Source organism: Endozoicomonas sp. GU-1 (genome assembly GCF_027366395.1).
Classification (GTDB): Bacteria; Pseudomonadota; Gammaproteobacteria; order Pseudomonadales; family Endozoicomonadaceae; genus Endozoicomonas.
Genome location: NZ_CP114771.1, coordinates 2,191,512 through 2,306,854, shown reverse-complemented (window position 1 = coordinate 2,306,854; position 115,343 = coordinate 2,191,512). Strand labels below are relative to the sequence as shown.

Below are 115,343 nucleotides of genomic sequence, written 5' to 3'. Positions count from 1 at the left end.
GCAACTCTGGATGACCTGGGTACTGCCAAGCGTGTACAGATTACCAAAGAAGACACCACCATCGTTGACGGCGCTGGCGTTCAGGCTGACATCGTTGCCCGTGTTGAGCAGATCCGTGCCGAGATCGAAAACTCTTCTTCTGACTACGACAAAGAGAAGCTGCAGGAGCGCGTAGCCAAGCTGGCTGGCGGTGTTGCCGTTGTTAAGGTAGGCGCTGCTACCGAAGTTGAGATGAAAGAGAAGAAAGCCCGCGTTGAAGATGCCCTGCACGCTACCCGTGCTGCGGTTGAAGAAGGTGTGGTTGCCGGTGGCGGTGTAGCCCTGGTTCGCGCCCTGTCTGCCATCAACGTTGAAACCATTAACGCTGAGCAGCGTGCCGGTGTTGAGCTGATCCTGCGTGCCCTGGAAGGCCCGATCCGTCAGATCGCTACCAACTCTGGTGACGAAGCTTCTGTGGTTGTTGACAAGGTTAAGGCGGGTTCTGGTAACTTCGGTTACAACGCTGCTACCGGTGAATACGGCGACATGATCGAAATGGGTATCCTGGATCCAGCCAAGGTTACCCGTTCTGCCCTGCAGGCAGCAGCTTCTGTTGCAGGCCTGATGATCACTACTGCTGCCATGGTTGCTGATGAGCCACAGGACGACGCGCCAGCTATGCCTGATATGGGCGGCATGGGCGGTATGGGTGGCATGGGCGGCATGATGTAGTGCGACGAGAGTCGTGCAGGTAGCTAGCCTGACTGGGTTACACCGCAAACGACCACTCACTTATCAGGTGTTTGGTCGTTCCACCTCCAGTAGAAAATAGCATGTCAATCCAACCGGTATTCGGTCTGAATCATGACCGGATACCGGCCTCTCTCTTATAAAAAAACCTGTCCTCAGAGTTCTCTTCGACGTTTTCTTTGGAACCCCCTTTCGCGATCCCTTATCTTCTTTGCGTAAGCAGGATCATTCTTGTAGCGTTCTCTTCTGCGCTCATTTTCGCGTTGTGCGTAAGCAGGATTTTTGCGAAGCTCTCTTTGGCGTTTTCTTTGGCGCTCCTTGTAGTGTTGTGCGTATGTGGGATGTTTGTGAAGCTCTTTGTGGTATTCGTTAGCATGAAAAGAGTGTTCCGTCGCACAGTCAATCCCGGCAGGGGGAGTGGGTTGTTGATACTGTACGTTTTCTGGTTGGGGGTTAATAATTACAACGGGTGTTGCTGGCTCAAAAAAAGCATCGGCAGATTCCAGGTTATACATTATTTATGTCGGATGAAGTTTGTTATCAACAGCTGATGAGCTTTGCAGGGCTAATGGACTTAGACCTAAATTTGACCGGATAGAAAAATGTTCATTATCAGGAATATAGGTAGGAACAGGTTTAAAAGTTCCTCCTTGATATTACCCATTCAATATTTATTTGTAACCTTGCATAATTCATGATTAAAAGGATTGGTATATGCGATAGCTACGCAAGTGGGGTCTTTGCGAAGCTCACTACGGCGCTTCCTTCGGTATTCCCTGGGTACTCTCTCTGGCGTTCAACGTAGGCGGGATCTTTGCGACGCTCCTTCCGGCGCTCCCTCGCCAGCCTGTTTTTACGCTCAATGTCAGCAAGATCTTTGCAAAGCTCTATTTGGCGCTCCCTTTTGCGCATCTTATCGCTCTCCAGCTTGGCAGGATCAGGATCTTTCAAACGCTCCTTCATGCGCTTTTTCATGCGTTCTGAGTAACCGGGATCATTCTGGCAACGCTTCCGCATGTTCTCTTTCATGCGCTTCCTCATGCGTTCTGCGAAATCGGGATCATTATGGTAACGCTCCCTCTGCCGCCTGTTATTGCGTTCAACATAAACGGGATCTTTGAGGCGCTCCCTTTGGCGCTCCCTTACGCGTTCTGCGTAATCGGGATCATTGCGATAACGCTCCCTCTGTTTATCCCTCTGGCGTTTTGCGTAAGCTGAATTATTCCGATAATGACTCCTTCTTTGGTATGCCCTGATGCGCTTTGAGTGATCAGGATGATTCTGATAGCTCTTTTGGTGCTCAACTGCTGAAGTGTTATTACTAACATCTTCTACTGCCTGGGGCGTTTGATTATCAATTGTCGTCTGGTTCTGGTTTTGCAGGTTAACTACAGTAACTGGCCCTGAATTTTGTGGGTTAGAGAGCATGTCAGGAAGATTAGTTAACTGATAATCCGGGGCAGAATGGCTCGGTGGCATTGGCTCGTTAACCTCAAGCTCGCTCCCCAATATGCATAGCAGCTGAGTAAGGGGGGTGTCTGGCGTTGAAAGTAGCGCATCCTCTAAGGGGTTAGTGTCAGAATGGCAAAAAGAATATTCATTTAGTCCTGACTGTGGAACCTCAGAAATATCAGTTCTATGTGGGGCTTCCTGATCGGCATGAGTTAGAAATGCAATATTATATTTATTCAATGAACCAAATGGATCAGGGTTATTGTTGTGTCTGTCTGATTGACTATGGTAAACATGAAAGGGAGTGCTCAGCACCTGAACAGGTATCCCTTGATACGTCGGCTGTTGTTCATCTTGGCACTTTGGTTCTTGTGAGCTCATATAGGGCTCGCCAAAAGCAACCTCGAATGGCAGTAATTGAGTAAAGTGATCCATTGAATTATCAAATTATTGAATTCCAGTTTAAGACATTTTCTTTTTGTATTAGTTTCTCTCATAAACACTCTATCCAATAATTATTTCAGACAATTATAATTTTTGTTATAGCTATCAGTGATATCTTCAATGCGGATGGCTTCTCTCATAACGTGGGAAACTTTACGATCATCGATCTTGCTTATGGGCACCTCAAAAACTGAGGTGCCGTATTAAGAAATGTTGTGATGCAGGGTAATAGCTCGTATCGGGTATCAGTATCAAGTAAACGTAGGCTTTTTTATCTGGCCGTAATCGATTTAATGCGATGCAGTTTAATGGGCATTGTTATGCTGCCCCCGGCAGATCGTACCTTCAGTAACAGTCTTTCACGTTCGACGCCAAGCAGTTCTCCGCTGAAACGTTTCGACGGTTTGACATAAACCTCTAACCAGGCACCAATATGATTTGGTAACTCATAGATTGGAATGTCACTGGACTGCGGGTTCAGTAATTCCGGTTCCTGATTGGTTGCAGGCAGTTCATCAACAAAAAAGTAGGTTTTGGATGCTTCTCCATGGGCTGGCTGAGACGGCCACTCCTTCTTGACATTTGTATTGGTATTCCTGGAAGAGGATTCCGTCATGTCCATATCACCTGAATCCTTTGCCGGGCCAAATTGCCCCGGGGTGATGATTTCAAAGGGAGAGACGGGGCTGTTGTTCACCAGCAGAGTGAGACCAAATGATGAAACCCAGAGCTCAGTGTCATAGACAGATAAGGCCTTAGGATGGAAGTTGGGGGGGGAAATGCGCCTTGATGGTCACTGTGTCAGGATTCTTCAGAAAGTTGATGTAGGCATTTTTCATCGCTTCATTAGGAACAATGCCTGCTTTATAGAAGTAAAAGCTGTCTGGCAGATTGGTTATACGGCTAATGTATGCGTCTTTGGAAATACCTGAGCTATTGGCACAATGCTGGCTGCTCATTCTGATCAGGCCCTCGTCCTGATAGGTCAGTTCAGCATTGGTCAGGGAGGGTATTTGCACAAAGTCGTTGATAACAAGGGATCCTTTTTTGTAAAAGTTTGCCTGAAGTGATGCCTTGTATAGATTTGTGGCGCTGATACCCAATCGTACAAACAGTTTCTGATTTTCGGGGGTATATTTATATTCCCAGAAATGTCTGTCAATGAGTGTATCAATGCCCATCTGTTGAAATTCATTCAGGCCGACAATATATTCAATACCACAGGTAGGTTCTACTATGCTGCCCAGCTCTTGTTTGAGTCGTAACTGGCGTTGATCATTGAATAAGGTATAAAACTCTTCATTACCCTCCAGTGGCAGTTGAATTCCATCATACTGGACGCGCAGGGAATCAGGCAGCTCTGAGAGTTCTCCAGTGCTGACATCATACACTGTCTTCATCATTGTCAAAGTGCTTGGGAAAACGACGGTTAACCTTTTTATAGTGATTGGGGTTTTGAGCGTTTTTTTAGGCGTTAATGTGATTTTTGTTATTGATACTTTGCCGGATATATGAACATTAACGGTATCAAACTCAACTTCTGCGTAATCAGATATTACAGGTTTGTATTTGTCTATTGCTGATATCAACTGGGTTTCAGCATAAAGTTTAAATCCAAACCATGCGGCAGGAGCAACAAGAAAAAAAGGTATTATGAATAATTTGATCAAGAGATTAATCATAGGCTTACCTGAAAATGGTATTGCTGCATAAGGTGGTCATCTGATGATGATTCACTTCTTTATAAAAATATGTTCTTGATCTTTTTGTTTATCAAGTAGTGGGTGCTTTATTTTTAATTGGCTGTGTGAGGTGCTGAGCAAGTGTCACATTTTGAATTTTTCCTGGTTTCTGTAGGTTGCTTGTCAAAAAAACAAATATTTCTAATATTTTGTTTTTTATAATATTGTTATATTCATCGTAAAGGGCTGGCATGTTTTAAACTAACTTAATAATGGACTCTTAACTGAATCAACGTTGATTGAAAAGGATTTTCTATGAACCCTCCAGGCTCGCCGCCATCTGGAACACCCGTTGGTCCTTCAGTGCTTCCACCTCATTCCGGTGCTGGAGAAACAGCCCAGACAGGTCAAACGTCCACCAGGCAAACCGTCTCTCCTCATCATCCAGTCGAAAAGCGCATTCCCACAAATGATAACCCTGTCAGGAGTCGTGGGTTATCTGACAATATTCAGCCAGCGAATGCTCCCGGAGGTATGGTTTCCCAAAATAGACCGGGTGGGGCAGAAGGAATCAAACGTGATCTGAATAGGCTTTTGGCCGATGATAAGCCACTGGAACAAGGCTTCCGAAAAAAGGAGGAGATGAAATACATAGATGCATCAATCACTGCACTGGAAAAAATCAAGGAAGAAATGAATGGCAAATGGGATCTTTCAAATGACGATTTAAAGGCTGCATTTAAAAAAGCGCACAAGAAGGCCATTAAAAAACTGAAAGAAAATAATTCGAATGATGTCAAAGTAACCTTTAATTTACCCGGTGGGCAACGGGTTCGTTTAATTCCACCTGAACTGGATAATCTGGATTTATCGGACTTGCAGTCATGGTTGCACGGATCTCTGGGGTTAGTAAATGAGTTGAAATCAGAAAAGCAGTCTGCTTATGATGCGGGTCTTATCGAGCAGGCAATTACTGATGGTGCCCGGGAATTGAATACTCTTCTTTCCCAGCTGGCGCAGACCGGCTCATCCGAGCAAGAGCTTCTGGGCTTCCAGGCTCGCTATCATGCCATACAATACCCGATTATCAGCCTTTCTTTTGATGGCAGCAGCCAGCATTCTTCCGATAGACCAGAGCACCGTAGTACTCCCGAGGCTGTGAAGCCAAGTCCTTCTATTAAAATTACCAATGATCCTGAGAGGGCATTGACAGTTCCTGACGAGGGGGATTCAGCTTTTGGGGATGAAAGTCTTCTTGACGCTGATCACTTGAAACGGGTTGAAAGAGCCAGAAAAGCATACAGCGACCTCGGTTATGCCTGGTATCGGCAAGAAAAAAACACCAGTGAAGAAATTCTTGATGACAAAGCGATGTTAATGGCGGAGTTGGAACAACGTTTACAAGGCAAGCCTGAGAGTGATGATGATTCTGGTGTCTCGGTATCTTCCCGGACCAGCCCGCAACGCTCAAATCCTCGCAGACGTTCTGGTGATAAAACGGGAGAACCGCGATCATCCGCCCGCATGTTACAGGTGAAGGATGATGATGGTGTCGGCTTATTCCGTGCGTTGTTTGCCTGTTATACCGAAAACAGTGATTGGCAGAATGCGTCGAAAGATCAGGTACGTAAAAAGATAAGAGACGAGGCTATGGCTCAACCGATAAAACTGGCCATTGACGTTGCTACCCATAAGTACCTTGAGCTCGATCCTTACAACAATGACGTGATGGACGTTCAAAACCTGTCTCAGCGTGCCGTGGCTCAGAAGATCAAAGCGTTGGACGACCAGGGGCTTTTAGTCCAGAAAATTTTTGCTCAGGTGATTCTGGATGGCACGTTCTCTGAACACTCTTTCCGTCGTCTTCCAGAGGTGCTGGGTGTTACCGATTTAATGACCAATGATCCTGATGACCCCTATGCTTTTGAAATGATAGTTTTTTCACAGCTTATTATGAGTGAACTCTGCACGACGCTGGGCGTGCCTGAATCCAATGGTAATGAACGAGGATTTCATAGGCTGAATAGAGGCTTTGGTGTAGTGTTAGACGCTGAAAAACAGAAGGATGACGATAAGAGAAATAGTGTCAAAGAAGCTGATAAAGCTTCCGGTTTATCTCCAGCGCGGGAAGATACGAAGGTTATGGCCCCGTCAGAGGGTAGCATGATACCTGAAACGTCAGGGGATGACGCTTCGAGTGCAGTTAGTCAACCACCTCCACCACCTCCGCCCGGGAGTCTTGCTGAATCGTTTGAAGATAAAAAATCTACTGATAGTAGATAAGTAGCTAACCATATGAAATCACATATTTCTGACTCCTTGTTCAGGCACTCTGCTTCGTTACAACTCCGGTCACATAGCTACGGCTATGCTCCCTCCGTTGTGCCTCGCATAGCACCTGCCCAAGTAGCCAGAAATATGTGATTCCATATGGCCAGCTACTTAGACAGTCTTTAGCGAAAGAGTTTTGCGCCTGTTAAGTTGCCTCCTGGCGATCACTGATCAGTACCAGCCGCCTTTGCCGGACGCCGGAATCCCCTCAGCGGTCGGGCCTTTCTGCACTGATGAGCAGTTCTTTATTGGTGCAGTGACAGGGTTCACCATTGGCAAATACCAAATCCTCGCTGGATCTTGATCAACAGCCACCCTTGATCTGACTATATCCGCCTTGCAGATGTCTTGTTCATGGATTTCCATATCCTCAAACGGAATAACCGCAATAATGAATCACCGTTGAACTATTTCCGGGAAAAAATGTCCAGATGAAAAAGCGTCTGGATACCAATGGCCAATTTATCCAGTGAATGAACAACGACGTGCGGCCAATCAAAACAGGAAAATATACATGGAAATAAGCTCTGTTCCTGCCAATCATAGTGTGAGTCACTGTTTGATTTGCATGGAAGATTTTACCAGCCAGCCTGGCCATGATGCAGTCAGCCTGAATTGTCATCACGTTTTTGGCCGATCGTGTATTATTCGCTGGGGAAGCAACAACCCGACCTGCCCTGCCTGCCGGGCACCGCTCGACCTTGATCAGATACATGGCAGGAGTATCACCATAACCAGGCGTTTAATAAGAACAGTACCAGCTACTGCCTCGTACCTCAGGACTAACTTTCTGGACAGTCCCTTCGCACTTGGCAGCATGGTCTTTACCACTGGAGGGGGATTGATCAACACCTTTGCTCGATTTCTTCCTTATCAGCCGGACGCTGCCTATATGGTCGCGGGTTATTCCATTGGCGGCATCGGCGTTTCTCATATGTTAGCTGGTGCTGCATTGGCCTGTGGTTACACAACCCTGTCCACAAACGGTCGTCGCAGTTTGGCCGTTTCCATGAGCAAAGGCGGAGCCCTTGGCATTTGCGCTGCTGGCCTTGCCGGCTTCTTTGTTGGTGCCTTGGTACGCCCTGATAGTTCCAGTCTTCTTGCCTCTGGTATTGATTCAGGCATCAATGGCATGGCCGGAGGGCTGATGGCCGCATCGGGTATTAGCATGGGAGCCTTGGCAGTAACCGCGTATCTGGGGCCGTAATACCTCTCCTATTGACTGTGTTCACTATGAAAGTTGCCCGTAATGAGCATTTTTTAATGTTTTGCTCATTGCGCAGAAAATCGCCTTATAAGGGCGGGAAGGTCATGTTCCGGTTTTCTGGATATTGCAAAGGCTGGAGTAAAAGGTAGGATAGCGGTTGGTTGAAAACAATAATTATAGAGGATGTGACCATGAGTAAGCTTTATGGGGTGCCACTGTCACCCATGGTTCGAAAAGTACTGCTGGCTCTCGAAATAAAACAACTTGACTATGAGTTGGTGCCGGTTACCCCGTTTATGAAACCGAAAGGCTTTGAAAAAATCAGTCCCCTGAAAAAAATTCCTGCCTGGGAAGATGACAAGGTGACGATTGCTGACTCCTCGGTGATCTGTGAGTACCTTGAGGACCGTTATCCGGAACAGGCTCTCTACCCAAAGACGCCGGAGGAAAAAGCCAGGGCCCGCTGGTTTGAAGAGTATGCCGATACGGCGATGCTCCAGGTACTGGGAACGGTCTTTTTTGAGCGTGTTGCCAAGAAGCTGATTAACCAGCCTGCTGATGAAGACAAAGTGCAGGAAGTTTTACAAACCAAACTGCCAGAGATTTGTGGTTATCTGGAATCCCAGGTTCCGGAAACTGACTTTCTGTTTGGAGGGGAGGTTCAGTTGGCTGATATTGCCCTGGCCAGCCACTTTATTAATCTCATCCATGCTGGAGTCCAGATTGACTCTGCTGAGTATCCGGGGCTGGCGGCTTATATTGATCGTATTTTCCAGCATCCGGCCGTGGCGCACCGGATTGCAGAAGATAAAAAAGTGTTTGGCGTTAAGTAAAAAAGATCGGTGCCCGCTTCCCGCCACCCGTTGCCCGTAAAAGCACAAGCGGTTCTGGCTTTTCGGGCAGTGTCTGTAGAAACGTGGAAGTTATTTCAGAACTGTTCCTTACATACGCTTGATGGTTATTAATTCTGGAATGGATAGACTGAACCCAGGTTAAGAATGTGTGTCAGTTCATCCAGGGCCGTTCGGGATTCTGTCAGTAAAAGCGGGTCGGCCAGGTCTTTTTCAGACAACTGGTCACGATAGTACTTTTTGACCCAGCGGCTGAGGGTGGCAAAGTGCTGGTTGTTGATCAGACAGTGTTGATTGGTCGCTGCCAGTTCCTGGTTGTTTAATACGACTCTCAGTCGCAGGCAGGCCGGACCTCCGCCGTTATTCATACTTTGGCGCAGATCAAAAACCTTCAGATCCGTAATTGGGCAACTTGCGTCGTTGAGTATGGTTTGCAGGTAGTTCCAGACAGCGGGTTCATTTTCACACTCAGAGGGGACAACGATCATTGTCCCGCCATGGTCCAGCGACAGCAGTTGGCTATTGAACAGGTAAGTTCCAACTGCCTGGGCTACTGAAACCTGTTGCTCCGTCACTTCAACAATGTGGAAGTCCTGCGACCCATAGGCCTTTCTTAATGACTCATAGACACCAGCCTGCTCCACAAATGCCTGTTCATGGCAGAACAGCAGGTTGTGGTTGCCCACAGCGATAACATCATTATGAAAAACGCCCTGATCAATAACCGCGGGGTTTTGCTGGGCAAATACCACTTTGTCCGGATCAAGCTGGTGCAGGCGGGCGACAGCCTGACTGGCTTCAAGACTCTGGCGGGCAGGGTATTTCTGTGGTGAGGTACTTTGCGGGTTAAATGCTTCCCGGCCATAAACGAAAAATTCAACGCCCTGTTCGCCATGTTCATGGCAAAAGCGGGTGTGGTTCGCGGCCCCTTCATCACCAAAGTATTCGGTGGATGGTAGAGCCTGGTGGTGAACAAAGTGGTCCGGGTTATTAAACGTCGCTTTTAGTATTTTTCCGGTCACGTCATGCTCAATGGAACGGTGGAATTTATTGATTAAGTTAGCGGGCGTGAAATGCACTTTACCATCAGCGCAGTCCGCACTGGGGGAGACCGTCGCTGCATTAGCGGCCCACATGCTGGAAGCAGAGCAGCAGGCTGCCAGAACTGCTGGCATCTGTTGTGCCGCGTCAGACAGAACTCGTGAATCACTGCCGGTGAAACCGAGCCTTCGCAGTGTGGCAATATCCGGCCGCTCCTGGGGGGCTAACACACCCTGGATAAAGCCCAGTTCACTGAGCGCCTTCATTTTCTCCAGACCCTGGAGAGCCGCTTCCCTTGGGTTTGCTACTTTGCCCGCATAATGGATTGAGGCCTTGTTACCCCGGGATAACCCTGCATAGTTGTGGGTAGGGCCCACCAGTCCGTCAAAGTTGGCTTCTATTGTTTTCATTATTGACTACTTCACCATTGGGTCTGTGGGGCCTGTTTACAAATCGAGCCCGGGTGCGAGTTCTTTGGGCATACTCAGTGACTCCGACTCAACACTGGCTACCGGGTAGGCGCAGTAATCGGCAGCGAAATAGGCACTGGGGCGGTGGTTGCCACTGTCACCGGGGCCACCAAAAGGTGCAGCACTGCTGGCACCGGTAATTGGCCGGTTCCAGTTAACGATACCTGCACGTATTCTCTGCAAAAAGAACTGGTACTGCTCTGGTGCTTCACTGAACAATCCGGCAGAAAGACCAAAACGGGTGTTATTGGCGTCTGCAACGGCATCTTCAAAACGATCGTAACGAATAATTTGCAACAGTGGGCCAAAGTACTCTTCATCGGGAAGGTCTTTGATATTGGTCACATCAATAATACCCGGAGAGACTAAGCCGGTTTCCGCTTGAAGATGTGTTGATAACAGCAGGCTGTTGCCGCCCAGCTTTTGCAGCGTTTCTTGGGCTGACAATATCTGTTTGGCCGCTGCTTCAGAGATAAGCGCTCCCATAAACGGCACTTCCTGATCATCCCATTGACCTACTTTGATATTGGCTGCCGCTACGGTCAGCGCATCAACAAACTGATCCCCCCAGGGCGTTGTGGGAACAAAAAGTCGGCGGGCACAGGTACAGCGCTGACCGGCGGTAATAAAGGCTGAATGAATAGTGTCGTGTACTGCGGCTTTGATATCTGACATCTCGGTGACAATCAGCGGATTGTTGCCGCCCATTTCCAACGCCAGAATTTTACCCGGCTGGCCGCCGTACTGCTGGTGGATCATCTTGCCGGTGTTTGAGCTGCCGGTGAAAAACAGACCATCAAGACCGGGGTGCCCGGCCAGGGCGATGCCAGTTTCTTTTTCTCCCTGAACCAGATTGATAACTCCGTCGGGTATTCCCACCTGCTGCCAGAGTTTTATCGTGTATTCCGCAACGGCCGGTGTTAACTCACTGGGCTTGAAAACCACGGTGTTGCCAGCCAGCAGTGCGGGAACAATATGCCCATTGGGAAGGTGGCCCGGAAAGTTGTAGGGGCCAAATACCGCAACAACCCCATGTGGCTTGTGACGAATCACGGCTTTTCCTACGGGCATGGCATTTTCAACGGTCCCCGTTCGCTCATGGTAGGCTTTTATTGAAATGGCGATTTTCCCGGCCATAGCAGCCGCTTCCGTTTTGGCTTCCCAGAGCGGCTTACCAGTTTCTTTGGCAATGATTTCTGCCAGGGCCTCTTTATTCTGCTCCAGCTCATTGGCAAACGCCTTAATGAACGCCTCTCGTTCTTGAAATGGGCGAAAGGCCCAATGATGACTGGCTTCCCGGGCGGCACTTATTGCCTGGTCTACTTGCTCCGTGGTGGCACTGGCTCCTTGCCAGAGCACATTGCCTGTTCCCGGATTTTCGGATGAAAAGGGTTTGCCCTTTGCCTTAAGCCACTGTCCATTGATAAACAGGCATTGTTGTTCATTTGTGTCTGCCATGGTCGTAATCCTCTCAATTCGTTGACTAGCTGGATAAAGGCACTACCCGCAGCAATTGGCCTTCTTCAATGTTCAGCGCTGATGCCTGCTCTTTAGTGATCATGACAAACTCCAGTCCTTCGTAGGAAAGATGGCCCATGATGCAGCGAAAGTCTTTCAACTCACTATTGGCTATCAGCCAGCGGCGCTGATCCGTTGTGTTGTTCTCAACAATTTTAACTTTGTACTGTCGTGAATCTCTTACTGAGCGTACGTCCTTGACTCTGGCTTCCAGTAGCGGACCTCCATCAAAAATATCCACATAGCCAGTGTAGTAGAAGCCTTCAGATTCCAGCAGATGTCGGGCAGGCGTTGTGCTTTCATGGGTAACACCAATGACCTCCCTGGCTTCATTCGGCAGCAAATTGGTGTAGATTGGGTGGCGAGGCATCAGCTCGGCAATAAACGCTTTATCGACGGTGGACTGGCGATCAGCTTCGGCAAAGTCCACGGCAAAGAAGTGACGGCCCAGGGCTTCCCAGAAAGGAGACACTTCCTGATCATCACAGTAGCCACGCATCTCTGCAAAGAGGCCTTCAGCAAACAGTTCCGGAAAGGCCGCCATAAACAACATGCGACTCTTAGAAAGAAACGTACCGTTTTTGGAATGACGATAATCCGGCAGCAAAAAGAGCGTACAAAGTTCGGAAAAGCCGGTATGGTCACTGCAGAGCATCAGGGTGTCCACCATGGTGTAGACATCCAGTTGTTGTGAGGCATGAACCTGTTTGCTTACCTTGTAGTTATACCAGGGAGCCTCAAGCCCGACGGCGGACTCGATACCCGCAGTGCCCATAACCTGACCGGTTTCGGTATCTTCCATCACAAACAGATAGAGATTATTTTTCGGTTCTGATGCAGAAGTACCTGTTTCCTGCGATGCTGCCAGCGAAGCCTGCTTAAAGGAGGTGAGTGCCCATGCCAGTTTATTATCAACCATGGGGCGGTGAGGTTGCAGGGAGGTGAATCCGGCACCCGTCTGGTTGGCAATTTGCCAGAGGGCCTCACGATCCTGCTCATGAATGGGACGAATAACAATCATAGTCAGACTTTGCCTTTGTTTTAATAGTCAGTTAGTTATCGCGACATCATAAAGAGACCTGGGTTACTTCAACTTTTATTGATGGAAAGACCCTGCAAAGAGAAAAAATGCACCTATAGTTTAGCTTCAATAATTCAGGAAATGATACCGTTTCGCTCACTTTGTTAGTGGTAAAAACAGTTCACCAAAAACACCTATGATTCAGTCACCCGTTCTTTTGCCTGTGGTTCCGCGGCCTCGTGAGCCGAGTGAATCCTCTTCTGTGCAGCCTGCAATTGCCAGTAGCAGTATTGCACCCGGCGAGCCTGATGGAACCTCTATACCAAAAGAACCCTTCTCTTTTACTGAGCGCTGTAAGTCGCTGTTCAGCAGGGTTGTCTGTGCCGTAGAAACGAGCATGTGGCATATTATGGACGCTTTCAACTGGGCCGGCTATCTCGCTGTCTGGGCCATGGCTGGCGCTACGTTTATGGTTGGTATGATGGCCTTGCCGATCATTCTTAAATCGGCCCTGACCGGCATCATTATTATGGCTTGTGAAGCGATAGGGGAGGCCGTACTGCGATATTATTCAAGTGATCAGTTCCCAACGGATCGCCTGCCCGTACTATTAGACAGACTCCCGATAGAGGATCTGCCTGTTCTTGGGGATTTTCTGAGCTTTCGCTGGCTGAGACACTTGCCGTTTCAGGGGGAACGCTGTGATGAAAATAAACTGACGTATTTTGGCAGTCGCATGGTGGTTGGTGGGGTCTATGGCAGTTTACTTGGTTTTTTCACGTCGTTAATCACTCTGTCTCCCTACAGTATTCTGGCTACGGGAGCAGTAGCTGCAGGCACCGCTTTTGGCCTGAGGTTTCTGGGATGCGCCAAGGTAGCCCTGGATTTTGTATTTCTCTCCAATCATGAAATGAATGAGGGGCGTCTTTACCATAAAGACAGCTTTATTAATCGCCCTATCAGAGACAGGTTGGTTGGGAATACAGAGTCGTCGAATTACTTTCCCATGCCACCTCCTGAGAATATCGGTGCAGCAATACAGCTGCTGAGAATTCATCAGGATATAGAGGCAGTTACCAAAGACGATATTTATCAGGCGGCAGAAGCCCGTTGCAATGAGAAAGCGCAGTCAGGACTACCAAAAGAGCTCTTTGACCGGGAGGTGAGTCTGGTCAAACACGCTCAGGAACAATTATATCGATTTGTCACACAACGGGATTTGCAGGAGGCAAAAAGGCGGGAGTTGCAGGCCAGGCTGGTTCATCAGGCCCGGGAGCAAGACAAAATAGACCGGAATTTGCTGGGTTTACCGGCGGAGGGAGAATTGACGCCTGAGCAGATCGAAGCAGGCTACCGACAGGCGCTGAATGATTATGAGCGCTACAGGGATCAGGATATCAATGAGATTGATCGGGCTGCGGCACGTTTGAGAAGAGCCAATGGCAATGCTGACCTTGTATCTGCGGCGTGATGTGATATTAAAAACACCGGTAAATACAGCTTTCAGACCTCTATTTGCAAGAGGGAGAGGTTGTTATCAGATTAATTGTGCCAGTCTCTCCACTTATTGCAATGATCTGCGATAGCGGTAGAATCCCTTGCTTCATTTGATTGACCATACGTCATTAAATACCAGCCCATTTCACTGTGATATAGCTGCTTATGCAGTTGTTACACATAATACATATCAGGTTTTATAGGTAGCGCCTGTCTGAGCGATTTAAGCCGCAGGTTAACCCTGATGGTCGTTTAACAATCCGGTGTGCTGGGGACTTCAAATATCTGAATCAGGCTGTTTCGGTATAGCGCCTTAAATTCGACGGGCGGTAGCGTGGGGGAAAGGTGCTTTTTGGTGTCGATCTTTCAACGGATACTCTCGGATTTAAGTCTGACAGGCTCTTCGGCTGATTGTTTCAGGGCAGCATCACATCATGATACTTGCTTTCGCACTGTATAAATATTTTCCCTATGGCGGATTGCAGCGGGACTTTCTGCGAATAGCCAGTGAGTGCAAACATCGTGGATATGGTATCCGTGTCTACACCACAAGCTGGCAAGGTGATAAACCGGAAGGTTTTGATATACGTCTACTGCCGGTTAAAGGGCTGACTAATCACAAAAAGATGGCTGACTTCTGTCAGCAGGTACAGCAGTCATTGAGAAGCGAGCCGAAGGTGCTCCTCACCGGTTTTAATAAAATGCCAGGTCTTGATATCTATTATGCCGCTGACACCTGTTATAAAGCCAAATCAGACAACAGATCCTGGCTTTATAAACTGAGCGCCCGCTACAGACAGTACTGTGCTTTGGAAGCAGCGGTTTTTGGTAAAGACAGCCAAACCGTTTCGTTGCTGATTTCTGCCCTGCAAAAACCCGAGTTTCAACACTATTACCAGACACCCGATGAACGCCTGCAACTGCTACCGCCGGGTATAGCAAAAGATCGCTGTCGGCCAGTGGACGCGGACAGTATTCGAGAGGCGTTCCGCCAGGAGTTCGGCCTTGGCAATGAAGACCGGTTGGTATTGATGGTGGGCTCGGGGTTCAGAACCAAAGGTCTGGATCGGGCTCTGAAAGCTATTGCTGCGCAGCCTGAACCACTTAACGAGTTCACTCGTTTCTTTATCATTGGTCAGGATAAACAGAAACCTTTTCTGACGATGGCAAAACACTTGGGCATTACTGACAAGATTCAGTTTTTTCAAGGCCGGGATGATATCCCAAGATTTCTTCTGGGAGCCGACTTGTTGATTCACCCGGCCTACAACGAAAACACCGGAACCGTTTTACTGGAAGCTCTGGTAGCAGGGCTTCCGGTATTAACGACGGATGTGTGTGGTTATGCCCATTATATTCTTGAGGCTGATGCCGGGCGGGTAATTCGTTCACCCTTTTCCCAGGATGCGCTAAATCAGGCAGTCAGTGAGATGCTGTCATCTGAACAGCGCAAACAATGGTCTGAGAACGCCGTTAACTTCAGTAAAACTACAGATTTGTATAGCCTGCCCCAGTGTGCGGCAGAGCTGATTATTGCCCGGGCTGAAAAGAAGTGGGCAGAGGGGGCTTGCTAAGTGCTTTATCTGAGAGATGACTTTAACAAAGCCTGGCAGGGCAAGGACCCTCAGCAGCTGCTGGAAAATATGGATGGTGAAGTCTATCGGGCATTGGAAGCACGGAGAACCTTTCGTTTTGAGCTGAATGGCCAGGGGTATTTTGCCAAAGTACATGGTGGTGTTGGCTGGTTTGAAATCATCGAAAACCTTATTCGTCTGCGCAAACCGGTGCTGGGTGCCCGCGATGAGTGGGAAGCGTTGAACCGGTTGCACGACATTGGGATCACTACCATGACACCGGTAGCTTTTGGCGAAACTGGCAGTAATCCAGCAACCCAGCGTTCGTTTCTGGTCACTGAAGAACTCAGGGATATGATCACGCTGGAAGATTTTTGTAAGCCCTGGTCAGTGGAGCCACCGGCATTCAGATTAAAACTGGCCATGATTGATAAGTTGGCAGAGATCAGTAAAAAAATGCACGGCAATGGTATTAATCATCGGGATTATTATCTTTGTCACTTTATGATGCCTGACCGGCAGATACCGGATCCGGACAATTTGACATTTTATCTGATTGACCTCCATCGAGCCCAGTTGCGAGATGCGACACCTTTACGTTGGGTGATCAAGGACCTTTCCGGACTCTACTATTCAGCCATGGACATTGGTATCACCCAAAGGGATATCTTTCGTTTTATCAAAACCTATACCGGTCTGCCATTAAGAGAAGCATTAAAGCGGCATTTACCCATGTGGCTGAAGATTACCAGAAAAGCCCACAAGCTTTATCAGCGCATGGCCAGAAAAGCACGACAGTAACCGGTTGTATTCGACGTTATTTGAGAGAAGGGAATGACCACAGGGAAACTTTCATACACACTGGAAGAGCTGACGAACCTGAAAGAAGCGCCCCGGAATGGTTCTATTCTGGATATTCACGGGCAGCAGATTCTGATTGATGCTGTATTGCGTTTTCTGCCGGGCAAACGGTTAGTAGCCAGAGCGATTGTGGACGGTGCAACTGTTCTGGCAAAGTTCTTTACAGGAAGTTCAGCGACACGACATTTACAGCGTGAACTCGCGGGCCTTAAAAGCTTTGCCGATGCAGGAATTAATACTCCTGCTCTGATTGAAACCCGGCAGCTTCAGGATTTTGGCCTGTTAACCACCGAATTTCTTGAGGACAGCCAATCTCTTGAGCAAGTATGGCAGAGGAATCTCAGTGATGATCAACGCCTGGCGTTGCTTAAGCAGGTCGTAGCAACAGTCGGCCAGTTGCATCAGCACAATATCCTTCATAATGACCCACATCTGGATAATTTCCTGATGGTGGGGCAAACGTTGTTTTTGATTGATGGTGGTGGTGTTCACAGGGAGAGTGTACAGATTTCCCAATCAGTGGCGCTGGACAATCTGGCCTTTTTTCTTTCTGTCCTGTTCCCACGGTTTGATCATCTTTCTCTTCAGTGTCAGCCTGCTTATCAATCTATTCATCCTCTCGAAGGGATAGACGAACAGTGTCTTGCCAAAGCTATTCGGAAGAGAAGAAAGTGGCGGGAGCGTTATCTGGAAAAAGTATTCAGAACCTGTACCGATTTTGTCGCAGAGTCCGGCTTTCGCAAGTTTCAGGTGATGGACAGAGTAGAAATCAGTGAAGCATTAACCACATTTCTGGCATCACCAGACAGGTTTATCAATGCTGGTCATGTTCTGAAAAGGGGCAGCACTAACACGGTATCCATCGTTACCCTGGATGATGGTAAAAAAGTGTTTGTTAAACGTTACAAAAGCACTAAAGGCTGGCTGCACCAGTTTTTCCGTGGTTTCAGAAAATCCCGTGCCCGCAATGCCTGGTATGCAGCCCATTACTTGCTGCGCCTGCTGGGGATTGATACTCCAAAGCCGTTAGCTTTACTGGAGCATAGATTTGGGCCCTTTGTAACATGCAGCTATTTGGTCACGGAATATGTTGAGGCAGAGGATGCCCTGCATTACTTCAATAGCCTGACAGAAATTACCCCGGAAGCAGAAAAAAGGGCTCAGGATCTGATTGAAATACTGTCAACCCTTAAAGAAGGATTGGTGTTTCATGGGGATATGAAGGCAACTAATTTTATGCTCACTGATCACCGGCTTCTGGTCATTGATCTGGATCAGACGGTTATTTTAAGTTCTGATGAAAAATCAGAGAAATTGTTGAATAAAGATCGAGAAAGATTTAATAGAAACTGGCCCGTGCGCTCAATTGTAGCAGGACTTTTTTGCCGCTAAAGCAGTTATTTCTATTCAAAAAGATTACTCGGCAATTCTCGCAGTAGTAACTATGATTTAACACCTGTGTGATATCTATTTAAGATGTATAAATACCGCCCAGACATCGACGGCCTCCGTTTTATCGCCGCAGCTCTCGTACTGCTTTATCATTTTCAGTTCAGTATTATCAGCGGTGGCTACGTTGGTGTTGATGTATTTTTTGTAATAACCGGCTTTGTTATGAGTAACCTGCTAATGAAACAGCTTTCAGCAGGTACTTTCTTGTTCAGTGATTTTTACAGCAAACGTATAAAGCGGCTGATACCAGCTTTACTGCTGATGTCGTTTGTTGTTTTTCTGCTCATCTCGCCTATCTACATGGATGAAGAGTATTATATCTTCTCAAAGAGCTGGCTTTACTCCCTGGTCGGTTATAGTAATTTTTACTTTATTGATGAGTTTGCCAAATATTTTTCAGCAGACGCAGCTACTCAGCCACTTTTGCATACCTGGACCCTGGCTGTTGAATTTCAGTTTTATTTTCTTTGGCCTCCCGTTCTGTTTCTGGTTTATCGTTATTTGAATCGCTCAGCAGCACCCTGGGTTTTTCTGGTGTTTTGGCTGGCAACTTTTGGCTACTCCATTTACCGTACTGACGCTGCACCTGATTCTGCCTATTTTCTGCTGACGACCCGTTTGTTTGAGTTGTTGCTGGGAGCCGGGCTGGCTCTGTTTGGCAACCGTCTGCCCCGGCTGAATGACCTGACTTCCAATGCTCTTTCTTTGGCTGGCCTGGCTCTGATTATTGGCAGTGCATTGGTATTGACCAAAGATTCGTTGTTTCCCGGTTATAATGCCCTGTGGCCAGTGCTCGGAACCGGTCTGGTTATTTATTCAGGCCTTAATAACAGTAATGCTCTGGCTGGACGACTGCTTGGTTCTGCACCGCTGGTTTACCTTGGGGCTTTGTCGTATTCGCTTTATCTCTGGCACTGGCCTCTGGTAGCGATACTGAATAATCAGTTGATTCCACTGGACCTGACTAACCAGTTGTTGTTGATTGTTGCAAGCCTGGTACTAAGTTGGTTCAGCTATACCTTTGTGGAATCGAAGCTTCGTTATAAAGACTGGTCTTTGAAAAAGTCTTTTCTGTTATTGCTGCTGTTGCCAGCTATCGTTATCTGGGCTGTACAGGTCACGATTCGTGTCGCTGATGATATCAGTTTTCGCATACCACAAAAGAACCGTGAACTGTATCGGGTGATCAATCAGCAGGATGCCGGAGACATTTTTGATCCCTGTTTTGATGGGGATGCTGTTAGCTTTGATCAGGGTGAGCATTGCCTGCTTGGAGCAAAGGAACTTGGCAAAAAACCTGATGCCATGTTGCTGGGGGATTCCCATGCAACAGCCATGGCTGGTTTTGTCGAGGAACTCAGTAAGCGGCAGGGGATAACTACCTTGCTGGTCACCAAGGCCTCATCGCCGTTTATCCTGGCAGAAGACACGGTTGCTACTGGAGATGAGAGAAAAGTAAAACGCAACCAGGCTCTGCAGGATTACCTTGATCATGGCGAGCCAATGACTATTTTTCTATCCGCCTGGTGGACTGCTTATCTGGCCAGCGATCAATATCAGGGCTACTTTGAGAATATTGTCCGCTGGCTGCTTGAGCGTGGGCACAGGGTAGTGGTTATTGAAGATGCATTTCGACTCCCATCCAACAGTTTTGCCTACTGTCTGCTGAAGAATCAACGGGGTTGCACTGTGCCAAGGGCGGATGTGGAGAGTGAGCAGGTGAACTTTTACCGCTTTAAAGAGATTATTCAGGCCCGATATCCCCAGGTTGACTGGATTAACCCCCGTTCTGCCATGTGCAATGAAGAGCGTTGTGATACGGTTCTGGATGGTACCCCTCTCTATCGGGATGATAACCATTTGAACTATGCAGGTTCAAAAATCATTGGTCGGCATTTTCTGGAGCAGTTTGGTAATCCTTTGTCTGCCAGTTGAAAATTCGGTTTTTTCACAGGGATGGCCAACAGGCGACTGTTCCTGTGTACGAAGGGGATGATTCCATACATTCCCTGTATCTGCCTTTCACCACCCCGATTGATATTTTCCTGAAACCTGATGTCAAAGGACTGATCAGATCTTCAGGAGCACCGATATGCCGCCAGTTCAATACCAGTCTAAGAACCTTAATCACCTTGGCCTGGTTGCCGCCATGTGCCGGGAGCTAAAGATAGCCGAATATTTCGATGCACGCATAACCAATGACTCTGATGCACGCAATGTCACCATTGGACAGGCTGTGGTCGCAATGATCATCAATGGGCTGGGCTTTACAGGGCAGACCCTCTATCTGGTCCCTGAGTTTTTTGAGGACAAGCCGATTGATCGCCTCATTGGGGAAGGCATCCAGGCAGAACACTTAAACGACAAAATACTTGGCCGGGCTCTCGACAGTCTTTATGAAGTTGGCGTCAGTGACTTATACCTGAATCTTGCCATTAAGGTCGTCAACCATCTAAAGCTGCCCTGCAAGGCATTAAACCTGGACGGCACCAGCCTTCATACAGACGGTGTCTATAACAGTAATGAAAACCCTGATGACTTGAACTGCATCCATATCTGCCGCGGCTATAGCCGTGATCACCGGCCTGACCTGAATCAGGTTGTCTTGCAGTTAATCACCGAAAATGAGGCGGGTATCCCTGTGTTTATGGCACCTGCGAGTGGTAATGTAAACGACAAAACTTGCTTTCAGGAAATTATCAAAAATCATTTGTCGTGTTTTAAGGCAGCTTTGAATAACCGTTATCTGGTCGCAGATGCAGCCATGTACGTTGCTGAAACCCTCCAGTTGCTTGATAAGCAAAAACAGCTGTTTATCTCCCGGGTGCCGCTGAATATCAAGGATGCCAAGGAGCTGGTCGGCAAAGCGCCTGCGATGGCACTGGAGCCTGTTGAAGGCTATGAGGATTATTCTTTTACTGAAGTACCTGCCTGTTATGGTGATGTTCGACAACGATGGTTCTTGTTTCTCAATAAAAAGCGAAGGCTCAGTGAACAGAAAACGCTAACCAGAAAGATGCAGAAACAGTCACTGAAAGAAGCCCGCGATCTGGAAAAGTTGGGTAAAAAGGCTTTTCTGTGCCGGGACGATGCATTGGAGGCTTTTGCCTTGTGGCAGAAACAATCGAAACTCTGTCAAAGTGAAACGGAACCTGAGGTTATCTGTAAACCCTGCTATCCGGGCAAAGGGCGTCCATCGTCAGATAGTAAGCCTGATCACTTCGAATATTTTGTACAGAGCACATGCTTTGTTTCCTGCGAGAAAGAGAGAATTCGCTGGCCTCACTGGGTTGCTTTATCTTGGGCACCAATGATTTGGACCAAAAGGGTTTGAATACCCACAAGGGCATAAATGCCGCTGAGCTGTTGTCTACCTACAAGTCACAACAGAAGGTTGAAGGTGGCTTTCGATTCCTGAAGAGCCCGGACTTTCTGGTTTCCTCACTCTACCTGAAGAAAGCGGAACGAATTGAGGCCCTGTTAATGGTGATGACACTGTGTCTGATGGTCTATGCTGCTATCCAACACAGAATAAGGTATGAATTGAAGAAGCAGAGCCGTGTATTCTTAAACCAGAAAAAAAAGCCCTGCCAGAATCCAACGGCGAGATGGGTGTTTTTCTGTTTTCAAGGGGTTAGTGTATTAACGGTCAATAATCAGGAACAACGTGTGGTCGGTTTGAAGGAAAGACAATGGACGATCATTCAAGTTTTAGGCATTTTATATGAGTCGGTATATTCCTGATTGGGGTGGTGAAAGGCGGCTGTATTGAATGCAAAGGAGTTAATTAATAATAAGGCTGTAATCTCAAATAGAGAATTTATTCAAGATAACCCACCTTCTGGCTTATTCGATCGAATGAGCCTTTTTCACTGCCATCTCCCTGCTATTCTGGTCAAGACCAATGTTATAGCAGTTGGTTCCTCGGCTGAGCGGCTATCTGCTGCCTGAAGCCACATCCGTACTCTCAAATATCTTATCCGCAGACGCCGCCACAAACCCCTGGTAAAGTTGACCGCTGGCCATTGGGTAGCGCCGGGCGAACTCGTAGTAGCAGCCAGGGACTTTCATGGTGGTGTCATCAAAGGTCACGTCCACCGCTTTGGCAAGGGTTGAGGATTGTTCCAGCAAGACGTTCCGGGGAGCCTTTGATCAGGCCGCCACTGGTATTCAGGTCATACCCCTTATCCAGCAGCAGTTGATTGACGCTTTGAATATCCGGGTGTGAACTCAAATGGTTAATGGATACCGTAAAGTGATTGGGGCGAAAGCCATGGGCAGCTACCCAGGAGGCGTATTCGCTCTCTACTGCCAGGGTTTCGTATTGGTCAGAGGTCAGGCTCCAGGAGCGACCGGAGTAGCAGAAATTCTGATGGGCGACAGTGGCTTCCGGTACCTGCGTTACCAGGTCATAAATTATTTCCTGACAGTTGTCTGGCAACTCTTCTACTTTCAGCTCACTGATAAAGACTTTGGGCAGGGTTTTATCCGGGTGTTGAAAATATCGGGCATAAAGTTTCTTGGTGGGAAACTGATAGTCGTCAACGGGTTGATAGCCTGTTTCAACAAAAGGAAGAGCGAGATTATTCAGTGCCACTTTTTCAAGATTGTAGGTGCGCAGGGCGATATGGTCGTTGATTACCTGACCGTGATTCAGATCGGCAAAGAGCTGGTGAATCGGTTTAGCATCGGGGGTCAGGGCAAGGTAGTCCTGCCACATGGCGTCCAATAGTTGCTGGATAGTGAGTTGCATGTTGATGCTCCCGTGTTGAATCAGTCATTTTTACCCGGAATTTTGCCATGACTTCAGGTCGTCTTCAGAAATGACCGGCTTTTCAGGTTATCCATAACAGAATGAGTCATTAATCGCTCTTTAACCAGTTCATATTTTCTCCCGAGGCGCTGGCATGGGCCAGACTCAATAATAATGCCGCACTGAGCCTGGCCCTTGGCACAAGGCTTTTGACGTTTAAATATTCCTGATCACTGTGGATCGCTCCTCCCTGAACCCCAAGCGTATCGATATTGGGAATCCCGGCTGAGGCAAGGTTGTTACCATCGCAACAACCGCCCGTCGGTTTAATGTCCAGGGAAATACCCAACTCATGCCCGATGTTTTTTGCCAGTGTTAGCAGCTGTTTATTGGCAGGGCTGAGTACTTTGGGCTTGCGCGTAAATCCACCGTGCAGTTCCAGTTGAATGCCATCGCGCTGATTGATGCTTTCGATGATCTCGTTCAGTTTTTCCAGGCACCACAGTTCATCATCCGGTTGTTCCGGGCGGATGTTAAACTTGTGAATACAGCGATCAGGCACGATGTTGGTCGGGCCACCTCCATGAATGTAGCCGGGGTTAAAGGTGATTCCCGGCCGTTGACCATTCAGGTCGTCCATGGCGGCAACAAAATCACAGAGGGCTCGAATGGCATTGCGCCCCAGGTGATGTTCACGGCCTGCATGAGCCGCTTTGCCATGGCTGACCACGGTAAAATTACCGCTGCCTTTGCGTTGCCCGGCCAGGTTGCCATCGGGAAAGCAAGGCTCGAAGATCATGCCCAGATGGGCGCGCTGTGCAGCCTCTTGAATCAGGGGAGCTGAGCCGGGAGAACCAATCTCTTCATCCGGGTTAAACAGTATTTCCCAGCCGATCTGTTCAGCCCATGGGCTTTGCTCAAGCACTTCCAGCGCCTTGAGCATTACCAGAATACCGCCTTTTAAATCAGTAACTCCGGGGCCATTGATGGTGTCATCATCCAGCCAGCGGACCTTTTGAAAAGGGCTGTCTTTTGGAAAAACCGTATCCATATGACCGCACAGAAAGACCTGAAGAGGTGCTTCGGGGCGTTTGCGAATTCTTAATGCATCACCTAGTGGGTGCTGAATGATTTCTCCGCTGTCGTTTACCACTTCCCATGGGTTTACAGGTATACGTTCATGGTCTTTTGATAAGTCAGAGGTCAGGGTCAGTAGCTGTGCCAGTACCTGGTTGACACCGTCACGGTTAAGGCTGCCGGAATTTATTTCTGCCAGTTCAATGGTTCTGGCCAGCATTTCATCATGCTGATTATTGAGTAAATCCAGCCAGGGGAGAATTTCAGGGGGGAGCGTTTTTGCTGGCTTAACCATACGACATTCTCATTCTGTTTTTACTTCGGGCATGGAGTGTCAGATCAGGCAGGGCATGCATTCCCACGCGCAGCGTGGGAACGGGAAGTGCCTCTGCCGACATGGCGAGGCGTTCAGGGCTTTCAGGCGGAAACCACTGTAGCAATTGCTTTTTCCAGCCGCGCCATACCCTCATCAATGTCTTCATCAGGAATAATAAGTGATGGTGCAAAGCGCAGGACATTCGGCCCGGCAACCAGCAGCATCAGCCCTTCGTCTGCTGCGGCGGCAAGAATGTCTTTACCCTTGCCGTGATACTTCTCAACCAGCTCAGCACCAATCAGCAGGCCTTTACCCCGCACGTCAGCAAAGATGCCATATTTGCTGTTCATCGATTCCAGGTGCTGACGGAAGCGGTCATGCTTGTTACTGACGTTAGCCAGCAGTTGTGGGTCATTAATGGTTTTGATCACTTCCAGGGCTACGGCACAGGCCAGTGGGTTACCGCCGTAGGTGCTGCCGTGGGTACCAAAACCAAAACTTTCCGCCACTTTGTTGGTGGTGAGCATGGCACCGATCGGGAAGCCTCCGCCAAGGGATTTGGCGCTGGTCAGAATGTCCGGTGTTACACCAAGGCCCATATAGGCAAAGAGTTGGCCGGTTCTGCCCATACCGGACTGGACTTCATCCAAAACCAGCAGGGCATTATGCTGGTCACAGAGCTCTCTGACCCCTTTGATAAATTCAGGGTCAGCTGGAATAACCCCGCCTTCACCCTGGATAGGCTCAGCGACCACGGCGCAGGTACGGTCAGACATCAGGGCTTTGAGTGCCTCAAGGTCGTTGTAGGTGGTGTGCAGAACACCGCCGGGAACCGGCTCAAAGCCCTCACAGTATTTCTTTTGTCCGCCTACGGTCACTGTAAAGAGTGTTCTGCCATGGAACGATTGGTAGAAGGAGACGATCTCATGCTTTTCCGGGCCAAAGTTATCGTACGCATACTTTCTGGCCAACTTAAACGCGGCTTCATTGGCTTCTGCACCGGAATTACAGAAGAAGACTTTATCCGCAAAGGTGCTGTTGATTAACTGCTGGGCCAATTCAAGAGCCGGTTCATTGGTATAAACATTGCTCAGATGCCACAGTTCTTCACCTTGCTTTTTCAGGGCATCAATCAGGGCCGGGTGGCAATGTCCCAAGGCATTGACGGCGATGCCGCCGGCAAAGTCCAGATACTCTTTTCCTTCCTGATCCCAGATTCGTGACCCTTTCCCACGCACAGGCACCATGGCCTGGGGCGCATAATTGGGAACCATAACCTGATTAAAGGTTGAACGATCGACGGCGTGCTCTAACATGCTATTACCTCCTGGTTATAGTGGGCCCGGGAAATTCCACCGCTTCGGTGATTCTCTGTAGTTCGAACAACTCATTCCTGTTTGAATAGCTGCTCAAATGGCTAAAGCCCGCTTTTATAATTTATACGAGTAATTCTACACAAGCCTCAAGAGTTTGTACGGGTATATTTTCGTTCTTATACGGTTATCCCCTGCATTTTGCTGAACCGGTAATAAAGTACTGGTACTACTACCAGAGTCAGCCGTGTGGATACCCGCAGGCCGCCAATAATTGTCTAGCCTATGGGTGATCACATGACCGAGTCAGACAGCGTCAAGGGCAGCAGAGCTGGCAAACGGTTACACCAGCCGCAGGATGACCGGATCTCTGGTTTTTTTGGACTTGTTATCGATGCATACATTTCCCGGAAGAACTTCATTCACGAGGGGGTTATGGTATTGAGAGGAAAGGAGTTGGAACCACTCTCAGCAGAGAGTGGCTTTACAGGCTCAGCGAAAGCGCTTGCTGGCAATTTCTGCTTGTTTTAATTCATGCTGAATAGCACCGTAGATCTGCTGAAACTCACTGTCATAGCGAACCAGGCTTTGGCTGAACTCGGGCATTAACTGAGCCATTGACTCGCCGGTATTCTCCGGGAGTGTCTCCGGGATCAGTTTGATCGCTTGAGTTAAATGGTATTCCGTTTGACGGACAAAGGTCATCAGGCGCTCATACTCTGTGCCCATGTTTTGCAGGTCCGGTTTTCCCCCTGAACGGGAAAGTGCCATTGCATCAAATACCTGCTGAAGTCGCACATCATACTCTGCCAGAGCGGCATTCACTTGCTTCAGCTGGCTAACCTGGCTTGCATCCATCGCAGCGCCAACCGGAGCGACAGGGGCTTCCTGAACACTATTGCTGGCATCGATAACGGCCACTTCGGGCTGTTTGCCAAGCGCCATATCCGGGCGAAATGGGTTGGCAGCCGACAGGTTGGCCAGCAGGTTTTCTACTTTATCGAAATCCATCTCCAGCATTTTGGGGAGCTCCGTCAGCTGGTTGTTATAGCTGGTTTCAACTTTATCCTCGGCAGCCGCCTGGACTGAAGGGCCTATCTGCGGGTCTTTAACAGGGTCGGGTTGGAATGGGCGGTTATTGATCTGATCCGTCAGTGACGACGACATAGCACGTTCTCCTTTTTGGCCATTACCTAAAGATTAGTTGATAGTTTTTTCCTATTAGATTGTTTGTATTGTTTTATTTTTATAATTGATAATCATTCTCATAGAATAAAGCCAACAACGACGAAATAATTATCAAGGCCGGAGAACACCATGGCTAAAACAGTTTCTTTTGCAGCAGTCCACTTTTGTGTTGCGTTTTCAGTAGGCTACCTGATGACCGGTGATGTAATGATCGGTGGTGCCCTGGCGATGGTTGAGCCTGCCGTGAATACAGTGGCTTATTATTTTCACGAAAAGCTCTGGAATCGATCTGAAAAGGCCAGCCCAAAGCCTGTCGGCACGGCTTTCAACCCGCTGAAGGCTCTGAATGCATAGCAATAGCTCCCTTATTCAGACCTTCAAAAGCGACGACCCGGATGGTTTTGCCTGGCTTTCGCTCAGCCAGGGAGCGGGCAATATGGTTGGCAAGCAGTTCAACCGTGGAATCGGTTTCGATGATATAACAGTGAGCACTTGGCAGGCTGAGTTCGAAGTAACCCTGTTTGGCCGTGTAGCTGAATCGGTAATAATCCAGATTATTGTCAGTGAAGGAGTCCTTTAGATCCTCTTTTGTGGCCACATAGATATCACGCCACTTTGCTGCCCACCATGCCTCCAGCGCCTGATCCCGTTGTTCATCGACAAAAACCCGAATCTGTGAGCGATGGCCATGGGCAATCCGCTGGCAATCCCCATCGTGTTTCTTCAACCCATGGCTGTAGTGATAGTAAGCCCCGCCAATCTCCTCAGGGTATAACCTGAGTTCAACCCTGGTAACATTGTCTGGCAGCTCTTGTTGTATGGCATCCTCCAGAAAGGGGGTGAGTAACTCCGGAGTGATCGCTTCGGCATCCACCAGCAACACAGCCTGTGCCGGTGCTGAACAGGTAATCACCCCACGTCGTGATTTGAAGCTGACAACTAACTGATCTTTGTTATGGGTAATGGAAGTTGCTTCTGCCTTCAGAGGAACCAGAAGGCGGTGATCCGACAGGCTGTCCAGTAAGGCTTTAACCTGTTTCTTTACATGGCCAAAATCAAACACCATGCCCTGTTGATCAAGCTCACCACCCAGCACCAAATCCACAAGCCAGGTTTCACCCACCAGTCCTCGCGTTGGACAGAGGTAACTGAAGTCCAGGGTAGTCAGCTGGTTTACGAACAGAGCCTGCATATTACTTCCACAATCAATAATGGTGAATGGATTTGAAAATCATCTGATTTTGGAACGAACTATTCAAATTATCCACAGGGGCAGAGTAGGCCAGGATCCCGAAAACAGCCATAAGCGGACTCATGTGGGCATGATGAATTTGATGGGTATAAAGTACTGTTTGCGCTTGCTACAGAACAGCCCCGCGATTATCTTCTCCTACCGGAAAGGTCAATACGTATCAAAAGGAGTCAGGCTTGAGCCCTGTTATAACCCCGGAAGAACTGGTGTTTGATGCCGAACATATCTGGCACCCCTACAGTAAGACCATTAATCGGGTGGATATGTTCCCGGTGGTTGGGGCCGAAGGTGTCTATTTGCACCTGAATGATGGTCGTCGGGTTATTGATGGCATGTCTTCCTGGTGGTGCATGGTGCATGGCTATAACCATCCTGAAATGAATGCGGCACTGAAGCATCAGATTGATGATTTCTCCCATGTGATGTTTGGTGGCCTGACCCATAAACCGGCGATTGACCTGGCGAAAAAACTGGTGGCCATGACCCCGGAACCGATGCAAACGGTGTTTTTTGCCGATTCCGGCTCTGTGGCTGTTGAAGTCGCCATCAAAATGGCCATGCAATACTGGATTGCCCGGGAGCGACCTGAAAAAAACAAGATGCTGACCGTCAGGGGCGGGTATTACGGCGATACAACCGGTGGCATGTCTATTTGTGACCCGGATGGCGGCATGCATCACTGGTTTACCGGAATTCTGCCTCAGCACTATTTTGTCTCCCGCCCTGAGTGCCGTTTTGGTGAAGCTTTGGCAGAGAGTCATATTAATGAGTTGCGACAGATGCTGGACCAACGGGGAAGCCAGCTGGCGGGGGTGATTATTGAGCCCATTGTCCAGGGAGCCGGAGGCATGTATTTTTATTCCCCGGAATATCTGGTGCGTCTGCGCCAGCTGTGTGACGACTATGAAGTTCTGCTGATTCATGACGAAATTGCCACAGGGTTTGGTCGTACCGGCAAGCTGTTTGCCTGTGAACATGCTGGCGTTGTTCCGGATATCATGTGTGTTGGAAAGGCTCTGACGGGTGGTTACATGACGATGGCGGCAACCCTCTGTTCAGAGCAGGTCAGCCGCACTATTTCTGAACACGGTCCGTTTATGCACGGCCCCACCTTTATGGCCAACCCACTGGCCTGTGCTGCCGGTAATGCCAGCCTGGAGATTTTATCCAGAGGCGAATGGCGTGGTCAGTTGACGGCGATTGAACAAACGCTCAGGGAGGGCTTGGTGCCTTGTGTTGACCTGCCTGCTGTTGCTGATGTCCGGGTGCTGGGGGGGATTGGGGTCGTGGAGTTGCAAGAACCGGTGGTGATGTCTGAAATCCAGCCGTTGTTTGTTGCAGAGGGCGTTTGGGTCCGGCCTTTTGGCAAGCTGGTGTATGTGATGCCACCCTACGTTATTGCCAGCGATGAGCTGAAAGCACTGTGTAGTGCTATTTGTCGGGTGCTTCATCGGGTTAGCTGCTGAACAGGTTTGCCGCAAGAGCAGTAGCCAGCTAACTTTCATTTTCACACTATTATTTAACCCTAACTTAAAGGAGTATCCCTGATGGGCGCTGGCCTTCCTAAAACCCCGGAACAGTTTCACAAAATTCCCCATGCACGACTGGCGATTATCGGCAGCAGTTGGCACAGCGACTGTGTCGATGCCATGATTAACCGGGCTCAAAAAGAGCTGCTGGCACTGGAGGTCAAGCCGGAGAATATCTCAATTCACAAAGTCCCGGGCTCACTGGAACTGCCGCTTGCGGCACGACTTCTGTTTGAAAAAGACCCTGAACTGGATGCTATCCTGGCGTTTGGTGTGGTGCTGAAAGGGATCACCAGTCACGATGAAATGGTACTCCATGGTGTCTTTGAAGGATTCATGGATGTCACAGAACGCTTCGGAAAACCTGTGATCAATGAAGTGATCGGAGTAGATAGCGTTGAGGACGCGCAAAAAAGAGCCGGTGATGATCACATGAACAAGGGCGTAGAGGCAGTCTACGCGACTTCAGAACTGTTGCACTGGATAAACCAGGTTAAAGGTTGATAAAACTTATTGAGCTCAGGTCGGATCACTGCCATTGTGGTCCACCTGGCTCTCCCCCTCTGCCAACTCCACAGCGGGTAACAGGTCTGCGTTCACCATAGCGGTTACACAGGAGTCTGACCACACGTTAATGGCACTCTCAAGCATATCAATCAACGCATAAAACGGCAGAATAATAACCAGCAGTTGCAGTGGCACTCCCATCGCGGCAAGAAATGCGCTGGATAACATATAACACCCCATGGGCACACCGGCATTACCAATGGCGGCAATACTGGCAATGACGATCCATGAGAGTAACTCCAGGGGTGAGAACATGACGCCATTACTTTGTGAAACAAACAGCACCGTTATCAATATGAAAGCAGCACAAGCGTTCATATTGACAGTAATGCACAAAGGGAGGCTGAAACGGGCCACTTTGCTCTGAACCCCCATGTTTTTTTCAGCGCAATCAACCGCATAGGGCAGAGCCGCCGCCGACGATTTGGCGAAAAAAGCCACGGTTAGCGCTGGCCACATGGCTCTCATGGTTTGCCAGGGAGAAATGCCTTTGAATTTCAGCAACAGCGGCAACATAAGGCCAGCCTGTACGATATTGGCCAGCACCACGCACAGCAGATAAAGAACAAGGTCCTGGAGAACCTTCTGACTGTGCAGGTCGTGGATGAACTGGTTAACAAATGCCCAGACCGCCAGAGGCATAAGTTTCAGGATCAGGCCGGTCATCTTCATGATGGCAGCAAACATACTGTCAAAAAAGGCATGCAAAACAGCCTTTTGCCGCTTTTCCAGAGCCATAATGGCAGCACTGAGCAGAAGGGCCAGAAACAGCACACCCATCACATTATGAGTGTAAAAGGGCTCGATAAAACTGGCAGGAATCACGCCGAGCAGATAAGACCAATAACTGCCAGAGGGGCCTGAAGGCTCGGTGGCTCCGGCTAATGCACCAGCCTTTCCCGCCGGAGCAATGAATAAGTAAAGGACCAGGGCAACAGTAGCGGCAATCAGGGTAGTGATCACCGTGTATTTCAGAACCTGACCACCCAGGCGTTTTACCTCTGACGCTTCGCCCATTCCGGACAGAGTGGAAACCAGGGCAAAAAAGATAATGGGGAGGCTGATCAGTTTCAGCATTCGTATAAACAGGTCGGATACCACATCACCGGCCTGATTGAGTGCATTCAGGTCAAGCCATCCGGTGATAACTCCGAACAGTCCGGCTATGAGTAGAATCATAGTGCCATTTATAATGGGTTGTTTTTCCGTGTTTTTGTTACCTGGCTGCATAGCTTTTGGGGTCTGTCTACTGGATTGAACTCTGAGAATAGACACGATTTTTACGGGTTATTATTTTGTTTTGGTATTTACATAGTCACTATTGGTAGAGATAGCTTCATTCCTGGTCAAATTGACTGTTATTTGGTCGGCTTTATGGGGGCAGTTTGACTGACTTCATTTATTAATTTAATGAATAATTTTTCGTTCAATTATTTTTGCGGTGGAATATTCTTTTGGTACTTATGACCAGTTTTTTTTTGACTACACTACCTACCTCAAAGGCCCGTGCAGCTGAACACTAATGATTCCATAAAGTGACGCCTGCTGAATTACTGAGGAGTAGTAACGTGTTGAAACAAATCCGCTTTTCACTATCCATCGCTGAGCCAAGGCCCGGGCTGACCCGAAAAGAATGGATCTATCATAAATATTCCCTGATCCCGGAGGGCTTTTCCAAAGAGGATTCAGATGATGCGGATGAGTACATTCAGGAATGGAACTTTCCCCATCCCGGGCAGAAAGCATTTCTGCGGGTCGATCCTGCTGGCCTGGTCAATGCCAGTGTGGCTCTGATGCAGAAAATGAGACTTAAGTCCGGGAGGCAACCCTTTTAAGGCTGAGAGGTGCCGTGATCTAAATAAGCCGTTCGTGATTTTTGCTGGCTATGGTAGCCCACTGCATATAAGGAAAGACCCGACAGAAAAATAATATTAGAATTCTGGCCGAACATAGCAAACTACTGTGAAGGTCAAATGACAAACCAACCAGCCTTTATCCGGCAGACTTTCCCTGTTGGGCCTCTGCAATGTAACTGTACAATTATTGGTGATCCGGTCACCCGTAAGGCATTTGTCGTAGATCCCGGTGGCGATCCTGACATTATTATGACCAAGCTCCGGGAACTGGATTTACAGGTTGTCGCGCTTATCCACACCCATGCTCATCTGGATCATTTCCTGGCCAGTGGCGACATCAAAAAACAGACCGGTGCGCCCATCTACCTCCATGAGGGGGATAAGTTCCTCTGGGACAACCTTGAAATGCAATGCCGTATGTTCGGTGTTCCTTATAGCCCGGTTCCAGATCCTGATTACTGGTTAAAAGATGATGAAGAACTGCCGTGCTGTGAAGGTGTGGCCATGCACACGCCCGGGCATACGCCTGGCTCCATGTGTTTCTGGTTTGAACAGCCAAAGCTTCTGATCGCCGGGGATACGCTGTTCCGCCGGTCAATTGGGCGAACAGACTTGTGGGGCGGAGACTACAAAGCCATTGAACGATCGATCAAACAAAGGCTCTATACGCTGGACGAAGAAGCCATTGTGGTCACCGGACACGGTCCTGATACCACAATAGGTGAAGAAATTCGTGAAAATAGTATTATTCGCGGCTGATTTGCTTAGGAAAACCATTATGTCATTGAAAAGATTATTTGCCGTTGCCACCCTGTTGATGGGGTCTTTGCTGGCAGGCTGTCAGACAACCAATCCCTACACCGGTGAACAGCAGGCCAGCAAGTCAACCAAGTATGGCCTTGGTGGTGTTCTGGCGGGTGCTGCGATTGGTGCTATCGCCGATGGTGGTGATGGTGCACTGAAAGGTGCCATCATCGGTGGTGCGGCAGGTGCCGGTTATGGCCATTATCTGGACCGGCAGGAAAGAGTACTGAGAGCAGAACTGGAGGGAACCGGCGTACAGGTATACCGCCAGGGTGATGAGCTGAAACTGATTATGCCATCCAATATCACTTTCGACTCCAGCAAATCCGATATCAGATCGGCTTTCTATCCGGTGCTGGGTTCTGTGTCGAAAGTGTTCAGGGAGTACGACCGTAACATGATCGAAGTGGTTGGTTATACCGACAGTACCGGAGGGGATAAGATAAACGTACCTCTCTCCCAGGACCGGGCTGACAGTGTTGCTAACTATATTGCTTTTCAGGGTGTCAGCGGTGACCGCATTGTTGCCTATGGCCGTGGCTCTGCTGACCCTATTGGCAGCAATAAAACCGCTGAAGGTCGTGCCAAAAACCGTCGTGTAGAAATCAACCTTCTGCCCTTCCAGCCGCGCTAAAAATAAAGAGTCGGAGTTCTGCCCGGGAGATTACACAGGGTTTTGTCGTGTAAGGCAGAGCGCTTGTTTGGCAACACAAAGGACGCGAAGAGCACGAAGTCTTTGAAAAGATGACTTCGTGAGCGGTGTCCTTTGTGGCTAGTACATGGTTTCAATGAGTTTGACGGGTTGTCGTGCCTCCGCACTCCGTTCGTCCTGAGTGCTGAGCTTGTCGAAGCGTAGAAGGACCCATGGGGCCTAAAGGCGGAAACTCCGGACTCTGATAGATCGTGCCAAGCACCCTTCGACTCCGCTCAGGGTGAACGGAGATCGTACAAGTCAAACTCATTGAAACCATGTCCTGGGAGCCAATTGGGTAACAACTTGGGTATGGTGCTCGAATAAGCTCAACTTGTTATAAAAGAACAATAAAAAAGTGTCTTTAAATAAAAGAAATCTGTCGTTTTTTGATCTAAGTCAGTTCATGGGGTGCGCAAATGCAGCAAAATTCTGCGCCCAAATTCAGATGATCAGAGCTGTCTTGGCAACGTTTTATATTTTTTAAAAAAACGGCAACTAAAGGTAAACAGGTGCAAAAAGCATTCTCCCTTCTACAAAAAATCGGGCGCTCGCTGATGCTGCCCGTGGCAATTCTGCCTGCTGCCGGTATTCTGCTGGGGGTTGGTAGTGCAAACTTTTCAATCTTTCCTGAAATCTTGAACCATATCATGGCTCAGGCGGGGGGGGGGGGGCTGTTTTTGGTAATCTGCCTCTGCTGTTTGCTATCGGCGTGGTACTCAGCCTGACGGATAACGATGGTGTTTCTTCTCTGGCAGCGATTGTAGGCTATGTGGTTCTGCTCGCTACCATGGGGGTTATGGCCAACACGCTGGGTATCGAAACCAAATCCATCATGGGCATCGCTTCTATTGATACCGGTGTGTTTGGCGGCATCCTGGTGGGTATTCTGGCATCGATAATGTTCAACCGCTTCTATAAAATCCAGCTGCCTGAGTATCTGGGCTTTTTTGCGGGCAAGCGCTTTGTGCCGATTATCACCGCTTTTGCTGCCATCGTAATGGGTGTGGCGCTGAGCTTTATCTGGCCCCCCATCGGTAATGCCATTGATGCTTTTGGTAATTACGCCGTTGAAGGTAATCCTGTGACCATGGGCTTTGTCTATGGCTTTATCGAGCGTCTGCTGATTCCATTTGGCCTGCACCATATCTGGAACGTACCTTTCCAGTCTCAGATGGGTGAGTTTGTCACTGCTTCTGGCGTTGTGGTGAATGGCGACATTCCACGTTTCTTTGCCGGTGACCCGACTGCAGGCTTCCTGGCGGGTGGCTTCCTGTTCAAAATGTTTGGTCTGCCAGCGGCGGCGATTGCCATGTGGCGCAGTGCAAAAACCGAAAACCAGAAAGTGGTGGGCGGTATTATGATGTCTGCGGCCCTGACCTCTTTCCTGACCGGTATTACTGAGCCTATCGAGTTCTCCTTCCTGTTTGTTGCGCCAATCCTGTACGGAATTCACGCACTGCTGGCAGGTATCGCGTTTGTGATCACCAACTTCTTCGAAATCAGAATGGGCGGCTCGTTCTCCCACGGTCTGATTGACTATGCCCTGTCATTCAGCATTGGTACCAAACCAGCCATGATTCTGGTGTGGGGCCTGGCTTACGCGGCGCTGTATTACACCGTGTTCACGCTTGCCATCAAGATGTTCAACCTGCGTACACCGGGTCGTGAACAGGAAGCAGAAGCGGCAAATACGGCTGAAGTTGGCAGTGAGCTGGCCAGAAAACTGTTCATCGCTTTTGGTGGCCAGCGCAATATCAAGAGCATTGACGCCTGTATCACCCGTCTGCGTATCACTGTGGATAGGCCTGAGAATGTGGATGTTGAAGCCATCAAGGCTCTGGGGGCCACCGCTGTGCTGGTGGTAGGCCAGAATATGCAGGCCATTTTTGGTCCACGTTCTGATCAGATCAAGACCGAGATGAACGAGCTGATGAAAAGTGGTCAGGCTCCGGAAACCGGCGAACTGGCCCTGGCCTGATAGTTAAGCTCGATAAAAGAGCAGTAACTGATTGTCTTTGCAGCCGTGCCCACGTTTATCGTGGGCACGGTTTTTTTTATTGGCAGGAAGGATAAATTATCGGTTTTTGGAGTCTAATGGTTCGGTTAAGAATAAAATTTATTACTTATACATTAAGAGGAGCAATTTTCATGGAGGCAAGAGCCGCAAGTTATGACCTTTGGCCTGCACAGGGCAGGTCTCGTGAGGACCTGATTCAAGGGCGTTCGGAGGAAAGAGGCTCGGGTTTTATGCGGCGTATAAAAAGGATTTTCTGTTCGTGCTGTGTGCGTCAGCCAGAAAGAATTGACCTGGTGGTTCCTGGCCGGGAACCGCTTCGTATCAATCCTCGCAATGAGCCTCAGCTACAAAACCGGCACATAGCTCAACTTGTCTCAGGGTGCATGTCCGGTAACCCTGATACTGACGACCGCCAGCAGATGACCGATGCCGTTATTGAGGGCGTGGTGGCGAATATGTTCCTGGAAAGGGCCGATGTCGGCCAACAGGCTTCTGCGGAGGAGAGTAAGCCGGAGTATGTAAGGATTCTTGAATCAAATGTTGTTCCGTTCAATGAGCTACCCAAACTACCGGCTGAGATATCCCGGGAAGGGATATCTAAAGAGTGCTGTATTACTTTTGAAGAGTTAGGTGATCTTGTTTTCTGTAATAAGCAAACATACAGTCATCGAATCTTGGCACAGCATTACATTAACAGTATTGGCCATGATCCTGTGGGCAATACCTTAAATTGGGAAGAGGTTTACCGTTTATAAGATTCAGTAATTTCATCAGAGAATGATTGGTGAAAAACTATTCCAGTGACTGACGATCCAACTGTCGATATTGCAGGGCTTCGCCCAGGTGTGGGCTTAGCACCGAGGCACTGCCAGCAAGGTCAGCAATGGTTCTGGCCACTCGTAAAATCCGATGCAGCCCTCGGGTTGAAATTTGCAGTTGTGCGGATGCCCTGGTGATCAGCTCTTTCTCCTTTTCACCCAGCGCACACACTTCAAACAATTCCCTGGACGACAGTTGGCAGTTGATTTTTCCCTGTCTGGCGTGCTGTCTCTTCCGGGCATTGATCACCAGCTCTCTCAGCTGTTCTGAACCGGTTTCATCGTTGTCCTGAACAGCAGGTTCCATCATGGTTTGGATAGTCTGGGATGGCACCTCAATCTGAAGGTCAATACGATCCAGTAATGGCCCGGATAATTTGTTCCGGTAGCGTCTGATCTGGTCCGGTGAACACCGGCAGGTTCGCTGACTATCACCCAGGTAACCACAGGGGCAGGGGTTCATGGCACCAACCAGCTGGAATCGGGCTGGAAAACGCTCCTGACCTTTGGCCCTGGTGATGACTACCTCACCATTTTCCAGGGGCTCTCTGAGTATTTCCAGGGCCGCGCGGGCAAACTCCGGCATTTCATCCAGAAACAGAACACCGTGATGGGCAAAAGAGATCTCCCCCGGTTGCGGTATGCTGCCACCGCCCACCAGCGAAACCGATGAAGAGGAGTGGTGCGGTGTGCGAAAAGGGCGCTGCCAGAGGGTGTCCATGGAGCTGGATGTGAGTGAATGAATTGCGGCCACATCAAGGGCTTCGCTCTCTGTCAGCGGTGGCAGCAATCCGGGCAGACGACTGGCCAGCATGGTTTTCCCGGTACCGGGTGGACCAAAGAGGAGCAGGTGGTGCGAGCCGGTAGCGGCAATCAGTAACGCTCTTTTGGCTTGCTCCTGCCCCCGGACATCCGCCAGGTCTGGATAGTTTGTTGTAAAACTGTTGTGGTCGGGTTTTGCCGGTTCAATCCGCGTCTTTTCCAGCAGGAAAGCGCAAACCTCCGGGAGACTGCGGGTGCCAATAATCGTGACGCTGCTGACCATGGCGGCAACAGAGGCATTCTGCTCTGGAAGAATCAATGCCCTGTTGATGTCTTTGCAGGCTAATGAAGCAGGAAGCACCGCCCGGACAGGGCGAAGGTGGCCAGAAAGCGCCAGCTCACCAAGGAACTCCCTATCTTCAAGAGCCTCACCCGGCAGTTGTCCCGAAGCCACCAGAATGCCCAGGGCAATGGGCAGATCAAAGCGGCCGCCTTCTTTCGGGAGGTCGGCCGGGGCTAAATTCACCGTGATGCGACCATCGGGAAATTCATAGCCACTATTAATAAGTGCACTGCGCACCCGGTCCTTACTCTCGCGAACCGCCGCTTCCGGCAGGCCGACAATATTCAAACCGGGCAGGCCCTGAGAAAGATGGACTTCTACCGAAACCGCAGGTGCACGGATGCCCTGATTTGCCCGAGTGTAAACCTGCGCCAGTGTTGAAGGCATTGTTATTATTGACCGATTAAACAACGTTAAAGGTCAAAGATAGCAGCTTATGAGAGAGCTACTGTGTAATTTGCGTCATTCGAACGTTCAACAATGATAATCAGGAACTTCTTTGCATCGTAATAGTCAGATCGAATTAAAGTTTACATTTACAGCATCCAGGTAGATAAAAAATAATTCTTTTGAAAGCGTCGAATTATGAATACCGTTGACCGCTGCAGTAATGCTTCACCAGCTAAGAAACAAAAAAAAGATACGCAAACAGCGGTGTCTAGTTCATCTGATGATAGTGACAGTCACTGGTTCATCACGTCTTCTGCCTTCACCAATGTCGCTTCAGCCGAAGTTGGAGCGGGAGTAATACAGAAGGCATTTTCATCCACTGCGGGGTTACTGAATTCAACAGAGGCAAAACAACCCGGGCTACCTCGCTCTGTTGCTATTCAACCTTCTGCTGACCCTTTTATTGATGGTCCTGCCCGTCCTGTATCTGACCATCAACGTCAGTTGCTTGCCTGTTATTTACAGCTGCCAGAGGAAATAACCAGTAAAGAAGAGTTTAACCAAAGGATAAAATTTTCCAGTTGGCTGAGTAGAGCCTGGGTGCTTCAACATACCCGGGTAGAGGTTCTTAAGAGTGTGCTGACGGCTGACCTGGTCAAAGACTATGAATTGTATCTCCAGGATTTGCCTCCGGCTGCAATCACTGAAGCCCTTGCCCGGGAGTGTCTGAAAAAAAATGTCGGGCTGGAGTGGTTTTATCAAAATCTCCCGGCCCGGTTGAAAACCCGTTCGTTTAATAAATTTTGCCTTCGGATCGGTGCTCTGCCAGTCAATATCGCCGCTGATTATGTCCGGTCAGTTCAGTTTCATGATCTGGTGGCGACTTGTCCGGATACCCTGAAGTATGTGCCCTCCGAGCATCAAAATTATCCCCTGTGCCTGGAGGCGATCAAAAAAAATCCCAAGTTAATTGAGTTTGTGAATCCTTGTGCGACGTTTTACCCCGAATTATGTTCCATGGTGGTACAGAAATTAAACTTTCTCTGCAACTCTATTTCAGAATCGGTAGCAGATCAGCTGATTGATCAATTGGGAATTACTGATTTGGAGGCTATTCCGCAGTCATTACGTACGTATCAGCGCTGCGTCAAGGCTATCAGGCAAACTGATCTGTCGAATCAGTTTGATTTTATCCCTCGCCAGATATTCCTGGAGCACCCGGAGCTGGCCAATGAGGTTTTTCACCGGCAATGGAGTTCTTCGTTCCTGGAGCAATTGCCTGATTCGGCAAAAACAGAAGATTTTTGTCGGCGATACCTGGATAAATGGCCTGGCTCTATTTCCGGGTGCCCCCCATCCCTGATGCGTGCCCATCCTGAATGGGTCGAGCGGGCAATAAGGGCAGGTGATTCAGATCGGGCTTTTCCTGAGTCGTTTCAAACTGTGGACTTGTACCGGCGCATACTGAGAATCTCCCCCTTGAACTGCTCTGTGCCAGGAAAAAAATTTCAGGATCATCCCGATCTTCTGTTCCTGGCGGCCTGCAGTGGCTTATACTCCCTGAAAAAAATTCCAGCTCCGTTAAGAACCATGGATGTCTGTTGTTTGGCCCTTGAGGCTGCCGCGCCAAATTTAAAAACCATAAAGCATGTGCCTGAACCCCTTCGCCACCAGCTACCTTATGATTTATTGCTGGCCGTTGCCCCTCAATATCTCCCAAAGGACATTCGCCAGGCAATGGTAGCCAGAGGCGATACCTCTATGCCATTGTTCTGCCAACAGCGGGGCAAGCCGATAATGCATCGATACATTTTGCTGGAACCACTGGAACCGCGACCTTTTGATGAACTCAAGTTTTCCAGCAGTATATTTTTGCAGAAAGCCTTATTAAGCAGTGCTCCGTTTACCCTGCGCAACCTTGCCATGGGGCATGCGCTGCAGAAAACCATTGAGCAGCACTGTTGTCAGCAGAAACAGAGACTGCACCAGGCGCAGTTGCCAGTATGGGCGGAGCCGTTATCCGGGAATTGTACTGTTTATGGGGGGCGGGCATTAATGATGAACACCCGTACGAAGATATCCCGCATGAAATTTCTGCGCTGCGGGGAGCCATTGAAAGATTTTTTCCGGGAAGAGGCCGTCCACCGTTTTGTCTGGAACCACCGTCGGCTTGGGGGATCGCTGAAAAGTGAAGTACCGAGGCCTGTCGGGTTGAAGCTGGTACCGGTTGAACTGATGCCTGAAGACATTTTTGCCAGCTTTCGGTCAAGGCTGGAAACGGTGGTGGTGGACAGCCGGTGTTTTTATCTGATGTATCAATTCACTACACGCAATCAGGATTACAGCACACTGGCTCATCAGAAAGACCCTGACGGTAACAGCACCCGCGCAGAGCAGGGCTTGATTAACGCCAGTTATGACTTGGGGGTGTGGAGCAGCCTGGGCGCTGTGCACACTTCCACGATCCGGGCGTACCATTCGTTTCAAGATAACCGCCGAGAGCTGTTTCTCTGTTATATGTTTAACCATGCCCGGGCATTTCCAGGAGCATTAACGGCCTGGGACAGCAAGGCCACTGATGAATCGGATTGGGGTTATTCCGGTTTAAGGGACATTGGCGATATGGAATTTTACCCCGGAATCACCAGCTATTTTGATGCCGCTGATACTACTGCTTTTATGCCACCAGGCTTTGATCAGCGTGCGGCATTCATGAACGCTTTTTGTGAAAATATGGTGGCAGCGGTGCTCCATTACGCCAGAATGCATCGGGATGACTCCGATTATCACTATAAGGATGCCAAAGGCCGGGCAAAACTCGGTGCTTTTATTGATCAGACCATCGGGGCCTTTTTATCCGGCCTGATCGGCAGGTCGGTGAAAACCGCAGAGTATTTTGAATCACCGGAAATCTTTCAGCAATGGCTGGAAAAAACCACGGCAGAAACCACATTATGGACTGCCCGGCAGAATCTGAATTCTGATTGTTTTGCCCGCAGTATTAATGAAAACAGGTGTTATCCAGCGGAAGTCTACCCAGATCAGAAAATTAGTTATCACCGATACCAATACCCAGAGGATTTCACCAGTAATGGCCAGGATAACCTGGGAAATAATCATGGTCAGTTTGGGTTGACACTGCTGATTCGGGGTCTTTATCAGGTCGCTGCGGTGCTGGCTGCTGAGCTCGGTGGTTGCCATTGAAGCGGTTTATGCCCTTGTTGAGCTGAGCATTAAGAACATATTCTTGTCAAAACTCTGTCATTAGTCGGTGGTTTATCGTGGTAGCACATTACTAACTGATTGCATAAGCTCATTTTGTCAGGACTGCAAGTCTCGCTAATGTTGTGGTTATTCAATGATCTAAACTCTGAAGAGTTATTCATTAATCGTTCACGGAGAGAGCAGATGTCGATGAATGTTAATAATTCTAATGCAGCAGCTGTTAATAATTTAACGACTGAGGCTCCTGTTGCTGATGTTAAGGGGAGCTTTAAAGGGATCCCGGTCACGAAGGCCGATGTTCTCAATCAGCTTCCGGAGGCAACAGGAGAGGGGGCTGATAATAAGTCAATACGGGGTTTTGAGAGTATTACCGCTCTTTCTATGGATCAGGTGAGTAGTCTCCTTAAAGGCAATAAGATCGAGATGCAAACCATTCAGGATGCACTGAATAAGTTTGAACTCGATCCTGACGCTGGAAAAAACTACGAACTGATTCATACGTTAAATCAGTCTCTTGATGAATTGGAAACAATGCTTGGCGAAAGAGTGACTGAAAGAAATAATATGGTAGAAGAACTGTTTGCAGAGGCAGGCAGACCTATTAATCAGGAAGATATGAAATACGAAAACCTTCTTGATAATCTGGCTGATGAACTGACGAATAAAAGCGATCAGTTTGATAGTAGCTCGTTGCGTGAAAAAGTAGATAATATTTTCGATCATATCGATAACAAAATAGCACCACTTGAAAAAACAATCAGTGAAACAAAGCAGCAGATTGAATCAGAAAACACAAAACCTCAGGAACTTAAAAAAATGCTGCAAGATGCACAAAATAAAATAATGGAAGAGAGCAGAAAAACGATCGATTTTGTAGGTGATAACATCATTAAGGATTAAGTGAGAAAGAGATCCAGGGGAACTTCAAATCAACCGCAGTAGGTCAGTTAAGTAGCCAGAAATATGTGATTCCATATGGCCAGCTACTTAATTCCTGGTCAGCCTACCGTGAGTCTGTATCGGGCATGATCTGCCAGGAGGAAACAACCAAACCGGTGACCAGAAAACTGGTGACCTGAATGGTGCGGCTGCACGGGCTGAAGCAAAATTTCCGAATCCTGTCTTCTGTTTGCAAACGGCTCCTTTCCAGCCAACTCCCGTCTGCCGTCAACCCGAACAGAATCAGGCTTTGCGAATCCGTTTCAGGAACCAAAGCCAGCAGGTAGCCTTCTTGATTGAAACCTACTTGTTCGACGGAAAATTCGATGCGTTGCCTGACCCACTCACCGGCGGGTTCAGCGCAAAGTTCACCAACAGGTTTACGCTGATAGATATCCGTATGGCCCGCATGATCGTTAAACACAATGGTTTCACCGTTGGGACTGATTTTTGTCACGGACTCAGCCGGGAATGTCTCTGCCTGGCCCCATATTCCGGACGCCGCCTTGCGCCAGATTGTTACCCTCGCCCACTCACATTGTCTGATGAATTCACAGGGGTCCGCAGAAAAATGAATCGTACCACCGCCGTATTGGTCCTTCTCCTGAACAGCGGGCAGCCATTGGTCGTCAGTATTTAATTCCCAGATATCCAAACTATATTCAGAGTTGAAGATCAGAAGCCGACCATCGGGGCTGAAATTGGGTTTAAGATAGTACCCATCAAATGGTTGCTTGCAGGTTTTAATAATTCTCTTTTTTTCACGCCACTGCCCTTGTGGATCAAGGGCCACAATGACGGCAAAGAAATAATCTCGTTCAATAGCATCGTCATCATAATGATCGTCAAAATATATGACAAAATGGCGGTTGTCCGGGCTGAATAACACTTTCAGAGGAAACTCACACAGGATCATTTCCTCCGCGCTGGATATGAGTTTCAGGTCTTCAGCATGATCTTCAACCGTAATATTACCCGTTTGTGACCAGGATTCATCGTCTGCCTGGCTCATTATCGTAAAGTATGCTTCATCATAAAGCACAAGATGGGCTATGTTGTGCTTAAGGGTTGAAAGCGATTTATTGGGATAATCGTATGAATTAAATAGCTTACTGGAGTGCAAGAAGGGCATGAAAATGAGCATTTTAGACTCTTAACAGCCTAATAGTGTTGTTTTTAATGACCAGAACCAACAGCTAATTGGTACCATATTATCTTCAACCTTTAAGCACAACATAGCCCACAAGATGTTTGCTGTCGGGACTGAACAGCAAATTACGATTATGAGGTGTATCAATGCTGCCTCTATTGACCCACTGGCCATCAGCTCCACAACCGAGAATAGCACCCGTGTACCCCAAGTTAAAACAGACCAGTGACCTAGAATCCGGTGACAGGTATATCTTACTCATATGCTTGTCATTATGTTTAGGAAAAACGTCACCCGTCGTCAGTTTCTGTTGCTCAACCCACTCACCATTCCTGCATTCATAAACAGACAGTAAATGCTCTTCGCCGCTCCAGTAGTAGTAGCGATAAAGTTCCGACCACGTACCGGTTACCGATTGCGGGACAAATAAAATATGGTCGGCATGCTGATGACCAAACCAGGCAAAATTATCGTGTTTGATTTCAGCTTTCCTGACCAAGTGACCATCATCCAGAGCCAGAATTTCACTGTAATTATCCGCCTTCCTGTTGATGAGGATGGGAATATGATTACCCAATAGTTTATGCGAATAGGGATTAAAATTTGTGCTGCCACTGGGTATAAGAGTCAGTGCAGTCCCATCAAGAATCTGCTGGCGCAAATGGTTGGCATAAAATGAGTAAAAAGCCGGGCCCAGTTGCACAGGGAAGTGTCGAACAGAAAATATGGACAACGTCCTGAGGTGTTCAAGGAGTTGCTGACTGGACTGAATGATTGCCCGGCACGAAGATTGCCTTTGCCTGGTCAGGGAGAGGAAGTAATGGACCTCTGTCAGGCCGCATGACCGCAGACGATTGCCCGTTGTCGGCCATGCTTGCCCAAAATTATGGATATCGCTGATTGATAAATAGCTGGCGATTTTGGCGAACACTTCCTGGGGGAGGCGAACCCAGCGGTGATCAAAGCGAGCCATATCACGGACGGCTTCAGGCTGGATTTCATTGCCTGCTGTATCGACATCGGGACTGGTCTTTAACCCTGCTGCAGGTTGCATAATGTTAACCCCCCCCAAGGTTACTCAGCCTGTTCAGGAAACATAGCAACAATCGCAACAACCCGGGATTAAATATCGACAAAGCCACCCGGCCTCGGCTTTGTAGTTTGAGAGCAATGGATTGCTACCGGCTTTGCTGGTTATCGTTGCTTTTTATTGCAACTGTCTTCCGGCACTTCTTGATCTGCTTTAAATGCTTCCATCTCTTTTCCAGCGCTTCAAGGCGCTCACGGGTGTGCTTCAGAACAGCAACCTGGGTATCAAACTCATCACGGGTGACCAGCTCCAGTTTTGACAGGGCACTGCCCACCAGTGCCTTGATATTTTTTTCGATATCTTCCCGGGTCTGGCTTTTGTCACCGTTAAAGAGTTCACCGGCTTTGGCGGCGATGGTATTAATCAGGGCGGCTTTATCGATCATGGTTATCGCTTGGCTGATGGTCAGAAAAGAGAAGGATACCGCAATAACAGCAAGGTAACGATCCGGAACTTATTATTGCTCAAATAAAGCCGTAATCTTTCCGGGTTTGATCACAATAAAGTCGTTATCGGCAACGCCATGCTGCTGTTTGGCGAGCTGCAGATCTTCCGGTGGTTGCAACATCGGCTCATTGGTTAGCATAAAGCTGCCCCAGTGCATTGCCAGCGACAGGCGTGAGCCAACATCGTTGTGGATATGCACGGCTTCTTCCGGATTGACATGGATCTCTTTCATAAACCAGCGTGGCTCGTAGGCACCAATCGGCACCATGGCCATATCCATGTAGCCGAAGTGCTCACCAATGGCTTTAAAATCTGAACTGTAGCCAGTATCCCCGGCAAAATAAAAGCGTTTACCCGGTTCAGCTGCTTCAGTCGCCGCTTCAAATACCCAGCCACACCAGAGCGTTCGATCCGGAAATATTGAACGGCCACTGAAGTGCTGACAAGGTACTGCCGTGTATGTCCAGCCGCGATGGGTATGGGATTCCCACCAATCCAGCTCGACCCAGTTAGCTATACCATGTTTGCTGAACCATTGGCCTAAGCCCAGGGGCAGCATAAACAGGGGTGGATTGTCTTTTTGTTTTTTCTGGATGGCTAATACTGAGTTTCGATCAAGATGGTCGTAATGGTCGTGAGAAATTACCACCACATCCACGTGGGGTAAGGCAGCAATATCGATCGCTGGTGGAGAGTAGCGCCTGGGGCCAGCCCACTGTACAGGAGATGCCCGTTCAGAAAAGTGTGGGTCGGTAATGATATTCATCCCCTGGTGGCGAATTAAAAAGGTCGCATGACCAATCCAGCTGGTCAGGGATTTATCGGAATGCTCAAAGACCGAATAATCATCGTCTACCACCGGAATAGAAACTTTCTTCGGCAGTGCCTCGATGATTTTCCATTTCAAGATGTTCCATAACGAGCGATGATGCATTTGCATAGCATCGTTATTGCGAAATCCGCCATTCGGCAGATGATGTTTTTTTGAGCGATTCACCGCAGCTACCCTATCTTATTTTGTTAATCAATTTAGCGCGGAGCAACACCTCGGACAAATTTAGGTATCGCCGCACGGCCATAACTCTGTTTGCTGACAATGTTTAAATCGTCGTCAAATACAAAATAGTCCATGCCTTCCCAGTGAAACGATTGGCCAAAACGAAGTTTGATCAATGCGGCAATTAATTTTTTGGTAAACGACATGCCTTCTACTGGTAGCATATCGTGCTGGCAATACCAGGCAAAACTGGCGGTTTTCTTTTGCTCATCAATCAGCATGCTTTTTTCAATAAAGGTCAGTTTGCCGTACACGCCGCTGAAGGCAAAGTTAATGGCTTTGCGGACTTGCTGTTTGCCACGGGCAGTGTGGCCATTCATCTCCCGAAATTCACACTCATCGGCAAAATAGTCCATGACCTCATCCAGGCGCTGATTGGAAAACGCATCGTTAAAGGTGTGCAATACATTGCGTATATCATTTGCCATCGGTATTTTTCCCTGCCTTATTATTTGCCAGTAGGATTTATCACATGCCGCCGGTGAGGTAAAGGCGCTCTATTGTCGCCCCGCGCTGAACAGACGTTTTGGGAGAGATCGGCTCACCCCATAAAAATAACCAAAAAAGCGGGGGAGGAAATGCCATGAAAAATGTGACGATCACCGGCGGCGGCAGTGGTTTTTCTCAGGGGCGATCAGCTGTTGTCGATATATTAAACGACAATAGTAAGGTATTGGTTGGAGAGTTTCTTTAGTGATAATATGGCCAGGCCTCGCAACTACAGCTACTGAGGACCTACTGAGGGCGGCCATGACCAGTATGGCACTGTAGGTATTCGCGCTTTTCTGTACTGATATTACATCATCGACTCAGCTGCTCTGTGATGAGGCATCAAGTCTGGGTAGTTGCAGGATTTTTTGATGAATGCACTGCTTTGGTGCGCTTTTTGGGGTGGGGGATTAGGTTTTAGTGCATCAAATGGGTGCGTATCCGATTTCGCCGCTCATTTGAGTCCATGAAACCTTCAACCATGCCCATTTATGGGGATAGATAAAAACTGGCACAGAGCCTGCTTAGACAGGAGTAACCATTTAACCAGTGCCGGGCGGGATGCCTGAAATCAAGACTGGCAGGGTTGGTTTTTCCTTTTTACAGGCCGGGAAATAAAACAGACGGTTGTAACACAAAGGGAAAAGCGTAGACTTTGGAAGCTATCGCATCCAGGTCACCCCTCCCGGATGAATATTAAGTAGAGCCAGGAGAATAATGCATGAAGTTAGTATCAGCCATTATCAAGCCATTCAAGCTTGATGACGTGCGGGAAGCGCTTTCTGATATCGGCGTTCAGGGTATTACTGTGACGGAGGTCAAGGGCTTTGGTCGCCAGAAAGGCCATACCGAACTGTATCGCGGTGCAGAGTATGTTGTGGACTTTCTGCCAAAGGTAAAGATTGAAGTGGCTATCTCGGATGATCTGCTGGATCAGGTGATCGAAGCAGTTTCCAATGCCGCCAATACCGGCAAAATCGGTGACGGAAAAATATTCGTGACCTCTCTGGAGCAGGCTATTCGGATCCGTACCGGAGAGACTGGCATTGACGCTATTTAAGTGCCAGCCAAAGGCATGACTCATCAGCAGCCACTGATGACATCGCCGAGCAGTATCAGTGATACACAGCTTTGAGCTAAATACAGCCCTTAGCTGAAAAGAAAGATAAAAAAGATGTGAATTTTACTGGGAGGGGTCCCGTGGAAGATATAACTCAGCTGTCGTATGCGCTCGACACTTTTTATTTCCTGATGTGTGGTGCACTGGTCATGTGGATGGCCGCTGGCTTTGCCATGCTGGAAGCCGGTCTGGTGCGCTCCAAGAACACCGTTGAAATTCTGACCAAGAACATTGCCCTGTTTGCCATTGCCTGCACCATGTACCTGCTCTGTGGTTATCAGATCATGTATCCGGGGGCTAACGAAGGCGGCATCATGCCTCTGTTCGGCACGCTGCTGGGCACTGAGAACAGCGTCGAGTCGGTACTTGGTGGTGGTGAAGATGCACCTTACTACTCTCTGCGTTCTGACTTCTTCTTTCAGGTGGTCTTCGTAGCTACTGCCATGTCCATCGTTTCCGGTGCCGTTGCTGAGCGCATGAAACTGTGGGCCTTCCTGCTGTTTGCGGTCTTTATGACGGGCTTCATCTATCCGGTACAGGGTTTCTGGAAATGGGGCGGTGGCTTCCTGAACGAAGCTGGCTTCCAGGATTTTGCCGGTTCCGGCGTGGTGCACATGGCGGGTGCTTCTGCTGCCCTGGCGGGTGTGCTGCTGCTGGGTGCCCGTAAAGGCAAGTACGCATCGAACGGTTCCGTTAATGCCATGCCTGGCGCTAACCTGCCACTGGCTACTCTGGGTACCTTTATCCTCTGGCTGGGCTGGTTCGGTTTCAACGGCGGCTCTCAGCTGAAGATTGCCGATGTGGAAAATGCCAACGCTGTTGCCCAGATTTTTGTCAACACCAATGCCGGTGCCGCCGGTGGTGTTATTGCTGCCCTGATCGTTGCCAGACTGTTGTTTGGTAAGGCTGACCTGACTATGGCTCTGAACGGTGCCCTGGCTGGCCTGGTTGCCATTACCGCAGAGCCGCTGACGCCAACCGCCCTGGGCGCAACGCTGATCGGTGCTGTTGGTGGTGCCCTGGTGGTCTTCTCTATTTTGGCGCTGGACAAACTGCGTATTGATGATCCGGTGGGTGCTATCTCTGTTCACGGTGTTGTGGGTATCTGGGGTCTGCTGGCGGTACCTCTGACCAACAGCGACGCTTCCCTGGGTGCTCAGCTGTTGGGTATTGGCAGCATCTTCGCCTGGGTGTTCGGTGCTTCTCTGGTTGTCTGGGGTGTGATCAAGGTAATCATGGGTCTGCGTATCTCCGAAGAAGAAGAGTACGAGGGTGCTGACCTTACTGAGTGTGGTATGGAAGCGTATCCGGAGTTCACCAGCAAGTCTTGAGAAATGTAAAAGCTGACATCAAACATCAACGTTGACAAAAACGTTGACAAAGAATGGCCCCGGCATCAATACACTTTGTATTGTCTCGCCGGGGTCTTTTTTATATACCTTTGGGCTATATACCTTTGGGCTATGGCAGTTTCAGATCCAGATCCGTTGGAACACCACTTTGCAAATAGGTTTTCACCTCTTGATAGTGCGGCTGAATCTCCGCGTCGTTGAGTTCTCCCAGCCAGAATGTCCAGGTCATATTCTTTTTACCACCATCTATAGCCTGGACTGCTCTGAGACCAAAATAGAGCGGTTGGCTGTCCTCGTCTGCATCAGTGCCGGTCATGATGTAAGAAGCTCCTACTAAATTATCGGGCATACTTTGATGTGACAATGGGAGATCTTTCAGGCATTTGTTCTGTTCGTTGGCCATTTCTTTCTGATAAATTGCCTGCTGTTTGGTGTCTCTGATCTGCATACCGCTCTCAGGGTAGGCTATGTAGAGGGTCACTTTTTCAGGGTCTGATTTGGCCAGGTTTCTGACGGTGACAGTTCTGTCGCTAATGGTTTTCGCCCGTGCACTGTCACCTTGCATATGTATGGACATGGCTTCAGGGGGTGCTGTATTCTCGGGAGAAACCAGCGGGGTTGCAGGGGCTTTCGTATGAAATAACACCATCACCCTGGTGACGGTTCTTTCTTCAATTAGCTTTAAGAGTGTCTGTTCGATAATGGTTTGCATGCCTACGCCAATGGGGCGTAATATTTTGTCAAAATCTGAAAGTTCAATTACTTTGACTTTTGAAAGCTCTTGAAAGCGCTTTAATATCTCTGACTTGATTGTATCGTCATCTGAACCGGAGACTGGCTTATAAGCTCCATGTTGGAGTTCAAAGCCGGATTGCAGCCTGACTTGAAGGTGGGGAATCACTTTTTTAAACCTCTCGCCGTGAGTGCAGCCGGTCAAAACAAAGACAAGTGTATTGAGGATCAATGCTTTTAGAGCATTAGAAAGTTTCATGTTTTGTTGTGCAGGCTGATTTTTGTTGGACTGGAGTTGTAAAGGTAGAACAGGATTTGGATATTTCAATCTTTGGTTAACTACTTACGCCCGGACATGCTGAAAACTTGAAAAACCACAGCTTTATTTAAAATCTGAAATTAAGCAGGAACCTATCTGGATTTTTGTGGTCTGCACTGGTCCGAGTTTAAGAAATGTAAGGTTATGCTTATGATTTCTCCCTCCTCTTCTCCTGTTACTGGAGCTGATCAATCACCGTCTTATGAAGAATCAATGACACAAAATGCTGTATTGGGGAATCACGATGTTCAATCTGCTTCCGCTGATGCAACAGTAAGTTTAAGGTATCAAGCTACAGTTCCGGTTCTGCCGGAAACTTCCCAAAAGGCGAATGTTGACACGCATAAAGCCAGTGCCGTTTCAGTCTGTAGTGGAAGTACACACAAATCCCCGGGAAAGCCTGATAACTCAGCCCCTGAGCTTCCCTCCGGGGAATCAGCAGACACACTGGTTTCCACTTTTATTGCAAACAATCCAACAATAGCATATTGCCTTCGTAACCCAGAGTTTCATAAGGCTGCGGTGACAATGTTAGCTTTGTATTACCTGCATTGTGAACCTCAGTCTGATGATGATTCGCAAGAACCAAAAAGTAAGTCAAAAAAGGCTTTATGTGAACTTGTTATGAATAATATCGAACGTTCAAATATAATATTTCCTTTTATAGCGGTTCCCGGTTGCGGCCGCTTAGATCCTGTAAGATTTCTGGGGGTCATGCTCTCTTTATGTGAAAGCGCTTATCAAGACGCTTTTCCAAAAAACGTTCTCAGCATTGGCTCGGGGCAAGCATTTCTAGAAAAATGTTTTGATTCGATGAGAGGAGTCAGCGTGAAATGCTATGACCGTGAACCGCTAACCAGATTTTTACCTGTTGAACAAGCTGAGTTCCCAAAAGATATTAACAAGTGCCTGCCTGATGATTGCAGTAGTTGTTTATTGGTTTCAGGATATCCCCAAGGGTATTTAGGCCCTGTGCTCACGGAATTTATCCGACGGGGAGGGGAGATGCTCTGCACCACTGTTGAGAGTGGTTTGTTTTGTGATGTGCATGAAGGATATGAAGATAATCCCAAGGTTCTCAGGGATGGGATTGAAAAGTTAAGGAAGAAGAATGGGGCGTTCTTTGAGGTTCAATTAACGGATTACACTCTGATGGGGCCTGCGTCATTTATCCAGTTTTACAACTGGCCCTCAAGCGTTAAGCAGCTAATGTTTGATTCCAGGATTTTGAATGGTTTGTGTTCCGATATCGAATTTCCTCGATTCCTGACATCACGTTCACGTAGATAAAATGATTATGCAAAATGTCACTGCTGTAACTCTAACGCAATCCACAGGTTATGCTACCCCTTCGGGTGCGGGTGATCATTCGTTATCTCCCGCCCTTGCTGCACTTGGCGCTGTGCGTCCGACACCTGGCCTGGATCCGCCAGAACAAACGATTTCTACAAATGGCATTGAATCGATAACAGACAGAAATGTGGAATTAGTACAGGGCCCTATCCGTAATGAAATCAACGGAGCTTTTCGAGGCGTTGCCAACACTGACGCAGCGGGTACTTCATCCGTAGATTCAGAAAGGGCCTTGATAATGAAGATGAAGAATGTAATAACGAAATCTGTTGGAGTTCTGACTTATAGGAATGAACACGTGTGCGGTGTTGCAGCGAAGGGTAACACCAGGGGCCAACTTCAGTTGAAACTTATGGTTAATCACGATTGCAGCCAGGAGGTGAGGCAGCAGTTGCTCACCGACGTGGAATTCTACCTGCAGAATAATGTACCGCAGTGGTTGCGCGATGAGTTTACACTGGTGATTGAATACGGCGGGCCTATAGAAGCGCTATAGGCAGGCTTTTCTCATAGCGCCGGGTCGTCGGGGATTTTCGGTAATCCTGGATGGATTCGGTTTCGCTATCAATAAAACTTAATCTTACTATCCAAAAGTTTGATTTTTCTTATTTGCTGTTGAGTTATATCTTTATTCCAACTATTTCCATTTGGTTAACTGCTTAAGTGCAAGTGGTCGTTGTTAGTCAGAAGGATGGCTTGCCAATGCGTAAAATGGCTTTGAGTGTCCGTTTCAGGAATGTGCCGACTCCGCTGGGAGGTCTGGCTTTGGGTATTGCCAGTCTGGGAGCTGTCTGGGCTCTGGTGTTGCCGGACTTCGCCGGGTGGTTCAAGTTGTCCTCGGCGCTGGTGGCCAGCCTGCTGGTTTTGGCCATTATTCTGAAATTTGTCAGCAATCCCGGTTTGTTTCGGGAGGATCTGGCTCATCCTGTGGTAAGCAGCGTGATGCCAACCTGTGCCATGGCCAGTATGGTCATTGCGCAATCTTTGTTGATGGCAACGCCTGCTTTTGCCAGAGGGCTCTGGCTGCTGGCTTTGGTTGCTCATCTGCTTTTGTTCATCAGTTTTACGGCTCACAGGTTCATTGATTTCCATTTGCACCAAATGGTTCCAAGCTGGTTTGTGCCACCCGTTGGCATTATTGTCGCGGCAGTGACCAGCAAGGGTATGGGGCATGAGGAACTTGTCTTTACGTTGTTTGTTTTTGGACTATGCTGCTACTTCATAAAGCTGCCAGTGATGTTGTATCGTTTGATTTTCAGAGAGAAGATTCCTGATGCTGCACTGCCCACATTTGCCATTATGGCGGCACCGGCGAGCCTTTCTCTGGCGGGCTACCTGTCCATAACTGACCAGCCGAATTACTTACTGGTTGCGGTCCTGCTGCCATTGGCTATTTTTATGACGAGTCTGGTCTATGTTGCGTTTGTACGCTTACTGCGCCTGCCGTTTTCGCCAGGATATGCTGCTTTCACATTTCCGATGGTAATTGGGGCTACAGCGTTGTTTAAGCTGGCAGATATACTTCATCAACAGGGCTATCAAAAAGTTTGTGATGTTATTAACAATCTGGCCGGTTTTGAACTTTTGGTGGCGACGGTAATCGTACTTTATGTTGCCCTCCGCTATCTCTGGTATTACTTCTCACCTCGCCATCCCTGATGTATGTCGAGATATGGACTGACCGGTCAATATGGCCACGGGTAAATTGTACCCATGGCCTGAAATGCCGAGCTTATGATCCCTCTTCATTTCGGCATTTATTTATTAACGGAACAGGAAATGTCGGTAACACACTCTGGCGCTGGTCTCGCCATCCCTATGCTGATCTTTTGCGGTCTGTTTTTACTGGCGGCCATTTCGGCAATCCTGCTTAAAAAGCTGCGTTTTCCCTATACCATTGGGCTGGTTGTGATCGGTATGGCCCTGGGGATGGCGGCTGAATATTCTGAAATACTGGCACCTGTACTCCGTCTTTCCCTGACTCATGACCTGATTATGTACGTTTTGCTCCCCGTACTGGTGTTTGAGGCAGCCATCAATATAAAGTTTTCCGCCCTGATGAAAGAGCTGGTGCCTGTATTGATGCTGGCCATTGTGGGAGTCATTTTGTCGACACTGGTTCTCGGTGTGATTCTGGGTGAGTTGACGCCTCTGACGCTGGCGGGCGCGCTGTTGTTTGGTGCGCTGATTTCGGCAACGGATCCAGTGGCCGTGATTGCGCTGTTTAAAGAGGTGAAAGCGCCTGAACGGATGTCTCTGCTGATGGATGCAGAGAGTTTGTTTAACGATGCAACCGCGATCGTTATGTTTGGCATTGTGCTCTCGATTATCCAATCGGGAACAGGGGTGTCTGGTAGCACGGCTTTTGCTGCCTTTGTCGAGTTCTTCAGGGTTTTCTTTGGCGGGATTTTTGTGGGTGCGGCCATGGGGGCAGCCATGCTGGTGCTGCTCAGGTTGTCCCGGGGGATGCCTTATGTGCATATTGCTCTGACAACTATCCTGGCTTTTACCAGCTTTATTATTGCTGACCATGTCTTTGAAACGTCCGGTGTCATGTCGGTTATCGCTGCCGGGATTGTCACTCGCAGCTATGGCCGTCGGGCGATGGCTGACTTTATGACTTTGCGTCACCTGGACCCTTACTGGGAGTTTATGGCATTTGTGGCCAATAGCTTTATTTTCCTGCTGTTAGGGTTAAGTGAGGACTTCCTGCTGCGGAATATTGAGCGGCTCGGTATGATCTACCCCACGTTAATCATTGCTATTGTCGCCGTTCTTATGGCGCGCTTTCTGGTGGTATATCTGTTGCTGCCCGTCAGTAACCTGATGCCATTGAGTAATAAAGTGGACAGCAATTCAATGAAGGTGATGTTCTGGGGCGGATTGAGAGGGGTTGTGCCTGTTGCCCTGATGCTATCGATTCCGGACTCCATGCCTGAAAAGCGCATGATCATAGAAATGACGCTGGCCGTTATTCTTTTCTCACTGTTGATTCAGGGTACTACCATTGGCTGGTTGATGTCCCGTTTAGGGATAAAAAGGGAAGCCTGAAGCCACTGAATTCAATCAATATTTGGGTGCTGTTGGCTCTCAGCCTTATAATACCTGTTTTGGCATTCTGTCAGCCTGCGCCCATTGGGGCTCGGGCGTTATTGAGAAAGCAATTCCATGACTGTACGCACCCGTATTGCACCTTCCCCTACCGGCGATCCTCATGTCGGTACTGCCTATATCGCCCTGTTTAATCTGGCGTTTGCCAAGAGTCAGGGCGGCCAGTTCCTGCTTCGTATAGAAGATACGGATCAAACCAGAAGTACCCCTGAATCCGAGCAACAGATTCTCGACTCGCTGCGCTGGCTTGGTTTGAATTGGGATGAGGGTCCTGATGTTGGCGGCCCACACGGCCCTTATCGGCAGAGTGAGCGCCGGGAAATCTACGCTGATCATGCTCAAATCCTGTTGGATAAAGGGCATGCGTTCCGTTGCTTCTGCTCATCAGAGCGTCTTGATGCCCTGCGTGCAGAGCAAACGGCGAACAAGCAGACACCCGGGTACGATGGTCACTGCCTACATCTTTCTGAAGACGACGTTCAGGCCAGGCTGAATGCGGGCGAGCCTCACGTTGTCCGGATGAAAGTGCCTGAGAGTGGCATCTGCACAGTGGATGATATGCTCCGTGGTACCATCGAGATTGACTGGTCCCAGGTGGATATGCAGGTTCTGGTGAAAGCCGATGGCATGCCAACCTATCACCTGGCCAATGTTGTTGATGACCATCTGATGGAAATCACGCACGTTATTCGTGGTGAGGAGTGGATCAACTCTGCGCCCAAGCATCAGTTGTTGTACCAATACTTTGGCTGGCAGATGCCTGTGCTCTGCCATATGCCGTTGTTGCGAAACCCTGATAAGAGCAAGTTGTCCAAGCGCAAGAACCCAACCTGTATTACTTACTATCGTGATATGGGGTATCTGCCGGAAGCACTGTTGAACTACCTGGGTCGTATGGGCTGGTCCATGCCGGATGAGCGGGAGAAGTTCAGCCTGGAAGAGATGCTGGCGGATTTTGATCTCAAAAGGGTCTCTCTGGGTGGCCCGATTTTTGACCAGGAAAAACTGTCCTGGTTGAATGCCAGCTGGATTCGCGAAAACCTGACCACAGAGCAATTTGCTGATCGCCTGCATCACTGGTTGCTGAACCGTGACTACCTGATGAAGTTTCTGCCAATGGCGAAAGAGCGGGTTGAGCGTCTCAGCGATTTTGCTCCTATTGCTGCCTTTATGTTCTCCGGTATGTTGAATCTGTCGCCTGAAGACTTTGCCCATAAAAAGCTGGAAGCGGGTGATGTTAAGAAGGTGTTGCAGTTCACGCTCTGGAAGCTTGAACAGTTGCGCCAGTGGCAGCGTGATCAGATTTTCGCGGAAATTAAAGGGCTTTCCAAAGCGATGGACATTAAGCTGGGTGATTTTAATCATCCTGTCTTTGTTGCTATTGCCGGTACGCCAAACTCCTGGTCTGTTATGGAGTCCATGGAGATCCTGGGCCCGGATATGACGCGTGCACGCCTGCGTCATGCTGTTGAGGTGTTGGGTGGCGTGTCCAAAAAAGAAGCGAAACGTCTGGAAAAAGAGTTTGCAGCGCTTTAACCCGGCGGCTTCTTTGGGCTAAGGCCGGTTGTCTACCGGCCTTTTCTATAGATGCATATATAACTGCACTATTATTTGATCATAATTTTTATAAGCGACGCTTGACAGGATAGGGGGGCATCCATATCATTCGCCCTGCGTTTCGGGGGTGGCAAAACAAAGCTTCCTGCGAGAGGTGCTAAAGCAAAAGCAGTTGTTGAATACGCTAAGTATTGTTGCTGCGAAGGTTTTGGGGCTATAGCTCAGCTGGGAGAGCGCAACACTGGCAGTGTTGAGGTCAGCGGTTCGATCCCGCTTAGCTCCACCAAACATCGTTCGATGTTTGCGTCCCCTTCGTCTAGTGGCCTAGGACACCGCCCTTTCACGGCGGTAACAGGGGTTCGAGTCCCCTAGGGGACGCCACTTAATTCTCTTGACCAGAGAGCAGGATTTGAAGAATCCTTAACATGTCTTCACTGCGGGAATAGCTCAGTTGGTAGAGCGCAACCTTGCCAAGGTTGAGGTCGCGAGTTCGAACCTCGTTTCCCGCTCCAGATTCAGACCTGAAACTGTCTTAAAAATGTTTCACTGCGGGAATAGCTCAGTTGGTAGAGCGCAACCTTGCCAAGGTTGAGGTCGCACTTTCTTGTGACAAGAGCGAACCTCGTTTCCCGCTCCAAATCTAGAGCTTAAGTGATAATTGTGTCATTTAAGTCAGAAGGATTGCGTCCCCTTCGTCTAGTGGCCTAGGACACCGCCCTTTCACGGCGGTAACAGGGGTTCGAGTCCCCTAGGGGACGCCACTTATTCTCTGACCAGAGAGCAGGATTTGAAGAATCCTTAATATATCTTCATTGCGGGAATAGCTCAGTTGGTAGAGCGCAACCTTGCCAAGGTTGAGGTCGCGAGTTCGAGCCTCGTTTCCCGCTCCAGATTCAGACCGGAAGCTGTCTTTAAAAAGTTTCACTGCGGGAATAGCTCAGTTGGTAGAGCGCAACCTTGCCAAGGTTGAGGTCGCGAGTTCGAACCTCGTTTCCCGCTCCAAATCTAGAGCTTAAGTGATGATTGTGTCATTTAAGTCAGAAGGATTGCGTCCCCTTCGTCTAGTGGCCTAGGACACCGCCCTTTCACGGCGGTAACAGGGGTTCGAGTCCCCTAGGGGACGCCACTTATTATCAAAATGTTGTATTTGTTATCCAGAATGGCATAATGCGACAGGTTGATATGGGGCTATAGCTCAGCTGGGAGAGCGCAACACTGGCAGTGTTGAGGTCAGCGGTTCGATCCCGCTTAGCTCCACCATTTCTTTTGCGAGTAATTACTTGGTTGTTAGACCACGCTGTTGCAGAGTGTTTTAACACTTTCTTGTGACAAGAGTTATTGCTTGCTTTGTTCCAAATCTAGAGCTTAAGTGATGATTGCTCATTTAAGTCAGAAGGTTTTGCGTCCCCTTCGTCTAGTGGCCTAGGACACCGCCCTTTCACGGCGGTAACAGGGGTTCGAGTCCCCTAGGGGACGCCACTTATTCTCTTTCAGAGAGTCGGGGCTGAAAAATTCTTAAAATCACCTTCGCAGCCTGAATAGCTCAGTTTTCAGAATACAACGCTTGCCAGCGTTGAGGTAGAATTTGCTTGTCACAAGAGTCAGCCTCGTCTAAACATCCAATCAAAAAAAATCAGCCTGATGGCTGATTTTTTTGTGTGTAAATTTTCTTGTTCCCCTTTACCCACCAATCCTCTGTCTTACTCTGATTTCGGATCGGTCTCTGGCTAAAGTGAGTCTTAACGAGCTTGGGACTGGCGTCTCTGCTTTTTCAGAGCTTTAAAGCCTTCTTTCAGTAAATCAACCAGCTTAAAGTCATTCTTGGCTGCATACACCTTAAATTCCCTGGAAAACTCAGGGGATACTCGGAAGCTGAGCCCGACCCATTCATCATTGGATGATTTGGCTTGCTGCTTAGTTTTTGTGGTGGTGCTTTTGGGTTGTGCTTTCTGTCTGGGCATGGTCTTTCCCCATTCTTTTTTGTTTAGAGTTGTGTGGATTTATCGTCAAAAGTACTAAAGAGTTTAGAAGAAACGGGAGATTTCGCTGCTTTTGATGTTTTGAGAGGGGGGATTCTGGCTTGAGAGGTTCTGGGGAAGGGGGATAGACACCGGCAAGTGCCGGTGTCTAGGAGGCTGACCGAGAATAGACTGCCCTACCGGCAACTGCTCCTGCGTTGCTCTAGCTCCTGCATCCATGCAGTCGTGTGGTGGCAGCAAATTGGTCTAAAAAGTCGGAAATTTTTAGCAAATAGAACCACTATTCGCTAAAAATTTCCGACTTTTTATCCTCAATTTTCTGCCATCCTCGCTACGGGGTCGCCTAGACGGGCGCTATTCTCGGTCAGCCTCCTGGCTCTTATTACAGCACGTCGATGCTGTTCAGGTCATTATGGGCTTGCTCAAGACGGGAGATCATGGACTCCTGGCCAGCTCGCAGCCAAACCCGTGGGTCGTAGAACTTCTTGTTTGGCTTGTCGGCACCTTCAGGGTTGCCCAGCTGGCCCTGCAGGTAAGCTTCGTTCTTCTTGTAGTAGTTCAGAACGCCCTCCCAGCACGCCCATTGGGTGTCTGTGTCGATGTTCATCTTTACTACGCCGTAAGAGACGGATTCACGGATCTCTTCCAGGGTTGAGCCAGAGCCGCCGTGGAATACGAAGTTCAGTGACTTGGCTGGAAGGCCGAACTTCTCAGAGCAGTACTTCTGGGAGTTGTCGAGAATCTTCGGTGTCAGCTGAACATTACCTGGCTTGTATACGCCGTGAACGTTGCCGAAAGAAGCGGCGATGGTGAAGCGGTGGCTGATCTGGCTCAGAATTTCGTAAGCGTAGGCTACGTCTTCTGGCTGGGTGTACAGCATGGAGCTGTCCATGTGAGAGTTATCAACGCCGTCTTCTTCACCGCCAGTGCAGCCCAGTTCGAACTCCAGTGTCATGTCCATTTTGGCCATGCGCGTCAGGTATTCAGCGCAGGTGGCAATGTTTTCTTCCAGAGACTCTTCGGACAGGTCGATCATGTGCGAAGAGAACAGTGGCTTGCCGTGCTGCTCGTAAAACTCTTCACCCGCAGTCAGCAGAGCATCGATCCATGGCAGCAGTTTGCGTGCGGCGTGGTCAGTGTGAAGGATTACAGGGATGCCGTAAGCTTCAGCAACTGCGTGGACGTATTTTGCACCGGTAATGGCACCCAGGGCACCGGCAGGGTCAGTCTTCAGGCCTTTACCTGAGAAGAAGGACGCACCACCGTTGGAGAACTGAATGATAACAGGAGACTTCACTTTTGCCGCAGCTTCAAGAACTGCGTTGATTGAATCGGTACCAACAACGTTCACTGCTGGCAGCGCAAACTCACCGGCCTTGGCAGCTGCAAAGATTTTCTGAACGTCATCACCGGTAACTACGCCTGGCTTTACCAGGTCCAGGATTTTTTGGGACATGTGGCTGATTCTTCCTCGATCAGGGGTTAACAGTGTGTTTCAGTTTGAGTGCCGTGTCTGGTCAGGACTTCTATTCTTGCAGCTGCCTGAGCATAAGTAGTTAACCACATGAAATCATATATTTCTGACTGAGTTGTCAGTCACTCTGCGGCGTTGCAACTCCGGTCACATAGCTACGGCTATGCTCCCTACGTTGCGCCTTGCATAGCAACTGCCCACTTAGCCAGAAATATACGATTCCATTTGGCCAACTACTTAGCGACATAACCGAATCGTTCGGCATTTTGTCATCAGGGCTGAGAAATTCCGGATTAGACACTTCAAATTCTTGCTAATGATACGGAAAGGTTACAACAGGTAAAGCCTTTTTTCCTGATTAATAAAAAACTATGGCGGGGGGATTTTATAACTGTTGTTTATTGTTGTCTGTTTCTGTTTTTTTCAATGTGGTTGTGTTTTTTCCAGTGGGCGGATTTTGAAAGTGTTGTTTCAGTTTATTGGTTTTTATTGAGAAGGCCGTTTTTTTAACAGTTTTTCCGAAAATTTAGTCTGGGAAAAAGCATGTCAATGTATGAATGCTGTTGATCTATTTTGATGCTCTTTTGGCAAAGAAAATCAATAGTGGTTTCTTGATTTGAATCAGTTTTTTTGAGGTTTTCTTGTGTTGTAATGCGGAAGACAGAGAGCGGCATATACCTGAAGTTAAATAAAAAATATTTTTAAATAATTGTTTTGAATAAAAATTTTATGATACCCAATGAACTTGTAAAGGCTAACGCAGGCAATTTTATTGAGTTGAGAGTTTACCAATAAATGGCAATGGTCAGGCATTAATACTCAGGATGCACTATCTTGAGGAGGTTGAAATAGAAGACGGAGACCTGATGATTGCCAGCGTATTAAACAGCATTTCTATTCTGGGCAAAGATATAAAAAAACAGCCTCGGAATAATAGATAGTTTTTTTAAAGGTTATCTTGGTTAACTACTAGAGGGCGATAATCATGGCCGGAAAAAAACAGGCTGGAAAAACTGTAAATAAAGATGCAGTTGTTCAGGATGTTGATGCTCAGATTAATGCGTTAATTGAGCGGGCGATGGTGGCAAGGGAGAAGTTTCTCAAGCTGACTCAGGAAGATGTCGACAGGGTCACCAGGGCTATGGCTCTGGCGGGTCAGGCAGCTCATATGGAGCTGGCGCGAATGGCTGTTGAGGAGACCGGTCGTGGTATCCTGGAAGATAAGGTGACCAAAAACATCTTTGCCACCGAGTACGTTTACCACTCCATCAAGTACGATAAGACCGTAGGCGTTATTGAAGACAACGCTGAAGAAGATTTCATGCTGGTTGCTGAGCCGGTAGGCATTGTGTGTGGGGTTACTCCGGTGACTAACCCGACCTCCACCACCATGTTCAAGTCCATTATTTCTACCAAAACCCGTAACCCGATTATTTTTGCTTTCCACCCCTCCGCTCAGAAATGTTCCAGTGAAGCTGCCCTGATTGTTCGTGATGCGGCGGTTGCGGCCGGTGCCCCTGAAGACTGTGTACTGTGGGTCGAGTACCCTTCCATTGAAGCGACTCAGAAGCTGATGACGCACCCTGAAGTTGCCGTTATTCTGGCGACCGGTGGCTCCGGCATGGTGCGCGCAGCCTACTCTTCCGGTAAGCCTGCCCTGGGCGTAGGTTCTGGTAACGTGCCTTGCATTATTGATCAGTCTGCGGATATCAAACAGGCCTGTAATGATCTGGTGATGTCCAAGAGCTTCGACAATGGCATGATCTGCGCTTCTGAGCAGGCCGCGATTGTTCATCAGTCGGTTTATAAAGAGGTGGTCAAAGAGCTGAAGTCTCAGAATGTGTACTTCACTACGCCGGAGGAGAACGGGCGACTGGCTGAAGTGGTCATTCATGACGGTCATGTAAACAGTAAGATTGTTGGCATGAAGCCTTCTTATATTGCCGGACTCGCCGGTATCAAGGTGCCTGAGAATACCCGTATTCTGGCCGCAGAAATTGAGGGTGTCGGCCCTGAGTTCCCGCTGTCCCGGGAAAAGCTCTCTCCGGTTCTCGGGGTGCTCAAGGCGAAAGATGCCCATCATGCTGTTGAGCTGGCGGATCAAATGCTCAATTTCGGCGGTCTTGGACACTCTGCCGTGTTGCATGCCCAGGATAACCAGGTGGTTGAAGAGTTCTCGCTGGCCATGAAAGCCGGTCGTATCATTATCAACTCACCAAGCACCCACGGTGCCATTGGTGATATTTACAACACCAATATGCCTTCCCTGACCCTGGGTTGCGGCACCTACGGTGGTAACAGTACCACCTCCAACGTATCTGCGGTAAACCTGATCAATGTCAAGCGTGTCGCCAAGCGCCGGGTCAATATGCAATGGTTTAAACTTCCCGAAAAGATTTACTTCGAGGCCAACTCTCTTCAGTACCTTGAAAAGATGCAGGATATTTCTCGTGTCTTTATCGTAACTGATGAGGTTATTCAGTCCCTGGGTTATGTGGACAAAATCCTCTACCACCTGAGAAAGCGTACCGTGCCGGTTCAGGTTGAAATTTTCAATCAGGTTGAGCCTGATCCAAGTCTGGAGACCGTTCGCAATGGTGCCCGGGAAATGGCACGGTTTAACCCGGATGTGATCATAGCCCTGGGCGGTGGTTCACCCATTGATGCGGCCAAGGGAATGTGGCTTTTCTATGAACAGCCGGATGCTGACTTTGCCGGTATGGCCCAGAAATTCCTGGATATCCGCAAGCGTGTCTATAAATTCCCGCATCTGGGTAAGAAGGCGAAGCTGGTTGCGATTCCGACCACTTCCGGTACCGGTTCTGAGGTAACGTCCTTCGCCGTTATTACCGATAAGGAAAAAGGTGCCAAGTACCCACTGGCTGACTATGAGCTGACTCCGGATGTGGCCATTATTGACCCTAACCTGGTACTGTCTGTTCCGAAGAAAGTGACAGCAGATACCGGCCTGGATGTGCTCACTCACGCCATGGAAGCTTATGTGTCCATCATGGCTTCAGACTACACCGATGCTCTGGCGATGAAAGCGATTCAGCTGGTCTTCGATTATCTGCCGCAGTCTTATGAAACCGCTGACCGAAAAGCCCGGGAGAAAATGCACAATGCGTCCTGTATTGCCGGCATGGCATTTGCCAACGCTTTCCTGGGCGTCAACCATGCGATTGCCCATAAGCTGGGTAATGAATTGCATATTTCTCACGGTCAGGCCAATGCGGTGTTATTGCCTCATGTGATTGAGTATAACGGCTGCCCTAATCCAACCAAGGTGGCATCATTCCCGAAATATCAGTATTACATTGCCCACGAGAAGTATGCTGAGATTGCCAGAATGCTGGGCCTGCCTGCCAAGACGCCGGAAGAGGGGGTTAAATCCCTGGCCAATGCTGTTCGTGATTTGATGAAGCGTCTGGATATGCCTGCTTCTCTTCAGGAGATTGGTGTGGATGAGTCTCTGTTCAAGAGTAAAATCAGCATGCTGGCTAACCACGCCTTTGAGGATCAGACCACAACGGCGAATCCTCGTTTGCCATTGATTTCTGAGCTGGAAGAGCTGCTCATCAAGGCTTATTACGGCAAATAACCTTCGACTGAAATAGGTCGTATGCCTCTAATCAGGGTTTGGTTAGAGGCATTTTTTTATGTTTTTATTGGCTGTGGGTTAGTCCGTCCCAGAAGGCTTTCATTTTGTCCATCAGAGACTGGCTTGCATCTTTTGCCTGTGTGGCAAATTTTCCCGCTGACTCCTTGCCTTGTTCCAGTTCACAGGCTGTTCGTTCTCCCAGGCATTGAGCTTTGCAAGTGCTGCTGTCCTGCTCATTGATAAGACTCGATGCCTTGCACTTGGCTGCACAAACCGATTGCTTTTGCTCGCAATTCAGCACTTCGGCGGTGATCGTGGAAGAAAAAATCAGCATCCCGGCAATAAATAGCTGTTTCATAAAAGACCAATATTAATAAGCGGTAAGAAGAATGATATTACCAGTTTACTTGATGTTGAGGGTCTGGATATCGGCAGAAAAATTGATTTTTTGTGTTCTCTGGTGTTATTTACTGTTTAATTTTTTGGGGTCTGTTTCTGTGGTTATATTTTTTATTTATAAAAAATAAAATATTTGATGAATCTAATCATAACAAGTCAGATTGCCTGGCGTTTAAAAATAACTGATTACAAAAAAATTACATTTTTCTGGCGGTGAAAGGATCATACATTTACCGATGTCTTGCTTTCTGTCTTGTAACTATGTTTTTTGGGTTGTTGTTTTTTGATGGGATGGAACAGTTGTCTCTGTTGGCGTGCTTGTTAATGAATTATATTGCTTAAGTTTGTATTTTTTTGTTTTTTTGCTTTCAACCCTGAGTTACGGCAGCTTTGAGATGTTTTACGCTTATCTCTTCAGATACGTAGGTGGTTTCTGTCGTTTTTCTATTGTTGAATAGTTCGTCAGAGTCTTGTGATTAGAACTCTGTGGTTACATATTCATGTTCATATTTGATAATGTCGATAAATAAGATCTTGCATTGGTGTAGCGGTGAGTGGGCTTGTAACGGGCTTGACTAGCGGGATTACAGTCCGCATTATCCCTATAGGTAAAGGTGCTGATCTGAATGTATGATGGCAACGGATCTTGTTGACTGGCTAAGGCAGCGTACTGGCGTGGTTCGTTGGGAGTACATATAAGAATTCGGAATCAATCAAAACTGTAATGGCTTTGCTGAATTCCGGTTTTTCGATCAAACTCTATATCACACTGGTGACCTATGAAGCTGACCAGTGGCTTCGACAATCGGTTGATCCCGGATGAGAAGCGGTGTGAAATTATGTGTTATGTATTGTTTAATTTTGCATATTTGTAACTCCGTACCACCAAGAAGTCAACCCTTGTCCGTAAGTTTATGTGCTTCAGGGATACAAGTCCTGTGGAGTGGGTTTCGAAATACGACAGCTAATCAATGTTGTCGTTTGTTTTTAGTGGTGCTGTGACTGGGTAAAATCTGTGATCTGCCGTTAAACCCTGTAGTTAACTGTTTGGGGTTTGCGATAGGTGTATTTACTGTGCTGCATTCGCTGACGAAATCCTTTTTACTAGAGGCAGGGCGGTATTTCCGCTTTGATTAACGGTATTGGAGACATCATGATCAAGATTGCTATTAATGGCTACGGCCGTATCGGTCGCAACGTACTGCGCGCACTCTACGAAGCTGGCCGTCGCGATGAATACCAGATTGTTGCCATTAATGATCTGGGTGACACCAAAATCAATACTCACCTGACTAAGTACGACACCGTTCATGGCCGTTTCAACGCACAGGTTGAAGAAGGCGAAGGCGCTCTGTTCGTAAACGGTGACGAAATCAAGACCTTCTCTGAGCGTGACCCTTCCAAGCTGCCATGGGGCGAGCTGGGTGTTGACGTTGTCTTTGAATGTACTGGTGTTTTCCGTTCCAAAGATTCCTGCAAGCCACACCTGGATGCTGGTGCCAAGAAAGTTATCATTTCTGCGCCTGGCTCAAACGTTGACGCTACCATCGTTTACGGTGTGAACCACGACACTCTGACTGCAGATATGACCGTTATTTCTAACGCATCCTGCACCACCAACTGTCTGGCTCCTATCGCCAAGCCTCTGAACGACGCCCTGGGCATTGATAAGGGTCTGATGACCACTATCCACGCTTACACCAACGACCAGCGTCTGAGCGATGTATACCACTCTGACCTGTACCGTGCCCGTGCTGCTGCCATGAACATGATTCCAACCGCTACCGGTGCTGCTGCTGCTGTTGGTGAAGTTGTTCCTGAGCTGAAAGGCAAGTTCGACGGCATGGCGGTTCGCGTACCGACCATCAACGTTTCTCTGGTGGACCTGAGCTTCGTTGCTGCACGTGAAACCACCGTTGAAGAAGTGAACGAAATCATTGCTATTGCTGCCAAGTCCAACCCGGCTATGGCAACTGTTCTGTCTGTGAACAACGAAGAGCTGGTTTCCATGGACTTCAACCACAGTCCGTTCTCTTCCAACTTCGATGCTACTCAGACTCGTGTTCTGGGCAACCTGGTTAAGGTTATGTCCTGGTACGACAACGAGTGGGGCTTCTCCAACCGTATGCTGGATACGGCCAAGGCCCTGATGAACGCGTAAGGCATTCACCCAGTGAACTCAACACAGGCTCGTTTAACGGGCCTGTGCTGGTTACGATAAATGAGATAGGTTGTTTCAGGCTGTTGGTAAACAAAGAGAAGACAGTGCTACGGGGCAAGATGGCTCCTATACTCTAACGGCACTTTCTTCTTTTGTTTGCACTCCGTTCAATACATTTGTCCTGCAGAGCAGAGGTGTACAGGTTGTGAACGGCTGCCGTGCACATCATTAATCCATTAAGGCCTGTCGCTTGCTGTAATGACTCCGGTGGAGGCTGAAGGCTCCCACGACAGCGGCGGGTTCACAAGCGAGAGGATTATTATGCTCAGACGCACAAAAATTGTGGCAACCCTGGGGCCTGCAACAGAATCTGAAGAACAGCTGCAAAAGCTGATTGAAGCTGGCGTCAACGTTGTTCGCCTCAACTTCTCCCACGGTGATCCGGAAGATCACAAAGCCCGTGCCAAAACCATTCGTGAAATTGCTGAAAGACTGAACCGTCCGGTTGCTATCCTGGGTGATCTGCAAGGGCCAAAGATTCGCATTGGCCGTTTCCAGAATGGCAAGATTCACCTTCCGGATGGCGCAACCTTTCACCTGGATGCCAGCCTTCCCATTGATGATGGCGATGAAACCCAGGTGGGGCTCGGTTATAAAGATCTGCCAAACGACTGCAAGGTTGGTGACATACTGCTGCTGGATGACGGGCGGATCAGCCTGGAAGTCATGGCGATTGATGGTCCGAGCATAAAGACCAAAGCGATCAATGGCGGCGAGCTGTCCAATAACAAGGGCATTAACCTTCAGGGTGGCGGTCTTTCTGCGGCGGCATTAACGGAAAAAGATAAGCAGGACATTCTTCTGGCGGCTGAGCTGGAAGTGGACTATCTGGCAGTATCTTTTGTCCGTCATGCCAGCGATGTTGAAGAAGCCCGTCGTCTACTCCACGAAGCTGGTGGAACCGCCGCTATTCTGTCCAAGATTGAGCGGGCCGAGGTGGTGAACGACCACGACCTGCTGGCTGAAATTATTTCCGCATCCGATGCCGTGATGGTTGCCCGTGGTGACCTGGGGGTCGAAATTGGTGATCCTGAGCTGATTGGTGCCCAAAAGCACATGATCAGTGAAGCCCGTCGTTTGAATAAACCGGTCATTACCGCCACTCAGATGATGGAGTCCATGATTCACAACACGCAACCAACCCGGGCAGAAGTGTTTGACGTCGCCAATGCGGTCCTGGATGGCACTGATGCCGTGATGTTATCCGGTGAAACCGCCACTGGTAAGCGCCCGGATGAAGTGGTCAAGGCCATGAGTCGCATTTGTCTCGGTGCTGAAAAACAGTCTGTTGAGTACATGACGGAGCGCCGCATTGGTCAGTTTACCAATATTGATGAGGCCATCGCTCAGGCAACCCTGTTTGCAGCTAACCATCAGAGTGACATCAAGGCCATCGTCTGTCTGACGAAAAGTGGTGCCACACCGCTGTGGATGTCCAGAATCAATACCCGTCTTCCTATTTTTGCCCTGACGCGTTACCAGACTACCGAGCGCCGGGTTGCCCTGTATCGTGGCGTGGAAGCGGTGGCGTTTGACAGTGGTACTGAGTACGGCCCGGAAGTCAATGGACGTGCAATTAATGTCCTTAAAGAGCGTGGCCTCCTGGAGGCAGGCGACAAGATTATTCTGACCAAAGGCGAAAGTCAGGAAATCGAAGGTGGTACCGACACCATGCAGATTATCAGCGTAAGCTGAGTCAACAGAACCTATTTATTTCTAATTGCTTTACCAGCAGTTAGGCACTTGGAAGGAGAAGAGCCTGGCATGACCGAATTAAAGAGAGTCGGAGTTTTGACTTCCGGGGGTGACGCTCCCGGTATGAATGCGGCCATCCGTGCCGCTGTTCGTGCCTGCATTTACTACGGTATTGTTCCCGTAGTGATTCAGGAAGGCTACAAAGGGTTGATTGAAAACCGTATGGAAGTGGCGGATGCCCGGACGGTTGCCAATATCATTAATCAAGGGGGGACCTTCCTGAAATCAGCCCGCTGTCAGGAGTTCCGCACCAAAGAAGGCCGTGTAAAGGCTTACGAAAATGCCCGGGCTGCTGAGCTGGATGGTCTGGTGGTGATCGGTGGTGATGGTTCATTCACCGGTGCCATGCTGTTGGAAGAAGAGCATGGTCTGCCCTGTATTGGCGTTCCCGGTACCATCGATAATGACATTTACGGGACTGACTTCACCATCGGTTATGACACCGCCCTGAATACTGTTGTTGAAGCCATCGATAAGATTCGTGATACTGCAACTTCTCACAACCGCCTGTTCTTCGTTGAAGTGATGGGCCGAGATGCCGGCTTTATTGCTCTGAACACGGGTATTGCTTCCGGTGCAGAGGATATCCTGATTCCTGAGCAGGAAAAGACGGTTGAAGTGTTCATGGAATCTTTGCAGAAGAGCGGCCGTGCGGGCAAAACCTCCAGCATTATTGTGGTTGCTGAAGGTGATCGCAGTGGCGGTGTTTTTGAACTGTCCCGCGCTGTGGAAGAAAACTTTCCTGAATATGAAGTGAAGGTTACCGTGCTGGGGCATATCCAGCGTGGTGGCAAGCCTACCTGCTTTGACCGTGTTCTGGCCAGTCGTCTTGGTGTTGCCTCTGTAGAAGCGCTGCGCAATGGTGACAGTGGTATTATGGTCGGCGTTCGTGACCAGCAGGTGGTGAAAACCCCGCTGGAAAGAGCCATCAGTAAGCACAACCAGATTGACAATCACCTGATGAAAGTGGCTGAAATCGTTTCAGTTTGATTCTCTGGTGTCCAATGGTTGAATGCTGATCAGCAGATGACTAAAGTTCTTTAAGTCGGAAAAGCCTCTGAACAAGAGGCTTTTTGCTTTCCTCCCAACCGGTATTCGCCGGTCCCGCATCTGTGAAGCGATCTCATGCCATGGGCAAGCTTCACAGAAGATTGTTGTAACAGCCGCAGGTAACAGTTATGGCTATCTTTGACTCTCTCAAAAAAAGTCTGGGCTTTGGCTCGAATGAGGGAACAGTCCTGAAGGCACCTTTGACGGGTAAGATTGTTCCCATAGAGGACGTTCCGGATCCGGTGTTTGCCGACAAGGTGGTGGGAGATGGTCTGGCCATTGATCCAACCGGGCATATTATGGTCGCGCCCTGTGATGGTGTGATTGGCAAGATTTTTGAAACCAATCATGCTTTCAGTATGGAAACCCCCTCGGGCGTTGAGCTGTTTGTCCATTTTGGCATTGACACCGTGGAGCTGAAAGGGGAGGGCTTTAAACGGATAGCGACAGAAGGGCAGCGGATTAAAGCGGGTGATCCTGTGGTTGAAGTGGATCTTGGTTTGCTGAAGGAAAAGGCGAGAAGTGTGGTAACGCCCATTGTGATCTCCAATATGGACGATGTCAGTCATCTGGAGAAATTCAGCGGGCATGTGCAGGCCGGGGCTGATACGCTGTTGACTGTATATATGAAGTGAGACGCTTGCAATGATGGCCAGCCAGGCTGGTTTGGCCATTGACCAAAGTCCACTTATACAAAAACCGTTCCGGCAGGAAAAGTGTCGTGCAGAAACACGACAAAATCAGTTTTTGGGCATAAATGAAGGGATTTTCATTTGTTGAAACCTGGCTATGTTTTCAGCAAATTCTGGTGCGTCCTTATTAGCCATTGCCATCTCAAGGTCGAAAGCGTCCACTTTCAGATCATCACCAACGACACTGTTGAAGCTTTCTACTGCCTGTTTAAAGTTTGCTTTAGCCACATGAATGTCTGATTCAGACGCTATGTGAGCATTACTTCTATGACTCAGGTCCTGTAACTCATTTTTACACTTTTGCATCTGTTTCAGGGTATCGCAAAGGTTGGTGAATTTTTTCTCAGTGTCTGGATTTTTAAGGGCCAGATCTATTGGTTGCTCAACACTCTCTGTATTCTCTACAAAGGCAGGGATGTTCATTTGTTTATATTTTGCGGCGTCTTCAGCAAATTCTGGTGACTGTTTATTCGCCATTGTCATTTCAAGGTCTGAAGCGTCAATTTGTTGATCAGCACCGACGGATTGATTGAAGCTGTCAACTGCCGCATTAAACTTTGCTTTAGCCCGCTGAAGTCCAAGACTGCACATTCTGAACTCGTCAGTACCACGCTCCAGGTTTTGTAAATCATTTTTAAAAGTTTGCATCCGTTCCAGATTGGTGCAAAGCCTGTCAAATCTCCTTTTGATGGTGGCTGGATTGGCCTGTTTTGCTGGCTGCTCAACACTCTTTTCTGTTGTTTGTTGGTCACTGATGGTTGGGCCGTGTTGCTGTGTTGGCTTGTACTTTTGGGCGTGTCTGTCCCGGATGCTGGTTTTTCCGGGTGTTGACGAAAAACGGGATAACAGGGATGACAGGAATGACTTGAATGTTTTTGTTGTTGTGACCTTAAACCCGCGAAAGTCTCCCTCTGATTTATTGGTTTCCGGAGTTTTAACGTCGTTGATTGTCGGTGTCAGGTTGACAGGTTGATGGCCGCCGCCGACTCCATGCATCGCAGTGTCTCCCCAGCACAATTAAGAATATAGTGAAATATAGACTATTTGTCGGCCTGTATGGCTAATGAATGAGTGCAAGCCAGAAGGTATCTTTGACGGGAATGAATGTTCCCATAAAGGATGTTTCGAATCTGCTGTTCGCTAGCGCTGAAGTAGATTAGTTTTCATTTTTTCATACTTGGCTACGTCTTCAGCTGATTCAGGCGAGCGTTTTTCCTCTGGTACCTGTAACGCGTCAAAATCAATTTTTAGTTGAGGGCCCACCGTTTTATTGAATTTTTGCTGGGCAAGGGTGCCCTTTTGTTTGGCACCATCCATGACACTTTGACATTCAGTGATCTGTGCTTTGACTTCCGTGTATCGCGGGCCCTTGACTGCCCCGGGAATCCTCAGAATATTGTCGTTAATGCTATAAAGCTTTGACAGTTCTTCTTGCAACTGTTGTATTTTCTCCAATTCCCGGTTGATTTGAGAAAAGAGTTTCATGGACTTTGGGTTATTACTTGCCTTTTTCAAAGCCTGCTCAAAATCCTGGCCGCTGTCTTTGGCTCCATCGTTATCCCTCTTATTAAACAAGGGGTGCAGGGCGGAGGCGAGCACGGTGATATTTCGTGAAGCAAGCTTGGCGTTGTCGGGGATTGATGAATAATTTGCAGAGAGAATATTTCTTACGCCTTTAACGACGGTGACTTTGAGCTGGCCAAAAAAGCCTTTGTCAGTCTGGACATTGCTGGCGTTTGCTGGTGCCAGATTGGCGGTCTGCTGAGTGCCTCCTACTCTGTGCATGCGCTTATCTCCGCAATAATTATGAAAATTTTTCTATCGGCGGATTCCTGTCATTCATAAGCACCACCAGAAGCCCTGAGACCAGGATGCTTCTGGCGTGGTTCCCTTATCACATGGTTTTCATGGCCTCCTGCATTTCAGTACGGATATGGTCAGACTTGGGTCCGAAGATCGCCTGCATATTATGGCCAACCACCACCACGGCGGTTGCACCCAGCTGTTTGATACGGTCAACATCGGCATTCCCGGTATTGTTAACGGTGACTCTAAGGCGGGTAATGCAGGCGTCCAGGTGTTTAATATTGCCTTTACCGCCAAACGCATTAATCAGGTTAACGGCCAGCTCGCTGGATGATCCGGCATTGACTTCGCTCTCACTTTCATCTTCGCGCCCGGGCGTTTTCAAGTTAAGTGCCAGAATCAATACCCGGAAAGTAACATAGTAAAGTACGGCATAGAGAGCCCCGAGCATAATGATCCAGACAGGTTTGGTGGCAATGCCGAAATAGAGTACATAGTCGATCAGGCCATTAGAGAAGGACATGGCCATCTTGATGTCCAGATAGTTGGTGATGGCGTAAGCCATGCCAGCCAGCAACGCGTGCATACCATAGAGCAACGGGGCAACAAACAGGAAAGAAAATTCAATGGGCTCGGTGATGCCTGTCAGTAACGAGGTCAGTGCTGCAGAGATCATGATACCGCCAGCTTTTGCCCTGTTGTCCGGTTTTGCACAATGCCACATGGCAATGGCCGCAGCAGGCAAACCAAACATTTTGAACAGGTAGCCGCCGGCCAGAAAACCGGCGGTTGGGTCTCCGGCAAAGAAGCGGGCAATATCGCCATTAAATACCGTACCGGACTCATCAATAAATTCACCCATTTCCATATGGAAAGGCACGTTCCAGATATGGTGCAGGCCAAAAGGGATGAGTAGCCTTTCGACAAAACCGTAAACAAACCCTGCCGCCTCCGGGTTTTCATTCACTGACCAATGGGAAAAGTTATTGATAACGGATTGGACTGGGGGCCAGATAAAGCTCAGCAGAATACCGAGGAAAATGGCACCAATGCCGGTAGCAATGGGGACAAACCGTTTACCGGCAAAGAAACCAAGATACTCCGGTAACTGAATTTTGTAGTATCGGTTAAACATCACTGAAGCCAGTATCCCGACAATGATGCCACCAAAGACGCCGGTATCAATGGTACTAATGCCCATCACCGATGAGGGTTCAAAGCCCAGTTGATTGGCCATGATACCCATGGTGCCGAGCATAATGACAAAGCCGACGACAGCCGCCACTGAAGAAACACCGTCGTTTTCCGCCAGGCCTATGGCGGTACCAATGGCAAAAATCAGCGGCAGATTACTGAATACGGCACCGCCGGCATGGGCCATAATGCTGGAAATCAGATCCGGTATGAACGAAAACCCTGCACTGCCGACGCCCAGAAGAATCCCGGCTACAGGCAGTACGGCAACTGGCAGCATTAATGCTTTACCAATTTTTTGCAGCGTACCGAAAGTACTTTTGATCATGAGGGTGGCTCCGGAAAGGGATTAACCGATCAGACCGCCTCTTGGATAGCAACCGGTCAACTGTAACTCCTGCCCGTTATAAATGGCGACGGAGTACAGATACTCTGCTGCGATCAGATTGAGTCAGTCTCGGTTAGTGTGTTGGAGGAGAAAAACAACAGTCCATAAGAATAGACCAACTGGATGCGTAACTGCGGAGCTTGCCAGATTCTGTTGATTCGTAGATGAAGCTATCAATAGTTTGATAGGTATATCTCGAAATAATTTGATCTGGATCAAGTGGTCGCGTGCGGCTTTTACGTATAATTCGAAGCGTGCACTGGATCAACGAGAGCAGGTCAAACAACAAGAAATGCCCTGCTCCGGGTCTGGGCAGTAAAAACCACAGCATGGAAATTAGAATAGAAGCGGGAGCATCAGGGTGGCAGTCAATAAAGCTCAGGTTTGAGGGGACCTGGGCTTTTTTTTATCTTTTCAGAAAATGTTACGATTATTAACGGATGTGAGTATTATTATTTATATGTAGTTTCCCTGCCCCTGCTGGCAATAAGCCAGGGTTGGGGCTGAGCAATGGAGCTGATGGATTCATGCAATATCTGATTACCGGTGGTACCGGGTTTATTGGACGCCGACTGGTTCATCGTCTGCTTAATGAAGGGCATCAGGTGGTCGTGTTGAGTCGTCAACCGGCTAAAGAAGTTCGTCTGCAACTCTCTACCCGGGTAAAACCTGTTTCCTCGCTATCCGCTGTTAATCCAGCCTCGTATTTTGATGCGGTGATCAATCTCGCCGGGGAGGGTATCCTTGATAAAAGATGGAGCCGGGCTCGCAAAAAGACCCTGCTGGATAGCCGTATTGGGGTAACGTCAGAGCTGGTGGACCTGATTGAGCGGATGGAAAATAGACCGGGCTGTTTCATCAGTGCTTCTGCGATCGGGTATTATGGCTTCTCCCGTCCCGGCGAGGAGCTGGATGAGTCCGCAGAAGTGGGCAGTGACTTTGCGGCAACCCTTTGTGATCGCTGGGAACAGGTGGCCAGGCGCGTTGAGGCATTGGGGGTTCGCACCTGTATCGTCAGAATCGGTGTGGTGTTGCACCCCAGTGGCGGAGCGTTGCAGAAGATGCTACCAGTTTTCCGTCTGGGGCTGGGGGGGCCAATTGGCAGTGGCCGACAGATCATGTCCTGGATCCATATGGACGATATGCTTAATGCATTGCTCTATCTGGTAAACCATCCGGAAATAAAAGGGGTTTTTAATGCCGTTTCCCCGGAGATTCTGACCAACAAGGCATTTGCCAAAGAGCTTGGGCGTGCGGTTCGTCGACCGGCGATCCTGACCACGCCAGAAAGTGTTCTTGCGTTGATGCTTGGAGAGTCTGCACAGTTGCTAACGGAAGGGCAGGCGGTGACGCCCAGGCGACTTCAGGAAGCAGGCTTTACCTTCGCTTACCCCAATGCCAGAAAGGCTTTGGCATCACTGCTTGCTTACCTGCGATAAACGCTCCTCACTGGCCGGGGGCGTTCCATAGCCTGATCATTGCAGATCGTTTAAATAAATTAACGGTCTCAAAGATTTTTTTATTATAAGATTTCATAACTGATTATAGATATCTCAAGGCTGAGAACCATGACTCAGGCATTGGCCATCAAGAATTTAAAAAAAGTATACGACGACGGTTTTGTTGCTCTGAAAGGGGTTGATCTGGAGGTCGCGAAAGGCGACTTTTTTGCCTTGCTGGGTCCCAATGGTGCCGGCAAATCAACCACCATCGGCGTGATTTCATCAATGGTCCGAAAGTCTGCCGGGAGTGTCTCTGTCTTCGGCCATGACATTGAGCGTGATCTGGTTCGGGCCAAGCGTTCCCTGGGGGTCGTGCCCCAGGAATTTAATTTTAATCAGTTTGAAAAAGTTGCAGACATTCTGGTCAGTCAGGCTGGCTATTATGGCCTTTCTGCCAGGCAGGCCAGACCCCGTATTGAGCACTACCTGAAAAAACTCGGCTTGTGGGATAAACGCTTTACCCAGTCCCGAATGCTGTCGGGCGGTATGAAGCGACGTTTGATGATTGCCAGGGCGTTGATCCATGAACCTGAATTGCTGATTCTTGATGAACCCACTGCTGGCGTGGATATAGAGCTGCGTAGAAGTCTGTGGGAGTTTATCAAAGAGATCAACGACCATGGCACTACGATTATTCTGACTACCCACTATCTGGAAGAGGCGGAGCAACTCTGTCGTAATATTGCCATCATCGATCAGGGGGAAATCGTGGAAAACACCAGCATGAAACGGCTGCTCAGCCTGTTGCAGAAGGAAAGTTTTGTCCTGGATTTGCGCCAGCCTATTGAACAGATACCGGTGTTTTCAGGCTATAAGGTCAACAAAATTGACAACAACTCGCTGGAAGTTGAAGTGGATAAGAATACGGGCGTGAACGATCTGTTCCGGCAGCTGAGTGAACTTAAAATAGAAGTCGCCAGCATGCGAAATAAAAACAACCGACTGGAAGAGCTTTTTGTCAATATGACCAAAGGTGCCCTGAAAGGTGAAAGCGCAACGGGAGGCGAAGCGTGATGCCAGGCCTGGAACATGGGGGAAGTCGGGGATTGCCAGAAAGGCCACAGCACAGTGAGTTTCGTTATCACTGGGTTGCCTTTGTCACCATCTTTGCCAAGGAAGTGCGGCGCTTTATGCGAATCTGGCCGCAAACTCTGTTACCGCCGGCGATTTCCATGGTGCTCTATTTTGTTGTTTTTGGGGCGGTGATTGGCTCCCGTATTGGTACCATGAGCGGCTTCAGTTATATGACTTACGTTTTGCCCGGGTTGATCATGATGTCGGTGATTACCAACAGCTTCAGTAACGTGGCCTCCAGTTTTTTCAGCAATAAATTTCAGCGAAGCATTGAAGAGGTGCTGATATCTCCCGTGCCCAACTGGATCATTCTGGCGGGCTATGTGCTGGGAGGGGTGGCCCGGGGTGTGATTACCGGGGCTATCGTCATGGGGTTGGGCCTGTTTTTTGTTGAGCTGGATATCCATGATGTGTTTGCAACTTTACTGGCCGTGGTCATGACCGCCACCCTGTTTGCCCTGGGAGGGTTTATCAATGGCATTTTTGCCAGAAAGTTTGACGATGTATCCATTATTCCGACCTTTGTATTGACGCCCATGACCTACCTTGGTGGTGTCTTTTACTCCATCGAAATCCTGCCCGAATTCTGGCAGAAAGTCTCTATGCTAAATCCGATTCTCTATCAGGTGAATACCTTTCGCTATGGACTTCTGGGGGAGGCAGGTGGTGTTGATACCCGCTTTGCTTTTGCGGTAATGTTGCTGGCGATATTGTCACTGGGTGCCTACAGCTTGCACCTGCTGAAAACGGGTCGAGGTCTGAGAAGTTGATGGTTGTTGGCAATGAGTGATGTTCTGCATGCTTCACCGCTGGGTAAAAACAGCGACTACAAATCGGCATACGATCCTTCGCTGCTGTTTCCCATTGAGCGGCAAGACAAGCGTATAGAGCTGGGTATTGATCCGGATAATTTGCCGTTTTACGGTCGTGATCTCTGGTATGGCTATGAGCTTTCCTGGTTAAACCTTTCCGGAAAGCCCGTTGTGCGCGTTGCCCGGTTTGAGCTGCCCTGCAGCTCCCCCTGCCTGATTGAATCCAAGTCGTTCAAACTGTATCTCAACTCATTTAATCAATCCCGGTTTGCCAGTGCTGAACAGGTTGCAGACTGTATTGCCCGGGACCTTTCGGCAGCAGCCAAAGCACCGGTGGCAGTGCGGTTATATACCATCAATGAATTTGAGGCCCGTGCTTTTGAGCCTGCACCGGGGATCAATATTGATGAAGCCGATGTTGTTGTGGATTGTTACCAGTATGATCCAACGCTACTGGCCAGAAGCTCAACGGGCGATCAATCAGCGGCTGATAATGGATTGGTCAGTGAGACGTTGAATACCCATCTGCTGAAATCCAACTGTCCGGTTACCGGCCAGCCTGACTGGGGAACGCTGGTGGTCAGTTATCGTGGTGAGCAGATTGATCATGCATCGCTACTGAAATATGTCTGTTCATTCAGGGATCATCAGGAGTTCCATGAACAGTGTGTTGAGCGAGCGTTTGTTGATCTGCAAAAACACTACAGGTTTGCAGAGCTGACGGTCTATGCCCAATATCTGCGGCGGGGTGGGCTGGATATTAACCCCTGGCGCAGTACATCAGACAGCAAACCAGGGGCTCTGCGGTTGATTAGACAATAAGTCTCAATGATTTCTCATCAGGCACAATAAGCGGGAAGGCCGGTGTTTAATCGGTCTTGCTCTTGGTATGCTCGGTCAGATCCCGTAAATCGTCTAATGTCTTTGATTTCTTTGTCTCATCGATTGAAGACAGGGTAACGTTTTGTTCAGCTTCCTGGTAAGCCTGCTGCTCAAGGTAACACCCCTCAAAACGGATTTTCAGTCTTTTTGCCATGTCAATTTCATTTCCGCGGACACAAAACTCAATGAGCGGATTGAGCAGGAACAATTTGTCACTGATCTCTCCGGGAAGGTGCCAAGCGTAAGATGCGATAAAATCCTTGAAATTTGAAATCTCGTAGTGTTCCATGAACCTGATTTCACGATGATTTTTTTTTGTCAAAATATCCTTAATGGTGTCTTTAATTATTTGTTTGCCAGCTGCCTCGGGAGCTGCCAGTTTCAGTATTTTATCTACATCGAAAGAGCGTTGGCGAGATTTATTCATTAGGGCTTTGACAAGGTCCTTGTCGGTAAGGTGAACACTGAGATTTTCTGAAATATCTATTGCTCTATCGTAATTACGCCTGGTAAAGCAGAGATTCATGAGGGAGTAAGCCAGCTTGGTATCCTTGATGCCGCGATTGAAAAATTCCTCAAAAAAATTCACTATGTCTTCGTACTTTTCTTCGTCCAGTTTTAGTAACCATTTAGCGTCTTGCAAACATTTTTCCAGCCCGTTAGCCAGAGTATTTTTGGCAAACTCCAGGGATTGGGCATCTTGCAGATTTGCCAGTTTCAGTATTGCTTTGCCATGGTCATAAAGGGAGTGTTCGCCAGGTTCAGCGTCTGGTCCATATTTCTCGATCAGTTTATCGAGAACTTTGCTACGTTCAGCGTCTGATGCGTACTTCTCGATCAGTTCATCGAGAACTTTGCTACGTTCAGCGTCTGATTTGCATTGCTGGAGCAGTATTTCGATAGTTTTGGCAGGTTCAGTGTAGGGTGCGTATTCCCGGACCAGTTCATCGAGAGCTATCCTGAGACGGTCTGCTTCAAGATTTGCAGTTGCTTTGCAGGTATCTTTAATATGACAGGCATGGTCGAAATCTTTCCGGTCGAAGAACAACTCAAGAGCTGAATTCGCCAGTGTACTACCATCATGGTCACAACCTGCCAGCAAACAGTCGATAAGCGCTTTAAGCTTATTGTACTCTTCCGGGGGCAAACTACGGATAGATGGTAAGTTATCCTGCAAGACGGTTTTCAGGATATCCCCGGCTTTTTGCGCAGCCTGATCCGGGGATGACAGTTTCAGCGATGCCAATAATGATTGAACCCTTGCGGCATCTTTTGCTTCTACAGCTTCTTTAAGAGCTGACAGAGCCTCTTCCGGATCCATCAGAATTGCGGGCTGCAGATCGGTTGTTATGCCGGTTTCGGATTGTGCGCCTTTACCAGCAGGGCTGCCTTGATCAGAGGAAGAAATTTTTCTGTCGGCAAGGGCCGTATCTGTGCCGGTGCCGGTTTCCAGGAAGCCAATAGCGTGGAGTATTGTGGTAACGACAGCGCCAAAAAAGCTGCTTTCAGCCTTTTCTGGTTTTTCTATTGACTGTGCAGATGGTTCCTCACCGTTTGAGCTGAGCGGTAGAGGTGATGATTGGAGCTTTGCAGGTTGCATAACTGATTAAATACCTCACTAAGGTTATTGTTGTCAGTACTCCATCAGACAATAAAAAAAGCAATTAGTTGCAAGCAGTCAAACAAAAGTCTCAGGTTAATCTTTTGTTTCCCATAACTGGAGTGTTATTCAGGGGGCTTTAAAGGAAATCCATGAGTTCCGGATTTTTTTCGACCATGAAAAGCACCAGTTCAGGCTCTTGATCAAGATTAAACTGGCTACGCAGGACACTGATGAATTGCTTTCGATAAAGAGGGCAGGCGATGGCAAAATGGATAAACAGCTCCTTCAAAATCCTGACTGCCAACAAAGGTTGCTAATCCCCTCAGCCATGGTGTTTGTTGCTGGCGAGACAACCCGATGGTCATAAGTAGTTAACCAAATGAAATCATATATTTCTGACTAAGTTGTCAGTCACTCTGCGGCGTTGCAACTCCGGTCACATAGCTACGGCTATGCTCCCTACGTTGCGCCTTGCATAGCAACTGCCCACTTAGCCAGAAATATACGATTCCATGCCGGAAAATCTGCATTTAAACTGGCAGTCGGGTTATCGGAGTAGACAACATTGCGCGTCTGTATTGATGTTTGTCCGAGGGCTTGATGACCTTGTTGTAACAAGCCAGGTGTTTTGCCAGAGGCAGTTTTCGGCGATGGCAAAGGCTGGTCAAAACTGGCATTGCACCCCGGGGCTGCCGGAGCGGGTGACATTGGTTGCATAATTACGCTCTGTTGAAAAGCTGGCTTAATGACTGTTGTTCTTTGGCAATTGATAAAGGCTGGCGAAACCCATGGATGAAACTACGCCATGTAAATAGTGGAAAATGGGAGTTGGACATAAGGTTATGGGTAAAGTTCGCTGTCAGCAGCTTGATTGCTCCACCCCCGGATTGTTGCGATGCAGCCGGTCCAGATTTTTTTGTGCAGGGATGTGCCCCTGCCTGGCGGCCTTCTCCAGCCAGGTCAGGGCCACGGTGTAGTTCTGCTCCGTCCCCAGACCTTTCAGGTGCATATAGGCCAGCTGATATTGTGCAGCGGCAACGCCCTGGTCGGCAGACTTGCAAAACCAGAACAGCGCTTCGGCGTAGTTCTGCTCCACCCCCAGACCCATCAGGTACAAATAGCCCAGGTTGTTTTGTGCAGCGGCATGTTCCTGATCAGCAGACTTGCGGTACCAGGCCATGGCCTCGGCATAGCTCTGCTCCACCCCCAGACCGTATTGGTGCATCCAACCCAGATTGTGTTGTGCACCGGCGTCGCCCTGGTCGGCGGCCTTGCGGGACCAGATCAGGGCTTCGGCATAATTCTGCTCTGTTCCCAGCCCCTTCAGAAACATCCGGCCCAGCTGATACTGTGCAGCGGCGTTTCCCTGGTCGGCAGACTTGCGGAACCAGATCAAGGCCTCGACGTCGTTCTGTTCCGTCCCCAGACCGTTCTGGAGCATACAGCCCAGCAGATATTGTGCATCGGCGTGTCCCTGATCGGCAGCCTTGCCGAGCCAGGTCAGGGCTTTGGCGCAGTTCTGCTCCGTCCCCAGCCCATTAAAGTGCATCCAGGCGAGCTGATATTGCGATGCGGTGTCTCCCTGGTTGGCAGCCTTGTCGTACCAGGTCAGGGCTTCGGTGTGGTTCTGCTCCGTCCCCAGACCCAGACAATACAGTCTGGCCAGGTTGCCTTGTGCGGCAGCGAGTCCCTGGTCAGCGGCCTTGCGGAACCAGATCAGAGCCTCACCGTAGTTTTGCTCCACCCCCAGCCCCTTAAAGTACATCCAGCCCAGGATGTTTTGCGTGATGGCGTCTCCCTTCTTGGCGGCCTTGCGGAACCAGATAAAGGCCTCGATGCAGTTTTGCTCCGTCTCCCGAGGTAACTCCCCGATGATCCAGCTCAGATTGTTGTGTGCGACGGCACTCCCCTGTTTGAGACTCTTACAAAACCAGGTCAGGGCTTCGGCATAGTTCTTTCTTACCCCCAGGCCCTTTGCATACATCCAGCCCAGGTTGTTTTGCGCGGAACTGTATCCCTGGCAGGCGGCCTTCTGGAACCAGGTGAAAGCCCTGGCGTGGTTCTGCTCCACTCCCAGGCCTTTTAAGTACATAGAGCCCAGGTTGTTTTGTGCGTCGGGGTCCCCACGCTTGGCGGCCTTGTGGAACCAGTTCACGGCCTCGGCGTAGTTCTGCTCAACCCAAAGACCATCCAGATACATCAAGCCCAGGTTGTTTTGTGATTTGGCATTCCCGCGGTCGGCGGCCTTGTAGAACCAGGTCAGGGCCTCGGCGTGGTTCTGCTCCACCCCCAGACCGTACAGGTACATCAAGCCCAGGTTGTTTTGCGCTACTTTATTGTTGGTGGTCAATCCCGCTCTGATCAGCAGTGCCGGTATTTCCCAACGTTGTTGCTTTAACGACAGGGTTAGCGGGTTTTTCCTATCCAGGAACGAGCGCTGACCGGGGTTGAATCCGGTTGCCAGAATATCCTCTACATCCCTGATCCGGTTACCCTCAATTGCCTTGAACAGCTCCTTCCGCAGATTTACGGGCCAGGTCATTGAGGGAGTACTGCCAGTTATCAAGCGGCGGTCAATTGGACACCGTGGGTTTATTTTCACCCAGTCGCTTATACATGCGTGGTGGTATTCGTGAGTGCACGGCTGTAGCCTTACGACCGTAGTCGTGTCTTTGATTCGGATCTTCCGGGCCAGGGCCGCTGCAGTTCGAGAGTACCTTGTACCAGGACTTTCCTTGATTTCATCCCAGCAGATTGCACAAGATTGGCTGACACTGTTCATAACCTGTCAGACTTGTCTATCAACCAGAAGTTCCGTGAAAAAGTTCCATACGAAAGAGTGCCGAAATTATTTCCAGATATATTTCATGAGTAGCCAGCAGGACTACCGGTCTTTAAACTTCATCGCCACCGAGTTGATACAATATCGCAGACCGGTAGGTTCCGGCCCGTCCGGAAATACGTGGCCCAGGTGAGCACCGCAATTAGAACAAAGGACTTCAGTGCGCTCCATGCCAAGGCTGTTGTCTTCCTGCATGGTGATCGCATCGCTGTCGATGGTTTGGTAGAAACTGGGCCAACCACACCCGGCATCAAATTTCACCGATGAGTCAAACAGCTCTTGCTGGCAGCAGACACAGTGAAAAACACCATCTTTCTCAAAGAAGTTATATTCGCCGGTAAAAGGCTGCTCAGTCCCCTTTTCACGGCACACATAGTACTGTTCATCGGTAAGCGTTGCCCGCCACTGTTCATCTGATTTTTTTTCGGTCATCAAATACTGCCCTCTTATTCCACTTTCATCAGCCAACAGAGACTTTCCTGAGCCTCCTGGGAGACTGTCCGAGAATAGCGCCGATAAGGATAACCGCCCGGTTAAAAACTATCTACACTAGTGCAACTCTTGCAAGATCAATTCATAATGCCACACGGCAAGCCCAAAGAACCTGAAACCATCGGTAAGACATCCATGAAGGATATTGAAAAATCCACCAAACTCGACAATGTCTGTTACGACATTTCGCGGCCCCGTTCTTCGTGAAGCCAGGCGGCTGGAAGAAGAGGGACATCGTGTCATTAAATTGAACACGGGCAATCCCGCGGCGTTTGGCTTTGATGCCCCCGATGAAATCACCCAGGATGTGATCCGTAATTTGCCGTTGTCGCAGGGCTACTGTGATTCCAAAGGCCTGTTTTCAGCCCGCAAGGCCATTATGCAGTACTGTCAACAGAAGAACTTCCCGCCCATTTCTGTTGAAGACATTATTATCGGTAACGGTGTCAGTGAGCTGGTGGTGATGACCATGCAGGCATTGCTGAACAATGGCGATGAGATGCTGATCCCGGCTCCGGACTACCCCTTGTGGACTGCCGCTGTGCATCTGTCCGGTGGTCGTGCCGTTCATTATCGTAAGGATGAACAGTCAGACTGGTGTCCGGATATTGATGATATTCGCAGTAAAATTACCGCCAAAACCCGGGGGATTGTGGTTATCAATCCAAACAACCCGACTGGTGCGGTTTATCCGGACGACCTTCTGAAAGAGATCGTACAGCTGGCCAGAGAGCACGATCTGATCATCTTCGCTGACGAAATATACGATAAAATCCTCTATGACGGGGTTGAGCACACGGCCCTGGCCTCGCTGGCAGACGACGTGCTTTGTATCAGTTTTAACGGCCTGTCCAAATCTTACCGGGTTGCCGGCTTTCGGGCGGGCTGGCTGGTGGTGTCCGGCCCGAAGCAAAATGCCAGAAGCTACCTTGAAGGCTTGGAAATGCTGGCCTCAATGCGCCTCTGTGCCAACGTACCTGCACAACACGCCATTCAGACCGCATTGGGTGGTTACCAGAGTATTAATGACCTGATATTGCCCGGCGGCAGACTGCTTGAGCAGCGTAACCGGGCCTGGGAAATGCTGGACCAGATCCCGGGTGTCAGCTGTACCAAGCCCAAAGGTGCCCTCTACCTGTTCCCCAGGCTCGACCCTGAACATCACAAGATCCATGATGATGAACAACTGGTACTGGATTTTCTCCTTCAGGAAAAAGTACTGCTGGTCCAGGGCACAGCCTTCAACTGGCCTGAGCCTGACCATCTGCGCATCATTTCGCTCCCCAGGACAGAAGACCTGGAAACCGTAATGACCAAACTTGAACGGTTCCTCAGTCGGTACCGGCAGTAATTAACACCGTTAACCCCCGGCTATGCCGGGGTGGCTCCCATAGATTCTACCGCCCTGGTATTTCTGCAAAATTTTCAGTATCAACCGTTGGTTTGGATGAAGAAGTTATCCGGGCATTCGAGACAGGGAAAAGAATGATGGGTTTGTGATGGGATTGAACTTTTATTCTTTATTCTTGTCTATGAAATATAACACCAGTGTTCTACTTAACATCGGAGCATGTCAGGGAAGAGAAAAAAGTAATTAAAATGGGATTTTCATTATGGATAAATTGCCTTCAAACAGATTGAATACAGTATCCTCTGTGAATCCACCCCATAATAAATGCAAAAAAAACGGGGCATCATCAAGTAAAACCGGGAAATTAGGCAGACGGCAAGTTCAGTCGACAACACCTGAGCAGACAGCATCTGACCAGACAGCACCTGACCAAAAGCAGCAGCTTATTTTGAAAAGCATGATTGCTGAAGTGGTTGCACTGAGTAACTTCCTGAAACAAAATTTTCGCACATATAATCCAGACGCTTCACCGGAGCAGGGTGAGTTACCGTACCATATTGACACGGAACAACTGTCAAAACGTATTAACAAGTGTAACGATTTGCACCAGGAGTGCGTCAAGGCAATGACGACTTGTACAAATCCGGCAACTGCTGAACGCCTGATGAAAGCATCAGATTTTTATAAGAAATTCCAGGGAAGATTTTATAAAAAAGTAAATGAAATTACTAATGATATATCCCGTCAGATTGCTAAAGAATTGTACAGTGTGTCGAAGGATAGCGATGATGATGACGAAACAGTCAGCAATAATTCGACTGATGATAATGTCAAAAATTTACTGGAGCTGGTCGATCAGGGAGATAAGACCGAAACTGCCCTTATTATGGAAAGAACTCATCAATGTTTTTTGTCTTTTGTTGATCCGGCAGCGAAGTCACTGAAAAAAAAAGAACAATCCGAAAAGAATCTATTCTCAAAATGGTGTGAGTTATTTGCCAGGTCGCTATCAAAGATTCTCGACCAGGACCAGGAACTTGATTCAGATGTGTTGTTCACAGTAAAGACAATCATGGCAGTGTTTGGTAAAGCCACTGCTGGCCAGGATAATTCAATGCATTTACTGGCAGTCCTTAATCAGCTTAACAAGAAAGGTCTCCTTGATCCAAAAACGTCGTTTACTGGTAAAGAGATATTTGCTGGTCATGTCATTAAAGCATGTATCGCGCAGTTGGACCATCTGAACAAACTCATTGATTCAAAGGCAAAGGATGGCGAACCGCACCAAATGGAATTGCGCATAAAAGACAAGTTTGTGAACCAGTTGAATGCGCTCCGACCTTATTTTCCTGAGGGCGACCTGTATATTGAGTTTATCCTCACACTGGTCGTTGATCAGGTTGACCATAACTGGTTTGCGCTGTTGTACGCCCTGGCCCATTGTCCGTCCGAAGCGTTATCGGATCAACGGCGTGAAAGACTTTCACAACGGCTGGCGCAATATCATCCCCAGGCCCAAATGATGCTGGATGCCCTGCTCACAGGCAACCATGGGCAGATACCCGAAGTCACAGACCCTGACTACTACCCGGTGCTGTGGCTCAAGGCATTTATCCTGAACAAACAGGGTGAACACCATCGTGCCTATGAAGCCATTATCCAGGCGGAGAGCGGTTGTCGGCGGATGCCCGGGCAGAAGCAGCCTGATGTCCGCCTGCAACTGGAAATACTGCGCATAAAGCTGCGCAGTCAGCCGCTGGATACAGAACATGCCGGGTTAAGCTTTGAACAGCTGAAGACCATGAAAGCACAGGCCGACAATCTGATTAGTCATCCCCAGGCCTTCTGGACGCAGCACGAGCATACCTTGCTTCAGCAACTACGGGGGGAGTTGGCAGCACTGTTGTCGCAGTATGCGCCAACTGTGACTGAGTCGGTGACACCGGCAAGCACCGGAATCGTCGAAGACCCTCCCGAAGAGCCGGATACTCTCAACACAGAGGCAGATGTTGTCATGCCAGCACTGCCCCAGAGCCGGAAAACCCTGGTAAAGGAACTGTGCAAAAAACTGAAGGCCGGGATCAGAATCTGGCAGGGCCGTAACCGACCAGAACCGCTGCTACCGGATGACTCATACCAGGTGATGGGGCCTTATGGAAAAACGCTGTCAGCAACGGAAACCATGCGCAAAGATCACTGGAACTGTGGCATTCGGCAATTGCTCACGGAGGTCAATGCCCACCGGGCCCATGGTGATATCATCAGCGAGCTGTCCTGCTACCAGAGAGTCCTTGCCGATCCGACCCGAAAGGGTACCATTGGCATTTATCGCCTGACACTGGAGTTGTCCTGGACCATTATGCGCTATGTTAACGGTGAGTACGGGGCAGTTGGCCTGACGGACAGAGAAAAAGGCGAGTTGCTGGATATATCCTGGCAATCTCTGAAGCAATCCGTCTGCCTTGCCATGCGCAGGAACAGCCCATTGCCTGAGCAGGTATCGGACCAGGAACTGGTCGAAACCGTCGTCCAATGGTTGCAGCTTCTGAAAGATCCCGAGGCAAAAAAAGAGATGGAATTTTTTATGCGCTGCGCCCTGGGCAGTACGGCCGGGCATATCCATGGCTTTCTGGCCGAAATATTTCCGAGGCAGAAGCAACACTCAGACAGCGCCCGATTTTTCTTTGAAGCGAAGACCCGGCTTCAGCCGGACTATCAAAAACCGGTTTCTGAAGCAGGCCAGGATAGCCGCCATGACCTGATGCGAAAAAATCAGCAGCAGCGCTGGAGCCAAGGACGTTAATAACGCTGTTGCCAGCAAAAAAAGGTGTAACCGGCAATTGTCAAGAGCCTTGAATCTCGCACAAACAACAGGCAGAGATTTACTCTATAATTTCCCCGGATTATGACGCAGTAAATATAAAATTCACAGGACTCATTGCTCGTGAAAGGCACAACTGAAACCAGTAAGAAGCTTGCACAGCTTGCGTGTATCACCTGCCGTGGCACTAAATTTGAGACGGACACATTAACCAAAGTTGGGGCATACTTAGGATTGAAGGTTGGCGTAGGGACTTTTGTTTTAGAAAGAAATACCGTTTACATCGCGAAACAGATGGCGAAAGCAACCGGCCAACCATTCATCCGATCCATGTCGACGAGAGCCCCTGTTGTCATACCCGCAGTAGTAGTGGTCGGAGCAGCTTTGGGAAGGATGGCTCAGACCTTCGAAGACATTACCGGGAAGACGACTGTATCTGATTATGTAATTGCGAATTATGTTAATGGAAAAGCTGCTGTTGACTTGGACATTAACCTCTGAAAGTGTCAGCGTTTTTATGGATGATCTATGAACGACATACACATTGACGAATTTTACCAGGACTGCGTAAAAACGCTGGTTCAGCTTTATAATAGCTTCCCCCGCCTGACAACACTTTACGTTGACGATCTGATTACCAACGCCGGCACCGACGAGTACGGCATACCTAACCGGCGCCACAAAGCCTGTTTTGATGCTATGCTCTGGCTGGCTTCAGAAGGCTATATTCGTTATCAGGATACGATCCGGCAAGACGCGCTGGATCAGGTGGTACTCACGGAAAAAAGCTTTTTACGCTTAAGTCTGCCCACCACTGCCCCGGATAATCCGGATAATAAAAAGAACGACCTGCCGCCGTCTGTTGCCCGGAAACAGGCGACAATGGCTTGGCATTGCCGACAGGCCCTTAACAATAAAGGCAGTGAAGCGATTGCCAGGGCTGCGCTGCAATTTTTTACTGAACAGTGAGCAGAATGGGGGCCCTTTTTCTGTCAGTACCATGTAAAAATAAAGCGCATTTTATAGACGCTCTTGAAAGGATAAATAGTCGCCTTTATATAAGTAGCTAACCATATGAAATCATATATTTCTGACTCCTTGTTCAGGCACTCTCGGCAACTGCTCCTGCGTTGCTCTAGCTCCTGCATCCATGCAGTCGTGCTTCGTTACAACTCCGGTCACATAGCTACGGCTATGCTCCCTCCGTTGTGCCTCGCATAGCACCTGCCCAAGTAGCCAGAAATATATGATTCCATATGGCCAGCTACTTTGCTGTTTAATGACAATGATGACGATGAGGTCACCTTAACTCATGAAGAGAATCCTGTTGTTTCTGGCCACAAACATGGCAGTCCTGTTGCTGGCCAGTATCACACTGAATATTCTCGGCGTCGGCAGTTATCTGAGCCACCAGGGGCTGAATATGGGTTCCCTGCTGGTATTCTGTGCCGTATTCGGTTTTGCCGGCTCTTTTGTCTCCCTGCTACTCTCCAAAACCATGGCCAAAATGAGCACAGGGACGCAGATTATTGAACAACCGCAAACAGCCCGGGAGCAGTGGCTGGTTGAGACGGTCAGGGAACTCTTCTGAAAAGGCCGGCATCGGCATGCCGGAAGTGGGTATCTTCCCTTCCCCGGAAGCCAATGCCTTTGCCACCGGATGGAACAAAAATGCCGCGCTGGTTGCGGTTAGTGAAGGGCTGCTGGACCGCTTCAGCCCGAATGAAGCCCGTGCAGTTATTGGTCACGAAATTGGTCACGTTGCCAACGGCGATATGGTTACCCTGAGCTTGATCCAGGGGGTTGTGAACACCTTTGTCATGTTCTTTGCCCGGATTATCGGTTATGCCGTTGATTCCTTCCTGCGTCGTGATGATGAAGACGAAGGTGGCGTCGGTATGGGCTTCTACATAACCAGCTTTATCGCCGAGATTATTCTTGGTTTTCTGGCCAGTGCCATCGTTATGTGGTTCTCCCGTCTGCGGGAATTCAGGGCAGACGAAGCTGGTGCCGAACTGGCCAGCCGCAGAGATATGATTGCCGCACTGGAACGCCTGCGTGCCGAGTATGAAGCGCCGAGTGCCATGCCTACGACCATGACTGCCTTTGGTATCCGCAGCGGTGATCGCAGTGGACTGGCGGCCCTGTTTACCAGTCACCCGCCGTTAGACCAGCGCATTGAAGCGCTACGCGCTCACCATTAAGTTCCCCCTTAAGGCCGGTAATCCCCGGCCTTTTTTTAACCACTCAGTGCACAACAAAAAAAGGTTTTCCGTCGAACCGTTTGTGATCTTTAAATGTCAACCAGCGCCGGACAGATGAAAAGACAGGACTGAGAAAAACCGCTCCGGTCTATCAACAGCTGCTATTGACTGTTTATAATGGGGTTTTTCGTTAGAACCTTTCGATATGCAACTTTTGTCGCCAGAGCCAGTCTGGATCAATAACAATCAGTCACTTGAAGACTATTGCCAGCGATGGTCCGGGCTTGATGCCATCGCTCTGGATACTGAGTTTATTCGTACCGACACTTTCTACCCACAGCCAGGGCTGATTCAGGTGGGCACAGGCGCGGATGTTTTTCTGATCGATCCGCTGGCCATTGATCAGTGGCAACCACTGGCCAGATTGTTTGACGACAACTCGGTGGTTAAAGTCCTTCACGCCTGCAGTGAAGACTTGGAAGTGTTCAAGCTGTTAACCGATACCGTTCCCAGACCACTGTTTGATACCCAGCTGGCTGCAGCGTTTGCTAACCTGGGATTTTCCCTTGGTTATCAGGCCCTGCTCAGGCAAGTATTGAACATTGATCTGCCCAAGGATGAGACAAGGTCTGACTGGTGCCAGCGACCATTGACGGATGCCCAGATTCGCTATGCCAGCCTGGATGTTGCCCATTTACTGGAGATTTATCAGCACCTGGAGCAGCTGTTGGTGCCAACGCCGAAAAAGGCCTGGCTGGAGGATGAGTGCCTGGCCATGACGTTGAATGTGCTGCCTTTTGACCCGGAAAATGCCTGGAAAGAGGTAAAACGGGGCTGGCAGCTGCGCCCCCAGCAATTGGCTGTACTAAAGGCACTCTGCCACTTTCGGGAAGTTGCCTCCCGCAGTCTGGATGTTCCTCGCAACCGGGTTATCCCCAAAGGCAGCCTCTGGCCACTGGCGAGGTTTCAGCCTAAAGCCATGAATGCCCTGCGGGAAATACCGGAAATGCGTGCCAGTATTATCCGCAACCATGGCGAGCAGATAGTGGATATTATCAGATCGGCCAGTCAGGTTCCGGAAGCACAAAGGCCTGAAAAGCTGCCTCTGCCACTGCCAAAAAATGTCAGGGATTGGGGTAAGCAGATCAAAACACTGATGTCGCAACTGGCTGTTGAATTGCAGTTGCCTATGGAGCTGCTGATGCCGGGCAAACTAACCACGCCACTGCTGCGCAGCTGGCTGGATCATGGCCGTTTTATGCTCCCGGATACCCTCACGGGCTGGCGTCGTGATATCATCGGCACCCCGCTGATTCAGCAGCTCAATCAATTAAGTCAACAGGAAAAAGGCCATTGAATGAAGTCTCTGGTGACCATCTATAAAAGCCCGAAAAGGGAAGGGATGTACCTGTACCTGAACAAGGGAGCCATATTGGAAAAGACCCTGCCAGAGGCATTATTGCAAGCCTTTGGCAAACCTGTGCATGTTTTTGACCTGTTGCTGACGCCGGAGAAAAAGCTGGCGCGAGTAGAGACTGCCAGTGTCCTTAAGGGGATTTGGGATCATGGCTTCTATTTGCAAATGCCCCCCAAAGAGCAGGATGATTACCTGATCAAACTGCCCGATGAGTTTCTTTCATTTAACGACCCGACATGACCGCAAAACCTTTCTGGGAAACCAAAACCCTGGCAGAAATGACCGCCGATGAGTGGGAAAGCCTCTGTGATCGCTGTGGTCGCTGCTGCCTGCACAAACTGGAAGATGAAGATACGGATACGGTTTATTACACGTCAGTAGCCTGCAAACTGCTGGACACCGGCAGCTGCCAATGCCAAAACTACCCGAACCGTAAAGACATCGTGCCGGAATGTACGGTACTGACGCTGAAAGATGTTGAGCTGTTCCACTGGCTGCCTGAAACCTGCGCTTATCGGCTGATCAGCGAAAAGAAACCGCTGTTTGACTGGCATCCACTGGTATCCGGCTCCTGTGAATCTATCCATCAGGCCGGAATCTCGGTAAAAGGATGGGTACACTCAGAAAATGATATTGCAGAAGATGATCTTGAGGACTATATCATTCCCCACAACATGATTGGCTGAAGAATCAACAGCATTTAATACGACCTTCATCCAGCATCCATACAATGACTCAGTCCGGTAACCTCCCTGAAATTTTGATCAAATGACAGGATGTTATTTATGTTTTGCTCAGTTAGCCATGCTCAAACAACAGCAATAATGACCTCACCGGCATTTAGCTCAGTACGTGCCCGGTGTGGCACTGTTGCCACCGTGTCAGGCCGTTGTATCAGCATGGTTGATGAGCCGAAAAGGCAGAGTTTTGAAAACGCCAGCCCTGGCACAGAACATTCACTGAAAAACTGTGGGCTTGCAGCCAGACAGGTAGAAGGCAAGTCTGCACAGCCACCGCTTATGCTTGCTATTGAGGTGGCAGATGACACCTTGTCAGCATCATGTTGTCGTAAAGATAACAGCGAATCCACGTTAGGCCAGGAAGGTGATACTCTGGGGCATAGAGAGCCCTCAGCTTATAGAGAGCCCTCAGCTTATAGAGAGCCCCCCGTGTATGGGAAGCCTTCAGCACTGCAAAAGCCCGGTAAAAAAAACGATTGTTGTATTATTGACATCGAAGGCAGCACCAATAAATCACCGCTCCTGCTTGCAGAAGAGAACGCAGGCAATACAGCCAACGAAACCATTAGTGCAATTGAAGGTGACTCTGCGCTCATCAGTCAGTTAAATGAGCACGGTTTTGCCAGTGATATTTTTTCTGAAGTCCTGCAAACACTCAATCCCCAAAAAGTATATTCCCGATATGTCGTCCAGCATGATGACACACTGAAAAAGTTTGCCGCCAAAGTATTATGTAACGGGGCGGCAGGCACTATTTCTGCCGATGCACTGGACTATATAAGTCAGGCAAAAGGCGCTGCCGGTATTATCTCTGCCATGGTGGCTATTGGCATCGTTGATGGTCTTTATTCCTGTGGCAAGCATCTGCATGAGCATCGGCAACAGCCTGACAATGTACTGCGAATACTGGGTTATGGTACGTACAAATGCATCAGGCCAGTCATGAACCTGTTACCTGAAACGTTTTGCCAATGTGTCAGAAAAGCCTATATCTATGGGTCTCTTTCCGGTGCCAGTGCAACCCTGCTGGCGGACTTCCTGTCGCACTTATCAAAGTTCGCCATGACAACCTCAGCGGCTTCCTTTATCACTGGGTACGCATGCCCGATACTGTTGCTGGTTCTGACCTCAGCAGGAGGGATGTGCGGAATAATATCCGCTTATGAAAATTATAAAAAAAACACCGCCTGCCAGCTTCTCAGTCCAGCAGGTGCCTGAGCAACGTCAGACTTCATTGAAAACTGGACTTTTTATTGCCCAATCAGGCACTGGTTACCCACTCAGAAACAAAGTCATTAACATCCAATACAGGCACTTTCTTTTTAGCGCCAGCAGGCTTGCCAAGGTAGATAAAACCCATCAGCTGCTCGTTGTCGGCAAGACCCAGCCCTTTTGCCAGTCGTGGGTGGTAACAAAGTTCCCCGGTTCGCCACATTGCCCCGACCCCCTGGGCATGGGCCGCCAGCAGCAGAGAATGAACTGCCGCCGCCAGAGACATCTTCTGTTCAATCTCCGGCACCTTTGGATGCTGCTTAACCGGGCAAATCGCCAGCACCAGCATAGGGGCCCGGAGCGGCATCCCTCTGAAGCGTGCCAAGGCATCCTCTGAAAGATCCGGCTGATCCTCAAGGACTGCTTGCGCCATCAGCTCACCCAGTCCTTCCCGCGCCTGGCCACTGACTTTTAAAAATCGCCAGGGACGAATACGGCCATGGTCAGGGGCTCGCAGGGCCGCCCGGAACATGACATCCAGTTGCTGATCGCTGGGTGCTGGTTCCTCCAGGATGGGGGTCGATACCCTTTCCAGCAAAAGCTCTATACCATTCATCAATAACTCACTCCCACCAATTACAGATTTGAGCGTTCCTGCATGTTAGAATGACCTGCCCACAGCAAATTGCTGACGGTATTATCAGGTCTGGCTATGAACCAATTTTAATGCAATCCAATAAGAATACTGTATCTCCGCCCCAGAGTCGTGCCTCCCGGCTCTCTCCAAGAGTCCTGGCCTATTGGCTCGCCGCCTCGGTGATGGTTTACGGGCTGGCCAACCAGTACCTTCCTTCTGTTTTCCTGGGCGCTGTCGCTTATTTAGCGGTTTTTCCCTGGCTTTCCAACCTGGCGATCAACGGGGTATTTCGCGCCAGCAATCAAAAGACAGTGGACAACAAAAAGCCTCTGGTTACCCTTTTACTGGATTCTTTGAATGTTGGAGCCTTAATCACCCTTGCCGGTTTCCCAATGGTCAGTGGCATGCTGCTGGTGGCGCTGCTGACAGGCTGGGCGATTTACCTTCAAGGGCTGAGGGGGCTGATGATCATCATTCCCCCGGCAGCAGCGGCCATATCTATTCATCACTTTATTGAACCTGATTTCACCATTTCAGCCGGGCAGGATGCAGTGTTTATCAGTCTGCTTGGCATGCTTATTTTCATATCCTACTGTGCCTATGTCCTCAGGCTCAGAGAGCAGCATTTTCAGGCTATTCAGCGCAGTGCCCAGCAACAGCGGCAACGTTACAGCAGGCTTGCCAGCAGTCTGGCCAAATACCTTTCTCCCCAGGTATGGGAATCCATTTTTTCCGGCAAGCGCAATACCAAACTGGAGAGCCAGCGAAAAAAGCTGACGGTCTTCTTTTCCGATATCAAAGGCTTTTCCTTCAGTCTGGATACCAACAGTATTGATGAGTTCGAGCGTAAAAAGATCATTCAGACGTTAGATGAGGCAACACAGAAGTTACTGAAAGATGATCTGTCGAGCCCGGCAAAGCCGGGGAGAAAAACAATTGTCCAGACCCTGGTAAAGTAATTACTCAAGCCATCGGTTCAGTAATGTATCTAACGCTTTTTTATTGAAAGGTTTGGCAATGTGACCATTCATCCCTGCGTCCCGGCATCGTTCTTTGTGCTCTTCCAGTGTGTTTGCTGTTAGTGCGATGATGGGCGTCTGTCTGGTATTCGTCATTTTTCGCAGCTGTTTTGTTGCAGCGTAGCCATCCATCACGGGCATATTGCAGTCCATCAGGATCAGGTCAAACTTTTCAGTGGTGCAAGCTGTGATGCAATCCTGACCGTTGTTGGCAAGGTTTATATTGTACCCCAGCTGTTCAAGCATACCCTCAGTCACCAGCTGGTTGATCGCATTGTCTTCTACTACCAGGATCCTTTTCTTCCTGAAGGCTGGCTGTTGATGGTCCGTTGCATGGGGTGGGTGATTGATGCTTTCTGGTGACCGGTTGCCGGGGCTATTAATACCAATGACTTCTGCGCACTTCTGATAGAGCTTTTGCTGAGTCACCGGCAGTGAGAGCCATAACAGATTATCAGGCATTTCACTGGGCTGTTCATAGCTGATAAAGATCGTTTTACATTGAGGATGGTGTTGAGCCATATTCAGGGCGAGGGATGGTTGATCAGTGATAATGAGCGATTCAGTTGAGTCGCAATCAATGTCCAGACCGCTGTCGTCAGGCTCAACAATACGACAGGGTACATTCCAGTAGCTGAGTAACCGGTGACAGATTTGCTGTGTGGATTCTTCACAGGCCAGTAATATCGGGTGGTTTTCCAGGGAAATGGTGGCTGCACTGGTTATCTGTTCAGGTTTTGTTAAGGGGCAGTTTTATCGAAAAAGTACTGCCCTGTTGTTCCCGGGATATGACACTGATGGATCCATTCATTGCTTTCACCAGCTCTTTGGTCAATGCCAGCCCCATACCGGAGCCCCCGTAGCTGTCATAGATTGCATTGCTGGCCTGGGTAAAAGGGGTGAAAATTGCTTCGAGGGCCTTTTTGGGGATGCCAATCCCGGTATCGGTAATGTTAATGATCACATCAAGACGGTTTTGGCCAAGCGGTTTTGAATCCAGTGATAGTTTGATCTCACCCTGATGGGTGAATTTAATGGCATTACCCAGAAGGTTATTAATGACCTGACTGATGCGGGTAGGATCGCCAAGCAGAGTGGCTGGCAGCGTTGGGTCAATATCACAGGTCAGTGGAATATTTTTTTCATAGGTCTTCTGACTCAACAACACGACCGACTCTTCAATGATTTCACGCAAATTGAAATGAGTATGTTCAATGGCAACTTTACCGGACTCCAGCCTGGCCAGGTCCAGCATGCTATTGAGCAGTCGGACCAGTCGAACACCTGACTGACGAGCCAGATCAAGGCGCTCATATTGTTTGTCGGTCAGTTCTTCATTAATGGTCAGTTCCAGCATGCCTAAAATGCCATTCAGTGGCGTGCGAATCTCATGGCTCAGGTAGGAAAGCTGTTCTCCACGAATTCTGGCTGAACGAAGTGCGGCCTGCCGTGCTTTCTCAAGTTCCGCATTGGCCTTGAACAGCGCGTTATTGTTTTCCTGCAGTTCCTGTGTCCTGTCAGCAATGCGAAGTTCAAGATCATGGCTATGTTGTCTAAGCTTATTTTCGGCAATATTGCGATGATATAGCTGCTTTTCAATATCATCCTGAAACTCATTAAATGCACTGGTCAGTAGCCCTATTTCATCCTTTTGATGGCCTCCGGAGATTGCCAGTGTTTTATGTTTGCTGCCTGTTCGAACCTGTTTTACGTGACGGGCCAGTTTCAAGAGTGGTTGGGTCAGCATCAGATAAAACATGCCCTGCAGAGCCAGCGCCAGCAGCAAGGTCCGGACCAGCCCAAACACCAGGGTGAGTACAGAGCGATCCAGAAACTCCTGACCGGAAGGGCGCGTGTCAGCGGTGATGGTCAGAGTGCCAAGCTCTTCTTCAAGGTCGTAAGGCACTGACAATTGTTGCTGATAAGTTCTTGCGGTGCCAAAGAAGAGGTCGGTAAATTGTCTCTGTTCGTCGGGATTTTTTGCGGTTCCGGCTTTGGCCAGAACCAGGTTGTCGGTGTCAATAATTGCTGCGCTGAGAATTAACGGTGACTCAATGAGTCCATTCACCAGCTCTATGGCCAGCTCTTCATCCAGGTTGTAGGCGATACGTGATGCAGGTGCCTTGCTGATGTCCAGATAAGCCTGAATGGCACTATCGATGCTCTTGTCCTGAGTCTTATAATCGTGAGTTACCTGGAAGACACTGAAAATCAATCCCAGAATAAATGCAACGCTGACTGTGTATTTGACTTGCTTATAAGAGAGTCTGTCCCTGAGCCTCATATTTCTCTGCCTTTCCCGGGCGATAAGTGGCCCATCTAATCGTTAAAATGGCTGTTTTTCAAGAACCATTGAAGAAAAAATAAACAGGGGTTGACTCTTTGGCAGGTGGTGATTAGTATACGCATCCGCTGCAGCAATGCACGAAGGTTTGCGTCCCCTTCGTCTAGTGGCCTAGGACACCGCCCTTTCACGGCGGTAACAGGGGTTCGAGTCCCCTAGGGGACGCCAATTTCCTGCCTGAAACTCCTCTTTTATCTGTCTCATCCTTCGCAAAGTAATCTATTAGCTCATCGTCTTCAACGATATCATCCATGGTCTGATCATCAATTCCAATGATGAGGAATGCACTTCAAAACCAGGGCAAGCTGTGGTCTGTTTGACTATCTTTCCGGTTGCCGAATGAAAAAACGGTCAAGCGGAGAAGAGTGAACAACTCCAGATGGCCAGCCACTTATTATCCGTGTTGCAGGTTCTGCAGATGACTACTCAGCGGCATGAGCTTTTTTCAATTAGCGGTCTGGCCATTGGCCATGCATCAGATCTCGAAAGGTTGACTGGCGTGACGGTGCTGCGCTTTGACCGGGGCGTGACAGCGGGTGTGGATGTGCGCGGTGCCGCTCCCGGAACCAGGGAGACGGAGTTGTTAAGGCCTGAAAACCTGGTGGATTCTGTCCATGCCATTGTGCTTTGCGGTGGCAGTGCGCTGGGTCTGGAAAGTATGAACGGGGTCAGTCGTTACCTGGAGGAGCAGGGCATTGGTTTACCCACAGGCTTCATCAGGATTCCGGTTGTCACCGGTGCGGTGCTATTTGACCAGTCGGTCGGCGATGCCTCTGCCCGGCCCAGTGAGCAAATGGGGTATGAAGCCACCAGGTTGGCCAGTCTCTGCGACATTGAAGAAGGTAATGTTGGTGCCGGTACCGGAGCGTCAATCGGTAAAGTTGCCGGGTTTGACCGGGCGACAAAAAGTGGCATCGGTTGTTACGCCATCAGGCTAAGAGGAGGGTTGGTTGTCGGTGCCGTGGTGGCTGTCAATGCCTGGGGAGATGCTGTTGCCGGTGAGAAGCTTATTGCCGGCACCAGGAGCGAAGATGGACAGCAGTTTGTTTCTGGTATGGATCTCTTAATGAATGACCAGGCCGTTCAAGCACTGCCCGGGGCCAATACCACCATCGGCGTGGTGGTGACTAACGGGAAATTAACCAAAGCCCAGGCTTTAAAGATGGCACAAATGGGGCACGATGGTTTGTCGCGTGCCATTCGCCCTGCACATTCCATGTACGATGGTGATACCATTTTCAGTGCAGCAACCGGCGAAGTGGCTGCTGATGTCAATGTTTTGGGTGTTGTGGGGGCGGAGGCTGTGCAACAGGCGATATATCGTGCCGTTTACGCAGCAACATCAGCGGGTGGCTTACCGGCGATTCACGATATACGGGCAAAATAATCCTTTTCAGGTAATAAGTCTGGCTCTATATCCGGTCAGCCATCCTGGATGGTGGACAGCTTCTGTTCATCATTATATAACAGCACCTTTACTATCCTATGACCAGAATAAATAAGGGGTAAGCATGAAGCTTTCTGCCTTTGGCGAAAAATTCACCAGCCATTCCGGCATCCTTTCATTGATGGATGATCTGGGTAATGCCCTTGCTGATGGTAAAGATATGATTATGATGGGCGGCGGTAATCCGGCCCATATCCCCGAAGTGGAAGCCGTATTCAGGCAGCGACTGCGGCAAATTACCGAGAGTCAGGCGGAGTTTACCCGGTTGGTGGGTACCTATGATCCTCCCCAGGGAGAAAAAGACTTCGTCCGTGAGATGGCGGCTTTTCTTAACCGTCAGTTTGGCTGGCAGCTGACGGCAAACAATATTGCCTTGTCTAATGGCAGCCAGGCCGCTTTTTTTATGCTGTTCAATATGTTTGCCGGACGTTATGGGGATGGCGGGCACAAGCGCATTCAGTTACCGCTGGCACCGGAATACATCGGTTATGCCGATGCCGGGTTGAGTGATGATTTTTTTGCGGCCAATAAGCCTGAAATTGAGCATCTGGATCAGCATACCTTCAAATACCGGGTGGATTTTCAGGAGCTGGTGATTGATGACAGTATTGGTGCCATTTGTGTGTCACGCCCTACCAATCCAACCGGCAATGTACTGACAGATAGTGAAATTGAGCGGCTCGACAGTCTGGCCCTGCAACATGATATTCCCATGATCATTGATGGTGCCTACGGCACGCCGTTTCCAAAGTTGATCTTTACCGAAGCGACTCCTCGCTGGAACGAACACTCCATTCTTTGCCTGAGCCTGTCCAAACTGGGGCTCCCGGCGGTCAGAACCGGTATTGTGGTGGCCAATGAGCAGGTTATTAGAGCGCTGTCGGGTATTAATGCCATTATGAATCTGGCACCAAACAGTACGGGTAGCCTGTTGGCACTGGATATGATCCGGGATGACAGCATTAACGCTCTTTGTGAGAATGTGATTCGACCTTACTATCAGGAGAAGGCTCAGTTTGCCGTGAACTGCCTCAAAGAGAAACTGGGTGATATTCCCTGGCATGTTCATAAACCGGAAGGGGCAATGTTCCTCTGGTTATGGTTTGAAGGCTTGCCTGTCTCCAGCCTGGAACTGTATGAACGACTGAAGGCAAGAAATGTGCTGGTGGTTTCCGGGCATTACTTCTTTCCGGGTATAGACGACGACTGGCCTCATAAGCATGAATGCCTCAGGCTGACGTATACCCGTGATCATCAGGACGTTGAGCAGGGGCTGACTATTCTGGCGGAAGAAGTACACAAACTTTACAGGTAAATCCGTGCAGCTGAATTGTGATATGGGGGAGAGTTTTGGCCCCTGGCAAATGGGCAATGACCAGGCAGTGATGCCATGGATTGATATGGCCAATATTGCCTGTGGCTTTCACGCTTCTGACCCCGATACCATGAGTGACACCGTGCAACAGGCGGTAGAGTGCGGTGTCACGGTTGGTGCTCACCCCGGATATCATGACAAGGCCGGGTTTGGACGTCGCCCCATTCCTCACAGTCCTGAAAGTATCACCGCCCTTGTGGCTTACCAGGTTGGCGCACTGGATGCTATCTGTCAGCAGCATGGCACCCGGGTAAAGTACATTAAACCCCATGGTGCCCTTTACCATGGGATGATGAATAACCCGGATGTGTTTGCAGCCATTGTGATTGCCGCGGCAAACATGGAGATCAAACCAGCGCTTATGATTCAGGCACTGAGCAATAATGCGTTGCAAGAAAAGACAGCTGACAGGTATTCAATACCACTGATTTATGAAGCCTATGCCGACAGAGCTTATGACGATCATGGCCTGCTGGTGTCAAGAACCTTGCCAGGGGCTGTTCACCGGGATTCAGCCACGATTCTTCAGCAGGTGAGAGGCCTGCTCTCGGGGGAAGTGAGCACCATCAGCGGAAAGCGGCTGAAGATGAACGCCGATAGTCTGTGTGTTCATGGTGATAATCCTGACGCCATAGCCCTGATCCAGCAGATTCATCAGATTGTAAAGTCGGCAGATGCTGCGCCATGATGGATATCCAGCCTGTGTCAGAAACAGCGTTGATCATCCGGCTGGGTGATCATATTGATACTCAGCTGGCGGTAAAAACAGGCACTCTGGCTGACCAGATCAGAAATAGCTGTTCGTTTGAGCTTATTGAAGTTATCCCTTCTTATACGACCATCTATATTCAGTACCACCCGCTGAAAACGGATTTTTTCGCGTTAAAAAGTCGGCTGCAGGGGCTGGTTGATACTTTTTTTCTGTCTGATGATAAAGATGACCGAGCCTGGAAGGCCAACAAGATAATCACCTTGCCCGTGTATTACAGCCTGGAGACGGGGCCGGATTTACCGGAGGTTGCACAGTTTCATAACCGCACAGTGGCAGATGTTATCCAGATTCACAGTCAGTCGACTTATGTCGTTTGTGCTATCGGCTTCAGCCCAGGTTTTGCTTTCCTGGGGTCGGTTGACTCCGCTATTGCCACGCCAAGAAAGTCCGAGCCCCGAAAAATGCTGCCAGCAGGCAGTGTCGGGATTGCTGACCAGCAAACCGCCGTCTACCCATCCGACTCCCCCGGTGGTTGGCAGATAATTGGGAATTGTCCGGTTTCTCTGATTGATTTTGACAAAACACCCATGTCACCTTTCTCTGTGGGTTTGTCTGTGCAGTTCCAGCCTATATCACGGGATGAGTTTTTTGCGCTTGGAGGTACTTTGTGGTCGCACTGGAAGTCCTGGACCCGGGAATGATGACGCAGCTTCAGGATACTGGTCGAACGGGAGTGGGGTACCAGGGCCTGGCCCAGGGTGGCCCCATGGATTTGCATGCTTATTGCTGGGCAAATCATCTTCTGGGAAACCCTATGATCTGTTCCCAGTTGGAGATAACCGGTGGGCAGGCAAGGTTTATAGCGCATCAAGCCATCACGCTGGCGTTAACCGGGGCTGATCTGGGAGCCAGAGTCAATGGTCAGCCTGTGGAAGGGTGGCGAACCCTGCATCTGAATAAAGGCGATACGTTATCATTTCAGTTTCCCAAAAAAGGGCTGAGAGCCTATCTGGCCATTCCCGGCGGCTTTGCTGCACCCGCCGTCTTTGGTAGTGTGGCGACCGTGGTCAGGGATGGTATTGGTGGGTTAGGGGCCGCAAAAGAAGCCAGTGGTTGTCTGATAAGGCAGGGGGATTATCTCAAGACCGTTTCCAAAGAGGTAGTTAAACCCGGCATAAACCGCATTGTGCCAGCCCGGTATATCCCGGAATATGTCGGGCCGCTGAGCCTTAATCTGATGGAGTCGTATCAGGCCCGGGCTTTTTCTGCACAGAGCCGGAAAAGTCTCTATCAGACCCAATTCACGCTTTCTCCCAATAGCGACCGTATGGGGTATCGATTGGCAGGGGGTAAAATCACGCCCCCTTTCAGCGGGGTGATTTCTGAAGGCATTGCCCTGGGGGCTGTTCAGATACCTGAAAATGGTCAGCCAATTATTCTGATGCGCGACCACCAGACACTGGGGGGCTACCCCAAGTTCGGCTGTGTTGCCCAGTTGGATTTGAACAGGCTGGCACAGGCAATGCCCGGAACCCCGATACGTTTTCAGCCGATATCTTTTCAGGCAGCAGGACAAAAATTAAAAAGCTTCTACTCCTTCTTTAATCTGTAACCTACCGTTTTCCCATCAGGTATTGCTGCTTGCGTTATGGCAAAACAATTCTAAAGTTGTCTGAAAAGAGGTGAGACTCGATGAATGTGTTCAGTTTCCCTGTGCAGATGATTTCAGGCGTATTGGCGGGCGCAGCTTTGTCGGTATCTGCGGTTTTTGCTGCGGGCAGTACTGTGCCTGCGACACCTGCGTACCTTGAGCAGCCTGGCAAGCTGAGATCCATGTTGCCCCTTGACCAGCTGATAGCCAGAACCCGGCATACCTTCGGGAATAAGGCTTCTGACGTGGTTGTATACTCAGCCCGGTTGCAGGAAGAAGAGCATCAGAAGGTGTTTGTTATCGACTTTATTGATGCCAATAACCAGTTGGAGCGCGTTGTTTATGGTGCTTTCAGTGGCAAGCAGATAGATCATGCCCCTATGCAGGTACCCATGCCAATGGAAGAGATCTTGTCAAAGGTGGAAAGTAAGTACCCCGGAGCCAATAGAATTCGAACCTGGCTGGAGAGGCAGGGTGGCAATATGGTCTATGTTATAGAGTTGGCTGACAAACAGTTTAAGGTGAAGCGTCGCCAGTTAACGATGGATGCTTATACCGGCAGGGTGATCACAGACGTAACGTATGACCTGAAACCGGATGGCAAGCAGATATCCCTTGAGCAGATTATCAAAAATGCACGGAAAAAATACCGTGGGATGGTTGTGCTGAGAACCCGAAGCAGTGTCAAAAACAATATGAATGTCAGGGAAATCATTTTTCTGGATGACAATCATATAAGACATAAGATGGTGGTAAATGCCGTTGACGGTGAAGTGATCGAGGACCGAATTACGCCATTGGGGTGGATCTGACCTAATAACATTTTTTGAGGAGAGTCTTTGTGGATCCAGGCCGTGCCCTGTTACCAAATACTCCGGCCCAGGGCTCTGGTGTCGGCAGTCAGGCCAGAGAGTTACAACCGTTAACGGAGGAGATTATTGATCGCCGGTTTTGTCGGTTTTGTACAGAGTACATCGAGCGTCCTCCCTTTATGGCTTCCCGTTGTTGCGGACACAACTACCACTATGGCTGTACTGTTGTGATGACCAGAGAGATCACTCCGTGTTCAACCTGCAATATAATAATGCCCATTGAATTTTTCAGGGATGTTGATTTTGGCGAAGAAGTAAAGAAGTACGATTGGGGTTTTTTTGAACCAGTACTGGCCCGGGGTGGCCGTGAACCGAATCGGGCCTCCGATAGTGGACCTGTCAGTGAACAGGCTGGATCAATTGCCGCCGTTTCAGGCTTGTCCGGGCTATCAGTGACCGACAATCAGCCTGTTGTTGGGGCGGAGGGTGGCGGTGAAAGTGCACATTCTCAAATAGACCGTTCCCCGTTGGGCCCTCCTTCATCAGAGGCTCCTTATCCTCTCCTGCCGACAGCTGCCCGGCAAAGCATCGTTCGTCCCTCACAGGAGATCGACGTGGTTCGTATGACCATGGGATTTGAGCGGCTACTGGCTCAAATATTTACTCCAGAAGAGGTGCTCACTCTGGCAAGCGAAACTGGCAGTGATTATAAGTTTCTGAGGGAGATAATGGCTCACGGGGTGGTACCGAAATGGCAGAAAATATGCCAGAAAGAAGGCTATCTTTGCGGCAGGCAGATGGATATTGACAAGCCCGAAGGTGCCCATGTGTTCTTTACCGCTATGCAGCAACAACTCGATCAGCTGGAGCCGGATCACCCGTTTTTTGTTGCCTTCGCCTGCCTGCGCCAGAATCCGGTAACGGGTTACCCGGAACTGGTTTCGCCAGTGGTGCGAATCTTTCGTCATCAGCCTGAACCGACTGAATCGTCAAAACCTGGCCTGATATTTCTATTTAGTTTCGAAGAGCAGTTATCGAGCCGTGTCCTTGGGCGCCTGGGTTTCGGGAGTTTTGCCAGTGGTACCCAGTTGGTGAAATACCTCCAGTTCCTGATGCTGATCAATGGTGCAACCCAGGCTATCTTTGTTCGTCCGACTCTGAAAGGGGAGTCTGATGCCGAAGGTCTGGATAGCATCGATGTCAAGGCGTTTGTTCAGCACTACCCTCCGAGGGATTTCGGCGAAGGGATACCGTCAAAAAATGACCGGGGGATTCTTCTTGCTGCCGCCAGGAGTCTTGGTTTGCAGCGTATCCGTAAAGAGGATGCTGAAAAGGTTGTCCTGCTGAGTAACATGATTGAGGGCGGTCTGCGGAATTCTCAACTGACCGTCAAACATCTGATTGCCCGAATGTCCGAGCTTGGTTATTGCCAGAAGCAAGAGAAAATTCTCTTTTTGAGGGCCAGAGTCGGTCAGATGCCCGGCCTGCCCATCAGCGAGGATGAGTTAAGGGTACAAATGATCAGCTTGCAACGTCAGGTAGTTAATGCCCTGACGGAGATGTATGCAGTACGGGCTACTAACCAAACGGACTATATTCTGATGGATTTCGAGTCAGGTTTATCGGTTGATCCGCAAAAGATTCTGATGCTGGTCTGTGATACCGACAGACTCTACCTGGTGAATATGAAAGACAGGTCGGTTTCCACCCAGTGCTCGCCCAGCATTGCTGATATTTGTGACTTTTGTAAGGTGTTTATGAGCGGCTACCAAATCTATAAGGCCCATATTACCTCTTTTGTGCCAACTCAAACCCGGGAAAATCCCTCTGAATAGCCTCCGGGAGGCAGGCATTTGTCAGGGTAGCTGTTTTTATAGGTAAAGTTGCAGTAAATAAAAAGCCGAATAATTGGGATAAAGTCTGGAAACGTATTTTTACGTAATGCCTTCCGTATCGTCCGGCGCTAGTCTATGCCCAAATGAAGTTCGATTTGGAGCTGGACAGCAATAACCGGTCTATGGATGATGTGAATCCCTGAATCCTGACCGCAAGCAGTAATGGAATCGTTACTGTCTACGTAAGGACCGCTGGCCTGACACGAAAAGTGTAAGAAAGAATAAGAAATGACCTGACACGGGAAACTGTATATGACTGTTGATATCGAGAAGAATTTGCAGGACCGTCATTTTCTCAAGCTACTGGACTTCTCCCCAATGGAGATCAGCCACTTGCTGGAGCGTGCAGCACAGCTGAAAGCGGCAAAGCGATCCGGTACTGAGGAGCAGCATTTAACCGGGCGAAATATTGCCCTGATTTTTGCAAAGGCCTCGACCCGAACCCGATGTGCCTTTGAAGTGGCCTGCTTTGATCAGGGAGCCAATGTCACCTATATCGGTGGTGGCTCGCAGATGGGGGCCAAAGAGACGGTGAAAGATACTGCCCGGGTACTGGGGCGTATGTACGACGGCATTGAATTTCGTGGACACCTGCAGCAGCACGTGGAAGATCTGGCGGCTTATTCAGGGGTGCCGGTATGGAACGGCCTGACCGATGACTGGCATCCAACCCAGGTGCTGGCGGATTTCTGACCATGCAGGAACACGGCAATGGTCGTTCACTGGGTGAGCTGAAACTCTGCTATCTCGGTGATGGGCGCAACAACGTGGCCAATTCGCTGATGGTGGGTTCTGCGAAAATGGGGGTAGATTTCAGAATTGCGGCCCCGGCAGAATTCTTCCCTGCCCCTGAGCTTATCGAGCAATGTCGGGAAATTGCCCGGGAAACCGGGGCTAAGATCACCATCAGTGAGTCGGTGGATGAAGCGGTGGCGGGTTGTGATTTTCTGTACACCGACGTCTGGGTTTCCATGGGTGAACCGATGGAAGCCTGGGATGAAAGGGTCAAGCTGATGAAACCCTATCAGGTGAATCAGACAGTGCTGAAAAAAACAGGCAATGCCAATGTCCGTTTCCTGCACTGCCTGCCAGCCTTTCACAACGATGACACGGTGGTTGGCAAAGAAGTCGCTGACAAATTTGGTATGAATGGCCTGGAAGTGACTGAGGACGTGTTCGAGTCTGACGCCTCCATTGTCTTTGATCAGGCAGAAAACCGGATGCATACCATCAAGGCTGTGATGGTGGAAACATTGGGTAACAGTCGTTAGCCTCCCGGAGAAAATCGCACAAAGCAATAAGTCTGACCTGCTGCTCAGGTAGAACTCTGCGAAACCCGTGGAATTGTCTACTCTATTAGATGTTTAATCTGGCGTTTTCCATTCGCTGCCCGAAATGGTTCCTCAGTGCTTTCCCGATGCCCGATGCCCGATGAAAGTACTGAGGTGGCTGTGTTAATGAGACATAAAAGTTGTTTTACAGGAGGCTTGGATAGAGCCAGCAGTACAGATCAGTGTTTGGGCTTATTAGCCTAAACATACGACAATTTGCTTATGTTGTGTGCAATGAGGCGTATCGCACTTACTCAGCGTTACCTGCATAACTGATGATCTCCTGGCCCGTGTCCATTCTCTTTTTTCCCAGCAGTATAGAGGAGCAGTAATGCCCCAGAGCCTATTGCGATACACCAATATTCTCAGCATCGTTGGTGACCTCATTCGCGTCCACGTTCCTAACCTGGCTGAGGGTAATGCCCAGGCCAACTATGGTGACCTGGCGTTGATTGAGCAGGATGGACAGACTTACTCCATGGCGCAGATCATCAAGATTGACCATGAAGAGGTTTCTCTCCAGGTTTTTACCGGCACCAAGGGCCTCTCCACCGGTGCGTCGGTCTGTTTCCTGGGCCAGCCCATGAAGACCACCTACTCCCCCAATATTCTTGGGCGAATCTTCAACGGTGCCGGTGAGCCCATTGATGGCGGCCCTGCCCTGGAACAGGATCCCAGGGTGGAGATCGACGGACCTTCGGTAAACCCGGTTCGTCGTGTACTGGCTTCGCGCATGGTGCGGACCAATGTGCCAATGATCGATGTCTTCAACACTCTGGTTGAGTCCCAGAAAATTCCTATCTTCTCTGTCGCCGGTGAACCCTACAACCGCTTCCTGGCCCGTATCGCCATTCAGGCAGAGGCGGATGTTGTGGTGTTTGGCGGCATGGGTCTGATCTTCGATGATTACCACTTCTTCCGTACTACCTTTGAAGAAGCCGGTGTCTCTGCCCGTACCGTTATGTTCACCAACCTGGCGTCTGACCCGACGGTTGAACGTCTGCTGACGCCGGATATGGCGCTGGCGGTGGCGGAACACTTCGCCGTCGAAGAGTCCAAAAAGGTGCTGGTTCTGCTCACCGACATGACCTCTTACGCCGACGCCATGAAAGAGATCGGTGTGGCCATGGACAAGATCCCTGCCAACCGTGGTTATATGGGGGATCTGTACTCTCAGCTGGCGCGTCGTTACGAAAAAGCCTGTGACTACAAAGGGGCCGGTTCTGTCACCATTCTGGCGGTGACCACCATGCCGGGCAATGACGTGACCCACCCGGTTCCGGATAACACCGGTTATATCACCGAAGGTCAGTTCTACCTGCACGAAGGGCACCTGGATCCATTTGGTTCCCTGTCCCGTTTGAAGCAGATGGTTCAGGGTAAAGAAACCCGCGAAGACCATCCCGCCATCATGAACACCATGATCCGCTTCTACTCGGACTCGGTGAATGCCGCCCAGAAACAGGCCATGGCCTTTGAACTGTCCAGCTATGACTTGAAAACCATCAAGTTCGGCAAGCTGTTCAAAAGACGCTTTATGTCTCTGGACGCTGCCATGTCACTGGAAGAGGCGCTGGATAAGTGCTGGGAGACCATGGCTGAATGCTTTGGACCGGAAGAGACCCTGATGAAACAGAGTCTGCTGGAAAAATACTGGCCCAACCCGGAGCAGCTGTCTTCAGAGAGTGATTCACACAGAGCTGAGGAAGCTTCTGAAGCTGTAGCTGAGGCGTAATTATCATGGCCAAGGTAGCTCTCAACAAAAGCTCATTAAACAAAGAGAAGCGCAGTTTAAAGACGTACAACCGTTATCTGCCGGCGCTTGAACTCAAGCGTCAGCAGCTGATGATGGAACGTAAAAAGGCCGAAGAGGCGCTGGCACAGACACGGGAACATCTGGCGGAGGTGGAGCAGCTGGTCAGACAGCAGCTGCCGATGCTGGCCAGACAGGATGTTCCGGTGGATAACCTGGTGAAGGTAACGGATGTGCGCCTGACCCAGGAAAATATCGTCGGCACATCGGTTCCTCTGGTCGAGCACATTGAAATTGCGCTGACACCCTACAGTGATCTGGCCAAACCCCACTGGGTTGATTACCTGGTTGAGCTTCTGCAGCAGATGATTCGCCTGAGAATAGAACTTCAGGTTCGTCAGCTGCGCTACAAGGAGCTGGACAAGGCGACACGTACCACCTCCCAGCGGGTTAACCTGTTCTCCAAGGTGCTGATTCCCCAGACCAGAAAGAACATCCAGAAAATCCAGATCTATATGTCTGACCAGGACCGGGCCAGCGTCATGAACGCCAAGCTCTCCAAGGGCAAGGTTCTGGCCCAGGAAGCCAAAGGAGGTCATTCGCAGGTGGGCTGATATCCGGGTGGTATAACCTGCGAAAGCATTGATTATGGCTATTAAACGACTGAAAAAGATCACCCTTTACGGGCCCAGCCAGGAGAAGAGCGGCATCCTGAAAGAGCTGCAATCCCTGGGCTGTCTGCATCTGATTCCATTAACCGATAAACCGGTTGAGGTTCAGGTGCAGCCGGCGGAAGCCAGTGAAGCGAAAGCGTGGCTGGAGCGCAGCCCGAAGCAGAGACGGCAGGTTCGCAATGTTCGTGAACACAAGGATGCTGCCCGGGTAGACGACATTGTTCATAAGATTCTGGACAACAAGTCCAAATTCCGTGAGCAGTCCGATATTCGCGACAAGCTGCAGGAACGGATTCGGGAAGTGCGCCCCTGGGGTGAGTTTGCTTTTCCTGCCCTGTCTGACCTGAATGGTCAACGGCTCTGGTTCTATGTTCTGCCCAATGGTGAACTGCCAGCGCTGAGGGATTCCCTTAAGCAGTGCGAGCTGCCCTGGGAACTGATTCATCAGAGCCAGAAAGACAGTTACGTTATCGTGGTTTCTGACAACGAGCCCGAAGACTTTCTGCTGCCTGTGCATCGTTCTCATGTGGGTAAGATTCCACTTTCCCGCCTGGAAGAGATGCTGGATGAAGCAGAGGATGCCATCGAGGATCTGCTGGCTGAGCGGGAAGCGCTGACCCGCTGGCACTACCTTCTGGATCAGGTGCTTGCCGCCCGTCTGGACAGCGCGGATCTGCAGCAGGCCACCAGTGGCACTATGGATGAAGACAGCTTCTTCCTGGTGCAGGGCTGGGTACCGGTGGCTGAGCAGGCCAATGTTGAAGCCTTCACGGCTGCCCACGGTGTTGCGGCAATATTCGAGGACCCGACGGCAGACGACAATCCTCCGACGTTACTGGACAAACCGGCAGGAACCGGTGGTGGTGCGGATGCCCTTGGCTTCTTCCAGACCCCCAACTACCGCGCCTGGGATCCGGGTAATGTGGTGTTTTACTCATTCTCGCTGTTCTTTGCGATGATCATGAGCGATGCCATGTACTGTCTGATTTTCGGACTGATCATTTTCCTGCTCAGGGGCAAGCTCCGGCAGAGTGAAACCGGTCGTCGTCTGATGAATCTGGCGTATTTTATGTCCGGTGTGGGTATTGTCTGGGGTGTCTTTATCGGCAGTTACTTCGGTGCAGCACCCGACGGTGGCAGTTTATTTGGCCGCCTGGCCTTTATCGACCTGAACGATTACAACGCCATGATGAAATTGTCGGTGGTGATCGGTGTTGCACACCTGATCGTTGCCAATGTCATGACGGCGATTGTCAATCGTGGCTCAAGTTATGCCCTGGCACCACTGGGCTGGGCGGGGTTGATGGGCGGTGGTCTGACACTGTGGCTGGGGATGACCGGTACGCTGCCAGCGGCGTTTCAATCCACCATTGGCCCGGGGCTGATGATTGCCGGTGCCCTGCTGGTATTCCTGTTCTCCAGCAGCCGTGCAGTGACATCCTTCAAGGACCTTATTCTGAGAATGCTGGATGGCCTGAAAGCCGTCTACAACATTACCAGTGCTTTTGGTGATGTACTCAGTTACATGCGCCTGTTTGCCCTCGGCCTGTCCGGTGCATCCCTGGCCATGACGTTTAACTCTCTGGCCATGGACGTTCTTAATTCCAGCCCCGTCACCGGTGTGCTGTTTGCGGGAATCATTCTGCTGCTGGGTCATCTGCTGAATTTTGCCCTGTGCATTATGAGCGGTGTGGTTCACGGCATGCGTCTTAACGTCATTGAATTTGTCAACTGGGGACTGTCTGACGAAGGCTACCCATTTAAAGTCTTTAACCAAAGAACGACCTTTAACCAGCAAACAACTTTTAGTAAAGAGGATTAACAATGGATGCACTGATTATCGCACTGGGTTGGGTAGGTGTTTTCGCACCGGTTGCTCTGGGTGCAGTGGGTTCTGCAATTGGCTGTTCTGTCGCCGGACAGTCTGCCTGTGGTGCGATGCTGGATGTAGAGAGCGGCTACGGTAAGTTCGTCGGTCTTTCAGCCATGCCATCTTCCCAGGTTATCTACGGCATTGTCATCATGTTTACCCTGAGTGGCATCGGCGTCACTCTGGCCAGCGCCCCTGGTCTGTTTGGTATTGGTCTGCTGACCGGTGTTGCCCTGATGTACTCTGCCGTCTACCAGGGACAGGCGGTTGCAGCGGCCATCAATGCTTCCAAGAACAAGCCGGAAGTGTTTGGTCTTTCGATTGCACCTGCGGCGATCGTAGAAGGCTTTGCGGTATTTGCTTTCGTATTCGCACTGGTTATGGGTCAGGGCATCGCCGCCTGATGATGGGGTGAATGTTGGAACCACAAAGTCACTAAGACACAAAGACAAAAAGTATTTCTCTGTGCCTTTGTGTCTTTGTGGTTCAAAAAAATACTGGCCCATAAGCAAATACAGGATTAGATAATGAGTACTGCAACTCCTGAAAAACAAACCGGGAAAACCGTTTCCGTCGGTGTTCAGGAACTGATCGAAAAGCTGCGTAACCAGGGCGTCGACAGTGGTCGCCAGGAAGCGGGCAAGATTATTTCTGACGCTGAAGCCAAAGCCGCCGAGCTGATCGCGGATGCCGAAAAACGTGCCAGTGCCATTGTTGGCAAGGCCCGTGAGGAAGCGGATTTTATTACCAGGGCAGGCAAAGAAGCGCTGCAGCTGGCTGAGCGAAATGCCATCCTTGAGCTGAAAGACTATCTGCTGGAAAAATTCTCTGATCAGATCCGTGCGGTGGTCAGCCACTCCATGGAAGGCGACAAGCTGCTGGAAGGGATGATTCTGGAAGTGGCTGGCCAGAACAATCTGCGCGGCGAAAACAACATCGAAGTGATCCTGCCCAGAAAAGTCATTGGTGTGGATGAATTGCGAGACAAACCTGAGCTGCTCAAGGCCGGTGGTTTGCTGGAGTTCGCCATGAAGCGGGCCAGTGAGATGCTTCAGGATGGCGTCACGTTCACCGTTGGTGGTGCTGGTCAGAGTGGCATTGCCTTTCGTCTGAAGGACAAGGATATCCAGGTAGAGCTGACCGATGAAGCCGTTGCTGCGGTTCTGCTGAAGCACCTGCAGCCACGTTTCCGTGCCCTGCTTGAAGGCATTATTAAATAATTGCCGGTGTCAGTTCGTGATGGCAGAGCAATGTCTGCCTCACGCTCATGTTAAGGAGCAGTTCCTGAATAAGTTTCGTGATTGTGAGTCCTCGAACCCTGATCTTCCTGAGTCTGTTGAAGGGCATAAACACCAGGCCCATGAGATAGATCGTGCCAGGCACCCTTCGACCGCGCTCAGGGTGAACGGGCAGAGGCTCCTTCACCCTGTTTCTGGGCTACTTCCGAGGAGAATACAATGGCTGAAAATGCCTACTATACCCTGCTGACATCGCTGCCGCATATTGACTCACTGTTTAACAGCAAGATTACGCCTATCTCCCGCATTCAGCTGGACCGTCGTCTGGCCATGCTGTCCACGGCAGATCGTGAAACCCTGGTTAAGGTGGAACAGCTGGTGCACTGGAGCCATCTGGGCGAAGAGATCAAGGAAGCGTATTTGATCAATCTGGCAGAGCGCCTGTTGCAGGAGCTGGACAGTCCTGATCTGAAAGCGCTGGTGAACTGGCGTCTGGATATGCGAACCATCGCTGCTGCCTTGCGACGAAAGGCCAATGGTATCCAGGCACCGACGTTGGCGAAATGGAGTTACGGTAGCCGCTACGCCTACATCCGCCACAACTGGAATCATCCGACCCTCGGTTTGCAGCATGCATTCCCCTGGATTCCGGTGGCGGTTGAATGCCTGAGTAAAAAAGACTACCTGACGCTGGAAAAAACAGTGATGGAGGCGGTGTGGAACAAGCTGAACGAGCTTGGTGCCAGACACCGTTTCGACTTTGAAGCCGTGGTGATCTATCTGCTGCGCTGGAACCTGGTGGCACGCTGGACCTCCTACAATGGTGAACAGGCAGTGGTTCGGTTTAATGAGCTGACCCAGCAGGCATTAGGGGAATTTGCCCACCAATTGCCGGGTTCCCCGGATTAAACGACAACGGTTATACACATGACTGAACAGACAAAAACAGAGCTGATGCAACAGACCTCTGCCCGGGTGGTAGCGGTGATGGGTGATATCATCACCATCGAAAGCATCAGTGGCAAAGATGGTGCGAAAAAGCCGCTGGTTAAGAACGAGGTGGTCTACGTACTGCCAAGCCGTCGCGCCAATGAAGCGGTGGAAGAGCAGCTGATGGCCGAGATTCTCCGTGTTCGTGGCAACACGGCGGATATTCAGGTGTTTGAGGAAACCCGTGGTGTTGCTGTCGGTGACCTGATTATTCAGACCGGGCACATGCTGTCAGTGGATCTGGGGCCTGGTATTCTCAGCATGATCTACGATGGTCTGCAGAACCCGCTGGAGCGACTGGCGAATCTGCATGGTCGCTTTCTGCAGCGGGGTGTTCAGGTTGAGTCCCTGGATCGTACCCATAACTGGGCATTCACTGCCGTAGCTAAAATCGGCGATAAACTCCGTGCCGGTGAAACCTTTGGTACCGTGCCGGAAGGTCGCTTTACCCACAAGATCATGATTCCGTTTGATACCGTGGGTGAAGTGGAAGTGGTCTGGATTCAGGAAGGTAACTTCTCTGTTGACACCGTCGTGGCTCGGGTGAAAAACCACAAGGGGGAAGAAATTCCTCTGACCATGTACCAGCGCTGGCCAGTGCGTAAGTCAATCGCTGAAACGCTGACTGCAAAAGGCAAGACCGAGCGTCTTTACCCTGACCAGCCGCTGATCACCACCACTCGCATCGTTGATACCTTCTTCCCGATTGCCCGTGGTGGTACCGGTTGTATCCCCGGACCTTTCGGTTCCGGCAAGACAGTATTGCAGCACGGTTTCTCCCGTTACTGCGATGCGGATATCGTTATTGTTACTGCCTGCGGTGAGCGTGCCGGTGAGGTGGTTGAAACCATCGAAGAGTTCCCGCACTTGCAGGATCCAAAGACCGGTGGTGCCCTGATCGACCGCACGGTCATTATCTGTAATACGTCGTCCATGCCGGTGGCTGCCCGTGAAGCCTCAATCTATACCGGTCTGACACTGGGTGAGTACTATCGCCAGATGGGTTACAACGTACTGGCCCTGGCAGACTCTACTTCCCGCTGGGCCCAGGCGATGCGTGAAACCTCTAACCGTCTGGAAGAAATTCCCGGTGAAGAAGGCTTCCCGGCCTATATGGACTCTGCCATCAAGGGGGTGTACGAGCGTTGTGGTGTGGTTCGCAACGAAGACGGCGACGAAGGTTCCCTGACCATGATTGGCTCTGTATCACCTGCCGGTGGTAACTTTGAAGAGCCTGTTACCCAGGCCACCCTGAGTACCGTAAAGGCGTTTCTTGGTCTGTCCTATGATCGTGCTTACAAGCGTTTCTACCCGGCGATCGATCCTCTGATCTCCTGGTCCCGTTATCTGGATCAGCTGGAAGACTGGTACTCAAAAAACCTGTCGCCAGAGTGGGTCAGCAACGTGCGGGAGATGCAGGAACTGCTGGTACGCGGTGACAGCATCAACCAGATGATGCAGGTCACCGGTGAAGAGGGTATTACCCTGGAAGACTACGTGACTTTCCAGAAGTCTTACATGCTGGACATGGTCTATCTGCAGCAGGACGCTTTTGACGATGTGGACGCTTCCTGTCCAATCCATCGTCAGCAGGAAAACTTTGATCTGGTGGTGAGCCTGATTCGTCAGCAGTACAACTTCAGTGATAAAGAAGAGGTGCGTGATTACTTTATCAAGCTGACCGGCCTGTTCAAGAACATGCACTATGCACATCACGGATCACCTGAATACAACAACTATATGCACCGTATTCAGGAGCTTCGCAGCCAGCACGCCATGGGGGCTTTAGCTGCCTGATGGCTGTTGTGTAACACGTCCTGTCCAAGTCTGCCGGCGATGCCGGCAGTGCTTTTTTAAGTTAATTTCTCCGATACGCTTTCGTCCATTATCCCCAGAATATCTTTGGTTTAGTTTGAACTTTTCGGGTTTTTAACTATCAACACTGGAAAGAGCTGCTGGTGTTGTATGGATAACGATAAAATTTCAGGCTTGCCTGTTGTTCAAACTTACCACTCTTATCAACAGGAACGTGCGGGCGGCAGGATGGGTTCTTACCATGTTGCCCCCTGTGAACATGATGACCTGTCAGGCGCTGGTTCTGGCTCAAATTTGCAGGAAGATGGCAGGATGCGACGCTTGGCTGAGAGGTTTGCGGCTAGCGCTACTGTTACTCAACCAGTCTCTGCTCAAAAGATAGAAGTGAAAACCAGTGTTCAGTGTGCTTTGCAGGCATTCCTGAAACATGACATTGAGTTTTGCAGGCAATTTGTGCGGCCAGCAAATCCTGACTGTGACAAAAGTTTTACCCCTCGATTTATGAGATTTTTTCCTGTTGTGTCAGGGATTTTGATCGATGCTCTTGTGGCAAAAGGAGAATCTGCCACAGACCGCGATTATGAGCTGGCAGGTGATGCCTTGAAAGACAGTGAGGTGAAGACTGTTTTTTTCCAGCTGATAAGAGCCACTTTTTCCCGGCTGGACAGTTCCAGGAAAACGACAGCGGATCATCTTCTTAAGGCTTATAAAAAATATCCGGATGGATGTTATGACGCAATAGTAGATGGAATCATCAGCCATAGAAAATCCCTTCCGGAATTACAGGTTGCAATGGACAGAATTGGCTTACCCGTGGATTTCCCGCCTGCTATTTTCCAATGCTGTTTGGCTCGAAAGAAGACTATTATCTGGGGGTAGATGCCCAAAATTATGATGCCAATACGGTTCATAATCTTTGCCAGGCCTTTACCGGTTTGTTGGAGCAGTCCCGTCGTGGCGATCTTGAACCGGTGAATCTGTTGATATTGAATCAGATTCATCAAAGCCTGACGAAAGATGTCAAGTCCTGGTACGGTGAACCCATATCTCCAACTTATGACTTTGCTGTATCACATGTATTTGATATTCCGAAAGAAAAATTCACGCCGTCGGGTTACCAGGAAATGATGTTGTTCGTGCAGAGCTGCGATCAAAAATACCGGGGTATGGATAAACGCTCTCCTGACAATCACGCAATTTTTCATATTTGTGGCTACCATGCGCCAAATCATGAGAAACCGGGCAAAGTTACGGTCAGAGCCTATTGTGATGAGCCTGACAAAGGTAATATTCGCAAGAAAAATGTATTGATAAACGTCTTGGTTGACCATAGAAAGGCGCTGCATAGAACCCCGACTCCGGAAGACGTTCGCTTATCCACTGCCAGGCTGGCAAAGCGATTAATGTTTTTGCACTATTTTCTTGACGGAAATGGCAGAACCATTATTTACCTGATCAATCGCGAGCTGCTCAGAAATGGTCAGCCTCCGTCTATTATTCTGGATGTTGACGCCATTGCTGCGAAGTCATCTGCCGAGTTCTCCGAAATGATAAAGGAAGGGCAGGATCTTTTTATCGGTATACAGCGCAATCAGCAGCCAGCCTTATCTAATCCACCCTCTCTCTGCTTTCATGATCAGGCAAAAAGGAGGCTGCATGGGTATTTGCAGCAGGACTGGCGATAGGAGGCTGCGGATGTCGACAGGTTGGGTCGGTATTATTGGTAAAAAACGACAGTATATGTACAATGCAGAATGTTCTCCTCGTATAACCAGATAACTACGAGGTTAAAGCGGTCAGGGATTCGCCGTACATAATGATAAAAAAGTTCTGGCACCAGTGGTACAGGATATCTGGTTGCGGACAGGAGTTATAATGAAAAAAATTACCACCATGCTGGCATTTCTGCTGGCATTCAGTTCATCACTTTTTGCCTCTTATAACCAGATATGGGAAGAGTCCACGCTGAACAAGATCGTGGAGCGCAAGGTGCTTCGTGTTGGTCTGGATGCAGGCTATATGCCATTTGAAATGACCAACAAGCAGGGTAAGATCGTTGGTTTTGATGTGGACGTTGCCCGCCAGATGGCCAAGTCCATGGGTGTAGAGCTGGAAATTGTCAATACTGCATGGGATGGCATTATTCCGGCGCTGGTGACGGACAAGTTTGACATTATCATGTCCGGTATGACCCTGACCTCCCAGCGTAACCTGCAGATTAACTTTGCCAACCCCTATATTGTCATTGGCCAGAGTGTCTTGCTGCGTAATGGCCTGAAAGATGAAATCAAGTCTTACAAAGATCTGAATAATCCCAAATATACGGTGGTTTCCAAGCTGGGCACCACCGGCGATCTGGCCGCCAGGCGCTACCTGAGCAAGGCCAGGCTGAGATTGTTCGAAACCGAATCTGAAGGTGCCATTGAAGTGGTGAATGGCAAGGCAGACGCGTTTATTTATGACCTGCCGTTTAATGCAGTCTACTCCAGCCAGAATCCGGGCAAACTGGTTCACCTGGA

At 49.3% G+C, this 115,343-nt stretch carries 97 protein-coding genes, 11 tRNA genes and 4 pseudogenes (2 of these 112 cut by a window edge); 77 read left to right on the top strand and 35 right to left on the bottom strand.

Annotated features, from left to right (window positions below):
• Positions 1 to 711, top strand: the final stretch of a protein-coding gene (groL, locus tag O3276_RS09385) for a chaperonin GroEL (protein WP_101744973.1). Its footprint begins 933 nt before the window's first position; 711 of the gene's 1,644 nt are visible here — the last part of the coding sequence; its start codon lies beyond the left edge, outside the window; the stop codon is at positions 709 to 711.
• A gap of 173 nt (positions 712 to 884) precedes the next feature.
• Here the strand turns inward: groL and O3276_RS09380 are convergent, their stop codons facing one another.
• The 4 genes from O3276_RS09380 to O3276_RS09365 form a co-directional block, all read right to left on the bottom strand.
• Complete coding sequence (locus tag O3276_RS09380) at positions 885 to 1,244, bottom strand: hypothetical protein (protein ID WP_269675397.1); 360 nt, start codon at positions 1,242 to 1,244, stop codon at positions 885 to 887.
• A gap of 208 nt (positions 1,245 to 1,452) precedes the next feature.
• On the bottom strand, positions 1,453 to 2,208 hold the full coding sequence (locus O3276_RS09375; RefSeq protein WP_269675396.1) for a hypothetical protein: 756 nt from the start codon (positions 2,206 to 2,208) through the stop codon (positions 1,453 to 1,455).
• Positions 2,209 to 2,896: 688 nt separating this feature from the next.
• Positions 2,897 to 3,241: a hypothetical protein gene (locus O3276_RS09370; RefSeq protein WP_269675395.1), complete on the bottom strand. Its 345-nt coding sequence runs from the start codon at positions 3,239 to 3,241 to the stop codon at positions 2,897 to 2,899.
• 139 nt (positions 3,242 to 3,380) lie between these two features.
• Entirely contained in the window at positions 3,381 to 4,307 is a 927-nt protein-coding gene (locus tag O3276_RS09365; RefSeq protein ID WP_269675394.1) for a hypothetical protein, read from the bottom strand.
• 315 nt (positions 4,308 to 4,622) lie between these two features.
• Between O3276_RS09365 and O3276_RS09360 the strand changes: the two genes are divergently transcribed.
• From O3276_RS09360 to O3276_RS09350, 3 genes are all read left to right on the top strand, one after another.
• On the top strand, positions 4,623 to 6,590 hold the full coding sequence (locus O3276_RS09360; protein WP_269675393.1) for a hypothetical protein: 1,968 nt from the start codon (positions 4,623 to 4,625) through the stop codon (positions 6,588 to 6,590).
• Between the two features lie 562 nt (positions 6,591 to 7,152).
• On the top strand, positions 7,153 to 7,845 hold the full coding sequence (locus O3276_RS09355; protein WP_269675392.1) for an RING finger domain-containing protein: 693 nt from the start codon (positions 7,153 to 7,155) through the stop codon (positions 7,843 to 7,845).
• A 191-nt stretch (positions 7,846 to 8,036) separates the two neighbouring features.
• Complete coding sequence (locus O3276_RS09350; RefSeq protein ID WP_269675391.1) at positions 8,037 to 8,678, top strand: glutathione S-transferase family protein; 642 nt, start codon at positions 8,037 to 8,039, stop codon at positions 8,676 to 8,678.
• Between the two features lie 128 nt (positions 8,679 to 8,806).
• Here the strand turns inward: O3276_RS09350 and astB are convergent, their stop codons facing one another.
• From astB to astA, 3 genes are read right to left on the bottom strand one after another with little or no spacing between them, the layout of a single operon-like run.
• Positions 8,807 to 10,147, bottom strand: a complete 1,341-nt coding sequence (astB, locus tag O3276_RS09345) for an N-succinylarginine dihydrolase (protein WP_269675390.1) — start codon at positions 10,145 to 10,147, stop codon at positions 8,807 to 8,809.
• 36 nt (positions 10,148 to 10,183) lie between these two features.
• On the bottom strand, positions 10,184 to 11,665 hold the full coding sequence (gene astD, locus O3276_RS09340) for a succinylglutamate-semialdehyde dehydrogenase (protein WP_269675389.1): 1,482 nt from the start codon (positions 11,663 to 11,665) through the stop codon (positions 10,184 to 10,186).
• Between the two features lie 25 nt (positions 11,666 to 11,690).
• The gene (gene astA / locus O3276_RS09335) at positions 11,691 to 12,746 is read right to left on the bottom strand and encodes an arginine N-succinyltransferase (protein ID WP_269675388.1); all 1,056 of its coding nucleotides are present in this window, start codon (positions 12,744 to 12,746) and stop codon (positions 11,691 to 11,693) included.
• Positions 12,747 to 13,008: 262 nt separating this feature from the next.
• Between astA and O3276_RS09330 the strand changes: the two genes are divergently transcribed.
• From O3276_RS09330 to O3276_RS09305, 6 genes and pseudogenes are all read left to right on the top strand, one after another.
• Positions 13,009 to 14,217 (top strand): hypothetical protein, encoded by a 1,209-nt coding sequence (locus tag O3276_RS09330; RefSeq protein WP_269675387.1) that lies wholly within the window; start codon positions 13,009 to 13,011, stop codon positions 14,215 to 14,217.
• Between the two features lie 460 nt (positions 14,218 to 14,677).
• Entirely contained in the window at positions 14,678 to 15,817 is a 1,140-nt protein-coding gene (locus tag O3276_RS09325) for a glycosyltransferase family 4 protein (RefSeq protein ID WP_269675386.1), read from the top strand.
• Complete coding sequence (gene rfaP / locus O3276_RS09320; RefSeq protein ID WP_269675385.1) at positions 15,818 to 16,618, top strand: lipopolysaccharide core heptose(I) kinase RfaP; 801 nt, start codon at positions 15,818 to 15,820, stop codon at positions 16,616 to 16,618.
• A 33-nt stretch (positions 16,619 to 16,651) separates the two neighbouring features.
• Positions 16,652 to 18,070: a lipopolysaccharide kinase InaA family protein gene (locus tag O3276_RS09315; RefSeq protein WP_269675384.1), complete on the top strand. Its 1,419-nt coding sequence runs from the start codon at positions 16,652 to 16,654 to the stop codon at positions 18,068 to 18,070.
• Between the two features lie 84 nt (positions 18,071 to 18,154).
• The gene (locus O3276_RS09310; protein WP_269675383.1) at positions 18,155 to 20,065 is read left to right on the top strand and encodes an acyltransferase family protein; all 1,911 of its coding nucleotides are present in this window, start codon (positions 18,155 to 18,157) and stop codon (positions 20,063 to 20,065) included.
• 157 nt (positions 20,066 to 20,222) lie between these two features.
• Positions 20,223 to 21,874: pseudogene (locus O3276_RS09305) on the top strand (IS1634 family transposase).
• Positions 21,875 to 22,066: 192 nt separating this feature from the next.
• On the opposite strand, the gene O3276_RS09295 reads toward O3276_RS09305, so the two are convergent.
• From O3276_RS09295 to O3276_RS09275, 5 genes are all read right to left on the bottom strand, one after another.
• Positions 22,067 to 22,222 carry a DUF1338 family protein gene (locus tag O3276_RS09295; protein WP_269675382.1) on the bottom strand — a complete coding sequence of 52 codons (156 nt, stop codon included), beginning with the start codon at positions 22,220 to 22,222 and terminating at the stop codon, positions 22,067 to 22,069.
• Positions 22,212 to 22,883 carry a DUF1338 domain-containing protein gene (locus O3276_RS09290; RefSeq protein WP_269675381.1) on the bottom strand — a complete coding sequence of 224 codons (672 nt, stop codon included), beginning with the start codon at positions 22,881 to 22,883 and terminating at the stop codon, positions 22,212 to 22,214. The genes O3276_RS09295 and O3276_RS09290 overlap by 11 nt, the downstream gene beginning before the upstream one ends.
• A gap of 109 nt (positions 22,884 to 22,992) precedes the next feature.
• Positions 22,993 to 24,255 carry a hydrolase gene (locus O3276_RS09285; protein ID WP_269675380.1) on the bottom strand — a complete coding sequence of 421 codons (1,263 nt, stop codon included), beginning with the start codon at positions 24,253 to 24,255 and terminating at the stop codon, positions 22,993 to 22,995.
• Between the two features lie 122 nt (positions 24,256 to 24,377).
• A complete protein-coding gene (locus O3276_RS09280; protein WP_269675379.1) occupies positions 24,378 to 25,592 on the bottom strand; it encodes an aspartate aminotransferase family protein in 1,215 nt (404 codons plus the stop codon).
• A 489-nt stretch (positions 25,593 to 26,081) separates the two neighbouring features.
• Positions 26,082 to 26,756: a hypothetical protein gene (locus O3276_RS09275; protein WP_269675378.1), complete on the bottom strand. Its 675-nt coding sequence runs from the start codon at positions 26,754 to 26,756 to the stop codon at positions 26,082 to 26,084.
• Between the two features lie 150 nt (positions 26,757 to 26,906).
• Between O3276_RS09275 and O3276_RS09270 the strand changes: the two genes are divergently transcribed.
• The gene (locus tag O3276_RS09270) at positions 26,907 to 27,131 is read left to right on the top strand and encodes a DUF2061 domain-containing protein (protein ID WP_269675377.1); all 225 of its coding nucleotides are present in this window, start codon (positions 26,907 to 26,909) and stop codon (positions 27,129 to 27,131) included.
• Here the strand turns inward: O3276_RS09270 and O3276_RS09265 are convergent.
• Positions 27,103 to 27,969: a 6-pyruvoyl trahydropterin synthase family protein gene (locus O3276_RS09265; protein WP_269675376.1), complete on the bottom strand. Its 867-nt coding sequence runs from the start codon at positions 27,967 to 27,969 to the stop codon at positions 27,103 to 27,105. The genes O3276_RS09270 and O3276_RS09265 overlap by 29 nt on opposite strands.
• Positions 27,970 to 28,205: 236 nt before the next feature.
• On the opposite strand from O3276_RS09265, the gene bioA reads away from it, so the two are divergent.
• Together bioA and ribH are read left to right on the top strand one after the other, a co-directional pair.
• Entirely contained in the window at positions 28,206 to 29,495 is a 1,290-nt protein-coding gene (gene bioA / locus O3276_RS09260) for an adenosylmethionine--8-amino-7-oxononanoate transaminase (protein ID WP_269675375.1), read from the top strand.
• Positions 29,496 to 29,576: 81 nt separating this feature from the next.
• Positions 29,577 to 30,062: a 6,7-dimethyl-8-ribityllumazine synthase gene (ribH, locus tag O3276_RS09255; protein ID WP_269675374.1), complete on the top strand. Its 486-nt coding sequence runs from the start codon at positions 29,577 to 29,579 to the stop codon at positions 30,060 to 30,062.
• Between the two features lie 15 nt (positions 30,063 to 30,077).
• On the opposite strand, the gene O3276_RS09250 is transcribed toward ribH, so the two are convergent.
• Positions 30,078 to 31,304 (bottom strand): dicarboxylate/amino acid:cation symporter, encoded by a 1,227-nt coding sequence (locus tag O3276_RS09250; protein WP_269675373.1) that lies wholly within the window; start codon positions 31,302 to 31,304, stop codon positions 30,078 to 30,080.
• Positions 31,305 to 31,693: 389 nt separating this feature from the next.
• Here O3276_RS09250 and O3276_RS09245 point away from each other — a divergent pair, with 389 nt between their 5' ends.
• The 5 genes from O3276_RS09245 (at position 31,694) to O3276_RS09225 (ending at position 36,251) form a co-directional block, all read left to right on the top strand.
• Positions 31,694 to 31,960: a hypothetical protein gene (locus O3276_RS09245; protein WP_269675372.1), complete on the top strand. Its 267-nt coding sequence runs from the start codon at positions 31,694 to 31,696 to the stop codon at positions 31,958 to 31,960.
• A gap of 138 nt (positions 31,961 to 32,098) precedes the next feature.
• The gene (locus O3276_RS09240; protein WP_269675371.1) at positions 32,099 to 32,740 is read left to right on the top strand and encodes an MBL fold metallo-hydrolase; all 642 of its coding nucleotides are present in this window, start codon (positions 32,099 to 32,101) and stop codon (positions 32,738 to 32,740) included.
• 19 nt (positions 32,741 to 32,759) lie between these two features.
• Positions 32,760 to 33,419, top strand: coding sequence for a YiaD family glycine zipper/OmpA-like lipoprotein (locus tag O3276_RS09235; protein ID WP_269675370.1), 660 nt, complete (start codon positions 32,760 to 32,762; stop codon positions 33,417 to 33,419).
• Between the two features lie 769 nt (positions 33,420 to 34,188).
• Positions 34,189 to 35,457: a PTS transporter subunit EIIC gene (locus O3276_RS09230; protein ID WP_269675369.1), complete on the top strand. Its 1,269-nt coding sequence runs from the start codon at positions 34,189 to 34,191 to the stop codon at positions 35,455 to 35,457.
• A gap of 269 nt (positions 35,458 to 35,726) precedes the next feature.
• On the top strand, positions 35,727 to 36,251 hold the full coding sequence (locus O3276_RS09225) for a hypothetical protein (protein WP_269675368.1): 525 nt from the start codon (positions 35,727 to 35,729) through the stop codon (positions 36,249 to 36,251).
• A 37-nt stretch (positions 36,252 to 36,288) separates the two neighbouring features.
• On the opposite strand, the gene O3276_RS09220 is transcribed toward O3276_RS09225, so the two are convergent.
• Positions 36,289 to 37,806 carry a YifB family Mg chelatase-like AAA ATPase gene (locus O3276_RS09220; RefSeq protein ID WP_269675367.1) on the bottom strand — a complete coding sequence of 506 codons (1,518 nt, stop codon included), beginning with the start codon at positions 37,804 to 37,806 and terminating at the stop codon, positions 36,289 to 36,291.
• Between the two features lie 267 nt (positions 37,807 to 38,073).
• Here O3276_RS09220 and O3276_RS09215 point away from each other — a divergent pair, with 267 nt between their 5' ends.
• Complete coding sequence (locus O3276_RS09215) at positions 38,074 to 41,013, top strand: hypothetical protein (RefSeq protein ID WP_269675366.1); 2,940 nt, start codon at positions 38,074 to 38,076, stop codon at positions 41,011 to 41,013.
• A gap of 210 nt (positions 41,014 to 41,223) precedes the next feature.
• Positions 41,224 to 41,934, top strand: a complete 711-nt coding sequence (locus O3276_RS09210; RefSeq protein ID WP_269675365.1) for a hypothetical protein — start codon at positions 41,224 to 41,226, stop codon at positions 41,932 to 41,934.
• 103 nt (positions 41,935 to 42,037) lie between these two features.
• Here the strand turns inward: O3276_RS09210 and O3276_RS09205 are convergent, their stop codons facing one another.
• From O3276_RS09205 to O3276_RS09185, 5 genes are all read right to left on the bottom strand, one after another.
• On the bottom strand, positions 42,038 to 42,985 hold the full coding sequence (locus tag O3276_RS09205) for a hypothetical protein (protein WP_269675364.1): 948 nt from the start codon (positions 42,983 to 42,985) through the stop codon (positions 42,038 to 42,040).
• Positions 42,986 to 43,190: 205 nt separating this feature from the next.
• The gene (locus tag O3276_RS09200) at positions 43,191 to 44,177 is read right to left on the bottom strand and encodes a hypothetical protein (RefSeq protein ID WP_269675363.1); all 987 of its coding nucleotides are present in this window, start codon (positions 44,175 to 44,177) and stop codon (positions 43,191 to 43,193) included.
• A gap of 124 nt (positions 44,178 to 44,301) precedes the next feature.
• Positions 44,302 to 44,598 carry an accessory factor UbiK family protein gene (locus O3276_RS09195; RefSeq protein ID WP_269675362.1) on the bottom strand — a complete coding sequence of 99 codons (297 nt, stop codon included), beginning with the start codon at positions 44,596 to 44,598 and terminating at the stop codon, positions 44,302 to 44,304.
• A 72-nt stretch (positions 44,599 to 44,670) separates the two neighbouring features.
• A complete protein-coding gene (locus O3276_RS09190) occupies positions 44,671 to 45,567 on the bottom strand; it encodes an MBL fold metallo-hydrolase (RefSeq protein WP_269675361.1) in 897 nt (298 codons plus the stop codon).
• Between the two features lie 122 nt (positions 45,568 to 45,689).
• Entirely contained in the window at positions 45,690 to 46,145 is a 456-nt protein-coding gene (locus O3276_RS09185) for a nuclear transport factor 2 family protein (RefSeq protein ID WP_269675360.1), read from the bottom strand.
• A gap of 98 nt (positions 46,146 to 46,243) precedes the next feature.
• On the opposite strand from O3276_RS09185, the gene O3276_RS09180 reads away from it, so the two are divergent.
• The 3 genes from O3276_RS09180 to O3276_RS09170 all read left to right on the top strand — a co-directional run bounded on the left by O3276_RS09180 (position 46,244) and on the right by O3276_RS09170 (position 48,657).
• The gene (locus tag O3276_RS09180; protein WP_269675359.1) at positions 46,244 to 46,411 is read left to right on the top strand and encodes a hypothetical protein; all 168 of its coding nucleotides are present in this window, start codon (positions 46,244 to 46,246) and stop codon (positions 46,409 to 46,411) included.
• Positions 46,412 to 46,927: 516 nt separating this feature from the next.
• Positions 46,928 to 47,266 (top strand): P-II family nitrogen regulator, encoded by a 339-nt coding sequence (gene glnK, locus O3276_RS09175; RefSeq protein WP_101744935.1) that lies wholly within the window; start codon positions 46,928 to 46,930, stop codon positions 47,264 to 47,266.
• A 140-nt stretch (positions 47,267 to 47,406) separates the two neighbouring features.
• Entirely contained in the window at positions 47,407 to 48,657 is a 1,251-nt protein-coding gene (locus tag O3276_RS09170; RefSeq protein ID WP_269675358.1) for an ammonium transporter AmtB, read from the top strand.
• A gap of 130 nt (positions 48,658 to 48,787) precedes the next feature.
• Here O3276_RS09170 and O3276_RS09165 read toward each other — a convergent pair whose 3' ends face one another.
• Positions 48,788 to 49,738 (bottom strand): hypothetical protein, encoded by a 951-nt coding sequence (locus O3276_RS09165; protein ID WP_269675357.1) that lies wholly within the window; start codon positions 49,736 to 49,738, stop codon positions 48,788 to 48,790.
• A 135-nt stretch (positions 49,739 to 49,873) separates the two neighbouring features.
• On the opposite strand from O3276_RS09165, the gene O3276_RS09160 reads away from it, so the two are divergent.
• From O3276_RS09160 to O3276_RS09090, 15 genes are all read left to right on the top strand, one after another.
• Positions 49,874 to 51,019, top strand: coding sequence for a hypothetical protein (locus O3276_RS09160; protein ID WP_269675356.1), 1,146 nt, complete (start codon positions 49,874 to 49,876; stop codon positions 51,017 to 51,019).
• A 7-nt stretch (positions 51,020 to 51,026) separates the two neighbouring features.
• Positions 51,027 to 51,578 carry a hypothetical protein gene (locus O3276_RS09155; protein ID WP_269675355.1) on the top strand — a complete coding sequence of 184 codons (552 nt, stop codon included), beginning with the start codon at positions 51,027 to 51,029 and terminating at the stop codon, positions 51,576 to 51,578.
• A 206-nt stretch (positions 51,579 to 51,784) separates the two neighbouring features.
• Positions 51,785 to 52,741, top strand: a complete 957-nt coding sequence (locus O3276_RS09150; RefSeq protein ID WP_269675354.1) for a TDT family transporter — start codon at positions 51,785 to 51,787, stop codon at positions 52,739 to 52,741.
• A gap of 120 nt (positions 52,742 to 52,861) precedes the next feature.
• Positions 52,862 to 54,133, top strand: coding sequence for a cation:proton antiporter (locus tag O3276_RS09145; RefSeq protein ID WP_269675353.1), 1,272 nt, complete (start codon positions 52,862 to 52,864; stop codon positions 54,131 to 54,133).
• Positions 54,134 to 54,250: 117 nt separating this feature from the next.
• On the top strand, positions 54,251 to 55,729 hold the full coding sequence (gene gltX, locus O3276_RS09140; RefSeq protein ID WP_269675352.1) for a glutamate--tRNA ligase: 1,479 nt from the start codon (positions 54,251 to 54,253) through the stop codon (positions 55,727 to 55,729).
• Positions 55,730 to 55,960: 231 nt separating this feature from the next.
• Positions 55,961 to 56,036 (top strand) — tRNA-Ala (locus tag O3276_RS09135).
• Between the two features lie 19 nt (positions 56,037 to 56,055).
• Positions 56,056 to 56,131: transfer RNA gene (locus tag O3276_RS09130), tRNA-Glu, on the top strand.
• A gap of 55 nt (positions 56,132 to 56,186) precedes the next feature.
• A tRNA-Gly gene (locus O3276_RS09125) sits at positions 56,187 to 56,262 on the top strand.
• Between the two features lie 36 nt (positions 56,263 to 56,298).
• A tRNA-Gly gene (locus O3276_RS09120) sits at positions 56,299 to 56,387 on the top strand.
• A 48-nt stretch (positions 56,388 to 56,435) separates the two neighbouring features.
• Positions 56,436 to 56,511: transfer RNA gene (locus O3276_RS09115), tRNA-Glu, on the top strand.
• 53 nt (positions 56,512 to 56,564) lie between these two features.
• A tRNA-Gly gene (locus O3276_RS09110) sits at positions 56,565 to 56,640 on the top strand.
• 36 nt (positions 56,641 to 56,676) lie between these two features.
• Positions 56,677 to 56,752: transfer RNA gene (locus O3276_RS09105), tRNA-Gly, on the top strand.
• Between the two features lie 48 nt (positions 56,753 to 56,800).
• Positions 56,801 to 56,876: transfer RNA gene (locus tag O3276_RS09100), tRNA-Glu, on the top strand.
• Positions 56,877 to 56,934: 58 nt separating this feature from the next.
• Positions 56,935 to 57,010, top strand: a tRNA-Ala gene (locus O3276_RS09095).
• 143 nt (positions 57,011 to 57,153) lie between these two features.
• Positions 57,154 to 57,229, top strand: a tRNA-Glu gene (locus tag O3276_RS09090).
• A gap of 260 nt (positions 57,230 to 57,489) precedes the next feature.
• On the opposite strand, the gene O3276_RS09085 is transcribed toward O3276_RS09090, so the two are convergent.
• The gene (locus tag O3276_RS09085; RefSeq protein WP_269675351.1) at positions 57,490 to 57,711 is read right to left on the bottom strand and encodes a hypothetical protein; all 222 of its coding nucleotides are present in this window, start codon (positions 57,709 to 57,711) and stop codon (positions 57,490 to 57,492) included.
• Positions 57,712 to 58,111: 400 nt separating this feature from the next.
• The gene (gene fbaA / locus O3276_RS09080; protein ID WP_269675350.1) at positions 58,112 to 59,185 is read right to left on the bottom strand and encodes a class II fructose-bisphosphate aldolase; all 1,074 of its coding nucleotides are present in this window, start codon (positions 59,183 to 59,185) and stop codon (positions 58,112 to 58,114) included.
• Between the two features lie 1,003 nt (positions 59,186 to 60,188).
• Between fbaA and adhE the strand changes: the two genes are divergently transcribed.
• Positions 60,189 to 62,804 carry a bifunctional acetaldehyde-CoA/alcohol dehydrogenase gene (gene adhE, locus O3276_RS09075; RefSeq protein WP_269675349.1) on the top strand — a complete coding sequence of 872 codons (2,616 nt, stop codon included), beginning with the start codon at positions 60,189 to 60,191 and terminating at the stop codon, positions 62,802 to 62,804.
• Positions 62,805 to 62,868: 64 nt separating this feature from the next.
• Here adhE and O3276_RS09070 read toward each other — a convergent pair whose 3' ends face one another.
• Positions 62,869 to 63,162 (bottom strand): hypothetical protein, encoded by a 294-nt coding sequence (locus O3276_RS09070; protein WP_269675348.1) that lies wholly within the window; start codon positions 63,160 to 63,162, stop codon positions 62,869 to 62,871.
• A gap of 1,191 nt (positions 63,163 to 64,353) precedes the next feature.
• Here O3276_RS09070 and gap point away from each other — a divergent pair.
• The 4 genes from gap to crr all read left to right on the top strand — a co-directional run bounded on the left by gap (position 64,354) and on the right by crr (position 68,864).
• A complete protein-coding gene (gene gap, locus O3276_RS09065; RefSeq protein WP_209200596.1) occupies positions 64,354 to 65,364 on the top strand; it encodes a type I glyceraldehyde-3-phosphate dehydrogenase in 1,011 nt (336 codons plus the stop codon).
• Between the two features lie 321 nt (positions 65,365 to 65,685).
• A complete protein-coding gene (pyk, locus tag O3276_RS09060) occupies positions 65,686 to 67,119 on the top strand; it encodes a pyruvate kinase (protein ID WP_269675347.1) in 1,434 nt (477 codons plus the stop codon).
• A gap of 69 nt (positions 67,120 to 67,188) precedes the next feature.
• Entirely contained in the window at positions 67,189 to 68,169 is a 981-nt protein-coding gene (gene pfkA / locus O3276_RS09055; RefSeq protein ID WP_269675346.1) for a 6-phosphofructokinase, read from the top strand.
• A 188-nt stretch (positions 68,170 to 68,357) separates the two neighbouring features.
• On the top strand, positions 68,358 to 68,864 hold the full coding sequence (gene crr, locus O3276_RS09050) for a PTS glucose transporter subunit IIA (RefSeq protein ID WP_269675345.1): 507 nt from the start codon (positions 68,358 to 68,360) through the stop codon (positions 68,862 to 68,864).
• Positions 68,865 to 68,969: 105 nt separating this feature from the next.
• On the opposite strand, the gene O3276_RS09045 is transcribed toward crr, so the two are convergent.
• The 3 genes from O3276_RS09045 to ptsG all read right to left on the bottom strand — a co-directional run bounded on the left by O3276_RS09045 (position 68,970) and on the right by ptsG (position 72,249).
• Positions 68,970 to 69,917, bottom strand: a complete 948-nt coding sequence (locus O3276_RS09045) for a hypothetical protein (protein WP_269675344.1) — start codon at positions 69,915 to 69,917, stop codon at positions 68,970 to 68,972.
• Positions 69,918 to 70,061: 144 nt separating this feature from the next.
• The gene (locus O3276_RS09040; protein WP_269675343.1) at positions 70,062 to 70,706 is read right to left on the bottom strand and encodes a hypothetical protein; all 645 of its coding nucleotides are present in this window, start codon (positions 70,704 to 70,706) and stop codon (positions 70,062 to 70,064) included.
• A gap of 109 nt (positions 70,707 to 70,815) precedes the next feature.
• Positions 70,816 to 72,249 (bottom strand): PTS glucose transporter subunit IIBC, encoded by a 1,434-nt coding sequence (ptsG, locus tag O3276_RS09035; protein WP_269675342.1) that lies wholly within the window; start codon positions 72,247 to 72,249, stop codon positions 70,816 to 70,818.
• Positions 72,250 to 72,836: 587 nt separating this feature from the next.
• Here ptsG and O3276_RS09030 point away from each other — a divergent pair.
• The 4 genes from O3276_RS09030 to queF all read left to right on the top strand — a co-directional run bounded on the left by O3276_RS09030 (position 72,837) and on the right by queF (position 76,519).
• Positions 72,837 to 73,748: a TIGR01777 family oxidoreductase gene (locus O3276_RS09030; protein WP_269675341.1), complete on the top strand. Its 912-nt coding sequence runs from the start codon at positions 72,837 to 72,839 to the stop codon at positions 73,746 to 73,748.
• Positions 73,749 to 73,877: 129 nt separating this feature from the next.
• On the top strand, positions 73,878 to 74,825 hold the full coding sequence (locus O3276_RS09025) for an ABC transporter ATP-binding protein (protein WP_269675340.1): 948 nt from the start codon (positions 73,878 to 73,880) through the stop codon (positions 74,823 to 74,825).
• The gene (locus tag O3276_RS09020) at positions 74,825 to 75,655 is read left to right on the top strand and encodes an ABC transporter permease (RefSeq protein ID WP_269675957.1); all 831 of its coding nucleotides are present in this window, start codon (positions 74,825 to 74,827) and stop codon (positions 75,653 to 75,655) included. Before O3276_RS09025 ends, O3276_RS09020 begins: the two co-directional genes overlap by 1 nt.
• Before the next feature lie 12 nt (positions 75,656 to 75,667).
• On the top strand, positions 75,668 to 76,519 hold the full coding sequence (queF, locus tag O3276_RS09015) for an NADPH-dependent 7-cyano-7-deazaguanine reductase QueF (RefSeq protein WP_269675339.1): 852 nt from the start codon (positions 75,668 to 75,670) through the stop codon (positions 76,517 to 76,519).
• Between the two features lie 46 nt (positions 76,520 to 76,565).
• Here the strand turns inward: queF and O3276_RS09010 are convergent, their stop codons facing one another.
• The 5 genes and pseudogenes from O3276_RS09010 to msrB all read right to left on the bottom strand — a co-directional run bounded on the left by O3276_RS09010 (position 76,566) and on the right by msrB (position 81,456).
• Positions 76,566 to 78,179, bottom strand: a complete 1,614-nt coding sequence (locus tag O3276_RS09010; RefSeq protein WP_269675338.1) for a hypothetical protein — start codon at positions 78,177 to 78,179, stop codon at positions 76,566 to 76,568.
• A gap of 139 nt (positions 78,180 to 78,318) precedes the next feature.
• Positions 78,319 to 78,486: a hypothetical protein gene (locus O3276_RS09005; protein WP_269675337.1), complete on the bottom strand. Its 168-nt coding sequence runs from the start codon at positions 78,484 to 78,486 to the stop codon at positions 78,319 to 78,321.
• A 555-nt stretch (positions 78,487 to 79,041) separates the two neighbouring features.
• The gene (locus tag O3276_RS09000) at positions 79,042 to 80,724 is read right to left on the bottom strand and encodes an SEL1-like repeat protein (RefSeq protein WP_269675336.1); all 1,683 of its coding nucleotides are present in this window, start codon (positions 80,722 to 80,724) and stop codon (positions 79,042 to 79,044) included.
• Positions 80,725 to 80,763: 39 nt separating this feature from the next.
• A pseudogene (locus O3276_RS25720) lies at positions 80,764 to 80,964 on the bottom strand (RING finger domain-containing protein); the annotation flags it as partial.
• A gap of 102 nt (positions 80,965 to 81,066) precedes the next feature.
• Positions 81,067 to 81,456 (bottom strand): peptide-methionine (R)-S-oxide reductase MsrB, encoded by a 390-nt coding sequence (gene msrB / locus O3276_RS08995; RefSeq protein ID WP_269675956.1) that lies wholly within the window; start codon positions 81,454 to 81,456, stop codon positions 81,067 to 81,069.
• Positions 81,457 to 81,651: 195 nt separating this feature from the next.
• On the opposite strand from msrB, the pseudogene O3276_RS08990 reads away from it, so the two are divergent.
• From O3276_RS08990 to O3276_RS08950, 9 genes and pseudogenes are all read left to right on the top strand, one after another.
• Positions 81,652 to 82,867 (top strand): annotated as a pseudogene (locus O3276_RS08990) (pyridoxal phosphate-dependent aminotransferase).
• Between the two features lie 448 nt (positions 82,868 to 83,315).
• Positions 83,316 to 85,670 (top strand): hypothetical protein, encoded by a 2,355-nt coding sequence (locus O3276_RS08985; protein ID WP_269675335.1) that lies wholly within the window; start codon positions 83,316 to 83,318, stop codon positions 85,668 to 85,670.
• A 141-nt stretch (positions 85,671 to 85,811) separates the two neighbouring features.
• Entirely contained in the window at positions 85,812 to 86,189 is a 378-nt protein-coding gene (locus O3276_RS08980) for a hypothetical protein (RefSeq protein WP_269675334.1), read from the top strand.
• A gap of 27 nt (positions 86,190 to 86,216) precedes the next feature.
• Positions 86,217 to 86,657 (top strand): hypothetical protein, encoded by a 441-nt coding sequence (locus O3276_RS08975; RefSeq protein ID WP_163369714.1) that lies wholly within the window; start codon positions 86,217 to 86,219, stop codon positions 86,655 to 86,657.
• Positions 86,658 to 87,000: 343 nt separating this feature from the next.
• A pseudogene (gene htpX / locus O3276_RS08970) lies at positions 87,001 to 87,892 on the top strand (protease HtpX).
• Positions 87,893 to 88,097: 205 nt separating this feature from the next.
• Positions 88,098 to 89,249, top strand: a complete 1,152-nt coding sequence (rnd, locus tag O3276_RS08965) for a ribonuclease D (RefSeq protein WP_269675333.1) — start codon at positions 88,098 to 88,100, stop codon at positions 89,247 to 89,249.
• Complete coding sequence (locus O3276_RS08960) at positions 89,250 to 89,549, top strand: YcgL domain-containing protein (RefSeq protein WP_269675332.1); 300 nt, start codon at positions 89,250 to 89,252, stop codon at positions 89,547 to 89,549.
• On the top strand, positions 89,546 to 89,995 hold the full coding sequence (locus O3276_RS08955; RefSeq protein ID WP_269675331.1) for a YcgN family cysteine cluster protein: 450 nt from the start codon (positions 89,546 to 89,548) through the stop codon (positions 89,993 to 89,995). The genes O3276_RS08960 and O3276_RS08955 overlap by 4 nt, the downstream gene beginning before the upstream one ends.
• Before the next feature lie 99 nt (positions 89,996 to 90,094).
• Positions 90,095 to 91,267, top strand: coding sequence for a hypothetical protein (locus tag O3276_RS08950; protein WP_269675330.1), 1,173 nt, complete (start codon positions 90,095 to 90,097; stop codon positions 91,265 to 91,267).
• Positions 91,268 to 91,310: 43 nt separating this feature from the next.
• Here the strand turns inward: O3276_RS08950 and O3276_RS08945 are convergent, their stop codons facing one another.
• Complete coding sequence (locus tag O3276_RS08945; protein ID WP_163369718.1) at positions 91,311 to 91,877, bottom strand: nitroreductase family protein; 567 nt, start codon at positions 91,875 to 91,877, stop codon at positions 91,311 to 91,313.
• 110 nt (positions 91,878 to 91,987) lie between these two features.
• Here O3276_RS08945 and O3276_RS08940 point away from each other — a divergent pair, with 110 nt between their 5' ends.
• A complete protein-coding gene (locus O3276_RS08940; protein WP_269675329.1) occupies positions 91,988 to 92,857 on the top strand; it encodes an MASE2 domain-containing protein in 870 nt (289 codons plus the stop codon).
• Here O3276_RS08940 and O3276_RS08935 read toward each other — a convergent pair whose 3' ends face one another.
• Together O3276_RS08935 and O3276_RS08930 are read right to left on the bottom strand one after the other, a co-directional pair.
• A complete protein-coding gene (locus O3276_RS08935) occupies positions 92,858 to 93,379 on the bottom strand; it encodes a response regulator (RefSeq protein ID WP_269675328.1) in 522 nt (173 codons plus the stop codon). It abuts the gene before it with no gap.
• Between the two features lie 268 nt (positions 93,380 to 93,647).
• On the bottom strand, positions 93,648 to 95,201 hold the full coding sequence (locus O3276_RS08930; protein ID WP_269675327.1) for an ATP-binding protein: 1,554 nt from the start codon (positions 95,199 to 95,201) through the stop codon (positions 93,648 to 93,650).
• Positions 95,202 to 95,353: 152 nt separating this feature from the next.
• Between O3276_RS08930 and O3276_RS08925 the strand changes: the two genes are divergently transcribed.
• The 20 genes from O3276_RS08925 to O3276_RS08835 form a co-directional block, all read left to right on the top strand.
• Positions 95,354 to 95,429, top strand: a tRNA-Glu gene (locus O3276_RS08925).
• 211 nt (positions 95,430 to 95,640) lie between these two features.
• Positions 95,641 to 96,648 (top strand): P1 family peptidase, encoded by a 1,008-nt coding sequence (locus tag O3276_RS08920; protein ID WP_269675326.1) that lies wholly within the window; start codon positions 95,641 to 95,643, stop codon positions 96,646 to 96,648.
• A gap of 124 nt (positions 96,649 to 96,772) precedes the next feature.
• Entirely contained in the window at positions 96,773 to 98,023 is a 1,251-nt protein-coding gene (locus O3276_RS08915; RefSeq protein ID WP_269675325.1) for a valine--pyruvate transaminase, read from the top strand.
• 4 nt (positions 98,024 to 98,027) lie between these two features.
• The gene (locus O3276_RS08910) at positions 98,028 to 98,771 is read left to right on the top strand and encodes a 5-oxoprolinase subunit PxpA (RefSeq protein WP_269675324.1); all 744 of its coding nucleotides are present in this window, start codon (positions 98,028 to 98,030) and stop codon (positions 98,769 to 98,771) included.
• Positions 98,768 to 99,496 (top strand): 5-oxoprolinase subunit PxpB, encoded by a 729-nt coding sequence (gene pxpB / locus O3276_RS08905; RefSeq protein ID WP_269675323.1) that lies wholly within the window; start codon positions 98,768 to 98,770, stop codon positions 99,494 to 99,496. Before O3276_RS08910 ends, pxpB begins: the two co-directional genes overlap by 4 nt.
• Positions 99,463 to 100,407, top strand: coding sequence for a 5-oxoprolinase subunit C family protein (locus O3276_RS08900; RefSeq protein ID WP_269675322.1), 945 nt, complete (start codon positions 99,463 to 99,465; stop codon positions 100,405 to 100,407). Before pxpB ends, O3276_RS08900 begins: the two co-directional genes overlap by 34 nt.
• Before the next feature lie 80 nt (positions 100,408 to 100,487).
• Entirely contained in the window at positions 100,488 to 101,258 is a 771-nt protein-coding gene (locus O3276_RS08895) for a PepSY domain-containing protein (protein ID WP_269675321.1), read from the top strand.
• Between the two features lie 29 nt (positions 101,259 to 101,287).
• On the top strand, positions 101,288 to 103,093 hold the full coding sequence (locus O3276_RS08890) for an RING finger protein (protein WP_269675320.1): 1,806 nt from the start codon (positions 101,288 to 101,290) through the stop codon (positions 103,091 to 103,093).
• Positions 103,094 to 103,405: 312 nt separating this feature from the next.
• Positions 103,406 to 103,846, top strand: coding sequence for a Rossmann-fold NAD(P)-binding domain-containing protein (locus tag O3276_RS25715; RefSeq protein ID WP_442876577.1), 441 nt, complete (start codon positions 103,406 to 103,408; stop codon positions 103,844 to 103,846).
• A gap of 2 nt (positions 103,847 to 103,848) precedes the next feature.
• Positions 103,849 to 104,424 (top strand): Rossmann-fold NAD(P)-binding domain-containing protein, encoded by a 576-nt coding sequence (locus O3276_RS25710; protein WP_442876576.1) that lies wholly within the window; start codon positions 103,849 to 103,851, stop codon positions 104,422 to 104,424.
• A gap of 391 nt (positions 104,425 to 104,815) precedes the next feature.
• Positions 104,816 to 106,219, top strand: coding sequence for a V-type ATP synthase subunit B (locus O3276_RS08880; RefSeq protein ID WP_269675319.1), 1,404 nt, complete (start codon positions 104,816 to 104,818; stop codon positions 106,217 to 106,219).
• Between the two features lie 5 nt (positions 106,220 to 106,224).
• Positions 106,225 to 106,851 carry a V-type ATP synthase subunit D gene (locus O3276_RS08875; protein ID WP_269675318.1) on the top strand — a complete coding sequence of 209 codons (627 nt, stop codon included), beginning with the start codon at positions 106,225 to 106,227 and terminating at the stop codon, positions 106,849 to 106,851.
• A gap of 34 nt (positions 106,852 to 106,885) precedes the next feature.
• Complete coding sequence (locus O3276_RS08870; RefSeq protein WP_269675317.1) at positions 106,886 to 108,733, top strand: V-type ATP synthase subunit I; 1,848 nt, start codon at positions 106,886 to 106,888, stop codon at positions 108,731 to 108,733.
• A 2-nt stretch (positions 108,734 to 108,735) separates the two neighbouring features.
• Entirely contained in the window at positions 108,736 to 109,185 is a 450-nt protein-coding gene (locus tag O3276_RS08865) for an ATP synthase subunit C (protein WP_209200523.1), read from the top strand.
• Positions 109,186 to 109,308: 123 nt separating this feature from the next.
• Complete coding sequence (locus tag O3276_RS08860) at positions 109,309 to 110,001, top strand: hypothetical protein (RefSeq protein ID WP_269675316.1); 693 nt, start codon at positions 109,309 to 109,311, stop codon at positions 109,999 to 110,001.
• Between the two features lie 237 nt (positions 110,002 to 110,238).
• Positions 110,239 to 110,928, top strand: a complete 690-nt coding sequence (locus tag O3276_RS08855) for a hypothetical protein (RefSeq protein ID WP_269675315.1) — start codon at positions 110,239 to 110,241, stop codon at positions 110,926 to 110,928.
• Positions 110,929 to 110,946: 18 nt separating this feature from the next.
• A complete protein-coding gene (locus O3276_RS08850; RefSeq protein WP_269675314.1) occupies positions 110,947 to 112,806 on the top strand; it encodes a V-type ATP synthase subunit A in 1,860 nt (619 codons plus the stop codon).
• Positions 112,807 to 112,974: 168 nt separating this feature from the next.
• Positions 112,975 to 113,703: a hypothetical protein gene (locus O3276_RS08845; RefSeq protein WP_269675313.1), complete on the top strand. Its 729-nt coding sequence runs from the start codon at positions 112,975 to 112,977 to the stop codon at positions 113,701 to 113,703.
• Positions 113,664 to 114,509: a Fic family protein gene (locus O3276_RS08840; RefSeq protein ID WP_269675312.1), complete on the top strand. Its 846-nt coding sequence runs from the start codon at positions 113,664 to 113,666 to the stop codon at positions 114,507 to 114,509. The genes O3276_RS08845 and O3276_RS08840 overlap by 40 nt, the downstream gene beginning before the upstream one ends.
• A gap of 190 nt (positions 114,510 to 114,699) precedes the next feature.
• Positions 114,700 to 115,343, top strand: the 5' portion of a protein-coding gene (locus O3276_RS08835) for a transporter substrate-binding domain-containing protein (protein ID WP_269675311.1). 166 nt of this gene lie beyond the right edge of the window; the window shows 644 of its 810 coding nt (coding positions 1–644); the start codon lies at positions 114,700 to 114,702; its stop codon lies off the right edge, out of view.

Coding starts and splice junctions, on each gene's coding strand:
- O3276_RS09380 (WP_269675397.1), bottom strand. CDS start 1,244: ATGTATAACCTGGAATCTGCCGATGCTTTTTTTGAGCCAGCAACACCC.
- O3276_RS09375 (WP_269675396.1), bottom strand. CDS start 2,208: ATGCCACCGAGCCATTCTGCCCCGGATTATCAGTTAACTAATCTTCCT.
- O3276_RS09370 (WP_269675395.1), bottom strand. CDS start 3,241: ATGACGGAATCCTCTTCCAGGAATACCAATACAAATGTCAAGAAGGAG.
- O3276_RS09365 (WP_269675394.1), bottom strand. CDS start 4,307: ATGATTAATCTCTTGATCAAATTATTCATAATACCTTTTTTTCTTGTT.
- O3276_RS09360 (WP_269675393.1), top strand. CDS start 4,623: ATGAACCCTCCAGGCTCGCCGCCATCTGGAACACCCGTTGGTCCTTCA.
- O3276_RS09355 (WP_269675392.1), top strand. CDS start 7,153: ATGGAAATAAGCTCTGTTCCTGCCAATCATAGTGTGAGTCACTGTTTG.
- O3276_RS09350 (WP_269675391.1), top strand. CDS start 8,037: ATGAGTAAGCTTTATGGGGTGCCACTGTCACCCATGGTTCGAAAAGTA.
- astB (WP_269675390.1), bottom strand. CDS start 10,147: ATGAAAACAATAGAAGCCAACTTTGACGGACTGGTGGGCCCTACCCAC.
- astD (WP_269675389.1), bottom strand. CDS start 11,665: ATGGCAGACACAAATGAACAACAATGCCTGTTTATCAATGGACAGTGG.
- astA (WP_269675388.1), bottom strand. CDS start 12,746: ATGATTGTTATTCGTCCCATTCATGAGCAGGATCGTGAGGCCCTCTGG.
- O3276_RS09325 (WP_269675386.1), top strand. CDS start 14,678: ATGATACTTGCTTTCGCACTGTATAAATATTTTCCCTATGGCGGATTG.
- O3276_RS09315 (WP_269675384.1), top strand. CDS start 16,652: ATGACCACAGGGAAACTTTCATACACACTGGAAGAGCTGACGAACCTG.
- O3276_RS09310 (WP_269675383.1), top strand. CDS start 18,155: ATGTATAAATACCGCCCAGACATCGACGGCCTCCGTTTTATCGCCGCA.
- O3276_RS09290 (WP_269675381.1), bottom strand. CDS start 22,883: ATGCAACTCACTATCCAGCAACTATTGGACGCCATGTGGCAGGACTAC.
- O3276_RS09285 (WP_269675380.1), bottom strand. CDS start 24,255: ATGGTTAAGCCAGCAAAAACGCTCCCCCCTGAAATTCTCCCCTGGCTG.
- O3276_RS09280 (WP_269675379.1), bottom strand. CDS start 25,592: ATGTTAGAGCACGCCGTCGATCGTTCAACCTTTAATCAGGTTATGGTT.
- O3276_RS09275 (WP_269675378.1), bottom strand. CDS start 26,756: ATGTCGTCGTCACTGACGGATCAGATCAATAACCGCCCATTCCAACCC.
- O3276_RS09270 (WP_269675377.1), top strand. CDS start 26,907: ATGGCTAAAACAGTTTCTTTTGCAGCAGTCCACTTTTGTGTTGCGTTT.
- O3276_RS09265 (WP_269675376.1), bottom strand. CDS start 27,969: ATGCAGGCTCTGTTCGTAAACCAGCTGACTACCCTGGACTTCAGTTAC.
- ribH (WP_269675374.1), top strand. CDS start 29,577: ATGGGCGCTGGCCTTCCTAAAACCCCGGAACAGTTTCACAAAATTCCC.
- O3276_RS09250 (WP_269675373.1), bottom strand. CDS start 31,304: ATGATTCTACTCATAGCCGGACTGTTCGGAGTTATCACCGGATGGCTT.
- O3276_RS09240 (WP_269675371.1), top strand. CDS start 32,099: ATGACAAACCAACCAGCCTTTATCCGGCAGACTTTCCCTGTTGGGCCT.
- O3276_RS09235 (WP_269675370.1), top strand. CDS start 32,760: ATGTCATTGAAAAGATTATTTGCCGTTGCCACCCTGTTGATGGGGTCT.
- O3276_RS09225 (WP_269675368.1), top strand. CDS start 35,727: ATGCGGCGTATAAAAAGGATTTTCTGTTCGTGCTGTGTGCGTCAGCCA.
- O3276_RS09220 (WP_269675367.1), bottom strand. CDS start 37,806: ATGCCTTCAACACTGGCGCAGGTTTACACTCGGGCAAATCAGGGCATC.
- O3276_RS09210 (WP_269675365.1), top strand. CDS start 41,224: ATGAATGTTAATAATTCTAATGCAGCAGCTGTTAATAATTTAACGACT.
- O3276_RS09205 (WP_269675364.1), bottom strand. CDS start 42,985: ATGAGCCAGGCAGACGATGAATCCTGGTCACAAACGGGTAATATTACG.
- O3276_RS09200 (WP_269675363.1), bottom strand. CDS start 44,177: ATGCAACCTGCAGCAGGGTTAAAGACCAGTCCCGATGTCGATACAGCA.
- O3276_RS09195 (WP_269675362.1), bottom strand. CDS start 44,598: ATGATCGATAAAGCCGCCCTGATTAATACCATCGCCGCCAAAGCCGGT.
- O3276_RS09185 (WP_269675360.1), bottom strand. CDS start 46,145: ATGGCAAATGATATACGCAATGTATTGCACACCTTTAACGATGCGTTT.
- glnK (WP_101744935.1), top strand. CDS start 46,928: ATGAAGTTAGTATCAGCCATTATCAAGCCATTCAAGCTTGATGACGTG.
- O3276_RS09160 (WP_269675356.1), top strand. CDS start 49,874: ATGCTTATGATTTCTCCCTCCTCTTCTCCTGTTACTGGAGCTGATCAA.
- O3276_RS09155 (WP_269675355.1), top strand. CDS start 51,027: ATGCAAAATGTCACTGCTGTAACTCTAACGCAATCCACAGGTTATGCT.
- O3276_RS09150 (WP_269675354.1), top strand. CDS start 51,785: ATGCGTAAAATGGCTTTGAGTGTCCGTTTCAGGAATGTGCCGACTCCG.
- O3276_RS09145 (WP_269675353.1), top strand. CDS start 52,862: ATGTCGGTAACACACTCTGGCGCTGGTCTCGCCATCCCTATGCTGATC.
- gltX (WP_269675352.1), top strand. CDS start 54,251: ATGACTGTACGCACCCGTATTGCACCTTCCCCTACCGGCGATCCTCAT.
- O3276_RS09085 (WP_269675351.1), bottom strand. CDS start 57,711: ATGCCCAGACAGAAAGCACAACCCAAAAGCACCACCACAAAAACTAAG.
- fbaA (WP_269675350.1), bottom strand. CDS start 59,185: ATGTCCCAAAAAATCCTGGACCTGGTAAAGCCAGGCGTAGTTACCGGT.
- adhE (WP_269675349.1), top strand. CDS start 60,189: ATGGCCGGAAAAAAACAGGCTGGAAAAACTGTAAATAAAGATGCAGTT.
- O3276_RS09070 (WP_269675348.1), bottom strand. CDS start 63,162: ATGAAACAGCTATTTATTGCCGGGATGCTGATTTTTTCTTCCACGATC.
- pyk (WP_269675347.1), top strand. CDS start 65,686: ATGCTCAGACGCACAAAAATTGTGGCAACCCTGGGGCCTGCAACAGAA.
- pfkA (WP_269675346.1), top strand. CDS start 67,189: ATGACCGAATTAAAGAGAGTCGGAGTTTTGACTTCCGGGGGTGACGCT.
- crr (WP_269675345.1), top strand. CDS start 68,358: ATGGCTATCTTTGACTCTCTCAAAAAAAGTCTGGGCTTTGGCTCGAAT.
- O3276_RS09045 (WP_269675344.1), bottom strand. CDS start 69,917: ATGCATGGAGTCGGCGGCGGCCATCAACCTGTCAACCTGACACCGACA.
- O3276_RS09040 (WP_269675343.1), bottom strand. CDS start 70,706: ATGCACAGAGTAGGAGGCACTCAGCAGACCGCCAATCTGGCACCAGCA.
- ptsG (WP_269675342.1), bottom strand. CDS start 72,249: ATGATCAAAAGTACTTTCGGTACGCTGCAAAAAATTGGTAAAGCATTA.
- O3276_RS09030 (WP_269675341.1), top strand. CDS start 72,837: ATGCAATATCTGATTACCGGTGGTACCGGGTTTATTGGACGCCGACTG.
- O3276_RS09025 (WP_269675340.1), top strand. CDS start 73,878: ATGACTCAGGCATTGGCCATCAAGAATTTAAAAAAAGTATACGACGAC.
- O3276_RS09020 (WP_269675957.1), top strand. CDS start 74,825: ATGCCAGGCCTGGAACATGGGGGAAGTCGGGGATTGCCAGAAAGGCCA.
- queF (WP_269675339.1), top strand. CDS start 75,668: ATGAGTGATGTTCTGCATGCTTCACCGCTGGGTAAAAACAGCGACTAC.
- O3276_RS09010 (WP_269675338.1), bottom strand. CDS start 78,179: ATGCAACCTGCAAAGCTCCAATCATCACCTCTACCGCTCAGCTCAAAC.
- O3276_RS09000 (WP_269675336.1), bottom strand. CDS start 80,724: ATGACCTGGCCCGTAAATCTGCGGAAGGAGCTGTTCAAGGCAATTGAG.
- msrB (WP_269675956.1), bottom strand. CDS start 81,456: ATGACCGAAAAAAAATCAGATGAACAGTGGCGGGCAACGCTTACCGAT.
- O3276_RS08975 (WP_163369714.1), top strand. CDS start 86,217: ATGAACGACATACACATTGACGAATTTTACCAGGACTGCGTAAAAACG.
- rnd (WP_269675333.1), top strand. CDS start 88,098: ATGCAACTTTTGTCGCCAGAGCCAGTCTGGATCAATAACAATCAGTCA.
- O3276_RS08960 (WP_269675332.1), top strand. CDS start 89,250: ATGAAGTCTCTGGTGACCATCTATAAAAGCCCGAAAAGGGAAGGGATG.
- O3276_RS08955 (WP_269675331.1), top strand. CDS start 89,546: ATGACCGCAAAACCTTTCTGGGAAACCAAAACCCTGGCAGAAATGACC.
- O3276_RS08950 (WP_269675330.1), top strand. CDS start 90,095: ATGTTTTGCTCAGTTAGCCATGCTCAAACAACAGCAATAATGACCTCA.
- O3276_RS08945 (WP_163369718.1), bottom strand. CDS start 91,877: ATGAATGGTATAGAGCTTTTGCTGGAAAGGGTATCGACCCCCATCCTG.
- O3276_RS08940 (WP_269675329.1), top strand. CDS start 91,988: ATGCAATCCAATAAGAATACTGTATCTCCGCCCCAGAGTCGTGCCTCC.
- O3276_RS08935 (WP_269675328.1), bottom strand. CDS start 93,379: ATGCCTGATAATCTGTTATGGCTCTCACTGCCGGTGACTCAGCAAAAG.
- O3276_RS08930 (WP_269675327.1), bottom strand. CDS start 95,201: ATGAGGCTCAGGGACAGACTCTCTTATAAGCAAGTCAAATACACAGTC.
- O3276_RS08920 (WP_269675326.1), top strand. CDS start 95,641: ATGGCCAGCCACTTATTATCCGTGTTGCAGGTTCTGCAGATGACTACT.
- O3276_RS08915 (WP_269675325.1), top strand. CDS start 96,773: ATGAAGCTTTCTGCCTTTGGCGAAAAATTCACCAGCCATTCCGGCATC.
- pxpB (WP_269675323.1), top strand. CDS start 98,768: ATGATGGATATCCAGCCTGTGTCAGAAACAGCGTTGATCATCCGGCTG.
- O3276_RS08895 (WP_269675321.1), top strand. CDS start 100,488: ATGAATGTGTTCAGTTTCCCTGTGCAGATGATTTCAGGCGTATTGGCG.
- O3276_RS25715 (WP_442876577.1), top strand. CDS start 103,406: ATGACTGTTGATATCGAGAAGAATTTGCAGGACCGTCATTTTCTCAAG.
- O3276_RS25710 (WP_442876576.1), top strand. CDS start 103,849: ATGCAGGAACACGGCAATGGTCGTTCACTGGGTGAGCTGAAACTCTGC.
- O3276_RS08880 (WP_269675319.1), top strand. CDS start 104,816: ATGCCCCAGAGCCTATTGCGATACACCAATATTCTCAGCATCGTTGGT.
- O3276_RS08875 (WP_269675318.1), top strand. CDS start 106,225: ATGGCCAAGGTAGCTCTCAACAAAAGCTCATTAAACAAAGAGAAGCGC.
- O3276_RS08870 (WP_269675317.1), top strand. CDS start 106,886: ATGGCTATTAAACGACTGAAAAAGATCACCCTTTACGGGCCCAGCCAG.
- O3276_RS08865 (WP_209200523.1), top strand. CDS start 108,736: ATGGATGCACTGATTATCGCACTGGGTTGGGTAGGTGTTTTCGCACCG.
- O3276_RS08860 (WP_269675316.1), top strand. CDS start 109,309: ATGAGTACTGCAACTCCTGAAAAACAAACCGGGAAAACCGTTTCCGTC.
- O3276_RS08855 (WP_269675315.1), top strand. CDS start 110,239: ATGGCTGAAAATGCCTACTATACCCTGCTGACATCGCTGCCGCATATT.
- O3276_RS08850 (WP_269675314.1), top strand. CDS start 110,947: ATGACTGAACAGACAAAAACAGAGCTGATGCAACAGACCTCTGCCCGG.
- O3276_RS08845 (WP_269675313.1), top strand. CDS start 112,975: ATGGATAACGATAAAATTTCAGGCTTGCCTGTTGTTCAAACTTACCAC.
- O3276_RS08840 (WP_269675312.1), top strand. CDS start 113,664: ATGCTGTTTGGCTCGAAAGAAGACTATTATCTGGGGGTAGATGCCCAA.